The sequence below is a fragment of the Stenotrophomonas sp. 93052_Sma genome (assembly GCF_056481145.1).
In genome coordinates this window covers 3,188,832-3,304,174 of record NZ_CM151134.1, presented here as the reverse complement: position 1 = coordinate 3,304,174, position 115,343 = coordinate 3,188,832, and the positions used below count along the sequence as shown (strand labels likewise).

Annotated in this window: 82 protein-coding genes and 15 pseudogenes (2 of these 97 cut by a window edge); 49 read left to right on the top strand and 48 right to left on the bottom strand. The window is 66.2% G+C overall.

From position 1 onward, the window contains the following. Together scpB and ACZK2V_RS15545 are read right to left on the bottom strand one after the other, a co-directional pair. Positions 1–533, bottom strand: the 5' portion of a protein-coding gene (gene scpB / locus ACZK2V_RS15550) for an SMC-Scp complex subunit ScpB (protein WP_049423988.1). 343 nt of this gene lie to the left of the window's left edge; the window shows 533 of its 876 coding nt (coding positions 1–533); its start codon is at positions 531–533; its stop codon lies off the left edge, out of view. A 13-nt stretch (positions 534–546) separates the two neighbouring features. Continuing rightward, positions 547–1,452, bottom strand: a complete 906-nt coding sequence (locus tag ACZK2V_RS15545; RefSeq protein WP_006456456.1) for a segregation and condensation protein A — start codon at positions 1,450–1,452, stop codon at positions 547–549. Between the two features lie 375 nt (positions 1,453–1,827). Between ACZK2V_RS15545 and ACZK2V_RS15540 the strand changes: the two genes are divergently transcribed. The 10 genes and pseudogenes from ACZK2V_RS15540 to ACZK2V_RS15495 all read left to right on the top strand — a co-directional run bounded on the left by ACZK2V_RS15540 (position 1,828) and on the right by ACZK2V_RS15495 (position 15,705). Beyond that, the gene (locus tag ACZK2V_RS15540) at positions 1,828–2,127 is read left to right on the top strand and encodes a YciI family protein (protein ID WP_032129789.1); all 300 of its coding nucleotides are present in this window, start codon (positions 1,828–1,830) and stop codon (positions 2,125–2,127) included. Further along, on the top strand, positions 2,124–2,399 hold the full coding sequence (locus ACZK2V_RS15535; protein ID WP_434060509.1) for a BolA family protein: 276 nt from the start codon (positions 2,124–2,126) through the stop codon (positions 2,397–2,399). The genes ACZK2V_RS15540 and ACZK2V_RS15535 overlap by 4 nt, the downstream gene beginning before the upstream one ends. Before the next feature lie 149 nt (positions 2,400–2,548). Then, positions 2,549–3,584, top strand: a pseudogene (locus ACZK2V_RS15530) (LacI family DNA-binding transcriptional regulator). 77 nt (positions 3,585–3,661) lie between these two features. Further along, a complete protein-coding gene (locus tag ACZK2V_RS15525) occupies positions 3,662–6,742 on the top strand; it encodes a TonB-dependent receptor (RefSeq protein ID WP_049423992.1) in 3,081 nt (1,026 codons plus the stop codon). Positions 6,743–6,992: 250 nt separating this feature from the next. Continuing rightward, complete coding sequence (locus ACZK2V_RS15520; protein ID WP_049423996.1) at positions 6,993–8,597, top strand: glucoamylase family protein; 1,605 nt, start codon at positions 6,993–6,995, stop codon at positions 8,595–8,597. A 4-nt stretch (positions 8,598–8,601) separates the two neighbouring features. Beyond that, complete coding sequence (locus ACZK2V_RS15515) at positions 8,602–9,942, top strand: sugar ABC transporter substrate-binding protein (protein WP_329809897.1); 1,341 nt, start codon at positions 8,602–8,604, stop codon at positions 9,940–9,942. Beyond that, complete coding sequence (locus ACZK2V_RS15510; protein ID WP_006378065.1) at positions 9,939–10,820, top strand: carbohydrate ABC transporter permease; 882 nt, start codon at positions 9,939–9,941, stop codon at positions 10,818–10,820. The genes ACZK2V_RS15515 and ACZK2V_RS15510 overlap by 4 nt, the downstream gene beginning before the upstream one ends. After that, positions 10,817–11,653 carry a carbohydrate ABC transporter permease gene (locus tag ACZK2V_RS15505; protein ID WP_006378064.1) on the top strand — a complete coding sequence of 279 codons (837 nt, stop codon included), beginning with the start codon at positions 10,817–10,819 and terminating at the stop codon, positions 11,651–11,653. The genes ACZK2V_RS15510 and ACZK2V_RS15505 overlap by 4 nt, the downstream gene beginning before the upstream one ends. Beyond that, positions 11,650–14,815 (top strand): annotated as a pseudogene (locus ACZK2V_RS15500) (discoidin domain-containing protein). The gene ACZK2V_RS15505 and the pseudogene ACZK2V_RS15500 overlap by 4 nt, the downstream one beginning before the upstream one ends. A 2-nt stretch (positions 14,816–14,817) precedes the next feature. Continuing rightward, complete coding sequence (locus ACZK2V_RS15495) at positions 14,818–15,705, top strand: endonuclease/exonuclease/phosphatase family protein (RefSeq protein ID WP_486322567.1); 888 nt, start codon at positions 14,818–14,820, stop codon at positions 15,703–15,705. A 285-nt stretch (positions 15,706–15,990) separates the two neighbouring features. Here ACZK2V_RS15495 and rne read toward each other — a convergent pair whose 3' ends face one another. Further along, positions 15,991–19,215, bottom strand: a complete 3,225-nt coding sequence (gene rne / locus ACZK2V_RS15490; RefSeq protein ID WP_486322566.1) for a ribonuclease E — start codon at positions 19,213–19,215, stop codon at positions 15,991–15,993. A 407-nt stretch (positions 19,216–19,622) separates the two neighbouring features. Between rne and ACZK2V_RS15485 the strand changes: the two genes are divergently transcribed. Continuing rightward, positions 19,623–20,597: an RluA family pseudouridine synthase gene (locus ACZK2V_RS15485; protein WP_049401092.1), complete on the top strand. Its 975-nt coding sequence runs from the start codon at positions 19,623–19,625 to the stop codon at positions 20,595–20,597. A 550-nt stretch (positions 20,598–21,147) separates the two neighbouring features. Here the strand turns inward: ACZK2V_RS15485 and zupT are convergent. The 3 genes from zupT to ACZK2V_RS15470 form a co-directional block, all read right to left on the bottom strand. Continuing rightward, the gene (gene zupT / locus ACZK2V_RS15480) at positions 21,148–21,957 is read right to left on the bottom strand and encodes a zinc transporter ZupT (RefSeq protein WP_049424010.1); all 810 of its coding nucleotides are present in this window, start codon (positions 21,955–21,957) and stop codon (positions 21,148–21,150) included. Positions 21,958–22,055: 98 nt separating this feature from the next. Next, positions 22,056–22,472 carry an energy transducer TonB gene (locus tag ACZK2V_RS15475; RefSeq protein ID WP_486322565.1) on the bottom strand — a complete coding sequence of 139 codons (417 nt, stop codon included), beginning with the start codon at positions 22,470–22,472 and terminating at the stop codon, positions 22,056–22,058. Continuing rightward, a complete protein-coding gene (locus tag ACZK2V_RS15470) occupies positions 22,469–22,819 on the bottom strand; it encodes a 4a-hydroxytetrahydrobiopterin dehydratase (protein ID WP_006456031.1) in 351 nt (116 codons plus the stop codon). Before ACZK2V_RS15470 ends, ACZK2V_RS15475 begins: the two co-directional genes overlap by 4 nt. Before the next feature lie 90 nt (positions 22,820–22,909). Here ACZK2V_RS15470 and ACZK2V_RS15465 point away from each other — a divergent pair, with 90 nt between their 5' ends. After that, the gene (locus ACZK2V_RS15465; RefSeq protein ID WP_032129662.1) at positions 22,910–23,509 is read left to right on the top strand and encodes an NfuA family Fe-S biogenesis protein; all 600 of its coding nucleotides are present in this window, start codon (positions 22,910–22,912) and stop codon (positions 23,507–23,509) included. Between the two features lie 10 nt (positions 23,510–23,519). Continuing rightward, positions 23,520–25,284: pseudogene (locus tag ACZK2V_RS15460) on the top strand (hypothetical protein). 691 nt (positions 25,285–25,975) lie between these two features. Here ACZK2V_RS15460 and ACZK2V_RS15455 read toward each other — a convergent pair. Beyond that, complete coding sequence (locus tag ACZK2V_RS15455; RefSeq protein WP_032129660.1) at positions 25,976–26,389, bottom strand: barstar family protein; 414 nt, start codon at positions 26,387–26,389, stop codon at positions 25,976–25,978. After that, positions 26,389–26,846 (bottom strand): annotated as a pseudogene (locus tag ACZK2V_RS15450) (guanyl-specific ribonuclease). The gene ACZK2V_RS15455 and the pseudogene ACZK2V_RS15450 overlap by 1 nt, the downstream one beginning before the upstream one ends. Positions 26,847–27,066: 220 nt before the next feature. On the opposite strand from ACZK2V_RS15450, the gene ACZK2V_RS15445 reads away from it, so the two are divergent. Then, positions 27,067–27,678 (top strand): superoxide dismutase, encoded by a 612-nt coding sequence (locus ACZK2V_RS15445; protein WP_049421512.1) that lies wholly within the window; start codon positions 27,067–27,069, stop codon positions 27,676–27,678. A gap of 132 nt (positions 27,679–27,810) precedes the next feature. On the opposite strand, the gene ACZK2V_RS15440 is transcribed toward ACZK2V_RS15445, so the two are convergent. Then, positions 27,811–28,659: an endonuclease/exonuclease/phosphatase family protein gene (locus tag ACZK2V_RS15440; RefSeq protein ID WP_486322564.1), complete on the bottom strand. Its 849-nt coding sequence runs from the start codon at positions 28,657–28,659 to the stop codon at positions 27,811–27,813. A 163-nt stretch (positions 28,660–28,822) separates the two neighbouring features. Here ACZK2V_RS15440 and ACZK2V_RS15435 point away from each other — a divergent pair. Both ACZK2V_RS15435 and ACZK2V_RS15430 read left to right on the top strand, forming a co-directional pair. Continuing rightward, positions 28,823–30,389, top strand: a pseudogene (locus tag ACZK2V_RS15435) (POT-type proton-dependent oligopeptide transporter). A gap of 7 nt (positions 30,390–30,396) precedes the next feature. Next, the gene (locus ACZK2V_RS15430; protein WP_010486760.1) at positions 30,397–31,023 is read left to right on the top strand and encodes a rhomboid family intramembrane serine protease; all 627 of its coding nucleotides are present in this window, start codon (positions 30,397–30,399) and stop codon (positions 31,021–31,023) included. A 43-nt stretch (positions 31,024–31,066) separates the two neighbouring features. Here ACZK2V_RS15430 and ACZK2V_RS15425 read toward each other — a convergent pair whose 3' ends face one another. Further along, positions 31,067–31,228: a hypothetical protein gene (locus tag ACZK2V_RS15425; RefSeq protein ID WP_165929939.1), complete on the bottom strand. Its 162-nt coding sequence runs from the start codon at positions 31,226–31,228 to the stop codon at positions 31,067–31,069. 209 nt (positions 31,229–31,437) lie between these two features. Between ACZK2V_RS15425 and ACZK2V_RS15420 the strand changes: the two genes are divergently transcribed. The 3 genes from ACZK2V_RS15420 to cfa are packed head-to-tail and all read left to right on the top strand — an operon-like array spanning position 31,438 to position 33,794. Further along, positions 31,438–31,740, top strand: coding sequence for a GNAT family N-acetyltransferase (locus tag ACZK2V_RS15420; RefSeq protein WP_006455911.1), 303 nt, complete (start codon positions 31,438–31,440; stop codon positions 31,738–31,740). A gap of 37 nt (positions 31,741–31,777) precedes the next feature. Further along, complete coding sequence (locus tag ACZK2V_RS15415; protein ID WP_049421528.1) at positions 31,778–32,659, top strand: DUF3298 and DUF4163 domain-containing protein; 882 nt, start codon at positions 31,778–31,780, stop codon at positions 32,657–32,659. Between the two features lie 19 nt (positions 32,660–32,678). Next, positions 32,679–33,794 (top strand): cyclopropane fatty acyl phospholipid synthase, encoded by a 1,116-nt coding sequence (gene cfa / locus ACZK2V_RS15410; protein WP_049421515.1) that lies wholly within the window; start codon positions 32,679–32,681, stop codon positions 33,792–33,794. A gap of 113 nt (positions 33,795–33,907) precedes the next feature. Here cfa and ACZK2V_RS15405 read toward each other — a convergent pair whose 3' ends face one another. After that, complete coding sequence (locus ACZK2V_RS15405; RefSeq protein ID WP_201116811.1) at positions 33,908–36,076, bottom strand: M3 family metallopeptidase; 2,169 nt, start codon at positions 36,074–36,076, stop codon at positions 33,908–33,910. A gap of 130 nt (positions 36,077–36,206) precedes the next feature. Here ACZK2V_RS15405 and ACZK2V_RS15400 point away from each other — a divergent pair, with 130 nt between their 5' ends. Beyond that, positions 36,207–36,686 carry a glutathione peroxidase gene (locus ACZK2V_RS15400; protein WP_201116810.1) on the top strand — a complete coding sequence of 160 codons (480 nt, stop codon included), beginning with the start codon at positions 36,207–36,209 and terminating at the stop codon, positions 36,684–36,686. A 77-nt stretch (positions 36,687–36,763) separates the two neighbouring features. Here ACZK2V_RS15400 and ACZK2V_RS15395 read toward each other — a convergent pair whose 3' ends face one another. From ACZK2V_RS15395 to ACZK2V_RS15380, 4 genes are all read right to left on the bottom strand, one after another. Further along, on the bottom strand, positions 36,764–37,543 hold the full coding sequence (locus ACZK2V_RS15395; RefSeq protein WP_046984352.1) for a ferredoxin--NADP reductase: 780 nt from the start codon (positions 37,541–37,543) through the stop codon (positions 36,764–36,766). A gap of 79 nt (positions 37,544–37,622) precedes the next feature. Beyond that, a complete protein-coding gene (locus ACZK2V_RS15390) occupies positions 37,623–39,494 on the bottom strand; it encodes an ABC transporter ATP-binding protein (RefSeq protein ID WP_107433037.1) in 1,872 nt (623 codons plus the stop codon). A 982-nt stretch (positions 39,495–40,476) separates the two neighbouring features. Continuing rightward, positions 40,477–40,926 carry a carboxymuconolactone decarboxylase family protein gene (locus tag ACZK2V_RS15385; protein ID WP_049398766.1) on the bottom strand — a complete coding sequence of 150 codons (450 nt, stop codon included), beginning with the start codon at positions 40,924–40,926 and terminating at the stop codon, positions 40,477–40,479. A 36-nt stretch (positions 40,927–40,962) separates the two neighbouring features. Next, positions 40,963–41,859: an RNA polymerase sigma-70 factor gene (locus ACZK2V_RS15380; protein ID WP_201116809.1), complete on the bottom strand. Its 897-nt coding sequence runs from the start codon at positions 41,857–41,859 to the stop codon at positions 40,963–40,965. 147 nt (positions 41,860–42,006) lie between these two features. Between ACZK2V_RS15380 and ACZK2V_RS15375 the strand changes: the two genes are divergently transcribed. From ACZK2V_RS15375 to ACZK2V_RS15360, 4 genes are all read left to right on the top strand, one after another. Next, positions 42,007–43,524 (top strand): fumarate hydratase, encoded by a 1,518-nt coding sequence (locus ACZK2V_RS15375; protein ID WP_486322563.1) that lies wholly within the window; start codon positions 42,007–42,009, stop codon positions 43,522–43,524. A 119-nt stretch (positions 43,525–43,643) separates the two neighbouring features. Further along, on the top strand, positions 43,644–44,039 hold the full coding sequence (locus tag ACZK2V_RS15370) for a hypothetical protein (RefSeq protein ID WP_154264010.1): 396 nt from the start codon (positions 43,644–43,646) through the stop codon (positions 44,037–44,039). A gap of 75 nt (positions 44,040–44,114) precedes the next feature. Further along, positions 44,115–44,450 carry a hypothetical protein gene (locus ACZK2V_RS15365; protein WP_049421525.1) on the top strand — a complete coding sequence of 112 codons (336 nt, stop codon included), beginning with the start codon at positions 44,115–44,117 and terminating at the stop codon, positions 44,448–44,450. 58 nt (positions 44,451–44,508) lie between these two features. Then, entirely contained in the window at positions 44,509–45,144 is a 636-nt protein-coding gene (locus ACZK2V_RS15360; protein WP_049421526.1) for a glutathione S-transferase family protein, read from the top strand. Positions 45,145–45,215: 71 nt separating this feature from the next. On the opposite strand, the gene arsC is transcribed toward ACZK2V_RS15360, so the two are convergent. The 3 genes from arsC to ACZK2V_RS15345 all read right to left on the bottom strand — a co-directional run bounded on the left by arsC (position 45,216) and on the right by ACZK2V_RS15345 (position 47,316). After that, the gene (gene arsC / locus ACZK2V_RS15355) at positions 45,216–45,557 is read right to left on the bottom strand and encodes an arsenate reductase (glutaredoxin) (protein WP_201116799.1); all 342 of its coding nucleotides are present in this window, start codon (positions 45,555–45,557) and stop codon (positions 45,216–45,218) included. Then, positions 45,557–46,711 (bottom strand): phospholipase A, encoded by a 1,155-nt coding sequence (locus ACZK2V_RS15350; RefSeq protein WP_019337376.1) that lies wholly within the window; start codon positions 46,709–46,711, stop codon positions 45,557–45,559. Before ACZK2V_RS15350 ends, arsC begins: the two co-directional genes overlap by 1 nt. Positions 46,712–46,830: 119 nt before the next feature. Next, positions 46,831–47,316: a DUF456 domain-containing protein gene (locus ACZK2V_RS15345; protein ID WP_049398758.1), complete on the bottom strand. Its 486-nt coding sequence runs from the start codon at positions 47,314–47,316 to the stop codon at positions 46,831–46,833. A 236-nt stretch (positions 47,317–47,552) separates the two neighbouring features. Between ACZK2V_RS15345 and ACZK2V_RS15340 the strand changes: the two genes are divergently transcribed. Then, positions 47,553–47,762 (top strand): cold-shock protein, encoded by a 210-nt coding sequence (locus tag ACZK2V_RS15340; RefSeq protein WP_005410290.1) that lies wholly within the window; start codon positions 47,553–47,555, stop codon positions 47,760–47,762. Between the two features lie 70 nt (positions 47,763–47,832). Here ACZK2V_RS15340 and ACZK2V_RS15335 read toward each other — a convergent pair whose 3' ends face one another. Further along, a complete protein-coding gene (locus ACZK2V_RS15335; protein WP_010486804.1) occupies positions 47,833–48,327 on the bottom strand; it encodes a glycine zipper 2TM domain-containing protein in 495 nt (164 codons plus the stop codon). 136 nt (positions 48,328–48,463) lie between these two features. Then, positions 48,464–48,898: a cytochrome c gene (locus ACZK2V_RS15330; protein WP_049420899.1), complete on the bottom strand. Its 435-nt coding sequence runs from the start codon at positions 48,896–48,898 to the stop codon at positions 48,464–48,466. Positions 48,899–48,978: 80 nt separating this feature from the next. Between ACZK2V_RS15330 and ACZK2V_RS15325 the strand changes: the two genes are divergently transcribed. Continuing rightward, positions 48,979–49,806 carry a tRNA threonylcarbamoyladenosine dehydratase gene (locus ACZK2V_RS15325; RefSeq protein ID WP_049420900.1) on the top strand — a complete coding sequence of 276 codons (828 nt, stop codon included), beginning with the start codon at positions 48,979–48,981 and terminating at the stop codon, positions 49,804–49,806. Between the two features lie 72 nt (positions 49,807–49,878). Here ACZK2V_RS15325 and ACZK2V_RS15320 read toward each other — a convergent pair whose 3' ends face one another. Then, a complete protein-coding gene (locus ACZK2V_RS15320; protein WP_486322562.1) occupies positions 49,879–50,658 on the bottom strand; it encodes a TatD family hydrolase in 780 nt (259 codons plus the stop codon). Then, positions 50,655–50,870: a DUF6116 family protein gene (locus tag ACZK2V_RS15315; RefSeq protein ID WP_049398753.1), complete on the bottom strand. Its 216-nt coding sequence runs from the start codon at positions 50,868–50,870 to the stop codon at positions 50,655–50,657. The genes ACZK2V_RS15320 and ACZK2V_RS15315 overlap by 4 nt, the downstream gene beginning before the upstream one ends. 163 nt (positions 50,871–51,033) lie before the next feature. Here ACZK2V_RS15315 and ACZK2V_RS15310 point away from each other — a divergent pair, with 163 nt between their 5' ends. The 11 genes and pseudogenes from ACZK2V_RS15310 to ACZK2V_RS15260 all read left to right on the top strand — a co-directional run bounded on the left by ACZK2V_RS15310 (position 51,034) and on the right by ACZK2V_RS15260 (position 64,582). Next, positions 51,034–51,879 carry a glycine zipper 2TM domain-containing protein gene (locus ACZK2V_RS15310; protein WP_032129667.1) on the top strand — a complete coding sequence of 282 codons (846 nt, stop codon included), beginning with the start codon at positions 51,034–51,036 and terminating at the stop codon, positions 51,877–51,879. 126 nt (positions 51,880–52,005) lie between these two features. Further along, positions 52,006–52,539: pseudogene (locus ACZK2V_RS15305) on the top strand (GNAT family N-acetyltransferase); the annotation flags it as partial. A gap of 183 nt (positions 52,540–52,722) precedes the next feature. Next, positions 52,723–53,379, top strand: a complete 657-nt coding sequence (locus ACZK2V_RS15300) for a glutathione S-transferase family protein (RefSeq protein WP_154264974.1) — start codon at positions 52,723–52,725, stop codon at positions 53,377–53,379. 78 nt (positions 53,380–53,457) lie between these two features. Continuing rightward, positions 53,458–55,735: pseudogene (locus ACZK2V_RS15295) on the top strand (transketolase C-terminal domain-containing protein). A 3-nt stretch (positions 55,736–55,738) separates the two neighbouring features. After that, positions 55,739–57,680, top strand: a pseudogene (gene asnB, locus ACZK2V_RS15290) (asparagine synthase (glutamine-hydrolyzing)). A gap of 66 nt (positions 57,681–57,746) precedes the next feature. Next, positions 57,747–58,307: an NADPH-dependent FMN reductase gene (locus tag ACZK2V_RS15285; protein WP_486322561.1), complete on the top strand. Its 561-nt coding sequence runs from the start codon at positions 57,747–57,749 to the stop codon at positions 58,305–58,307. A gap of 212 nt (positions 58,308–58,519) precedes the next feature. Next, on the top strand, positions 58,520–59,956 hold the full coding sequence (locus tag ACZK2V_RS15280) for a replicative DNA helicase (RefSeq protein WP_032129633.1): 1,437 nt from the start codon (positions 58,520–58,522) through the stop codon (positions 59,954–59,956). A 173-nt stretch (positions 59,957–60,129) separates the two neighbouring features. Beyond that, on the top strand, positions 60,130–62,373 hold the full coding sequence (locus tag ACZK2V_RS15275; RefSeq protein ID WP_201116793.1) for a TonB-dependent receptor family protein: 2,244 nt from the start codon (positions 60,130–60,132) through the stop codon (positions 62,371–62,373). Next, positions 62,373–63,962: an alkaline phosphatase D family protein gene (locus ACZK2V_RS15270; protein WP_201116791.1), complete on the top strand. Its 1,590-nt coding sequence runs from the start codon at positions 62,373–62,375 to the stop codon at positions 63,960–63,962. Before ACZK2V_RS15275 ends, ACZK2V_RS15270 begins: the two co-directional genes overlap by 1 nt. Before the next feature lie 167 nt (positions 63,963–64,129). Continuing rightward, positions 64,130–64,340: pseudogene (locus ACZK2V_RS15265) on the top strand (hypothetical protein). Continuing rightward, the gene (locus ACZK2V_RS15260; protein WP_049420905.1) at positions 64,337–64,582 is read left to right on the top strand and encodes a hypothetical protein; all 246 of its coding nucleotides are present in this window, start codon (positions 64,337–64,339) and stop codon (positions 64,580–64,582) included. Before ACZK2V_RS15265 ends, ACZK2V_RS15260 begins: the two are co-directional and overlap by 4 nt. Before the next feature lie 149 nt (positions 64,583–64,731). Here ACZK2V_RS15260 and lpdA read toward each other — a convergent pair whose 3' ends face one another. The 6 genes and pseudogenes from lpdA to purB form a co-directional block, all read right to left on the bottom strand. After that, positions 64,732–66,168, bottom strand: coding sequence for a dihydrolipoyl dehydrogenase (gene lpdA, locus ACZK2V_RS15255; RefSeq protein ID WP_008264626.1), 1,437 nt, complete (start codon positions 66,166–66,168; stop codon positions 64,732–64,734). 63 nt (positions 66,169–66,231) lie between these two features. Next, on the bottom strand, positions 66,232–67,434 hold the full coding sequence (sucB, locus tag ACZK2V_RS15250; protein ID WP_049420906.1) for a dihydrolipoyllysine-residue succinyltransferase: 1,203 nt from the start codon (positions 67,432–67,434) through the stop codon (positions 66,232–66,234). Positions 67,435–67,474: 40 nt separating this feature from the next. Then, the gene (locus ACZK2V_RS15245; RefSeq protein WP_486322560.1) at positions 67,475–70,306 is read right to left on the bottom strand and encodes a 2-oxoglutarate dehydrogenase E1 component; all 2,832 of its coding nucleotides are present in this window, start codon (positions 70,304–70,306) and stop codon (positions 67,475–67,477) included. A gap of 186 nt (positions 70,307–70,492) precedes the next feature. Then, positions 70,493–71,389, bottom strand: a complete 897-nt coding sequence (locus ACZK2V_RS15240; RefSeq protein ID WP_049420908.1) for a GNAT family N-acetyltransferase — start codon at positions 71,387–71,389, stop codon at positions 70,493–70,495. Between the two features lie 9 nt (positions 71,390–71,398). After that, positions 71,399–72,810: pseudogene (locus tag ACZK2V_RS15235) on the bottom strand (ribosomal protein uL16 3-hydroxylase). A gap of 754 nt (positions 72,811–73,564) precedes the next feature. Next, positions 73,565–74,932, bottom strand: coding sequence for an adenylosuccinate lyase (purB, locus tag ACZK2V_RS15230; RefSeq protein ID WP_486322559.1), 1,368 nt, complete (start codon positions 74,930–74,932; stop codon positions 73,565–73,567). Positions 74,933–75,226: 294 nt separating this feature from the next. Between purB and ACZK2V_RS15225 the strand changes: the two genes are divergently transcribed. Then, the gene (locus ACZK2V_RS15225) at positions 75,227–76,654 is read left to right on the top strand and encodes a class II fumarate hydratase (RefSeq protein ID WP_154263998.1); all 1,428 of its coding nucleotides are present in this window, start codon (positions 75,227–75,229) and stop codon (positions 76,652–76,654) included. 104 nt (positions 76,655–76,758) lie between these two features. On the opposite strand, the gene ACZK2V_RS15220 is transcribed toward ACZK2V_RS15225, so the two are convergent. The 6 genes and pseudogenes from ACZK2V_RS15220 to ACZK2V_RS15195 form a co-directional block, all read right to left on the bottom strand. Continuing rightward, on the bottom strand, positions 76,759–77,184 hold the full coding sequence (locus ACZK2V_RS15220; RefSeq protein WP_154263997.1) for a hypothetical protein: 426 nt from the start codon (positions 77,182–77,184) through the stop codon (positions 76,759–76,761). A gap of 106 nt (positions 77,185–77,290) precedes the next feature. Next, positions 77,291–77,896 (bottom strand): YggN family protein, encoded by a 606-nt coding sequence (locus ACZK2V_RS15215; RefSeq protein WP_010480405.1) that lies wholly within the window; start codon positions 77,894–77,896, stop codon positions 77,291–77,293. A gap of 31 nt (positions 77,897–77,927) precedes the next feature. Beyond that, positions 77,928–78,815 carry a DUF4097 family beta strand repeat-containing protein gene (locus ACZK2V_RS15210; RefSeq protein ID WP_032130457.1) on the bottom strand — a complete coding sequence of 296 codons (888 nt, stop codon included), beginning with the start codon at positions 78,813–78,815 and terminating at the stop codon, positions 77,928–77,930. A gap of 25 nt (positions 78,816–78,840) precedes the next feature. Next, positions 78,841–79,869: an ABC-2 transporter permease gene (locus ACZK2V_RS15205; protein WP_049400228.1), complete on the bottom strand. Its 1,029-nt coding sequence runs from the start codon at positions 79,867–79,869 to the stop codon at positions 78,841–78,843. Further along, a pseudogene (locus ACZK2V_RS15200) lies at positions 79,866–80,739 on the bottom strand (ABC transporter ATP-binding protein). The gene ACZK2V_RS15205 and the pseudogene ACZK2V_RS15200 overlap by 4 nt, the downstream one beginning before the upstream one ends. Further along, positions 80,739–81,098, bottom strand: coding sequence for a GntR family transcriptional regulator (locus ACZK2V_RS15195; RefSeq protein WP_006453095.1), 360 nt, complete (start codon positions 81,096–81,098; stop codon positions 80,739–80,741). The pseudogene ACZK2V_RS15200 and the gene ACZK2V_RS15195 overlap by 1 nt, the downstream one beginning before the upstream one ends. Before the next feature lie 615 nt (positions 81,099–81,713). Between ACZK2V_RS15195 and ACZK2V_RS15190 the strand changes: the two genes are divergently transcribed. From ACZK2V_RS15190 to ACZK2V_RS15165, 6 genes are all read left to right on the top strand, one after another. Beyond that, on the top strand, positions 81,714–82,301 hold the full coding sequence (locus tag ACZK2V_RS15190) for a glutathione peroxidase (protein ID WP_019337359.1): 588 nt from the start codon (positions 81,714–81,716) through the stop codon (positions 82,299–82,301). 96 nt (positions 82,302–82,397) lie between these two features. Further along, on the top strand, positions 82,398–83,375 hold the full coding sequence (locus ACZK2V_RS15185; RefSeq protein ID WP_019337358.1) for an FKBP-type peptidyl-prolyl cis-trans isomerase N-terminal domain-containing protein: 978 nt from the start codon (positions 82,398–82,400) through the stop codon (positions 83,373–83,375). A 23-nt stretch (positions 83,376–83,398) separates the two neighbouring features. After that, on the top strand, positions 83,399–84,748 hold the full coding sequence (locus tag ACZK2V_RS15180) for a UDP-glucose dehydrogenase family protein (RefSeq protein WP_032127659.1): 1,350 nt from the start codon (positions 83,399–83,401) through the stop codon (positions 84,746–84,748). Beyond that, entirely contained in the window at positions 84,741–84,980 is a 240-nt protein-coding gene (locus tag ACZK2V_RS15175; protein WP_019660397.1) for a SlyX family protein, read from the top strand. Before ACZK2V_RS15180 ends, ACZK2V_RS15175 begins: the two co-directional genes overlap by 8 nt. A gap of 10 nt (positions 84,981–84,990) precedes the next feature. Then, on the top strand, positions 84,991–85,680 hold the full coding sequence (locus tag ACZK2V_RS15170) for a DUF2058 domain-containing protein (protein ID WP_180845361.1): 690 nt from the start codon (positions 84,991–84,993) through the stop codon (positions 85,678–85,680). Positions 85,681–85,728: 48 nt separating this feature from the next. After that, positions 85,729–87,801, top strand: coding sequence for an acyltransferase family protein (locus ACZK2V_RS15165; RefSeq protein ID WP_201116782.1), 2,073 nt, complete (start codon positions 85,729–85,731; stop codon positions 87,799–87,801). 212 nt (positions 87,802–88,013) lie between these two features. On the opposite strand, the pseudogene metH reads toward ACZK2V_RS15165, so the two are convergent. The 3 genes and pseudogenes from metH to ACZK2V_RS15150 form a co-directional block, all read right to left on the bottom strand. Beyond that, a pseudogene (gene metH, locus ACZK2V_RS15160) lies at positions 88,014–90,696 on the bottom strand (methionine synthase). 57 nt (positions 90,697–90,753) lie between these two features. After that, complete coding sequence (locus ACZK2V_RS15155) at positions 90,754–91,845, bottom strand: homocysteine S-methyltransferase family protein (RefSeq protein WP_486322558.1); 1,092 nt, start codon at positions 91,843–91,845, stop codon at positions 90,754–90,756. Positions 91,846–91,858: 13 nt separating this feature from the next. Further along, positions 91,859–92,786, bottom strand: a pseudogene (locus tag ACZK2V_RS15150) (ArsR/SmtB family transcription factor). 153 nt (positions 92,787–92,939) lie between these two features. Between ACZK2V_RS15150 and ACZK2V_RS15145 the strand changes: the two are divergent. Next, on the top strand, positions 92,940–94,088 hold the full coding sequence (locus tag ACZK2V_RS15145; RefSeq protein WP_049463155.1) for an acyl-CoA dehydrogenase family protein: 1,149 nt from the start codon (positions 92,940–92,942) through the stop codon (positions 94,086–94,088). A 155-nt stretch (positions 94,089–94,243) separates the two neighbouring features. Then, positions 94,244–94,507, top strand: coding sequence for a hypothetical protein (locus ACZK2V_RS15140; protein ID WP_080355173.1), 264 nt, complete (start codon positions 94,244–94,246; stop codon positions 94,505–94,507). A 135-nt stretch (positions 94,508–94,642) separates the two neighbouring features. On the opposite strand, the gene ACZK2V_RS15135 is transcribed toward ACZK2V_RS15140, so the two are convergent. From ACZK2V_RS15135 to ACZK2V_RS15120, 4 genes and pseudogenes are all read right to left on the bottom strand, one after another. Further along, a protein-coding gene (locus ACZK2V_RS15135; RefSeq protein WP_223224739.1) for an IS3 family transposase occupies positions 94,643–95,877 on the bottom strand; the annotation gives its coding sequence in 2 pieces (ribosomal slippage) (positions 94,643–95,526 and positions 95,526–95,877; 1,236 coding nt in all). A 112-nt stretch (positions 95,878–95,989) separates the two neighbouring features. Then, entirely contained in the window at positions 95,990–99,163 is a 3,174-nt protein-coding gene (locus ACZK2V_RS15130; protein WP_049400218.1) for a multidrug efflux RND transporter permease subunit, read from the bottom strand. A 15-nt stretch (positions 99,164–99,178) separates the two neighbouring features. After that, positions 99,179–100,445: pseudogene (locus ACZK2V_RS15125) on the bottom strand (efflux RND transporter periplasmic adaptor subunit). Next, a complete protein-coding gene (locus tag ACZK2V_RS15120) occupies positions 100,445–101,101 on the bottom strand; it encodes a TetR/AcrR family transcriptional regulator (RefSeq protein ID WP_032127669.1) in 657 nt (218 codons plus the stop codon). The pseudogene ACZK2V_RS15125 and the gene ACZK2V_RS15120 overlap by 1 nt, the downstream one beginning before the upstream one ends. A 250-nt stretch (positions 101,102–101,351) precedes the next feature. On the opposite strand from ACZK2V_RS15120, the gene ACZK2V_RS15115 reads away from it, so the two are divergent. From ACZK2V_RS15115 to ACZK2V_RS15105, 3 genes are all read left to right on the top strand, one after another. Continuing rightward, positions 101,352–106,328, top strand: coding sequence for an NAD-glutamate dehydrogenase (locus ACZK2V_RS15115; RefSeq protein WP_486322557.1), 4,977 nt, complete (start codon positions 101,352–101,354; stop codon positions 106,326–106,328). Between the two features lie 381 nt (positions 106,329–106,709). After that, entirely contained in the window at positions 106,710–107,483 is a 774-nt protein-coding gene (locus ACZK2V_RS15110) for an NAD kinase (RefSeq protein ID WP_006376667.1), read from the top strand. Positions 107,484–107,530: 47 nt separating this feature from the next. After that, positions 107,531–108,475, top strand: a complete 945-nt coding sequence (locus ACZK2V_RS15105) for a 5'-nucleotidase (protein ID WP_087923029.1) — start codon at positions 107,531–107,533, stop codon at positions 108,473–108,475. Between the two features lie 135 nt (positions 108,476–108,610). On the opposite strand, the gene ACZK2V_RS15100 is transcribed toward ACZK2V_RS15105, so the two are convergent. The 7 genes and pseudogenes from ACZK2V_RS15100 to ACZK2V_RS15070 all read right to left on the bottom strand — a co-directional run. Beyond that, positions 108,611–109,162, bottom strand: coding sequence for a DUF2939 domain-containing protein (locus ACZK2V_RS15100; protein ID WP_071227460.1), 552 nt, complete (start codon positions 109,160–109,162; stop codon positions 108,611–108,613). Between the two features lie 42 nt (positions 109,163–109,204). Then, on the bottom strand, positions 109,205–110,185 hold the full coding sequence (locus ACZK2V_RS15095; protein ID WP_154263989.1) for an aldo/keto reductase: 981 nt from the start codon (positions 110,183–110,185) through the stop codon (positions 109,205–109,207). Further along, on the bottom strand, positions 110,185–110,871 hold the full coding sequence (locus tag ACZK2V_RS15090; RefSeq protein ID WP_032127674.1) for a DUF2461 domain-containing protein: 687 nt from the start codon (positions 110,869–110,871) through the stop codon (positions 110,185–110,187). Before ACZK2V_RS15090 ends, ACZK2V_RS15095 begins: the two co-directional genes overlap by 1 nt. Continuing rightward, positions 110,868–112,307 (bottom strand): exodeoxyribonuclease I, encoded by a 1,440-nt coding sequence (gene sbcB / locus ACZK2V_RS15085; RefSeq protein WP_486322556.1) that lies wholly within the window; start codon positions 112,305–112,307, stop codon positions 110,868–110,870. The genes ACZK2V_RS15090 and sbcB overlap by 4 nt, the downstream gene beginning before the upstream one ends. Further along, positions 112,307–113,672, bottom strand: a pseudogene (locus ACZK2V_RS15080) (FAD-dependent oxidoreductase). Before ACZK2V_RS15080 ends, sbcB begins: the two are co-directional and overlap by 1 nt. Before the next feature lie 31 nt (positions 113,673–113,703). Continuing rightward, positions 113,704–114,978 carry a kynureninase gene (gene kynU, locus ACZK2V_RS15075; RefSeq protein ID WP_032127677.1) on the bottom strand — a complete coding sequence of 425 codons (1,275 nt, stop codon included), beginning with the start codon at positions 114,976–114,978 and terminating at the stop codon, positions 113,704–113,706. Positions 114,979–115,182: 204 nt separating this feature from the next. Continuing rightward, positions 115,183–115,343, bottom strand: partial view of a 3-hydroxyanthranilate 3,4-dioxygenase gene (locus tag ACZK2V_RS15070; RefSeq protein WP_049422134.1) — the end only. It continues 361 nt past the right edge of the window; only the last 161 of its 522 coding nucleotides appear in the window; its start codon lies off the right edge, out of view; it ends in the stop codon at positions 115,183–115,185.

Here is a 115,343-nt window from a genome sequence, read left to right as displayed (position 1 = left end):
AGCTCGCCCAGGTCCTTCAGTTCCGACAGTGGCGGCAGCTCATCCAATCGCTTCAGGCCGAAATAATCCAGAAAGCCCTTGGTGGTGCCGAACAGCGCCGGCTTGCCGGGTACGTCTCGGTGGCCGACCACGCGGATCCACTCGCGTTCTTCCAGCGCCTGGATGATGTTGCTGCTGACCGCCACGCCGCGCACCTGCTCGATCTCGCCGCGGGTGATCGGCTGCCGGTAGGCGATCAGCGCCAGGGTTTCCAGGGTGGCGCGGGTGTAACGGGTCTTGCGTTCGGTCCACAGCCGGCTGATCCAGCCATGCACTTCGCCGGTGACCTGGTAGCGGAAGCCGGAGGCGACCTCGACCAGTTCCACGCCGCGGCCTTCGCAGGCTTCGCGCAGGCGTTCCAGTGCGCGTTCGATGCTGCCCGGCGGTGCCGGTTCCTCTTCCGGGAACAGGTCCTTCAGCTGGGCCAGGGTGAGCGGCTGGCTGGAGGCCAGCAGCGCACCTTCGACAATGCGGTTGATCAGCAATTGATCCATCGGCAGTCAGCGCTCACTCGTCTGCATTGGCGGCGTCGTTGTCGTCGAACTCGCTGCTGAACTGCAGCGGGGCGTTGGTGTTGCCGGCGGCCAGCGATTTCACGTAGATCGGCGCCAGCGGTTCTTCCTGGACGATGTCCAGCAGCTGTTCCTTGGCCAGTTCCAGCACCGCCAGGAACGTGACCAGCACGCCCAGCTTGCCTTCTTCGGCCGTGAACAAGCCTTCAAAACGATAGAACTTGCCATCTTCCAGGCGTCCCAGCACTTCGCCCATGCGTTGCCGCACGCTCAGTGCCTCACGCTTGATGGCGTGACCGCTGAACAGCTCGGCGCGCTTGAGCACGTCGTGCAGGGCCAGCAGCATCTCCTTCAGGTCCACCGGCGGCGGCAGTTTCACCGTGGCGCGTTCGGGCATGAAGGCATGGGCCAGGCTGGTGTCGCGGTCCTGGCGGGGCAGGGCGTCGATGTCCTCGGCGGCCTGCTTGAAGCGTTCGTATTCCTGCAGCCGGCGCACCAGTTCGGCGCGCGGGTCGGCTTCATCGCCTTCCTCGCTGACCGGGCGCGGCAGCAGCATGCGCGACTTCACCTCGGCCAGGATCGCGGCCATCACCAGGTACTCGGCGGCCAGCTCGAAGCGCAGCTCGCGCATCACGGTGATGTATTCCACGTACTGCCGGGTGATCTCGGCGACGGGAATGTCCAGGACATCCAGGTTCTGGCGGCGGATCAGGTACAGCAGCAGGTCCAGCGGGCCTTCGAAGGCATCCAGGATGACTTCCAGCGCGTCCGGCGGAATGTACAGGTCCTGCGGAATCTGCAGGACCGGTTGCCCATGCACCACGGCCAGCGGCATTTCCTGCTGCTGGGGGGCGGGCGGCCGGGTTGGCGGGTTCGCGTCGAGCGCGAGTTCGGAAGTCATCTAATGGACATCAGGATTGCAACGGACCAGTCGCGGCACCGGGTTCGCCGGGCCAACGCCACGGAGCCCCAAGGCACCAGACACGCCGGGATCGGCGCGATTCCACACATATCAAACAGCAGGACGCGCCGCAGGAAACGGCAGCAACGGAACTACGGGGAGGTCGTCTACGTGGCCCGGCCAGATGGTCCGGTTTGAAGCAGCGGGACGGTCGTCGGGGGCTGCGTTGGCCGCAAAAACCGACGGGCTGCTGCATCCAGCCACGTGCAATGGAGTCTAGGGTAAGCCTTTGTTGCGCCAGTGTCCAGCCGGGCCGGGGCAGGGGCCGCATTGGCTAGAATCTGCGGACCCGACAACGCAAGCGAGGAAATGCCGGTGTGGTATGTGATCGAAGGGTATGACGGCCAGGATGTGCTGGCGCAGCGGCTGCAGGCGCGGCCGGAACACCTGGCGCGGTTGCACGCGCTGCGCGACGAGGGACGCCTGCTGCTGGCCGGCCCCTGCCCGGCGGTGGACAGTGAAGACCCCGGCCCGGCCGGTTTCAGCGGCTCGGTGGTGATCGCGCAGTTCGAGTCGCTGCTGCAGGCCCAGGCCTGGGCCGACGCCGACCCGTACGTGGCCGCCGGCGTCTACACCCGCGTGCAGGTGCGACCGTTCCGGAAGGTGTTGCCGTGAACGCGGAACGGATCTCGCGAATGCGTGATGCGCTGCAGCATGCGCTGGCGCCGAGCGTGCTCGAGATCGAGGACGACAGCCATCGCCACGCCGGCCATGCCGGTGCGCGCGATGGCCGCGGCCATTTCAACGTACATGTGGTCAGTGAACGCTTCGCCGGCCTGGGCCCGCTGGCCCGGCATCGCGCGGTGTACGCCGCGCTGGGGACGATGATGGAGACCGATATCCACGCGTTGTCCATCCGCGCGCAGACCCCGTCAGAACAGGGCTGAGCCCTTGTCCGACGCTGTCCTGGCGGGTCCCTGCGGGGGCTCGCTGCAGACAGATTTCCATGTCCATTTCGGGACATTCGCCTAACGGACTGTTTACAAGCCCAGATGGAAACGCTTACATTCCGCGCCAATGCTGGTAGGTCCAAGCCGTGGAGGGCGGCTTCGTGAACAAGGCAGCTATCACAATCAAAGACGTCGCTCGCGAAGCCCGGGTCTCCGTGGCCACGGTTTCCCGCGCGCTCAACGGGCATGAAAATGTCGCCGAACCGGTCCGCCAGCTTGTGCTGGAGGTGGCCGCACGGCTGCGTTACACCCCGCACGCCGCCGCCCGCAGCCTGAGCAGCCGCCGCACCAATACGGTGGGCGTGGTACTGCCTGACCTGTACGGCGAATTCTTCTCCGAACTGATGCGTGGCATCGACAATGTCGCCCGTAGCCGTCGCCAGCACCTGCTGGTGTCCAGCTACCACGGTGACCAGGAGCAGCAGGGCGCGGCCCTGCGCGCCATGCGCGGCCGCGTCGACGGCCTGCTGGTGCTCTCGCCCTATGCCGAGAGCCCCGGTTTCCTGACCGACAACCTGCCGCAGTCGTTGCCGACGGTGTTGATCAACACCTATCTGCCCGGGCAGGACCACCCGGTGCTGAGCATCGACGACCATGCCGGTGCGATGGCGATGACCCGCCATCTGCTCGACGCGGGCCACCGTCGCATCGCTTTCATTTCTGGCCCGGATCTCAACTTCGACGCGCGAGCGCCTGCGCGGCTTCCGTGACGCGCTGGCGGCTTTTGGCGGTGGCGCCGAGGGCATCGAGCTGCCCGGTGATTTCGACGAAGCTTCCGGCCATCGCGCCGGTCAGGAGTTGCTGGCAGCCGGAGCGCTGCCTGATGCCGTGTTCGCCGCCAACGACATGATGGCCCTGGGATGCCTGTACGCGTTCACGCAGGCCGGTGTCCGTGTTCCGACCGATGTCGCCCTGGCGGGTTTCGATGACATTCCACTGGCGCGTTTCGTCCACCCGTCGCTGACCACCATGCAGGTCAGCATCGCCGAGCTCGGCGACCGGGCCATGACGCGCCTGCTGCAGTTGATGGACGGCACCTCCACGGACGGGACAGGGGACAAGCAGACCCTGGTTCCCCGCTTGATAGTTCGCGATTCCACCACTCCGCCATCGGGCCATTGAAGCCAGAGGCGTTCCTTCTTTTTTTGATTGATCGCAGGGACCGCACAAGCGGTTACCGCCACCCGGAGATTGAGTTGATGATGCACACCACCTTCCGCACGCCGGCACGCCGGCTGCTGAGCACCGCACTGGTCAGCTGCCTGATGCTGGCCGCCGCTCCGAACGTCATGGCGCAGTCGGCCAATGCCAGCCTGCGCGGCCAGGTATCCGGCGCCCAGGCCGGCGCCGAAGTGACCGCCACCAACGTCGCCACCGGCACCGTCCGTCGCGGTACCGTGCGTGCCGACGGCAGCTACTCGCTGATGGGTCTGGACCCGGGCACCTATGACGTGGTCGCCAACGGCCAGTCGCAGAAGGTCACCGTCACCGTGGCCTCGACCGCTACGCTGAACTTTGCCGGCGCCGCCAGCAGCACCCCGGGTTCGACCGCGGCCACCAACCTGGACACCGTCAACGTCGTCGCGCCGACCCTGCTGCAGGAAGTGCGCACGTCCGAAGTCGGCAAGACCGTCAGCCTGCAGCAGATCCAGACCACCCCGCAGGTCTCGCGCAACTTCCTGGAGTTCGCCGACGCGGTGCCGGGCATGATCTTCACCCGCGATGCCAAGGGCAACACCTCGCTGCGCGGTGGTGCCACCAACGCTGACGGCACCAACGTCTACATCGACGGTGTGGGCCAGAAGAGCTACGTGAAGGGCGGCGGCATCTCCGGCCAGTCCGGCAGCGCCGGCAACCCGTTCCCGCAGCTGGCCATTGGCGAGTACAAGGTCATCAGCGGCAACTACAAGGCCGAGTACGGCCAGGTCTCCAGCGCCGCGATCACCGCCGCGACCAAGTCCGGTACCAACGAGTTCAAGGGTGAGACCTTCTACCGTTATACCAACGAAAGCATGCGTGCGATGACCCCGGCCGAACGCCAGCCGGGCAAGCGCAAGGAAGACTCGGCCGAGAAGGAATACGGCTTTGCGCTGGGTGGCCCGATCATCAAGGACAAGGCCCACTTCTTCGTCACCTATGAAGCCAAGCGCTTCGATCTGCCGGTGACCATCGCGCCGGACGGTGCGGTGACTGCGTCGGCCGCCAATCTGCCCGCTGACGGTGCCGCCGGCCTGGGCCCGGCCAGCCAGCCATTCCAGCAGGACCTGATCTTCGCCAAGATCGATTTCGAGCCGACCGATAACGATCGTATCGAGCTGACCTTCCAGGACCGTGACGAAACCCAGGAGCAGTTCAGCGGCCAGACCGCCAAGGTGCACGGCAAGGTGGTGGACAACACCGACCGTCGCTATGCCCTGCGTTGGAACCACAGCGGCGAGCGCTTCTACAACGAGTTGATGGTCACCCATGAAGAGGCGTTCAACAATCCGCTGCCGTTGAACTACGGCAACGGCATCATCTACACCGCGCCTGACTTTGGTGACAAGAACCGGAACACCCCGCAGGAAAAGACCCTCGTCCAGATCGGCGCAGCCGATGCGTTCGCCTCGCAGGTAAAAGGCCAGAAGGGTTGGGCGATCGAAGACAACCTGACTCTGGATGGCCTGCAGTGGGCGGGCGATCACACCATCAAGATGGGTGCCAAGTACAAGCAGATCGATCTGTACGCCTCCGACGCGGCGCAGATCAATCCGCAGTTCTTCTACACCATCGACAATCCTGCCTTCTCGTCCGGTACCCCTTACAAGGCGCAGTTCACCAAGGCCAGCACCGGTGTCACCGGCGTGCAGTCTGAAGTGCGCGCCAAGGTCAAGCAGATCGGCTTGTTCATCCAGGACGACTGGCAGGTCAATGACCACCTGCAGCTGAACATCGGCCTGCGCTGGGATTACGAAAAGAACCCGGTCTATACCGATTTCGTGACCCCGCCGGAAGTTGTGAACGCATTGTTCTCGCAGGACAGGCATGCACCTCCGGGTCAGACCTATGCGCAGACGCTGGCGCTCAGTGGTTTGAACGTCAACGACTACATCAGCACCGGTCACAATCGCAAGAATTTCAAGGATGCATGGCAGCCGCGCCTGGGCTTCTCGTATGACGTCAACGCCGACGAGCAGCACGTGTTCCATGGTGGCGCCGGCCGGTCCTATGATCGCGATCTGTTCGACAATCTCGCGCTGGAGACCACCAAGCTGGCACTGCCGCAGCCGACCGTGTTCTTCCGCAACCCGACCACCGGCAGCTGCATGTACGGGCAGACCCCGTGCTTTGACTGGAACCCGAACCTGCTGAACGGCATCGAGAACGTGCAGGCACTGCTGGGCGCCACCAGCAATGACGGCATGGAAGTCGACCTGCTGAACAACAACATGAAGGTGCCGTACGCCGACCAGTTCAGCCTCGGTATGAGCAATCAGTTCGGCGAGTGGCTGACCGACGCGACGATTTCGCGCACGCTGACCTACGATGGCTTCGCCTACACGCTGGGCAATCGCTTCAACAACGGCAATTTCTTCGACAACCAGATGCTGTGCGGTGCTGAAGAACCGACCTATGGTCAGCCGTGGGGCTGCAACATTCCGGGCTTCGGCAGCCTGATCATCGGTCAGCAGGGCATCAAGACCCGCTCCACCCAGATCCTGCTGTCGGCGCAGAAGCCGTACAGCAAGGAAAGCGGCTGGGGCACCTCGATCGCCTATACCTGGACCAATGCCCGCCACAACCGCAACATCAACGAGCACTATTCGTTCGATCGCGGCACCATCGGTGAGTACCCGACCATCAAGTCCAACGGCGCGCCGCGCCACCGCCTGGTGGTCACCGGTTCGTACGATGGCTTCTGGGGCATCACCTTCGGCGGCAAGCTGACCCTGGCCACGCCGACCCCGGGCAACGACTGGTCCTGCATCGCCCAGGCCGGCAATTCCAACTGCCTGCCGACCCCGGCTGCCGGCACGCCGTCGGGCAATGGTCACTTCCTGCTTGGCGGCAAGATCTTCGGCTACCGCTCGCTCGACCTGCAGGCGACCAAGACCTTCAAGCTGGCCGGCGATACCGAGCTGTACGCGCGTATCGACATCATCAACGTACTCAACTTCGACAACTTCTCGAACCTGAACTACGTGAAGAGCGATGGCAAGCTGCTGGTCAGCTACAACGAGACCGGCGACATCATCGGTACGCCGCGCCAGGTCAAGGCGGAGGTCGGCTTCCGCTTCTAAGCGGAACCGCTCGATGCAGTACCCCGATGCCGCCGTTCCGCCGGCGGCATCGGCTGCGTGAAAACGGCAATGGCCGGCCCCGTGCCGGTCCATTGCCCATGCCGCTGCCGGCCAGGCGGCAGCGGCATGGGCAATGATCGCGGTGTCAAACCACGTTTTTCGTGGTTTTTTCAGAACGCATCTTGTAAACGATTTCAGATCATTGGACGGTATGCTTTCCCATCGATCAGACCACCGGAGAAATCGCGCCATGCAGGCACGCCATCTGTTGTCCGCCGCAGCGTTGAGCCTGGCCGTGGCCGCCTGCCAGCCGGCCCAGCAGGAACCTGCCAAGCCGCGGCCGCCGGTGATCCTGATCGAGGCCGACGCACCGCCGCGGCCGATGAAGCCGGTGCTGCCGCCGCTGTTCGATGACATCGAGCGCCGTACCTTCCAATTCTTCTGGGATACCACCAACGAGATCAACGGCCTGACCCCGGACCGCTATCCGTCGCGGCCGTTCGCCAGCATCGCCTCGGTCGGCTTCGCGCTGACCGCCTATCCGATCGGCATCGAGAACGGCTGGGTCAGCCGCAACCAGGCGATCGACCGCACCCTGACCACGCTGAAGTTCTTCCGCGACGTGCCGATGGGGCCGCAGCGCACCGGCAAGGCCGGCTACAAGGGCTTCTACTACCACTTCCTGGACATGCAGGAAGGGCGTCGCTACGACAGCTGGGTTGAACTGTCCTCGGTGGATACCGCGCTGCTGATGATGGGCGTGCTGTTCGCGCAGTCGTACTACGACGGTGACGATCCGCGCGAGAAGGAGATCCGCCAGATCGCCGACACGTTGTACAAGAAGGTCGACTGGCCGTGGCTGCAGCAGCGTGCGCCGCTGATCTCGATGGGCTGGTTCCCGGAGAGCGGCTTCATCGACCACGACTGGATGGGCTACAACGAGGCGATGATGGTCTACATCCTCGCCCTGGGTTCGCCGACGCACCCGGTCAGCCCGGATGCGTGGACGGTGTGGACGCGCACCTACGACAACGACTGGGGCGTCTACCAGGGCCAGGAATACCTGTCGTTCGGCCCGCTGTTCGGCCACCAGTACAGCCATGTCTGGATCGACTTCCGCGACATCCAGGACGCGTACATGCGCGAGCGCGGCAGCACCTACTTCCTCAACAGCCGCTCGGCTGCCCTGGCCCAGCGCGAGTACGCCATCGCCAACCCGATGCAGTGGAAGGACTATGGCGAGAACGTATGGGGCCTGACCGCCAGCGACGGCCCGCAGAACACCACCCAGGAGTACCGCGGCGAGCAGCGCCAGTTCCGCCACTACTCCTCGCGCGGCGCCGGCCTGCGGGAGAACTTCGACGACGGCACCATCGCTCCCACCGCTGCGATCGCGTCGGTGGTGTTCGCCCCCGAGCAGGTGATCCCGGCCACGCTGGAGATGCACAAGCGCTTTGGCGACTACATCTATTCCAGCTACGGCTTCCTGGATTCGTTCAACCCCAGCTTCAACTACGACATCCCGATCAAGACCGGCCGCCTGGTGCCGGATCGCGGTTGGGTCGCCAGCGACTACATCGCCATCGACCAGGGCCCGATCCTGACCATGATCGCCAACTACCGGAATGATTTCGTGTGGGAAGTGATGAAGAAGAATCCGTACATCCGCAAGGGACTGGAGCGGGCCGGGTTCAGTGGTGGCTGGCTGGCACCGGAAGGTTCGTTCCAGCCGCTGGAACTGCAGAAAGACGAAAAGGCCGCGGCGGCACGCGCGGTGGGTATCGCCGAATCACGCGCGGCTGCCGCGCAGGAACAGAAGAACAATGCCAACCGCAATACAGGCCAGGGCAAGTAACCCGATGCCGAACTGGATCGACCGCCTGCGCCGCTGGGCGCTGCCTGCCCTGGCCGTGTTGGCCATGGCCGGCTGCGCCCGTACCGAACCGGGCACCACCACCGTGCGCTTCTGGGCGATGGGACGCGAGGCGGAGGTGGTCAGCGAGCTGATCCATGAATTCGAGGCCGAGAATCCGGGCATCAAGGTGGATGTGCAGAACATTCCGTGGACGGCCGCGCACGAGAAGCTGCTGACCGCGTTCGCCGCCGACGGCCTGCCGGACGTGTGCCAGCTGGGCAACACCTGGGTGCCGGAGTTCGCCGAACTGGACGCGCTGACGCCGCTGCAGCCGTTCGTGCAGCGCTCGGCCGTGGTCGACCCGAAGGACTATTTCCAGGGCATCTGGGATACCAATGTGATCCACGGCGAACTGGTAGGCGTGCCGTGGTATGTCGATACCCGCCTGATCTACTACCGCAAGGACCTGCTGGCCAAGGCCGGCTACGACCACCCGCCGCGCACCTGGCAGGAGTGGGACGAGCAGATGGCGGCGATCAAGCGCATGCAGGGCCCGAACCGCTATGCGGTGCTGATGCCGATCAACGAGTTTGAGCAGCAGCTTTCGCTGGCACTGCAGCAGCCTGATCCGTTGCTGCGCGACGACGACACCCGCGGCAATTTCGCCAGCCCGGGCTTCCGTCGCACGCTGACCTTCTACGCCAACATGTTCGAGCAGGGCTGGGCGCCGAAGATGTCCGAGACGCAGATTTCCAACGTCTGGGATGAGTTCTTCCGTGGCTTCAACGTGTTCTACATTTCCGGCCCCTGGAACATCCGCGAGTTCAAGAAGCTGCAGCCGAAGGAACTTGAAGGGCAGTGGGGTACGGCCGCGCTGCCGGGTCCGGACGGACCGGGCGCCGGCATCGCCGGAGGCACCAGCCTGGTGATCTTCCGCAAGTCGCAGCAGAAGGAAGCCTCCTGGAAGCTGATCGAGTTCCTGTCGCGCCCGCAGATCCAGGCGCGCTTCCATTCCATCATCGGTGACCTGCCGCCGCGTCGCAGCACCTGGTACGCCCCGTCGCTGGCCAACGATCCGCTGGCCGCTGCGTTCCGTGACCAGCTGGAGCGGGTCAAGCCGACGCCGAAGGTGCTTGAGTGGGAGCGCATCGTGCAGGAAATGCGCATCGTCACCGAGAAGGTAGTGCGTGGTGGCCTGGCGCAGGACAAGGCCGTGGAAGAGCTGGACCAGCGCGTGGACAAGGTGTTGGCCAAGCGCCGCTGGATGCATGAACAACAACGCCTGCAGCAGCGCGTGCCGTCGCCGCAATCGAGCAGTGCCGTGGCCGCCGGGAGCGCGCAATGAAACGTACCTCGCTTGCCGGCTGGATTTTCGCCGGTCCCTCGCTGATCGTGCTGGGCATGTTCTTCGGCCTGCCGGTCGCCTCGGCGCTGGCGCTGAGCGTGACCGATTTCGACCTGTATGCCTTGGCCGACAGCAGCAACCTGCGCTTCGTCGGCCTCGGCAACTACATCGATCTGCTGCAGACGCCGATGTTCTGGAAGTCGCTGTGGAACACCACCTACTTCGTGTTGATCGGCGTGCCGTTGTCGATCGGCGTGTCGCTGGGCGCAGCGATGCTGCTGAATGCACCTGCCGCGCGTTTCAAGGCGCTGTTCCGCACCGCGCTGTTCGCGCCGGTGGTGACCACACTGGTGGCAGTGGCGGTGATCTGGCGCTACCTGTTCCATACCAGCTACGGCCTGGTGAACTACGGCCTGGGCCACCTGGGCATCAGCCCGATCGACTGGCTGGGTGATCCCAACTGGGCGATGCCGACCATCATGCTGTTCGCAGTGTGGAAGAACTTCGGCTACAACATGGTGATCTTCCTGGCCGGCCTGCAGGCCATCCCGCATGACCTGTACGAGGCCGCCCGCATCGACGGTGCCTCGCGCTGGAAGCAGTTCCTGCACATCACCCTGCCGATGCTCGGCCCGGTGCTGCTGGTGGTCGGCGTGATCACCGTGTCCGGCTACTTCCAGCTGTTCGCCGAACCGTATGTGATGACCCGCGGCGACCCACTGCAGAGTACCGTCAGCGTGCTGTATTTCATGTTCGAGGAAGGCTTCAAGTGGTGGAACCTGGGACGCGCCTCCGCGGTGGCGTTCCTGCTGTTCCTGATCATCCTGGCGGTGACCACCGTGATGCTGCGTTTCGGCCGCAAGAGGCAGTTGGTATGAGTCGTGAAATCGGCCAGTCGCGCTGGTACCCGTGGTTGATCAATGGTGCGTTGCTGGTGCTGGCCCTGGTCAGCCTGGCACCGCTGCTGTGGATGCTCTCGGTTTCGTTCATGCCACAGGGCGAGGCGACCCATTTCCCGCCGCCGCTGCTGCCGTCCAGCATCACCACGCGCAACTACCATGAGTTGTTCGCGCGCACCGGCATGGGCGGCAACTTCGCCAACAGCCTGCTGGTGTCGGTCGGCATCACCCTGGGTTCGCTGCTGCTCAACACCATGGCTGGCTACGCCTTCGCCAAGCTGAACTTCGTCGGCCGCGAGCGCCTGTTCCAGGTGCTGATGGCGGCGCTGGTGATCCCGGCGCAGGTGGCGATGCTGCCGCTGTTCCTGCTGATGAAGCAGCTCGGTCTGGTCAACAGCTTCGGCGGCGTGATCGTGCCGGCGCTGGCCAGCGTGTTCGGCATCTTCCTGGTGCGGCAGTACGCGCGTTCCATTCCGGACGAACTGCTGGAAGCGGCCCGCATCGACGGGGCAGGGGAGCTGCGGATCTTCTTCCAGATCGTGCTGCCGATGCTCAAGCCGGTGCTGGTGACCCTGGCGATCTTCACCTTCATGGGCGCATGGAACGATTTCATGTGGCCGTTGATCGTGTTGACCGACCAGGAGCACTACACTTTGCCGGTGGCGCTGGCCACCCTCTCGCGCGAGCACATCATGGACGTGGAAATGATGATGGCCGGCGCGGTGGTCACCGTGGTCCCGGTGCTGGCGCTGTTCCTGGTGCTGCAGCGGTACTACATCCAAGGTCTGTTGCTGGGGAGCGTCAAAGGATGAAGCGAGCGATCGCCGTTGGACTGGGCCTGTTGTGGACCTCCCTGGCGATCGCCGCACCACCGGCGCTGCCGGCACCGAAGGTGCTGGACGACTTCGACGACATCGCAGCCTGGAAGCTGGTGCTGTCCGACCAGGTCAGCGGTTCGCTGCGGCCGGTCAGCGGCGCCGGTGGTGGCCGCGCGCTGTGCCTGGACTATGACTTCCACGATGTCTCCGGTTACGTCGGCATCCGCCGCGCGCTGAACATCGAATACCCGGTCAATTACCGTTTCGGTTTCCAGCTGCGCGGTGATTCACCGGGCAACGACCTGCAGTTCAAGCTGATCGATGCCAGCGGCGACAACGTCTGGTGGGTCAATCGTCCCGGCTACAGTTTCCCCAAGGCGTGGATGCCGGTCGAGTATCGCCGTCGCCAGATCGACAAGGCGTGGGGGCCGTCGCCCGAGAAAGAGATGGCACGCAGCGCTGCGGTCGAGTTCACGATCTACAGCAAGGTCGGCGGCCGCGGGACCGTGTGCTTCGACAAGCTGACCCTGCAGGGATTGCCGCCGCAGGATGATTCGGCGCTGGTGCCGTCGGTGATCGCTGATACCGCCACCGCGCTGCAGGACCGCATGATCGACGGCAAGAGCGATACGTTCTGGATCAGTGGCGGGGTCAAGCAGCAGACCATCAGCCTGGATCTGCACAAGAGCCGCGAGATCGGCGGTGCGGTGATCGACTGGCTGCCGAACCTGGAGGCGCGCCGCTACACCGTGCGGACTTCGGAGGATGGCCGTGACTGGCGTACCGTGCGTGAAGTCACCAGTGGTGCCGGTGGCCGCGACTGGCTGGCCCTGCCGGACACCGATGCGCGCTACGTGCGCTTCGATCTGCAGGATGGCCCGAACTGGCGCTACGGCATCCGTGACATCGCGCTCAAGCCGCTGGCCTTCGCGGCCACGCCGAACGCATTCCTGTCCTCGGTGGCCGCTGACCTGCCGCGCGGCTCGCTGCCGCGCGCCTATGTGGGCGAGCAGCCCTACTGGACGCTTTTGGGTCTTGATGGCGGCCAGGAACAGGCGTTGATCAGCGAGGATGGCGCACTGGAGCCGGCCAAGGGCAGCTTCAGCATCGAACCGTTCATCCGCCTCGACGGCAAGCTGCTGGACTGGTCCAAGGTGGCCATCACGCAGTCGCTGCAGGATCACTACCTGCCGATCGCGAATGTCGACTGGGTGCATGAGAAGGTCGGCCTGGCGGTGACCAGCTTCGTGCAGGGCACGCCGGAGCGCGCAGCTGATCGGCCGTTACCGGCTGAGCAATCCGGACAAGGTCGCACACGAGTACACGCTGGCACTGGCGATCCGACCGTGGCAGGTCAACCCACCCACCCAGTTCCTCAACACCGTCGGTGGCTTCAGCCGCATCGATGCACTGGACGTGGGCGAGCAGCTGGTGCGGGTCAATGGTGAGCCGCGTATCTACCCGCTGCAGGTGCCGGATGCGCGCTTTGCCAGTACGTTCGACGGCAAGCTCGATGCGATGCATCTGGAAAGCGGCACGTACCCGGCGACCACGGCGGTGAAGGACAGCACCGGCATGGCGTCGGGTGCGCTGATGTACACGATCAAGCTCGAGCCCGGGCAGAGCCGTGAAGTGGCGGTGGTGCTGCCACAGACCGGTGGCTGGGCGCCGCAGGCGCTGGACGTGGCCAAGGCGCAGGCGCAGGTGGCCGAGCAGTGGCGGAAGAAGCTGGGCGTGGTCTCGCTGCAGGTGCCGGCTGCGGGCCAGGCGCTGGTCGATACCCTGCGCACCGCGGTCGCGCACATGCTGATCTCGCGCGTCGGCCCACGCCTGCAGCCGGGCACGCGTTCGTATGCGCGCAGCTGGATCCGCGATGGCGCGATGATCTCCGACGGCCTGCTGCGCATGGGCCGCAGTGATGCGGTGCGCGACTACATCAACTGGTATGCGCCGTATCAGTTCGAGAACGGCAAGGTGCCGTGCTGCGTCGACGCACGTGGTAGCGACCCGGTGCCGGAGAACGACAGCCATGGCGAGTTGATCTACAGCATCGCCGAGTACGGGCGCTACACCGGCGACAGCACTTTCACCGAGCTGATGTGGCCGCACGTGCAGGGCGCCTACGGCTACATGGAGCAGCTGCGCGCCAGCGAGCGCACCGAGGAGAACCGGGCACGCAACCCGGCCTTCTACGGCATGATGCCGGCCTCGATCAGCCACGAAGGCTATTCGGCCAAGCCGATGCACTCGTACTGGGACAACTTCTGGGCACTGCGCGGCTACAAGGACGCGGCCCTGCTGGCGACCCAGCTGGGCAAGGTCGAGGCGATGCAGATCACCGAGTCGCGCGACCAGTTCCGGGATGATCTGCAGGCCTCGCTGCTGTCGGCGATGCAGCAGCACAACATCGACTACCTGCCGGGCTCGGCCGAGCTGGGTGACTTCGACGCGACGTCGACGACCATCGCACTGGCCCCGGGCGGCGAACAGGGCAGGTTGCCGCAGCAGGCGCTGGAGGCGACCTTCGAACGCTACTGGAACGAGTTCGTTGCCCGTCGCGACGGCAAGCGCGAGTGGAAGGACTACACCCCGTACGAGTGGCGCAACGTGGCCGCGTTCGTGCGCCTGGGCTGGCGCGATCGCGCCTGGCAGGCCACCGAGTTCTTCTTCAAAGACCGCGCACCGCAGGCCTGGAACCAGTGGGCCGAAGTGGTTTCGCGCACGCCGCGCAGGCCGTTCTTCGTCGGTGACCTGCCGCATGCCTGGGTGGCCTCGGACTTCGTGCGCTCGGCCCTGGACATGTTCGCCTACAACCGCGACATGGACGAGTCACTGGTGCTGGCCGCCGGCGTACCGACCGCGTGGCTGCAGGGCGAGGGCATCGCTGTGCAAGGCCTGCGCACGCCGCAGGGCCAGCTCAACTACCGCCTGCAGCGCAGCGACAAGCAGCTGGTGCTGGAGGTGCAGCCGGGCCTGGTGCCACCGGTGGGAGGCGTGGTGCTGCCGTGGCCATACGCCGGTGATCCGGGCGAGGCGAGCATCAACGGCGAAGCAGCCGAGTGGGTCAACAAGGAACTGCACGTGCACCAGCTGCCGGCGCGGGTCGAGATCGATGTACCGAGCGCGGTGCGCCGCGCCGAGCGCAAGGGACAGTAGCGATGAAGCAGCAGGGGGCGAGGGTGCGCACATCGGTGCGGGCCCTGGGGCTGGCAATTGCCTTGGCGTTGCCGGGCGCGGAGATGGCGGCCGAACCGGCTGCCACGACCGCGGCGGCCGACGTTGCCAGTGCGCCGGGCATGAGCATGGTCACTTTCAACCTGCATCATGACCGCGAGGACTGGCCGAGCCGGCGCCGCACCATCCTGGCCGAGCTAAAGCGCCTGCAGCCGGATGCGGTTGCCCTGCAGGAGGTGATCCAGCGCCGCAATGTGCGCAACCAGGCGCAATGGCTGGCCAGCCAACTCGGCTACAGGTACGTGTTCGTGTCCACCGATCCGGTGGGCGCACCGAAGCGCTACGGCAATGCGCTGCTGACCCGGCGGCCGATTCTCGGCCAGGGGGAACATCTGCTGCAGCCGTTGGACGACTACCGCACGGTGGCTCACCTGCGCATCGACGTCGACGGCACGCCGGTGAACGTCTATGCCACGCATCTGAACGAGCGCAACGACGAGAGTGGTCAGCGCATCCGTCGCACCCAGGTCGAGGACCTGCTGCGCTTCATCACTGCAACGTCGGCCGGTGCACCGGTGGTGATCGCCGGCGATTTCAATGCGCTGGTGGACGCCGGCGACCTGAGCGAGCTGCGCAGCCACTACGGCGACAGCTACGGTAGCGTGCACGTCAACACCGACCTGGCCGGGGTCAGTACGCTCAATCGTCATTACTACCAGGCGCCTTCGCGGATCGACCACATCTTCTTCCAGCAGGACGAGATGGTCGCGCGCGAGGCGAAGCTGCTGTTCGACCAGCCCGACGACAGCGGTCGCTGGGCCTCGGACCACTACGGCGTGTGGACCCGGTTGCAGTTCGCACCGAAGCCCTGACGGAGCAGGCTCCGGTAGGTGCCAACCTTGGTTGGCACGAACGTGTCCGCGTGCACTGAATCAACGGCGCCAACCAAGGTTGGCCTCTACCAAAGCAGTGACCGTGCGAGGGTTGTGCGCTGGTGGGTGCCAACCCTGGTTGGCACGGACGTGTCCGCGTTCGCTCAATCAACGGCGCCAACCAAGGTTGGCCTCTACCAAAGCGAAGCCAGCGCCAAACGCACACACAAAAACGGCGGGGATCATTGATCCCCGCCGTTTCGTTTTCACGCGATCAAGGAGCGATCAGTTCGCCGGCGGCGTGCGCTTGGCGGCCTCTTCGTCTTCTTCGTCGGCCTTGGCTTCTGCAGCCTGGGCTGCAGCGTCAGCATGGCCATCGGCGACCGGGTCGATCGACGGCGTCACCACCGCTTCGGCGACCGGGGCAGCGGCTTCGATCGGCGCGGCTTCCACCGCCACCGGAACGACCGGCTCGACGACAGGCTTGGCTTCAAACACCGGCGCGGCCTCAACGGCCACCGGCTTGGCTTCAACCGCCGCAGCGGCTTCAACGATCTCTGGCTTGGCTTCAACGACCGGCGCAGCCTCGACCGCCGCCGGCTTCGCTTCGATCACCGGAGCGGCTTCAACCACCGGGGCGGCTTCAACCGCGACCGGCTTTGCTTCGGTCACCGGCGCGGCAGCGGCTACCGGCTGGGCCGGGGTCGCGGCGTCGATGGCATCGAGCATGCTGGTCTGCACCGGCGAGGACACCGCTTCGGTCTTCGCAGCAGCTTCGACCGGGGCCTGCACTTCAGCCACGACCGGGGCGGCGGCTTCGACCACAGCGCTGCTCACCACGGCAACCGGTGCGGCGGCAACAGCGGCGGCAGCACGGACCGGCTTTGCGGCGTCGGCAGCGGCCGGTTCGGCTTCGTCATCGAAGTCGAACTCCGGCTGCGAACGGGCCGGCTGCGCAGCAGCGACCGGCGCAGTGCCGGCAGAGCTGTCGACGCTCGGCTCGGCGCCGTCGGCGTCATCACCGTCGTCACCATCATCCTGGTCATCGCCCAGGGCGTCGCTGCCGGCGGCGTTCTCGGCGCCACCGCGACGACGACGACGGCCACCACGACGGCCACGACGACGGCGGGTCGCGCCTTCGCCTGCCTGCTCGCCATTGGCGTCGGTTGCAGCCTCTTCACCGGCAACCACAACCACCTCGGCCTCGCTGGCAGTGTTGGCAGCAGTCTCGGCCGGTGCTGCGGTGTCCACCGGAGCGGCGGCCACCGGCGCAACCGGGGCGATCGGCGCGGTGGCTTCCTGCGCGGTCACCACATTGGCGGCGACGGCGGTGGCGGCCACGGCTGCAGCCGCGGTCACGGCTTCGGCCGGTGCTTCGGCGGCGTTGCGCTGCGGCTTCTCGGCCGGCTTGTCACCGTCCTGCTGCGGGCGCGGCTGCTTCGGCTGCTTCAGCTTTGGCTGCTGCTGGTTCTGGCCCTGCTGCTCGTTGCGCGGCTTGTTCTGCTGCTGCGGCTGCTGCTGGCCATCCTTCTGCTGCGGCTCCTTCTGCTTGCCCTGCTGCGGCTGCTGCTGGGCATTGCCGTTGCGGCCGTCCTTGCTGCGCTGCTCACCGCGGTCCTTGCGGTTGCCGCCGTCCTTCTGCTGCTGCGCGTTGCCGTTGCCGCCGTTGCCACGGTTGTCGTCGCGACGGTCCTTGCGGTCCTTGTTGCGATCCTTGTTGCGGTCCTTGCGACCGCCGTCCTGCTGCTGGCGGGCGACCGGAGCCGCCGGTGCCGGTGCCGGCGCCGGTTCGCCACCGAACACGCGCTTGAGCCAACCGATCACGCCGCCGCTCGGGGCCGCTGCAACCGGCGCTGCCACGACCGGGGCCGGTGCCGCTGCGGCCGGCTCCACTTCCTCGCGCACCGGGGCGGGGGAGGTGTGCTTGACCTGGGTCACCGCCGGCGGCGGGATGTTCAGCTGACCCTTGGTCAGCGCGTGCACCGGCAGCTTGCGCGGGGTGCCGCGCTGGTAGCTGGGCTTGTTGCTCTCTTCACCCAGCTCGTTCTCACGCAGGCGGGTGACGGTGTAGTGCGGGGTGTGCAGCTGCTCGTCGGCGACGATCACGATCGGCGCCTCGTGGCGCTGCTCGATCTCACGCAGGGCGCTGCGCTTTTCGTTCAACAGGTAGTTGGCGATCTCCACCGGGGCCTGCACCAGCACCTGCCCGGTGTTCTCCTTCATCGCATGCTCTTCGGCGACGCGGATGATCGACAGCGACAGCGACTCGACGCTACGCATGCGGCCGTGGCCGTCGCAACGCGGGCAGACGATCTGGCTCGACTCGCCCAGGCTCGGGCGCAGGCGCTGGCGGCTCATTTCCAGCAGGCCGAAGCGCGAGATGCGGCCGACCTGCACGCGCGCACGGTCGTACTTCAGCGCGTTGGCCAGGCGGTTCTCGACCTCACGCTGGTGCTTGTTGGAGGCCATGTCGATGAAGTCGATCACCACCAGGCCGCCCAGGTCACGCAGGCGCAGCTGGCGGGCCACTTCCTCGGCCGCTTCCAGGTTGGTCTGGAAGGCGGTGTCCTCGATGTCGCTGCCCTTGGTGGCGCGCGAGGAGTTCACGTCGACGGCGGTCAGCGCTTCGGTCTGGTCGACCACGATCGAGCCGCCCGACGGCAGGCGCACGTTGCGCTCGTAGGCGCCTTCGATCTGCGATTCGATCTGGAAGCGGTTGAACAGCGGGATGTCGTCCTTGTAATGCTTGAGCTTGCGCAGGGTCTGCGGCATCACCTGCTGCATGAACTCGCGGGCGTGCTCGTACATATCCTCGGTGTCCACCAGGATCTCGCCGATGTCGGCGCGCAGGTAGTCACGCAGGGCGCGCACGATCAGGCGCGATTCCTGGTAGATCAGGAACGGGGCCGGCTTGCTCAATGCGGCTTCGGCGATGGCGCGCCAGACGTTGAGCAGGTAGTCCAGATCCCACTGCAGCTCTTCCGCATCGCGGCCGACGCCGGCGGTACGGATGATCACGCCCATGTCGTCGGGGATGTTCAGCTTGTCCAGGGCGTCCTTCAGGGCGGCCCGGTCTTCGCCCTCGATGCGACGGGAGACACCGCCGGCGCTGGGCGAGTTCGGCATCAGCACCATGTAACGGCCGGCCAGCGAGATGAACGTGGTCAGGGCGGCGCCCTTGTTGCCACGCTCTTCCTTGTCCACCTGGACAACGATCTCCTGGCCTTCCTTCAGCAGTTCGCGGATGCCGGCCTTGTTGTGGTCGACACCGGCCTGGAAGTAATCGCGGGAGATTTCCTTCAGCGGCAGGAAGCCATGGCGGCCGCCACCGTATTCAACGAAGGCCGCTTCCAGCGAGGGCTCGATGCGGAAGATCCGGCCCTTGTAGATGTTGGATTTCTTCTGTTCCTTCGACGGCTGCTCGATGTCGATGTCATACAACGACTGGCCATCCACGATGGCAACACGCAGCTCTTCAGCCTGCGTGGCGTTGATCAGCATTCGCTTCATTGTTGCGTTCCTCGCAAGCGGCTACCGCGCGGAACGCCATGGGGTTTCGCCTCTGGACACGGTTCGCCGCCCATTCGCGCAAGCGCGGGGAGGGCGGCTTGGGTTTCCAGCGCTACGACACCACGGCAGGCCGCGGGAGCGCTTCACTCTTATGGGTTTTGGGGTGTTACAGGCCGCAGGCAGCTGTCAGCCAGGCTGGAGCGCCACGCGGGACATGTTCAGCACGGTTGCGTGTCAGGCATCCGGCGATGGCCGGGAAGGCCGGTGAGCCGCTAACATGGCCGCCCCGCGGGCGGTGGTCGCGCACTGTGCCGGATTCGTCGGAAGCTGGGCTTCTGGCCCTGAGTAACTTCCAACGAAATCAATCCCTTATATCGCCCCCCGAGTGTAACAGAATAAACAGCCTGATGACTGCCCAAGACCCCACCAAGCCCGCTGGCGACAAGCCTTCCGTGCGCATGATCACCGTTCCCGCCGACCGTGCCGGCCAGCGTCTGGACAACTTCCTGCTCGGCCAGCTGAAGGGTGCCCCGCGCAGCCTAGTCTACAAGCTGGTGCGCAGCGGCCAGGTACGGGTGAATGGTGGCCGCGCCAAGGCCGAACGCAAGCTCGAGGCGGGTGATGAGGTGCGTGTGCCGCCGGTCCGTCTCACCGAAGAGGGAGACAAGGCCGGTCCGCCGGAGGCGTTCATGCGCCGCCTGGAGCAGGCCATCGTCTTCGAGGATGCCCGCCTGCTGGCCCTGAACAAGCCCACCGGCGTGGCCAGCCACGGCGGCAGCGGCATCAGTTTCGGTGCCATCGAGACCCTGCGCGCCCTGCGCCCAGGCCAGACCCTCGAGCTGGTCCACCGGTTGGATCGCGACACCTCGGGCCTGCTGATCGTGGCCAAGAAGCGCTCCGCGCTGAGCGAACTGCAGGCGCTGCTGCGTGAAGATCACGGCGCCGGCATCCGCAAGCGCTACCTGACCCTGCTGGCCGGGCGCATGCCCGACGGCGTGATGACGGTCGATGCGCCGCTGCACGTGGGCTTGCGCCAGGGCGGCGAGCGCCATGTGCAGGTCAATGCGATCGGCAAGGAATCGATCAGCCACTTCCGTGTGCTGGAGCGTCGCGGTGGTCATTCCTACTGCGAAGTCCGCATCGAGACCGGCCGTACCCACCAGATCCGCGTGCATGCCCAGCATCTGGGGCATCCGGTGGCCGGAGACGACAAATACGGCGATCCTGCGGTCAACAAGCGGCTTCGTGAGCAGATCGGGCTGAAGCGTCTGTTCCTGCACGCGGCCTCGCTGGAGTTCGCGCTGGATGACGGCAAGAGCCCGTACGTGCTGAACGCGCCGCTAGCCGATGAGCTGGTCGAGGCACTGGACCGGCTGCGCTGACGGCGGTTCGGCGGCGCCGGGTGCTTGGTCGGCGCCGTCGCTTCCCTGCGATGAGTGGGCTTGTCACTTTCTTTGCTCGTGCAAAGAAAGTAACCAAAGAAACACGCCGCCATCCGCGAGCCGGCGCTGCGCGCCGGTGCCCTGCGCTCCTCGGTCCGCCGAGGGGCGGCGCGGAACTCGCTGCGCTCAGACACCCGCGCCTCTTCACCCTCGCCGGACCTGCGGTGCTCGGCTAGCTACAAGGCGGACCAGACAGCCGCAGCGTAGACCCATACCCGCACGTAGCCTTTGTAGAGTCGAGCGACGCTCGACTCGCGCGCCGCAGCGCGGGCTTCGCTTTCTTATTCTTTCATCGCGTGGCTGGCACGCACAGAAAAATGACGGGGCACGGGCGGGGGCGGCTTGCAGGGGTGTCCGCCGCATGGATGCGGCGGCCAAGCCTCCATGGATGGATTCACGGCGTCCCCTGCAAGCCGCCCCCGCCCGTGACCTCTCGATGCTGCGGGACGTACCAGCCGCGAGGGGGCTCAGCCCGTTGGCCGCAAACCCCTCACCACTTGAACAGCACCAGGCTGATCGCCAGCGTGCCCATGCCCGCCACCAGTCCGTAAACCGTCTCGTGGCCCTTGGCATAGCGCTTGGCCGCCGGCAGCAGCTCGTCCAGTGCCAGGAACACCATCACGCCGGCGATCAGCCCGAACACCCAGCCGAAGGTGGCGTGCGACAGCGACCCGGACAGCAGCCAGTAGCCCAGCGCCGCGCCCACCGGTTCGGCCAGGCCCGACAGCAGGCTGGCGCTGAATGCATAGAACTTGTTCTGGGTGGCGAAGTACACCGGCACCGCAATCGCAATGCCCTCGGGAATGTTGTGGATGGCGATGGCGAAGGCCAGCGGCATGCCCACCGACGGGCTTTCCAGCGTGGCGAAGAACGTCGCCAGGCCTTCCGGGAAATTGTGCGCGGTGATCGCGACCGAGGTCAGCAGGGCAACACGCTTCAGGTACTCGCGGCTGTTCTCGCGGAACGCCGGGTCCTGTTTGTCCAGGCTGTCATGCGGGTTGGGAATGAAGTGGTCGATCAGCACGATCACGATCACGCCCAGCAGGAAGGCCAGGGTGCCGTAGGTGAAGCCGGTGCGCTCGCCATAGGCCAGGGCGAACGAAGCGATGGACTTGTTGAGGATCTCCGACAGCGACACATAGACCATCGCACCGCCGGCGAAAGCCAGGCCGAACGCCAGCAGGCGTGGGTTGGGGCGGCGCGAGAACAGCACCAGCAGGCTGCCGATGGCGGTGGCCAGGCCGGCCGCGAGGGTGACCGCCAGTGCGATCCAGACATTTTCGGGGGGAATATGCAGCATGTACCGACGCGGTCCTGGTCAAAAGACAACCGCCCCGGATGAGCCCGGGGCGGGGAGGTCGAGGCGGGCGTCGGCTGGCCTCGTCGGGGTGCGCGCGATCAGCCGCCGCGGCGCAGGCGTTCTTCGATGGCGAAGCACTGGTCCGGCTTCGGCTGCGGCGGGTTGAAGCTGACCGGCACCTGGATGGTGGCCGGCACCGGCTGGCCGTTGCGGGTGGCGGCATTGAACTGCCAGCCCTGCACGGCGGTCCTGGCCAGATCGTCCAGCTGCGGGTTGCCGGCGCCGGTCAGCAGCGCAACCTCGCTCGGCTTGCCGTCGGTGCCGATGGTCACCTTGAAGGTGCTGGTGCCGCCCACACCCATGCAGGCCAGCTCAAGCGGGTACTGCGGCGGCGGTGTCTTCACCGCAGCCACTTCGGTGGGCGGCGGCGGTGGTGGTGCCGCTGGTTCGGACGCGCCACAGCCGGCCAGGCCGGTCGCAGAGATCAGGGACAGGCTCAGCAAACGTACGTTCATGGCAGTTGCTCCGTCAGGGCCGAAGTCTTCGCCGCACAGATGAAGTCGTTCTCGCTCAGGCCGCCCACATCGTGGGTGGAGAAGCGCACGACCGCGCGGTCGTAGTGCACGCCCAGGTCCGGATGGTGGTCCTCGCGATGGGCGATCCAGGCCAGCGCGTTCACGAAGGCCATGGTGGCGTAGTAATCCTTGAAGCGGAAGGTGCGCGACAGGGCCTGGCCGCCCTCGCTCAGCTCCCAGCCGGGAATCTGCGGCAGCAGTTCGGCCAGGCGGGCTTCGCCAAGCTTGTGATCGCTGCCTTTGCGCGGCACGCAACGGGCCTGGGCCAGTGGAATCAGGTCGGCCATGGGAATCTCCACCTCGTGTTGACTGAACAATGCGCCGGACGGTGTATAAACCGAATGAGCGGTTGACGCTTACTTGGCTAGAATAGCCTGATGATCCAGATCTCCGACACTGCCCAGACCCATTTCCGCAAGCTGATCGAACGCGAGGGCGTGCCCGGCATGGGCGTGCGCTTGAGTGCGGTCGAGCCCGGCACCCCGCGCGCCGATGCCCGGCTGGAGTTCGCCGAACCGACCGACCTGCTCGGTGACGAGTGGGCGGTGGACTGCGATGGCTTCACCCTCTACGTCGATGCGAGCAGCGTCGGCTGGCTCGATGGCGCCGAGATCGACATCGTCGCCGGCACCGCCGGTACCCAGCAGTTGACCATCAAGGCGCCGCGCATCAAGGGCGAGGCCCCCGGCGATGCCGCTTCGCTGGTCGAGCGCGTGCACTGGGTGGTGGAAAACGAAGTCAATCCGCAGCTGGCCTCGCATGGCGGCAAGGTGGCCGTGCAGGAAGTCTCGTCCGACGGCGTGGTGCTGCTTCGCTTCGGTGGTGGCTGCCAGGGCTGTGGCATGGCCGACGTGACGCTCAAGCAGGGCATCGAGAAGACCCTGATGGGCCGCGTGCCGGGCGTGACCGCCGTGCGCGACGCGACCGACCATGACAGCGGCCACGCGCCGTATATCCCGCGCGGCAACGTCGCCTGACCGCTGACGCGTGCCTCTGACCCGGGCCGAGCAACTCATCGAACTGCTGCTGGCCCGCCAGCAGCCACGCGCCGTCCTCGAGAAGTCCACGCGCCTGCCCTATGGCTGGGCGCTGTGGCTGCGCTCGCTGGGCCCGCTGCCGCGGCCGTTCCACGCCCGCGAAGTGATTGCGGTATTGCTGCCGCGGCCGCTGCCTGGAGCGCCGGGCCAATCACCCCGGCTGTCGCCGTGGCAGGCGCTGCGCCGGTTGTTCTGGCAGGACTGGGACGCTGCGCCGCGCGATCAGCGCTGGATGCGCTGGACCTCGGCGTTGGCCAGCGCGCTGCTGCACCTGCTGTTCTTCATGCTGCTGCTGTGGGTTGCGGTGATCCGCACCACGGCACCGGAAGCAGAGGGCGCCGAAGGCGAGCGTGTGCAGGTGGAATTCGTCGGCCGCGCCTCCCAGGAGGGCGGAGGCGATCAGCCGGGTGCCGGGGCGGCTGCGGCTGCACCGGCCGGCCAGGTTGCCGCCGGCCAGGCAGCAGGGGCCGCGACTGCACCTGAGCCGCGTCCTGCGGCCGCGTCGGCGCCTGCGCCTGCACCGGCTCCAGCACCGACAGCCAGCGTGCCGTCGCCGCCGGCCGAAGCCGAGCCGGCCCCGCTTGCGGCCCCGCCACCCTCGCCGGTGCAGGCCACCGAAGTGGCGCAGGCCAGCACGGATTTCGTGGTGCCGCCGGTCAGCGTGCCGCGCACCGAGGTCAGCATCGTGCCGCGTGACACCACGCCCACGGTGCGCGAGCGCAGCGTGCAGCCGGTGCAGGCGCCGCCAACCCCAACCGCGATGCGTGCGCCGCAGATCGCGGTGCGGACGCCGCAGCTGCGTGACATCCCGGTGCAGGAGCGCGAAGTCAGTACGGTCGATGCACCGGTGGTGTCGCAGCCACTGCGCACGGCCGATGTGCAGGTGCGCGCCGCAGCGCGACGTACAGGTGCGCGAGCGTGAAGTGCAGGCGGTGGTCGATCCGCAGGTGCGGATGGCGGCCGTCGCCGGTCGTGAACCGGCAGTGCATGCGCCGGCGGGTCGTGACGTACAGGTGCGCGAGCGCGAAGTAGCCTCGGCACCGGTGGCAGCCCCTTCGTCTTCCAGTGGCAATGCACCCGCGGTAACGCCCGCGCCGGCGGCCAATGGCAGCGCGACGCAGGCGAGCAGCAGCGCCGCGCGGCCTGCTGCATCCAGCACGACCCCGGCCCAGGCTGGAGCGCGCCCGGCCCCCAATCCGGGCAACTGGGCCACGCCCGCCAAGGGCGATGACTGGGGGGCATCGAGCCGCAACCAGGACGGCGCCAACAAGGGCGCCCGCCAGGCCAGTACCAGCGGCAAGGGCAGTGGCCTGTTCAATGCCGATGGCAGCGTCCGCGTGCCGGGCCAGGAAGGCGAGGGGCGTGCCGAGCGCGGTGCGCCCGGTGGCGCCAACGACGGCTGGAGCAAGGAACGCATCGCGCAATCGGGCACCTGGCTGAAGCGACCGCCGTACGACTACACGCCCACTTCGTTCGACAAGTACTGGGTGCCGCAGGAATCGCTGCTGGCCGAGTGGGTGCGCAAGGGCGTCAAGGCAATGGAGATTCCGTTGCCGGGTACCAGCACGAAGATCTCCTGCGTGATCTCGATCCTGCAGGCCGGTGGTGGCTGTGGCCTGACCAACCCCAACATGCAGGACCAGCCGGCGGTGGCACGACCGCCGCCGGACATCCCGTTCAAGAAAGAGCTGCAGGAAGATAACGGGAGCCGCTAACGGCTCCCGTTGTCCACACATGTTTCCTTGTCCCCGCGCCGTTGGCGCCCCCTTGAACAACAAGGGGGCTTTTCGATGGACCCATCGCGGGATGTGACGGCCATGCTGGCGCGCTTTGGTAGGTGCCAACCTTGGTTGGCACAGAAACTCCGACCAAGGTCGGCATCTACCGGATGCACGTGCGCCGACCAGGGGCGGCCTCTACCTGGGTGGTGACGTCACGCGCTCTGCGACAGAAACATCCAGAACGGCAGGTCTCCGCCAACCCACTGGCCGGCTCGCACTTTGGTAGGTGCCAACCTTGGTTGGCACAGAAGCGCCGACCAAGGTCGGCATCTACCAGGGCATCGACCTCACGCGCTCTGCGACAGAAACACCCAGAACGGCACGTCTCGGCCGACCTGCTGGCCGGCCCGCGCTTTGGTAGGTGCCAACCTTGGTTGGCACAGAAGCGCCGACCAAGGTCGGCATCTACCGGAGCACGTGCGCCGACCGGGGTCGGCCTCTACCTGGGGGGTGACCTCACGCGCTCTGCGACAGAAACACCCAGAACGGCACGTCTCCGCCAACCTGCTGGCCGGCCCGCGCTTTGGTAGGTGCCAACCTTGGTTGGCACAGAAGCGCCGACCAAGGTCGGCATCTACCGGAGCACGTGCGCCGACCAAGGTCGGCATCTACCAGGGCATCGACCTCACGCGCTCTGCGACAGGAACACCCAGAACGGTACGTCACGGCCGACCCAGTCGCGGCTGGCTTCGTCCATCACGTCCAGCAACGTGTCGAAATCCTTCTGCGTGGAGGCGCGCAACGTGTCCACGTCGGCCAGGAACAGCGCGTAGCCGTTGGCCGGCAGCCACTGCAGGTCGCGCAGGTTGTCCGACAGCGCATCCCAGTTGCCGCCGAAGCCGGCAGGGAAATCCAGTTGCGCGGCCAGCCGGGCCAGCAGGGTGCGCTTGTCGGCCACGCCTTCCAGGTCGATGCGGATCACCTTCAGCCCGGCATCGCGCATCGCCGCGGCCAGTGCGCCGATGTCGTCGCTGTCGATGGCGTAAACGCCGGCATTGTTGATGTCATGCAGGCCGAGGCCGAAATCATCGTGGCTCATCACTGCGCTCCCTGGGCCGGTACGGTGAAGCTGCGGAACGATTCGTAGTGGTCGTCGGTGTAGTACCACGCCTCCGGCGGATCGCCACCGGTGACGATCCGGCGCGTGCCGCGGGTACGCGCACCGGGGGTGTCGACGGTGTATTCGCGGTAGTAGCCACGCGGACGCTGTGGCAGCTGCTGTTCGCGGTTGCCGAAGGTGCTGCCGTCCTGGCGGTGCGGGAATGGACCACCGCGCTGGATCAGGGCGATGGTCTGCCGGGCTTCGGCGGGCAGGAACGCGGGCAGGCCGCTGTCGTTGCCGGTTGCGGCCTTGGCCGGCGCCGGCGCCGCGCGGCAGGCGCACCCTGCAGGTCCGGCGCGAACTGCGGCGCCGGTGGGCGCTGCATGAAATGGTTGACGACAAGGCCGAGCAGCAGCAGGGCGATGGCAGTGATCAGCAGCCGGGGGTTGCGCATGGGCAAGGAGCGGGCGAGGGCGGTGAAGGCACTGTAGCGCCTGTGCGCTGCACGGTGCATGAGGATGGCATCGCGTCACTGCTGCGTAACAATTGCCGTCGTGCTCACTGGCAGGACGCAATTTCCTTTACATCCCCCTTGGTAATCTGGCGGTCTGTCCCCATCATTCACCGCGCAACGCCCGACACCGTCGGGTGCCCTCGCAATCAGGAGATGCATCATGGCCTATACCCTGCCCAAGCTGTCCTACGCCTACGACGCGCTGGAACCGCATATCGATGCGGCGACGATGGAAATCCATCACACCAAGCATCACCAGACCTACATCAACAACGTCAACGCGGCGCTGGAAGGCACCGAGTACACTGACCTGCCGGTCGAAGAACTGGTGAAGAAGCTCAAGTCGCTGCCGGAGAACCTGCAGGGTCCGGTGCGCAACAACGGTGGCGGCCATGCCAACCACTCGCTGTTCTGGACCGTGATGGCTCCGAATGCTGGCGGCAACCCGGTGGGCGACGTGGCCAAGGCCATCGACAAGGACCTGGGCGGCTTCGACAAGTTCAAGGACGCCTTCACCAAGGCAGCGCTGACCCGCTTCGGCAGCGGCTGGGCCTGGCTGAGCGTGACCCCGGACAAGAAGGTCGTGGTCGAGAGCACCGGCAACCAGGACAGCCCGCTGATGGAAGGCAACACCCCCATCCTCGGCCTGGACGTGTGGGAACACGCGTACTACCTGAAGTACCAGAACCGTCGTCCGGAATACATCGGCGCGTTCTTCAACGTCATCGACTGGAACGAAGTCGAGCGCCGTTACCAGGAAGCGATCGCCTGATCGCGGTAACGGGATGAACAGAAAAGGCCGGGGGAGACCCCGGCCTTTTCTGTTGCAGGAGTCATTTGGTAGTGCCGGCCGCTGGCCGGCAATCGTGTGGTACCCGAGGAGCCGGCCAGCGGCCGGCACTACCTATTCGGTCGTGGCCGTATCGCCCTGCAGTCGCAGCGTCGCCATCACGCCCAGGCGCAGGCCGGGCAGGTCGCCGTCGGCCGGCAGCAGGATCGGCTGCTGGCGGATGCCGCCGAAGTGCTTGACCTGGAACAGCACATCCAGGCCATGGCCACTGCTGCCACCGCCACCGGCTGCAGGCGCCTCGGCGCGGCCGCCGGGATTGCGCCGGGCCGGCTGGAAGCCGGGCGTGCTGCGCACCAGTTCCACCGTGTTGGCGGAGAAATCGCCGGCGATCAGGCTGGGCATGCCCTCGGCGGTGGCGCCGATCCAGGTCATCAGGTCGCTGGTCTGATGCTGGCGGGCGGTGGCCTCGTCCGGGTCCGGGCGCAGCCGTGCCACATAGATGTTGACCAGTGCCTCGCCCAACTTCAGCCGCATCATGCCGGCGGCGCTGAAGGTGCCGGGTGGGTGCAGCAGGGTCACGCCATCCTCGCTGACCGGCAGCCGGGTCAGCATCGCGTTGCCATGCCGCAACGGCTGGCTGGGCGGATCGGCGGTAACGAAGTCGCAGCTGTAGCGCAGCCGGCTGGCCAGCCAGCAGGCCGGATTGCGGCCCTGCTGCTGCAGCACCTGCTGCACCGAGATCACGTCCGGCTGCAGGTCGGTCAGCAACTGTGCGACCTGCTCACGGCGCAACTTCCATTGCGCGTCATCGCGGCTGGGCAGTTCCAGCGCGGCCACGGTGAGTTGCCGGGGCTCGCTCTCGCTGGCGGCGGTGGCCGTTGCCTGCGGCCGCGCCTGTGCCTGCAACGCCATCAGCAGCACCAGGCAACTGAGCAGGAGACGGGCGGGGGCGAGGGGGCGCATAACGATAAGTTTACGCTTTTGTCGTGCAGGTGCCGTGACTTCCGGCACGGAGTGTCGCTGCCTGCCATGGATTGGCACCGTTGTCATGCAGCCCTGCAGCGTGCTTCGCAAGCCCTGCTTCCGGTAATCTTGCGCCTTTCGCTTTGCAGGATTGCCTTACAGGATGAGCCACGACGCAGTTGCCCCCATCGCCGGCCAGGGAAAGATGCCGCGCCAGATCCCGTACATCATCGGCAATGAGGCCTGCGAGCGGTTCAGTTTCTACGGGATGCGCAACATCCTGGTGCAGTTCCTGATCACCTCGCTGCTGCTGCAGGAAATCACTGCGGAAGGCCGTGCCGGTGAAGCCAAGGACATCATGCACAGCTTCATGATCGGCGTGTATTTCTTCCCGCTGCTCGGTGGCTGGCTGGCCGACAGGTTCTTCGGCAAGTACCACACCATCCTCTGGTTCAGCCTGGTCTACTGCGCCGGCCATCTGTGCCTGGCGCTGTTCGAGAACAGCCGCGAGGGCTTCTTCCTCGGACTGGGCCTGATCGCGCTCGGTGCCGGTGGCATCAAGCCGCTGGTGGCCTCGTTCATGGGCGACCAGTTCGACCAGAGCAACAAGCACCTGGCCAAGATCGTCTTCGACGCCTTCTACTGGATCATCAACTTCGGCTCGCTGTTCGCCTCGCTGCTGATCCCGCTGGTGCTGAAGAACTGGGGCCCGCAGTGGGCGTTCGGCATCCCGGGCATCCTGATGTTCATCGCCACCTTCGTGTTCTGGCTGGGCCGCAAGCGCTACGTGCTGGTGCCGCTGCCGCCGAAGGATCCGCATTCGTTCGCCAACGTGGTGCGTACCGCACTGACCACGCGCGTGGCCGGCCAGGGCCGTCCGGGCCTGGTGATCGCCGTGCTCGGCCTGGTGCTGGCAGTGGCCTCGTTCGGCCTTGTTGGCTCGTTGGGCATTGTCATCTGCCTGTGCCTGGCGCTGGTATCGATCCTGGCCGGTATCGGCGGTGGCACCTGGCTGCAGCTCGATCGCGCCCGTGGCCAGCATCCGGCCGAAGCCGTCGAAGGCGTGCGCTCGGTGCTGCGGGTGCTGGTGATCTTCGCGCTGACCACGCCGTTTTTCTCGCTGTTCGACCAGAAGGCCTCGACCTGGGTCCTGCAGGGCCAGCAGATGCAGATGCCGAGCTGGTTCACCGCCTCGCAGATGCAGGCACTGAACCCGCTGCTGGTGATGATCCTGATTCCGTTCAACAACCTGGTGCTGTACTCCGGCCCTGCGCCGCTTCGGCTTCGAGCCGACCGCGCTGCGCCGCATGACCGCCGGCATCGCCTTCAGCGGTCTGGCCTGGATCGTGGTCGGCGGCATCCAGGTGGTGATGGACGGGGGCAACGCCATGTCGATCTTCTGGCAGATGCTGCCGTATGCGCTGCTGACCTTCGGTGAGGTGCTGGTCTCGGCCACCGGCCTGGAGTTCGCCTACAGCCAGGCGCCGCAGGCGATGAAGGGCGTGGTGATGAGCTTCTGGAACCTGACCACCACCATCGGCAACCTGTGGGTGCTGCTGTCCAACGCGGCGGTGCGCAACGATGCGGTGACCCACAAGATCGCCAGTACGGGCCTGAGCGAGGCGGCGTTCCTGATGTTCTTCTTCGCCGGTTTCGCCTTCGTCGCGGCGTTGGCCTTCGGTTGGTACGCGAAACGCTATCGTATGGTCGACAACTACCGTAGCGCCTGAGCCTGACATGACCCCCGTCAATCTGCTGTTGATCGCCATCACCGCCATCCTGTCGTGGATGGCGTTCAACAACCGCAAGCTGGCCGACCGCCTGATCCTGTGGCCGCCGGCCATCGACCGTCACCGCCAGTACGACCGGCTGGTGACCTATGGCTTCATCCACGCCGACTGGTCGCACCTGATCTTCAACATGATCACCCTGTTCTTCTTCGGGGGATTCATCGAGAGCGTGATGGTGCAGCTGACCGGCAGCTACCTGACCTACCCGGCGTTCTACATCGGTGCGCTGCTGGTCTCGATCCTGCCCAGCTACCTGAAGAACCAGAAGAACCCGAACTATCTCAGCCTGGGTGCGTCCGGTGCGGTGTCGGCGGTGCTGTTCGCCTTCATCCTGATCAAGCCGTGGTCGATCATCCTGGTGTTCTTCATCCCGGCGCCGGCCATCGTCTACGCCGCGTTCTACGTCGGCTACAGCATCTGGATGGACAAGCGCGGCGGTGACCGCATCAACCACAGCGCGCACCTGGCAGGCGCGGCGTTCGGCGTGATCTTCATGCTGGCCATGCAGCCGAGCATCTTCACTCACTTCCTGCGCGAACTCTCCAACCCGACCTTCCGCCTCGGCGGCGGTTGATGACGGGAGCGGGGCGGATCGGCAGCGATCCGCCCCCGCTGTTTCAGAGCGTGGGCTGCTGACCGTAGGTATCCAGCAGGCGGGCGAACACTTCTTCGCCGATGCGCTGGAAATCCTGGTCCTGGGTCTGCCCCTCCACGGCCAGTTGCAGCAGGCCCTCCAGCAGGGCGCGGTCGGTATCTGAATGGGAATCGCTGGGGTGCATCGGAGCCTCCGCGGTGGTGCGCATGATCAACGGTCGCAAGGGCCGTGCCAGCCTGGCCGTACCCCTCCACAGGCGATAGCGGCCGCCAGCGCTCCAGCTTGAGGGTCGCAAACTGACGTGAATGGAACGGACTTGCCCCTGTTCAGGCTTCACGCGATCATGGCGCCCGGCTGCGCACCATCCACGCAGTCGCCGCAGGAGACAGTTCCATGGCTTCGGTCACGCCCCCCGGTCTGGCCTACGAGGTCGAACACGACCTGGCCAACCATCGCTTCACCGCCCGTGTGCGCGGACAGCTGGCGGTGCTGGACTACCAGATCAAACGCAGGCGCATGGTCATCACGCATACCGAGGTGCCCGAGCCGATTGCCGGCCGAGGCATCGCCGGTGAGCTGACCCGTGTGGCGCTGCGTTTTGCCCGTGAGCAGAAGTACAAGGTGGTGCCGGCGTGTTCCTACGCCGAGGCCTTCCTGCAGCGGCATGAGGAGTACCACGACCTGCTCGTTGGCTGAATGCCAGCGGGCCACGCTTCAGCCATGGCAGGCGATGATGTACAAACATGAACAGGGGATCCCGATGAAGATTGGAAACAACCGGCCATTGCACGGCAGCGTGCTGGCCGGCGTGGTGGGCGTGCTGTTGCTGGCCGGTTGCCAGCGTGAAAGCGAGCCGGCACCGGCGACCGACGCGGCGCCCGCCGCCGAAGCCACCGCCGCAGGCGAAACGCCGGTCACGGAAGCGCCGCTGGACCTGCGCGACGTGATCGAGAACAACGAACGCGAAGTGGTGGGTATCAGCTACCCGGCCGGCATCGACCGCTACCCGGGCCTGGCCCGCGCGCTGCAGAGCTATGCGACGAGTGCGCGCAGTGACCTGCAACAGGCGCTGGACGGGCTGGGCAATGACAAGCCGACCATGCCGTACGAGCTGTCGCTGAGCTTCGAGAAGCTGCTGGAAACCCCGCAGCTGGTAGTGGTCAGTGCCGATGGCAGCCGCTACACCGGTGGCGCCCATGGCGAACCGCTGGTGGCCCGATTCGTGTGGCTGCCGCAGCATCAGCAGATGCTCAGCGCCGAAAAGCTGGTGGCCGATGCCAAGGGCTGGAAGGCGATCAGCGATTTCGTCGCCGACCAGCTGCGTGAACGCGTGGCGACCCGCCTCAGCGGTGAGGACATGGATCCGGCCCAGCTGCAGGAATCGCTGCGCAACGCATCGCGCATGATTGCCGACGGCACCGGCCCGCAGGCCGACAATTTCAGCCAGTTCCAGCCGCTGACCGACGACAAGGGGCAGATCACCGCGCTGCGCTTTGTTTTCCCGCCGTACCAGGTGGGTCCATACTCGGACGGCACCCAGACCGCCGATGTACCGGCGGCGGTGCTGTTGCCGCACGTGGCCAAGGACTACGTGGAGCTGTTCGCACGCGGTTGACCGCAGTCGAGGAGGTGGCGTGGATACAGGGTTGCAGGAGCGGGTCGCCGGCCTGCTGCAGGAAGCCGGGGTCCGCATCGGCGGTACCCAGCCACAGGATATCCAGGTTCATGATCCGCGCTTCTTCGCGCGGGTCATGGCGCACGGCTCGCTTGGCCTCGGCGAGAGCTACATGGACGGTTGGTGGGATGCCAACGTCCTGGATGAATTCCTTGTTCACCTGATGCAGGCGCACCTGGACGAACGGGTGCACGGTTGGCGCGAAGTGGCCGATGCACTGAAGGCGCGCCTGTTCAACCTGCAGGTGGGACAGGGCAGCTACGAGGTGGGCCGCCGCCACTACGACCTCGGCAATGATCTCTACCAGGCCATGCTGGGCCAGCGCCTGGTCTATAGCTGTGGCTACTGGCGCAATGCCGGCGATCTCGACGCCGCGCAGGAAGCCAAGCTTGACCTGGTCTGCCGCAAGCTGGGCCTGCGCCCGGGGCAGCGTGTGCTGGACATCGGCTGTGGCTGGGGCGAAGCCCTGAAGTTTGCCGCCGAGCGCTACGGTGTCAGTGGCGTCGGCGTGACCATTTCGCAGGAGCAGGCCGAGTTCGCCCGCGAACTGTGCGCCGGCCTGCCGATCGAGATCCGCCTGCAGGACTACCGCGAACTGCACGAGCCGTTCGATGCGATCTTCTCGATCGGCATGTTCGAGCACGTCGGCGACAAGAACTACGCCAGCTTCTTCGAGGTGGCCAGGCGTTGCCTGTCACCGCGCGGCCTGCTGCTGCTGCACAGCATCGGCACCAACATCTCGCGGCATCGTACCGATCCGTGGATCGCGCGCTACATCTTTCCCAACTCGATGCTGCCATCGGCGGTGCAGATCACCAAGGCGTTCGAGGGCCGCTTCGTGCTGGAGGACTGGCACAACTTCGGTACCGATTACGACCTGACCCTGCAGGCCTGGCGGCGCAACGTGGAAGCGGCGTGGCCGCGGCTGGATGCGCGCTACGACGAGCACTTCCGGCGCATGTGGCGCTTCTACCTGGCCGGGTCGATGGCCACCTTCCGTTGCCGGCACGCGCAGCTGTGGCAGCTGGTGCTGTCGCCGGAAGGCGTGCCGGGTGGGTACGTGGCGCCGCGGTGAGTTCATGGTCGGGTCGGAGCCCTTTCCGTTGGAAAGGGATCCGACCCCAACCCCAACAAAAAAAACCGCCCGGTCTCCCGGGCGGTTTTCGTTTCAGGCTACCGCGCGGGCGATCAGTTGCCGGCGCCGGTCAGGCCACGCTTTTCCAGCAGTGGTTCGATCTGCGGCTCGTGGCCGGCGAAATCGCGGAACAGCTGCATGGCATCCACGCTGCCGCCCTTGGACAGCAGGGTGGCGCGGAAGTGGTCGCCGTTCTTGCGGCTCAGGCCGCCGTTGTCCTTGAACCACTTCTGGGTGTTGGCGTCGAGCACTTCCGACCAGATGTAGGCGTAGTAGCCGGCCGAGTAGCCGCCCATGATGTGGCTGAAGTACGGGGTCTTGTAGCGCGGCGGAACCGGCGCGTAGTAGATGCCGTCCTTCTCCAGCGCGGCGCGCTCGAAGGCCATCACGTCCTTGGCGGCCGGCACCTGGTCGGCGCCAATCTGGTGCCAGCGCTGGTCCAGCATGGCCGCACCCAGGTACTCGGTGGTGGCGAAGCCCTGGTTGAACTTGGCTGCCGCCAGCACCTTGTCCAGCAGTGCCTGCGGCATCGCCGAACCATTCTGGTAGTGCTTGGCGTAGTTCTTCAGGATGACCGGGTTGTCGGCCCACATCTCGTTGACCTGCGAGGGGAACTCGACGAAGTCACGCGGCACCGAGGTGCCCGAGAAGTACGGGTACTTCACGTTGGAGAACATGCCGTGCAGGGCGTGGCCGAACTCGTGGAACGTGGTGTTCACCTCGTCCCAGGTCAGCAGGGTCGGCTGGCCGGCCGGCGGCTTCGGAATGTTCAGGTGATTGGCGACCACCGGCTTGAAGCCGGTCAGCTTGGACTGCGAGACGTAGGAGTTCATCCACGCGCCACCGCGCTTGGAGGCACGTGCATACGGGTCGAAGATGAAGATCGCCAGCTGGCTGCCGTCGGCGTCGAACACGTCGTAGACGGTGACGTCATCGTGGTAGACCGGCAGGTCGGTGCGCTGCTTGAAGGTCAGGCCGAATTCCTGGCCCGCGGCGTAGAACACGCCGTTCTCCAGCACGTTCTTCATTTCGAAGTACGGCTTCAGCTGCGACTCGTCGAAGTTGTACTTGGCCTGGCGCACCTTCTCGCTGTAGAAGGCCCAGTCCCACGGTTCCAGCTGGAAGGTCGGCTTGCGCGCGGCCTTCTGTTCCTTGTCGATCATCGCCTGCAGATCGGCGGCTTCGCGCTTGGCGTTGGCCACGGCGGCCGGAGCCAGCTTGCCCAGCATCGCGTTGACCGCTTCGGGGGTCTTGGCGGTCTGGTTGGTCAGGTTGTAGGCGGCGAAGTTCGGGAAGCCCATCAGCTTGGCCTTGTCGGCACGCAGTTGCATGATGCGCGAGACCAGCGCGGTGTTGTCGAACTCACCGCCGCGGCTGCCGCGGGTGGTCGAGGCTTCGTAGATCTTCTGGCGCAGGGCGCGGTTGGCCAGGTTGGTCAGCGGCGGCTGGCCGGTGGTGTTGAGCAGGGTGATCACGTACTTGCCTTCCAGACCACGGGCCTTGGCGGCTTCGGCGGCGGCAGCGATCTGCTCCTTGGACAGGCCGTCCAGCTCCTTGACGTCGTCGACGGTGATCGCCGAAGCGTTCACTTCCGACTGCACGTTCTGGCTGAACTTGGTGCCCAGGTTGGCCAGCTCGGCGTTCATCTCCTTCAGCGTGGCCTTGTCGGCCTCGGACAGCTTGGCGCCTGCACGCACGTAGTTGTCGTAGTACTTCTCGACCAGACGCACGCCTTCGGCGTCCAGGCCCAGCTGGCTGCGGGTGTCATACAACGCCTGGATGCGGGCGAACAGCTTGCCGTTCAGCGCGATCGCATCGCTGTGCGCGGCGAACTTCGCCGAGTAATCAGCCTGCAGCTTCTTGCGGGTGTCGTTGGTGTCGGCGCCGACCAGGCTGAAGAACACGGTGGTCGCACGGTCGAGGATGTCACCGCTCTTTTCCAGGGCGATGATGGTGTTGTCGAAGGTCGGCTTGGCCTTGTTGTTGGCGATCGCCTCCACTTCCTTCAGCTGCTGCGCCATGCCGGCGTCGAAGGCCGGGGCGAAGTCGCTGTCCTTGATCTTGTCGAACTGCGGGAAGTGCAGCGGCAGCGGGCTTTCGGCGAAGAACGGATTGGCCTGCTGGGCATGGGTGCTGGCAGCCGGGGTTGCGGCGCCGGCCGAGAAGGCGGGCAGGGCAAGGCCGAGGGACATGGCCACGGCAAGGGCAAGGCGAGTGGTCAAGGTAGGAACTCCGGTAAGGCAAACAAGGGCCCGAGGGTAACCCGGCCGGCGGCGCCCGCACTTGTGTCAAAAGGCATGTTGCCGGGGCCGGGCGCGGGTACCATGCATTCACCGCCCACGGCCCGCTGCCATGACCACTGCCTACGACTTCAGCTTCCGCGACCTCGACGGCCAGCCGCAGGCCCTGGCCCGGTACCAGGGGCACCCGTTGCTGCTGGTCAATGTCGCCAGCCGCTGTGGCTTCACCCCGCAGTACACCGGGCTGGAACAGCTGTGGCAGGAGTATCGCGAGCGTGGCCTGGTGGTGATCGGGTTCCCATGCAACCAGTTCGGTGCACAGGAACCGGGCGACGCCGCGCAGATCCGCCAGTTCTGTTCGCTGGACTACCCGGTCAGCTTCCCGCTGTCGGAGAAGATCGAGGTCAACGGCGACGGGGCTGATCCGTTGTGGGCATGGTTGTCACGCGAAAAGCGCGGCCTGCTGGGTAGCGCCCGCATCAAGTGGAATTTCAGCAAGTTCCTGGTCGACCGCCAGGGGCAGGTGGTGTCGCGCTATGCGCCCACCACCAGGCCGGAGCAGCTGCGCGGCGAGATCGAAGCGCTGCTGTGAGATGAACCCAAAAAGGGGACGGAGGGGATTAAGTCGTTTGTGCACAAACGACTTAATCCCCTCCGTCCCCTTTTTGCTTATTTCTCGACGAACGCGCGCTCGAACACGTAGTGGCCCGGCTGGCCGATACGCGGCGAGACCTGGAAGCCACGGGCATCGAGCACGCTGCGCAGGTCGGCCAGCATCTGCGGGCTGCCGCAGATCATCGCGCGGTCGTTCTCCGGGCTCAGCTCCGGCAGGCCGAGGGTGCGCTGCATCTCGCCGCTTTCCATCAGCTGGGTCAGGCGGCCCTGGTTGGCGAACGGCTCGCGGGTGACGGCCGGGTAGTACAGCAGCTTGTCACCGATCATCTCGCCCAGGAATTCGTGCTCACGCAGTTCCTTCTCGAAGTAATCGCGGTAGGCCAGGTCCTTTTCGTAGCGCACGCCGTGGCAGAGGATCACCTTCTCGAAGCGCTCGTAGGTTTCCGGGTCCTTGATGACCGACAGCCACGGCGCCATGCCGGTGCCGGTGCCCAGCAGGTACAGGTTCTTGCCGGGGTGCAGATCGCTGATCAGCAGGGTGCCGGTGGGCTTCTTGCCGACCAGCACCTTGTCACCCGGCTTGATGTGCTGCAGGCGCGAGGTCAGCGGGCCGTCCTGCACCTTGATGCTGAAGAACTCCAGATGCTCTTCCCAGTTGGCGCTGGCGATGGAATACGCGCGCAGCAGCGGCCGCGCCTCGGTTTCCAGGCCGATCATCACGAACTGGCCGTTCTCGAAGCGGAAACCGCTGTCGCGGGTGAGGGTGAAGCTGAAGTAGGCATCGGTCCAATGACGGACCTCAAGCACCGTTTCGGCGCCAAAAGCGGAGGACATGGGCGTATCTATCGGAAGTCGTCGGGGTGATTCTATCTCAAATGAGACAGGTTCTCATTAGGCGGAACGAGAGGCGTTCTCAGCGGTAGCCGGCCGCCTGCAGCTCGAACAGCTCGGCGTAGCGGCCGCCCTGGGCCATCAGCTCTTCATGGGTGCCGCTGGCCTCGATCCGGCCATCGGCCAGCACCAGGATGCGATCGGCCATGCGTACCGAGGAAAAACGGTGGGAAATCAGCACTGCGGTGCGATTATCCGCCAGTTCCCTGAACCGCTGGAACACCTCGAACTCACTTCGCGCATCCAGCGCCGCCGTTGGCTCATCCAGGATCATCACCTGCGCATTGCGCATCCATGCACGGGCGATGGCGATCTTCTGCCATTGGCCACCGGACAGGTCCACGCCCTGCTTGAAGCGGCGACCGATCAGCTGGTTGTAGCCGCCGGGCAGGTCGTCGATCACTTCCTCGGCCATGCCGCGCCGCGCGGCGTCGGCGATGCGTGCCTGATCGTCCATCGCCTCGACCTGGCCGACGCCGATGTTCTCGCCGGCGCTGAGGTTGTAGCGCACGAAGTCCTGGAAGATCACCCCGAGGTTGGCGCGCAGGTCGTCCAGGTCGTAGTCGCGCAGGTCGCGGCCATCGAGCAGGATGCGGCCCTCGTCCGGTTCGTACAGCCGCGCCAGCAGCTTGACCAGGGTGGTCTTGCCGGCGCCGTTCTCACCGACCAGCGCCAGTACTTCGCCGGCCTGCAGCTGGAAATCAAGGTGGCGCACCGCCCATTGCTCGGCATCCGGGTAGCGGAAGCCGACGTTCTCGAACACGAAGCCCTGGCGGATCGGCTGCGGCACGCGCACTGCACCTTCGCGCGAGTGGATTTCCGGCTGGATCTGGAAGAACGAGAACAGGTCATCCAGGTACAGCGCCTGGCTGGCCACCTGCGAGAAGCCGATCAGCAGGCCCTCCAGCAGCTGGCGCAGGCGCAGGAAGCTGCCGGCGAGGAAGGTCAGGTCGCCGATCGAAAAGTCGCCGCGCACCGTGCGCCAGGCGATGTAGGCGTAGGCGGTGTAGTAGCCCAGCGTGCCCAGTGCGGCCAGCAGCGTGCCCCAGAACGCGCGGCGCCGGGCCAGGGCGCGGTTGGCCTGGAACAGCGCCACCGACAGGCGCCGGTAGCGCTCCACCAGGAAGCGGTGCAGGTTGTAGATCTTCACTTCCTTGGCCGTTTCCACGCTGGCGCCGAGCTGGCGCAGGTAGTCGAGCTGGCGGCGCTCGGGCGTCCACTGGAAGTTGAGGCTGTAGCCGGCCGCATTGAAGTGCGATTCGCCGATGAAGGCCGGCACCAGCGCCAGCGCCAGCAGGAGGATCAACCACGGCGCGTAGACCAGCAGGCCGACGGCGAGGCTGGCCACGGTGATCGCGTCCTGCACCTGGCCGAACAACTGGCTCATCAGGTTCATCCGGCCCATGGTCTGGCGTCGCGCACGGTCCAGCTTGTCCTGCAGGTCCGGGTCCTCGAAGTCCTCCAGATCCAGCGTTGCCGCGTGTTCCATCAACCGGATGCTGGTGACGTTGGCGAACAGTTCCGAGAGCAGGGCATCGGCGTAGCTGACCAGCCGGCCGAGCAGATCCGAGGCGATGGCCAGGCCGAATTCCAGCGCCAGCAGGCCCAGCAGCGGATTCAGTATGCCGCTGGACAGCGCCTCGCCCAGTGGCGGGAAGCCGGCATCGTGCTGGCTCAGGTGCAGCGCGCTGTCGATGATCAGCTTGCCGACGTAGAGCATCGCCACCGGCAGCAGCGCACGGATCAGGCGCAGGCCAAGGCTGGCCAGGGTGAGCGCGGGGCTGGTCTTCCAGACCATGCGCAGGAACGGTGGCAGGTTGCGCATCGCCCTGAAGCGCTGGCGCAGGCTGGGTTTCTTCGCGGCGGCAGCGCCAGCGGTGGGGGTAGCAGGCATGCGCGTATTGTGCGCGCCCTGCGCGTGGCGGAGGCATGAACGGGGCGCATGCCTGCCATGCGCCGGCAGGGCAGCGCGTCGGCGCCGCCTGCGCGCTCAGTCCAGCGCAGCCAGCAGCGCAGGATGGTGAGCGAACCAGAAGCGCAGGGCCCCGCTGTCGATGCCGTAGGCGCCTTTCCAGAAATCGACGGGATAGCTCCAGTCCGAAGAGCGCGACGTGCGCGGTGCCAGACCGACCCGGGTGAAGCGTTGCGCCAGGCCGGGATGCTCGGGGGTCTGCAGCAGCCCGGCATGGCCCAGGGCATCCAGCAGGTGACGCGCCTGCTCGACGGACAGTTTCAGGCCCGGCAGCGCGCACGCGTTTGACGATGGTCGACGGGGTGTCCTTGGCGTCGCTCTCGTGGTGCAGCAGCCGCAGCAGTGCCACCAGTGTGCTCATGTCGCCGGGCGCCCGTCTGGGCGTCAGATTGTGTTGTTCCAACAGGAAGGTGATGGCGTTTACGCTTCCGCCGAGCACGACCCCGATGTTGTGGCGGACGCGCGCCCAGCTGGTCGGGTCGAATCTGCCTTCGCGAACCTGGCCGCAGACCGCACAGGCGAGGCTGGGGTGTGGCTGCTCCTGATGCCTGGGGAAGTGCACCATGAACGCATACGCCGACAGCCCGGCGCGCAGGTCGCTGCGGTTCTCCTGCACGCCGAGGATGAAGTTGTCTGCCACATGCTGGCGGTCGGCGCGGGCATAGGCGGCGAACATCCGCACCTGGAGGGCCTCATGGCCCGGATGTTCGACGGGCCACAACAGTCCATGCCGTTCAAGCGTCGACAGGAGTTCGGGCGGCGCGGTGTCCCGCTCCCGGTACTGGGTCAGCGCCTTCAGCGCCTCCTTGCTGGGCGTGTCGGGGGCTTCGTCGGCCATGACGTTCGGATGCTTCCTGCGGGGCAGGTACAGTGCCCGGCGGTCCAGGCACTGTCAACGAAGCGCTCAGGGCAGCGGCGGCAGCAGCCCGGCGCCCAGCCGGTTCCAGGCATTGATCACCGCGATGCCCATGCTCAGGTCGCTGATGCCCTTCTCATCGAAGTGCGGTGCCAGTGCATCGAACGCCGCCTGTGACGGTGCACCGTCGGTCAGCCGGGTCAGTGCCTCGGCCCAGCCCAGCGCCGCACGCTCGCGTGCATCGAAGAAACGGCTTTCGTGCCAGGCGGGCAGGGTATCGAGCTTGCGCGGCTCGATGCCGCCCTTGCGCAGCGCCGTGCCGTGCATGTCCATGCAGTAGCCGCAGCCGTTGAGCTGCGACACGCGCAGGAACACCAGTTCCATCAGGGTCGGATCGATCGAGCTGTCATGCACCGCCTGGCTGGTGGCCAGCAGGCCCTTGAAGGCTTCGGCGGCCAGGCGGGTGTAAGGGACGCGGGGAGAGGCGTGGTCGGACATTTTCGGCTCCACGGCGGCCACGATGGCCGCCTTTCATTACAAGGACGCCGTGCCGTCACCGCGCGTGACAACGTCCGGCAACTTTTCCGGATTCAACACGCTGTACACGTTGGCGATGCGGCCATCGACCACTTCGATGGTGGTGATCGAATGCAGGCGGTCGCCGAGGAAGCGCAGGATCGCCGGCTCGCCGTTGACCCAGCCCATCTGCGCGGTGTGGCCCAGGCCGCGGCGCGCGATGGCCCAGAACAGGCGGCCGATGCGTTCGGCGCCGAGCAGGGGCCGCACCGCCGCGGTAACCACGCCACCGCCGTCGGAAACCAGTACCGCGTTGGCGTGCAGCAGGGCCTGGATCGCCTCGCTGTCGCCGCGCTGGGAAGCGTCCATGAAGCGCGCCAGCAGCTGCCGGTGCTGGCTGGCGTCGGCATTGAAGCGTGGCCGCCCGGCCTGCAGGCGCTGCCGGGCACGGTGCACCAGCTGTCTGCAGTTGGCCTCGCTGTGGCCGATCAGCTCGGCGATCTCACGGTAATCGTGGTCGAAGGCTTCCTTCAGCAGGAAGGCGGCGCGTTCCTCGGGGCCGAGCTGTTCAAGCAGGGTCAGGAAAGCCACCGAGACATCGTCGGCAAACGCATGCAGCTGGGCGGGGCCGGGCGCTGGGTCGGGCTCCAGGGTGACCGCCAGTGGCTCGGCCAGCCACGGTCCGACGTAGTGCACGCGCTCGCGCTTGGCCGCGCGCAGCCGGTCCAGGCCGAGCCGGGTGGTGGTAGTGACCAGCCACGCCTCGGGATCGCGGACGCTGGCCGGGTCCGCCCCGGACCAACGCAGCCAGGCATCCTGGACCACGTCTTCGGCGTCGGCGCGACTGCCGAGCAGGCGGTAGGCCAGCGCCATCAGGCGCGGACGGTGGGTCTGGAAAGCGGTTTCAGCGTTCATGTGGGCAAGGACGCCGTAGTGGCGCGTGGCGTGACAGAGGGTGTGCGTGGATAGTGCAGGCCAGCGGCCGGCACTACCACCCTGCGGCCGGGGGAGGGGGTAAAATGGGGGGATTACCCCCGCCAGCCTCCAGCAAGCGAGCAAGTCGTGACATCGATCAAGCAGGAAGACCTCATCCAGTCCATCGCCGACGCGCTGCAGTACATCTCGTACTACCACCCGGTCGACTACATCAAGAACCTTGCCGCCGCCTACGAGCGCGAGGAGTCGCCGGCCGCGAAGGAAGCGATGGCGCAGATCCTGATCAATTCGCGCATGTGCGCCGAAGGCCACCGTCCGATCTGCCAGGACACCGGCATCGTCACCGTGTTCCTGGAAATCGGCATGGACGTGCGTTGGGACGACGCCACCATGGGCGTGGAAGACATGGCCAATGAAGGCGTGCGCCGCGCCTACATGCACCCGGACAACAAGCTGCGCGCTTCGGTGCTGGCTGATCCGGCCGGCAAGCGCATCAACACCAAGGACAACACCCCGGGCGTGGTCAACGTCAAGGTGATGCCGGGCAACACCGTCGACGTCATCGTCGCCGCCAAGGGTGGTGGTTCGGAAGCCAAGACCAAGTTCGCCATGCTCAACCCGTCCGATTCCATCGTCGACTGGGTGCTGAAGACCGTGCCGACCATGGGCGCCGGCTGGTGCCCGCCGGGCATGCTCGGCATCGGCATCGGCGGCACCGCCGAGAAGGCGATGCTGCTGGCCAAGGAAGCGCTGATGGAGCCGATCGACATCACCGAGCTGCAGGCCCGTGGTGCCTCCAACCGCATTGAAGAGCTGCGCCTGGAGCTGTACGAGAAGGTCAACGCGCTGGGTATTGGCGCGCAGGGCCTGGGTGGCCTGACCACCGTGCTCGACATCAAGATCAACGACTACCCGACCCACGCGGCCAACCTGCCGGTGGCGATGATCCCGAACTGCGCGGCCACCCGCCATGCGCACTTCACCCTGGATGGCAGCGGCCCGGTGATGCTGGACCCGCCGTCGCTGGAGGACTGGCCGAAGCTGACCTACGATTCGTCCAAGGGCACCCGCGTGGACCTGGACACGATCACGCCGGACGATGTGGCCAGCTGGAAGCCGGGCCAGACCCTGCTGCTGAACGGCAAGCTGCTGACCGGCCGCGACGCAGCGCACAAGCGCATGGTCGACATGCTCAACAAGGGCGAGGAACTGCCGGTCGATCTGAAGGGCCGCTTCATCTACTACGTCGGCCCGGTCGATCCGGTGCGCGACGAAGTGGTGGGCCCGGCTGGTCCGACCACGGCGACCCGCATGGACAAGTTCACCCGTCAGGTGCTTGAACAGACCGGCCTGCTGGGCATGGTCGGCAAGGCCGAGCGCGGCCCGGCGGCCATCGAGGCGATCCGTGACAACAAGTCGGCCTACCTGATGGCCGTTGGTGGTTCGGCCTACCTGGTGTCCAAGGCGATCAAGGCGGCGAAGGTGGTTGGTTTCGCCGACCTCGGCATGGAAGCGATCTACGAGTTCACCGTGCAGGACATGCCGGTGACCGTGGCGGTCGACTCCACTGGCGAATCGGTGCACAAGACCGGCCCGCGCGAATGGCAGGCCCGCATCGGCAAGATTCCGGTGGTGGTGGAGTAATTTCTCCCGTTCCGGTCCAGACAACGGCGCCCGTGTGGCGCCGTTGTTGCATGCAGCCTGCCCGTGGATGATGTGCTCTGCTAACGTGCGCTGTCTGACGTATTGGAAGGGAGTCCATCGTGCTGCAGTGGTCGCGTGTTTTCGTATTGCTGGTCGTTGCGCTGGCGTGCAGTGCCTGCGGGCCACGTTATTTCGTCGAACCGCCAACCCACGAAGCGGGGAGGATCTGCGCGTCGGTCTGCGAGAGCCAGAAGGCGACGTGCGACTTCCACAACCGCGCCCGCGCGGAGTCGGATCAGCGCAGCTGCGAAAGCGAGAAGAGCCGGATCATCAGCCGTTGCAGTGGTATCGCCGACGACAGGCAGCGGCACAATTGCGAAGGGGGCAACGGTGCCGGCACCTATTGCGGTTCCCCGGCGCTTCCTTCATGCAGTGCTCCGTACGCCCAGTGCCTGCTCTCCTGCGGCGGCACCGTGAATGAAGTCCGCACCGACACCGGGATTCCGGTGTACTGATCGGGGGGCGCGTCGCTGCCTGCACGAGTAACCGTAGTCTGCTAGGGTCGGCACACCCCTGCACTGGATGTGCCCATGCGCCTGCATCGATCCGTCGCGGCTGTGTTCCTGCTGGTCCTGGCCGGCTGCACCACAACCTCATCCTACGAAGGTGCGGATTTTTCCGCCTCCTCGCAGTGCCGCATGCAGTGCCAGGCCGACTATCGCAGCTGCATGGCGCGGGGTAGTATCGGCAGCAACGACTTCAGCTGCGAACAACAGATGGCGCCGGCGCCGGACAAACGCTGCAAGGACATTGCCAACCCCGAGCTGCGCCGTTCCTGTGAACTGAAGACGCACGACTGCGCGATACGCACGCCGATCATGTCCTGTAGCGAAGGCCGCGATACCTGCATGAGCCGCTGCGGCTGAGCAACGATTGCGCGCGTGGGCGCATAATCGGCTGATCCACCTGCACGGGATCTTCCGCATGAGCACCACGCTGTATGGTTCAACCAGTACCGCCGCGCTGGTGGTGCACTGGCTGCTGATCGAGCTGGGCATCGAGCACGAACTGGTGCTGCTGGATTTCGACGCGCGCGAGCACAAGTCGGCGGAGTACCTGGCGCTGAATCCGGCCGGTGTGGTGCCGACGCTGCTGATCGATGGCTTGGTACTGACCGAAGCGGCGGCGATCGCACTGTATCTGGCTGACCGCCATCCGGAGGCCAACCTGCTGCCCGCACTGGGCACGCCGCAGCGCGCCGATGCCTACCGCTGGATGTTCTGGTGTGCCAATACGCTGCAGCCGGCCTATCGTGCCTGGTTCTATCCGCATGAAATGGCGGGCGAGGCAAATATCGAAGCGAGCCGCGAGATGGCCCGTCAGCGTCTTGAGGCGGCCTGGCAGCATGTGGCCACGCACCTGCAGGCGCACGGACCGTATCTGCTGGGTGCCACGCCCTGCGTGGTCGACTACATGCTGGTGATGCTGATGCGCTGGTCGCGCAACATGCCGAAGCCCAGCGACACCTGGCCGGCGCTCAAGGTGCATGCCACGTCGATGAAGGCGCGCCCGGCGTTCGCCGAGGTATACCGCCGCGAAGGCATCACCGACTGGCGGTAAACAGAAAAGGGGACGGAGGGGATCAAGTCGTTTGTGCACAAACGACTTGATCCCCTCCGTCCCCTTTTCCGTTACAGGATCTCCAGCACCGTTTCCGGCGGGCGGCACAGCCGTGTGCCCTTGGGCGTGCGTACCACGGGGCGGTTGATCAGGCGCGGGTGTGCGGCCATCGCGGCGAGCAGCGTGGCATCGTCGGCCTCTTCCAGTCCCAGTTCGGTGAACTGTGCTTCCTTGCTGCGCACCAGATCACGTGCGCTCAATCTGGATTCGGCCAGCACCTGGCGCAGTGTGGTCACATCGGGTGGATTGCCCAGGTACTCGATCACCTCCGGATCGAAGCCCGCATCGCGGATCAGCGTCAATGCGCCACGCGAGTTGCTGCAGGCCGGGTTGTGCCAGATCGTCACGTCCATCAGAACCACTCCAGCAGCGACACGCCCACGCCCACGTAGGTGGCCTTGTGGTTGTAGTCGATCAGGCTTTCGCCGTAGCCGTCGAAGATCTGCACGTGGCCGCGCAGCAGGTTGCTGATCGGGAAGCCGTAATCCAGCTGCAGGGCACCGTGTGAGCGGCTGCCGGTACGCAGCGAATGGCGTGCCATCAACGAGACTTCGTGGCCGTTGCGGTTCCAGGTCAGGGTCGCATCACCGCGGCCCATGTAGTCCTCGATGTCCGGATTGTTGTCGTCGCTGCGGGTCTCGGGAATGCGGTACCACGGCCGCAGCACCAGCGCCCAGTTCTCGCGGTCCAGGCCGATGTTGAGCATCACCCGGTTCCAGCTGCGCGACAGTGGGTCGGCACGGCCGTTGGACTGGTGGTTCAGCGCGATGCCGGTCATGCGGCCGCGCCAGCCACCGATCGAGTAGCCGTTGCGGAACACCATCATCACTTCCGGCTCGTAATTGGTTTCGCGGAACGGGCGCGAATCCTCGCCGTTGTAGGCCTGCCAGCGCGAGCTCTGGGTATAGCCGGCCCAGATGTCGCCGTTGTCGCCGAACAGGTTCTCGGCGATCTTGGTCTTGAAGCTGATCTGGAACTTCAGTTCGGCGCTGTCCAGCACCTGCGGCGTGGTGACCGTGTTGGCCGGATTCGGCGAATGCGGCGTGGTGTTGCGGTCGCTGGTCCAGAACGCCGGCAGCAGGTACACCGGCTTGTAGGCACGCAGCTGGAATGGGCCGAGCTTGGAGTCCTCGGCCAGTTCCCAGCGGCTGTCCAACAGCGAACCGCGGCCGGCATTGGCCAGCGCGCTGTCCGGCGCAGCGGGGCGGAACAGGTCGCTGACCCGCTCGCGCAGTTTCTCTTCGCCCTGGCTCACGCGTGCGGTCTGGCGTTCTTCGCGACGGGCCTGCGCGGCCGCCTCGGCAGCGGCATCGGCGGCGGCCGTGGCCTGCGGCGTATGCGCGAACAGGCGGTCATAGCAGGCCAGGCGCGCCGCGTCAGTGGTGATGGCGGCACACGCCGCGGGCGAGGTATCGGTGCTGGGCACGAATTCCTGCGCGGCCAATGGGGCACTGGCCAGGGCCAGCGCCAGCGGCGCAAGGCGGGGAAGCAGCGGGGGGAGGGTCATTCCAGCAGGCCCTTCGGTGAATACGGGAATCGCACAGTGTGGCGGCTGTACCGCATCGCGGCCAGCCCCCTTGGTTTATGCACGGCCACTGCGTGCGCGCGGCGTGAAGACGGTGCGGGTTACAGGAACCAGGCGAAGGCGAACAGGCCCAGCATCGCGATCACCACCGCCAGCTTCAACGCCAGGCCGAGCAGGATGCCGAGCCAGGTGGCCAGACCCACCTTGGTCGAGCGGCCCAGTTCACGGGTGTGCCAGTACTCGCCGGCGAGGGCGCCGATCAGGGGCCCGGCAAAGAGGCCGATCGGCATGAAGAACAGCCCGACGATGCTGCCGACGAACGTGCCCCACAGCGCCTTGCGGCTGGCACCGACCCGCTGCGCACCCACCACTGTGGCCAGCACGTCCACCAGCAGCGAGAGCAGGGTCAGTACGCCCAGCGCGACCAGGGTCGGCCAGCCGACGTGGGCGAAGCCGTCGGCCCACGCAGCCAGCAGCAGTCCGATGAACACCAGCGGGATGCCGGGGAGGGCCGGAAGGATGATTCCGGCGATGCCGACGAGGACAAAAATGACCGCTAGCAGATATAAGATGAATGAGAGTCCCATGCTGTCCCGTATGGTGGTCGTTTTGGGGTTGACAGTGAAAGATTTTGCCAGTTGCTTTTTCGTTTTGGGCGGGTTAAGTTGCAGTCGCTGAGCTTGGCAAGGTCACCGTGGATCGTGGCCTGATGAAGCAAGATCTTCCCGATCCGCTGCATCGATGCACCTCGCTTCCCCCTTGCTTGTCAGCCGCCCACCAGGCGTTTCCTACAACAAGAGAGAGTCACCAGGGAGTTAGTGAGATGTCTGATCGCGAGACCGGTACCGTCAAGTGGTTCAACGATGCAAAGGGCTTCGGCTTCATCAGCCGTGAAAACGGCGAAGACGTGTTCGTCCACTTCCGTGCCATCCAGACCCAGGGCTTCAAGAGCCTGAAGGAAGGCCAGAAGGTCACCTTCACCGTCGTGCAGGGCCAGAAGGGCCTGCAGGCCGACGCCGTTCAGCCGACCTGATCGCGCTGCATACCGTCAAATGAAAAGGCCCGCGCAAGCGGGCCTTTTCTTGCCGTCGGCCCGATGCAGGTCAGCGCAGGATGACCTTGCCGTTGACCACGCGCACGTAGGTGTTCTCGCGGATGCCGCCGAGGTCGCGCTGGTTGACCACGATGGTGCGGCCATCGTCCATGCGCACGCTGATGTCGTAGGTATCGCTGGTCACGTTCTTCTGGATCTGGTTGCCGGCCAGTGCGCCACCGACCGCGCCTGCAGCGGCGGCGATGTTCTTGTTGCCGCGGCTGCCCCCGGTGTGGTCGGAGATCTCGTGGCCGGCCACGGCGCCGACGATGCCGCCCAGGATCGCGCCGGTCGCGCTGGGCGCGGTACGGCCGGACTGCACGGTGTTGATGCGGGTCACGATGCCGCAGTCGGCGCAGCGGCCCTGGTTGTAGCCACCATTGTTGCCGTAGCCGCCATTGTTGTAGCCGTTGTTGTAACCACCACCGCCGTAGCCGGGCGAGGTGGCACAGCCAGCCAGGGCAAGGGTAGCGATGGCGCTGGCGGCGATGAGCTGGATCTTCATGGGGCGTCTCCTGGCCGTGAAGGCGGGTGTCTGGGGTGGTACTGCGTCATGCAGCAGGGTGGACGAATCGTCCCCTTTTGAACGTGAACAAGGCGCCAACCGCGCAGGCCTTGTCCGGCTGCAGGATGAATGCGGCTCAGCGGAAGTCCTGGTGGCAGGCGCGGCAGTCGGCCTGCACCGTTTCCACCACCTGGGCCAGGGCCGTGCAGTCGCTGGGCGGCGCGGCCAGAGCGGCGTTGAGGTTGCCGCGCAGCTGGCTGGCATGCTGCTGGAACTGCGCGCTGTCCTTCAGCCCGGGAAAGGCCAGGTCCAGGTCGTTGGACAGCAGGCGCATCGCCTGCAACCGCGGCACGCTGTCGGCCAGGCTGCAGCGGTTCTGCTGCTGGGCCTGCTGCAGCAGCTGCGATTGCCGTTGCATCACCTGCATCAGGCTGTCCGGGAACGGATCGCGGCGGGCCTGCAGGGCGCGGCCGACCATCACCGTGGCGATCAGGCCGATCAACAGGCCCAGGCCGAGCACGAACAGATAGCGGTAGGCGGTGGACGGGCGGCGGGGCGGGCTGGCGTTCATGGCGGGCTCTCCGGACGTGCAACGGTGGGTTCGATGCCGGCGCGCTGCAGGCGCTGGCGCCTGCACGTTAAAATAGCCGGATGAACGAACAGGTCAAACAACGCTTCGCCGGCATCGAACGGCTGTACGGCGTGGGCGCACTCGAGCGCCTGCAGGGCAGCCGCGTGGCGGTGGTGGGCATGGGTGGCGTTGGCTCGTGGGTGGTGGAGGCATTGGCCCGTTCGGCGGTCGGTCACCTGACCCTGATCGATGCCGATGACATCTGCGTGTCCAACACCAACCGGCAACTGCCGGCGATGGAAGGCAACTACGGCCGCAACAAAGCCGAGGCGATGGCCGAACGCTGCCGCGCGATCAACCCGGACATCGAGGTCGATGCCGTACAGGCGTTCCTGACGGTGTCGAACATGGCCGAACTGCTGGACCGTGGCTTTGATCTGGTGATCGATGCCTGCGACAGCTTCCGGGTCAAGGTCGAGACGATTGCCTGGTGCCGCCGCCGCAAGCTGCCGCTGCTGACCGTGGGTGCCGCCGGTGGCCGTACCGATCCCACCCTTGTGCGCATCCGCGATGTCTCGCGCACCGAGCACGACGCCATGCTGGCGTTGATCCGCAAGAAGCTGCGCAGCGAGTTCAACTTCCCGAAGAATGCCAAGCGCTACTTCGGCGTGCCGGCGGTGTATTCGCTGGAGAATGTGAAGTACCCGCAGGCCGATGGCAGCGTCTGTGGCATCCGCCCGAACCTGGGCGCTGATGCGGCACTGAAGCTGGACTGCGGCGCGGGCCTGGGTGCGGCGACCCACATCACCGGTGCGTTCGCGTTCGCGGCGGTCGGCAAGGCGCTGGAAATGCTGCTGGAGCCGAAGAAGGTGAAGGCCGAAATGGTCGAGGATCACGCTGACGCGTGATGGTAGTGCCGGCCGCTGGCCGGCAACTCCGGAATGATTGAATCAGCGCAGATGCCGGCCAGCGGCCGGCACCTACCGTTGCATTGCGGGCAGCGCGAACAGCCGCCGCGCGTTCTCCGTCGTGGCCTGGGCCACCGCGTCCAGCTCCATCCCGCGTAGCGCCGCCACGTGGCGGGCGATGATCGCCAGCCGTGCCGGTTCGTTGCGCTGGCCGCGGATGCCGGCGTCAGGCTGGTCCGGAGCGTCGGTCTCCAGCAGCAGCTGTTCCAGCGGCATCTCGCGCACCAGCCGCTGCAGGCGTTGCGCGCGTTCGTAGGTCAACGGGCCGCCGAGCCCGAGCAGGAAGCCCTGCCTGTGCAGTTGCGCTGCCTGTTCCGGACTGCCGGAAAAGCTGTGCACCACGCCGCGCAGGCCGCCGACGCGACGGATAGCGGCGATCACCGCATCCACCGCGCGCCGTGCATGCACGATCACCGGCAGCTCGAACTCACGGGCCAGTTCCAGCTGACCGATGAAATATGCCTGTTGCGCCTCGGCATCCAGGCCTTCAACGAAAAAGTCCAGACCACATTCGCCGATCGCGCAGGGGCGTTCGCGTTCGATCCACTCGCGCAGCAGCGGCAGGTGCCCAGGCTGGTGCTCGGCCAGGAACATCGGATGCAGGCCGTAGGCCGGGTACAGCCCCGGCGTCTGCTGGCAGACCTCGCGCAGCTTCGGCCAGCTGGCTGCGGTCACCGCCGGTACCACCTGCTGGTGCACGCCAGCGGCCTGCGCACGCTCGACCACCGCGGCGCGGTCGCGGTCGAACTCGCTGGCGTCCAGATGGCAGTGGCTGTCGACCAGCAGGCTCAATGCTGCTCCAGCGGCGGAGGCGTGGTGGTGTTGCGGCGCTTCCAGTTGGCCAGCAGCAGGGTGCCGAAGCCGAGCACCAGCTCATCGACGAACGGAATCGGGTCCGGAATGAACAGGGTCAGCGCGAACAGGCCCGCGGTGAGCTTGAACAGGGTGGGGTAGCGCAGCCGGCGCGCCCATTGCAGTACCGGCAGCAGCATCGGGTTGGCCATGGCGGGGGTCCTCCTGGGGAATATGCAAACGCTACCACGGGCCCAGCATTTCCCGATGCTGAATGGGTTACGGGAATGAGCAGGAAATGTGGAGATTCCGTTCAGGCAGCGCATGCTGCAATCTGGTTCGAGAACGTTGCGGATGGTCCGCAAGGAGCAGGTCATGAAAAGCACAACTACAACTGTCCTGGTCGCAGCGGGCGCGCTGCTGGTCGGTGGCATCGCCACTGCCGCCTTCATGAAGAGTGGCGACAAATCGCCCGATTCCATCAGCGCCGGAACCCCCAATGGTGAATCGCGCCTGGTCGATGGCAACGCCACCGACGATGGCGCGCGTGGTGACACTCTCGACCCGACCGCACCGCGTGGGCTGGAATATGCCGATGTGCTGAAGGTCGACCCGATCACCGAGAAGCAGAAGGCCTACGCCACCGTGATCGGCACCGATGCGGTGCGCGAGACCTCCACCACCCAGACCCCGCATGAAGTCTGCCAGGACGTGACGGTGCAGGAGCGACTGCCGGAACGTGACGGCAACGTCGGCGGTACCGTGGTCGGTGCTGTGGTGGGTGGCCTGCTGGGCAACCAGGTCGGCGGCGGCAATGGCAAGAAGGCCGCCACTGCGGCCGGCGCGGTGGCCGGTGGCTTCATCGGCAACCAGATCGACAAGCGCCATGTGGGTGGCCGCGTGGTCAACCGCACCGAGCGCCAGTGCCACACCGAGACCGCGACCTCCGAGTCGAGCCGCGTCACCGGCTACAACGTGACCTACCGCAACGAGGACGGCACCACCGGCACCATGCGCATGGCCAGCAAGCCGGGCAACCGCATTGCCATGGGTACCAACGACGTGGTGAAGGGGTACAACGTGACCTACCGCTATGACGGCGCCGAGAAGACGGTGCGCATGGACAACAAGCCGGCCAGCGATCGCCTGCCGGTGGTCGACGGCCAGCTGGTCACGCAGACCGCTGCTGCCGGTGCCACGGCGGCCAGCACGCGCCAGTAATCCAGACGCAGCATGCAGTACCTGACGGGCCGGCTTATGCCGGCCCGTTTCGTTGCAGCCGGCGAAATTCATCCGCGCGGGGCGTGAATCCACCATCATGGACGCTTCCTTCGACATGGAGCCGGCATGAGCATCTTCGACCTGCGCATCGAAACCGAGCGCCTGATCCTGCGCCCGCTGCTGCGCGAGGACTACGAACCGTATCTGGCATTCTTCGCTGATGAGGAAACGATGCGCACCCTCGGTGGCGTGCAGCCGCCTTCGGTGGCCTGGCGTGGCTTCTGCAGCCTGGCTGGCGCTTGGCAGCTGTTTGGCTTCTCGATGTTCAGCGTGATCGAGAAATCCAGCGGTGACTGGATCGGGCGGATGGGGCCCTGGCAACCGCAGGACTGGCCCGGTACCGAGGTCGGCTGGGGCATCCGTCATGCCAGCTGGGGCCGGGGCTATGCGCCGGAAGCGGCGGTTGCAGCAATCGATTGGGCGTTCGACACGCTGGGCTGGGACGAAGTGATCCACACCATCGCCGAGAACAACGACAACTCGCGGGCCGTGGCGCGCAAGCTCGGCAGCACGCTGCTGCGGATGGGGGAGTTGCCAGCGCCGTACAACGACAAGCCGATGCAGATCTGGGGCCAGTCGCGCGAGCAGTGGCGGCAGCGCCGCGCTGAGCCTTGCCCGGTAGTGTCGGCCGCTGGCCGGCAACCGCGTTGCGGCAGATTCGCGCGATTGCCGGCCAGCGGTCGGCACTACCGTGTTGCCATGCTGCACCCGCGCTTGGCATTCATCGGCGCGCTTGCCAGACTGCACGCAGCTGGCCGCCGGCCGGATCCGATGGAGCAGGCGATGGTGGAAGAGCGCGTCCCGTTGACGGTGCATGGCATGTCGGTCTCGGGTAATTGCCACAAGGTGCGCCTGCTGCTGGAGCAGCTCGGCAGCCGCTACCGCTGGGTGGAAGTGGACAGTGCCCATGGCCAGACCCACACCCCCGAATTCCTGGCGTTGAATCCGAATGCCAAGGTGCCGCTGATCGTCCGCGACGATGGCCGCGTGCTGACCGAATCCAACGCGATCCTGTTCTGGCTGGCCGAGGGCACGCCGTACCTGCCCAGCGATGGCTGGGAGCGCGCGCAGGCGTTGAGCTGGATGTTCTTCGAGCAATACACGCACGAGCCGTGCGTGGCGGTGGCGCGCTTCATCCGTGGCTGGACCCCCGCTGATTCACCGCGCCGCGCCGAACTGCCGCGCCTGCACGAGCGCGCCGCCACCGCGCTGGCGGTGATGGAGCAGCATCTGCGCCAGGCGCAATGGTTCACCGGCAACGGATATGGCATCGCCGATATCGCGCTGTTTGCCTATACCGACGTGGCGGGAGAGGGCGGTATCAGCCTGGAGCCATTCCCGGAAGTGCGTGGCTGGCTGCAGCGCGTGCGTGAACAACCGCGCTTCCTGCCGATGCCGGCCGTGACCGCCGAGGTGCGCGCTCGCTTCGAGGCTGCGTGACTCTCACCAGGGTGACCCCCACAGGGTAGCGTCTGGCCAGCGCCGGGCGGAATGCAACAACGACACGGAGGGTGTTCGATGTTCGCTGTGGTTCCAGATCCGATTCCCGCACGCATGCGCGTGCTCAACCGCGCCGAAGTGTGCGACGTCAACTTTCTCGATGCGGTGCGTGGCTGGCGTGGAACCCCGCGTCCGCGCCCGGCGCCGGATGCGCCGATCCTGCCGGGCAGTACGCTCACTGCCGCAGCGTTTGGCGAACTGTTCGATTCGCAGCTGGCCAGCCGCCAGCTGGACCTGATGGCACGCGTGCTGCGCGTGCAGAACAAGGTCTTCTACACCATCGGTTCCTCCGGCCACGAGGGCAACGCGCTGCTGGCGCGGGCCTGCCGGCATACCGATCCAGCCTTTCTGCACTATCGCTCCGGTGCCTTCATGGCCGAGCGTTCGCGCCAGGTGCCGGGCATCGATCCGCTACGCGATGCCGCGCTGTCTTTCGCCGCCAGCGCCGATGACCCGGCCAGCGGGGGCCGCCACAAGGTGTGGGGCAGCAAACCGTTGTGGGTGCTGCCGCAGACCTCGACCATCGCGTCGCACCTGCCGAAAGCGCTGGGCACCGCGCTGGCCATCGAGAGCGGCAAGCGCCTGGGGCAGCCGTTGCCGATCCCGGCCGACAGCATCGTGCTGTGCTCGTTCGGCGACGCCTCGGCCAACCATGCCACCGCGCAGACCGCGTTCAACACCGCGATGTGGTCGGCCTACCAGAAGCTGCCGGCGCCGATCCTGTTCGTCTGCGAGGACAACGGGCTGGGCATTTCAGTGAAGACGCCGGAAGGCTGGATTGCCGAGCGCTTCAGCCGCCAGCCGGGGCTCGACTATTTCTTCGCTGATGGTCTCGACCTGGCCACCGGGCACGCCCAGGTGCAGGCGGCGGTGGAGCACTGCCGGCGCACGCGGCGGCCCACCTTCCTGCATCTGCGCACCACCCGCCTGATGGGCCACGCCGGCACCGATTTCGAGGTGGAATGGCGCGCGCTGCCGGAGCTGTGCGCGGCCGAGGCGCAGGATCCGCTGCTGCGCTCGGCGCAGATCGCGATGGAGTCGGGCTGGATGGATGCGGCCACCATCGAGGTCGCCTACGAAACGATGCGCGCGCTGCATGGCCGCGGCGGCGGATGCCGAAGGCCGCCCGACGCTGCAGTCGCTGCAGGAGGTGATGGCGCCGCTGGCACCATACACGCCGGCAGCGGTGCAGGCCGAGGCGCGGCGCGAGGTGCCCGCTGATGCGCGCGAGGCGCTGTATGGCGGTGTGGAGGCCCTGCCCGAGCGGCAGGCACCTCGGCACCTCGCCATCCAGATCAACCATGGGCTGCAGGAACTGCTGGCGAAGTATCCGCAGAGCCTGCTGTTCGGCGAGGACGTCGCGCACAAGGGCGGTGTCTATACCGTCACCAAGGATCTGCTGCGCCGCTTCGGCCCACGCCGGGTGTTCAACACCCTGCTGGACGAGACCATGATCCTGGGCATGGCGCAGGGCCTGGCCAACATGGGCATGCTGCCGATCCCGGAGATCCAGTACCTGGCCTACCTGCACAACGCCATCGACCAGGTGCGCGGCGAAGCGTGCTCGCTGCAGTTCTTCTCCAATGACCAATACCGCAACCCGATGCTGGTTCGGGTGGCCGGGCTGGGCTACCAGAAAGGCTTCGGTGGCCACTTCCACAACGACAATTCGATCACCGCGCTGCGCGACATTCCCGGCCTGGTGGTCGGTTGCCCGTCGCGCGGCGACGATGCGGTGATGATGCTGCGCACGTTGGCCGCGCTGGCGCGGGTGGACGGGCGGGTGGCGGTGTTCCTGGAGCCGATCGCGCTGTACATGAGCAAGGACCTGCATGCGCCGGGCGATGGCCAGTGGCTGTTCGACTACCCCGCCCAGGGCCAGGCGCTGGTGCCGGGCGAAGGGCGGGTCTATGCGCCGGAGGCAGGCGACCTGGTGGTCTACACCTATGGCAACGGCGTGCCGATGGCGCTGCGCGCGGCGCGGGCAATCGAGCAGCAGCTGGGCTGGCAGGTGCGGGTGGTCGACCTGCGCTGGCTGGTGCCGCTGGATGCCGGCTTCATCGCCAGTCAGGCGGCCAGTGCGCGGCGGGTGCTGGTGCTGGACGAGGGCCGCCATAGTGGCGGGGTGGGCGAGGGCGTGGTCACCGCCCTCGTCGAGGCCGGCTTCGGCCACCTGCCGCTGCGCCGGGTCTGCGGTGCCGATACCTATACCCCGTTGGCGGGGGCAGCAATGTTCGGGCTTCCAAGCGACAATGCGGTGATTGGCGCCGCCCTTGAACTGGCGCAGGAACCCTGATGTATGTGTGGATTGGCGGGAATGTTGTTGCCGGCGCCGGTGGCGTCGGCCGAGGTGCTGCAGGCGCAGGTCCTGGCCATGGGCGAGGCGCTGCACCACCGCGGGCCGGATGATGGCGGCAGCTGGGTCGATGCCGGGGCCGGCATCGCGCTGGCGCACCGTCGGCTGAGCATTCTCGACCTGTCGCCGCTGGGCCACCAGCCGATGGCCTCGTCCGATGGTCGCTACGTGATGGCTTACAACGGCGAGGTCTACAACTTCGCCGCCCTGCGTGCCGAACTGGAGCCGCTGGGACACGCCTTCCGTGGGCACTCCGACACCGAGGTGATGCTGGCAGCGATTCTGCAATGGGGGATGGAAGACACCCTGCAGCGCTGCAACGGCATGTTCGCCATTGCGCTGTGGGACCGCCAGGAGCAGTGCCTGTGGCTGGCCCGCGACCGTGTCGGCAAGAAGCCGCTGTACTACGGTTGGGCCGGCGACACCTTGGTGTTCGGTTCGGAACTGAAGGCGCTGTGGCAGCACCCGGCCTTCGACAACGACATCGACCGTGACGCCCTGACGCTGCTGCTGCGGCTGGATTACATTCCGGCGCCGCACAGCATCCACCAGCGCTGCTACAAATTGATGCCCGGGCGCGTGCTGCGCCTGGATGCGGAAGCCGTGGCGGCGGGTGCGGCCGCGCATCGCCCGGAGCAGGCGCAGCGCCCGTACTGGGATGCCCGTGCACGCATGCAAGCGGCGCTGGCTGCGCCGTTCCAGGGCCGCATCGAGGAAGCCGAGGAGCAGCTGGACGGGCTGCTGCGTGACGCGGTGGCGCTGCGCATGGTGGCCGACGTGCCGGTGGGCGTGTTCCTGTCCGGCGGCACCGATTCGTCGCTGGTGGCCGCGCTGATGCAGGCACAAAGTGGCCAGCCGGTGCACAGCTTCAGCATCGGGTTCACCGGTTCGGGCCACGACGAGGCGCCGCTGGCCAAGGAACTGGCCGCGCATCTGGGCTGCGACCACACTGAACTCTACGTCAGCGGTGCCGATGCGTTGGCGGTGGTGCCGCAGTTGCCGGCGATGTTCGACGAACCCTTCGCCGATGCCTCGCAGGTGCCGACCGCGCTGGTCGCCCGCCTGGCGCGGCAGGGCGTGACCGTGGCGCTGTCCGGCGATGGTGGCGACGAGCTGTTCTTCGGCTATACCCGCTATGTACGCGCGCTGCGCAACTGGCAGATGCTGGGCCGTGTGCCGGGGCCGCTGCGGCGCTGGATGGGCGCGCTCCCAGCAGCAGGGCGAGGCCTCGCGTACCGGCGGCCTGGCCGCGCTGCTGGCCGAGTCCGGTGCGCGTGGCATCGGTGACGTGTACCGCAACCGCATCTCGCGCTGGCGCGACCCGGCGGCGGCAGTGCCCGGGGCGCAGGCCGCGGGCAGCTTCTACGACCTGGCCGACCCGTTGCACGGTGCCGGCACACCGGCCGATGCGATGATGCTGGCCGATTACGTGACCTACCTGCCGGATGACCTGCTGTGCAAGGTCGACCGCACCTCGATGGCGGTCAGCCTGGAAGCCCGCGCACCGCTGTTGGATTCTCGCGTGGCCGAGTTCGCCTGGTCGCTGCCGCTGGGCTTCAAGCGCAGTGAAACCACCAGCAAGGTGCTGCTCAAGCGCGTGCTGGGCCGCTATGTACCGCAGTCGATGGTGCACCGGCCCAAGCGTGGTTTCGGCGCGCCGGTCAGTGACTGGCTGAAGGGCGACCTGCGGCCGTGGGCCGAAGACCTGCTGCAGCCCGCGCGGCTGGAGCAGGAGGGCGTGCTGTCGGCGGCCGCGGTACAGCCGCTGTGGCAGCAGTTCCTCGGCGGCCAACGCAAGTGGCATACCCATCTGTGGAACGTGCTGATGTTCCAGGCCTGGCAGGCGCATTGGCGGCAGGTGCGCGCGGGCGTGACCGGCGGCTGATCTTCACCGGCATGCAAGGGCCCGGCGACTAGGCTGGGCCTCCCGCACCGTGAGGAGTATGTCCCGATGTCCGTCCCCACTATCGCCGTGTTCGTCGGCAGCCTGCGCAAGGATTCCTGCAACCGCAAACTGGCCCATGCGCTGGAGAAGATTGCCGGCGACCGTGCGCGCTTCCAGTACGTGCAGATCGGTGATCTGCCGCTGTACGACCAGGACTTCGATGGCCACTATCCGGCGCAGGGTACCCGGCTGAAGGACCAGGTCCGTGCCGCCGATGCGGTGCTGTTCGTGACCCCGGAATACAACCGGTCGGTGCCGGGCGTGCTGAAGAACGCCATCGATATCGGCTCGCGCCCCTACGGTGACAGCGCGTTTGCCGGCAAACCGGCGGCGGTGATCGGCGCCTCCATCGGCCAGATCGGCACCGCCGTGGCCCAGCAGCACCTGCGCAACAGCCTGGCCTTCCTGGACATGCACGTGCTCGGCCAGCCCGAGGCGTTCATTCATTTCAAGGACAGCCTGATCGATGCCGATGGCACGGTCCACAATGAAGGCACGCAGAAATTCCTGCAGGGCTACGTGGACCGGTTCCTGGCGCTGATCGCGGTTCACGTCAAGGGCGATTGACGCCAGCGGTTGCCAGCCCCATCTGCGATAATGTCCGCTCGGGTGCCGCAATGGCGCCCGTCGCAGGCAGTGCGACGCTCCCACGCCAGTCTGGCCAGGCACCGGCGGATATCCCCCGTTTCTCCACGGCTTATCCACAGGCTTGTCCATGGCCGCCGGGGTCGGCGCATGCCTACACTCGTCCGGCCCACTTTCGCAGGAAACACCGCAGCATGTCCGCTCGCCCCGGCTTCCGTTCCAACCGCAGAGAGCGCGGTGATGGCTTCGATCGCGATCGCGATCGCGACGAGTCGCGCATCGACCAGTTGCGGGTACCGCCCCATTCGGTGGAAGCCGAGCAGGCGGTGCTGGGTGGCCTGATGCTGGCCCCTGAGGCCTATGACCGGGTCAATGACCAGCTGACCGAAGGCGATTTCTACCGCCGCGACCACCAGATGATCTATCGCGCGATCCGTGAGCTGTCCGAGCGCGAGCGGCCGTTCGATGCGGTGACCCTGGGCGAGTGGTTCGAATCGCAGGGCAAGATGGAACTGGTGGGCGATGGTGCCTACCTGATCGAACTGGCCAGTACCACGCCGTCGGCGGCCAACATCGTGGCCTACGCCGAGATCGTGCGTGACAAGGCGGTGCTGCGGCAGCTGATCCAGGTGGGTACCGACATCGTCAACGACGGCTTCCAGCCCGAGGGACGAGAGAGCAGCGAGCTGCTGGCCTCGGCGGAAAAGAGCGTGTTCGCCATCGCCGAACAGGGCGCACGCGGCCGTACCGATTTCGTGGCGATGCCCGGTGCATTGAAGGATGCCTTCGAAGAGCTGCGCAGCCGCTTCGAGAACGGCGGCAACATCACCGGCCTGCCGACCGGCTACAACGATTTCGATGCGATGACCTCCGGCCTGCAGCCGACCGATCTGATCATCCTTGCCGCGCGCCCGGCCATGGGCAAGACCACTTTCGCACTGAACATCGCCGAGTACGCGGCGATCAAGTCGAAGAAGGGCGTGGCGGTGTTCTCGATGGAAATGTCGGCATCGCAGCTGGCGATGCGCCTGATTTCCTCCAACGGCCGCATCAACGCGCAGCGCCTGCGTACCGGCCAGCTGGAAGACGAGGACTGGAGCCGCGTCACCAGCGCGATCAAGATGCTGAAGGAAACCAAGATCTTCATCGACGACACGCCTGGCGTGTCGCCGGAAGTGCTGCGTTCCAAGTGCCGCCGCCTCAAGCGCGAGCATGATCTGGGCCTGGTGGTGATCGACTACCTGCAGCTGATGAGCGTGCCGGGCAACAGCGAAAACCGCGCGACCGAAATCTCGGAGATCTCGCGTTCGCTGAAGGGCCTGGCCAAGGAACTGCACGTGCCGGTGATCGCGCTGTCGCAGCTCAACCGCTCGCTGGAAACGCGTACCGACAAGCGCCCGGTGATGGCCGATCTTCGCGAATCGGGCGCAATCGAGCAGGATGCGGACATGATCGTCTTCATCTACCGCGACGATTACTACAACAAGGAAAATTCGCCGGACAAGGGCCTGGCCGAGATCATCATCGGCAAGCACCGTGGTGGCCCGACCGGGTCGTGCAAGCTGAAGTTCTTCGGCGAGTACACCCGCTTCGACAACCTGGCCCACGACTCGGTCGGTTCATTCGAATAGCCGTAGTGCCGGCCGCTGGCCGGCAACCACCCCACGGCCGGCAAACCATTCGAAACGCCGAACGTCCGTATGTGGCGTGTAAATGACATGTAACGCGACGCTTTTACGATTCCGCCGCTGCTGCCCTTCGACGCCGCCCTTCGGCGTCCAGCGTGCCCAAGGAATCCGCCCCCATGCCGTCCCACGCTCCGCTCCGCCGCAATCTGCTGGCCCTGCTGGTCTGTGCTTCGCTGCCGTCGCTGGCTGCCGCTGAAACCGCCCCCGCCACCGACGCACAGTCGGCCACCACCCTCGATTCGGTCTCGGTGATCGGCCGCGGTGAAGCGCGCCAGGTGCAGCGCGTGACCGCCGAGGACTTGAAGGTGCTGCCGCCGGGTGCCAATCCGCTGAAGCTGCTTGCAACCAAGCCGGGCGTGCATTTCGAATCGGCCGATGCCACCGGCGCCTACGAATGGTCCACCACCATCAGCCTGCGTGGCTTCAACCAGAACCGCCTGGGCTACACCGTCGATGGCATCCCGTTGGGCAACATGGCCTATGGCAACAGCAACGGCCTGCACATCAGCCGCGCGGTGATCAGCGAGAACCTGGGCGGTGCGGAGGTCTCCACCGGCATCGGCGCACTGGGTACACCGTCCACCAGCAACCTTGGCGGCGTGTTCCAGTTCTACTCGATCGATCCGTCCACCGAGTATGGGGTCGTGCTGGCACAGAGCTTTGGTAGTGACAGCGCACGCCGCAGCTATGCACGCCTCGATACCGGCGAGCACCAGGGCTTTGCCGCCTACCTGTCCGGCGTGTATTCGGAAGGTGACAAGTGGAAGGGCAAGGGCTCGCAGGAGCTGAAGCAGTTCAACGGCAAGGCCACCTACAACTTCGGAACGGACAGCAAGATCACCGCGCTGTTCAACGCCTCGCGCCGGGTCGAGGCCGATTACCAGGATCTGTCGCTGGAAATGATCGATCGCCTCGGCTGGGACTGGGACAACTACGCGCCGGACTGGGATCGCGCCGTCGCCGCCGCACGCGGCAAGTTCAGCGGCGGCGTCAACAGCCCGTGGGATGCGTACTACTCCGGCCACGGCCTGCGCAACGATGACCTGTCCAGCATTGCCGGTGATTTCGGCCTGAACGAGTCGATGCGCTTGAAGGTCAATGTCTACAACCACAGCAACCGTGGCCAGGGCCACTGGTTCAGCCCGTCCAATCCGTCCAACCCGGGCACCAGCCGGGAGATTCCGATCTCGATCCGCACCACCGAGTACGCGATCGACCGTACCGGCGTGACCTCGGCGTTCACCTGGAACGTCGGTGGCCACGAACTGGAAGCGGGCCTCTGGTACGAGGACAACGGCCACAGCGTGCAGCGCAACTTCTACTACATCGACGGCCCGATCACCGACGACTTCTTCCTGCGCAACCCGGACCAGCGCGTGTGGCACCAGCGCTACACCACCATCACCCGCCAGTTCTACGTGCAGGACCGCTTCCGCCTGTTCGATGATCGCCTGACCATCGACATCGGTGCGAAGTCGCCGCACACCCGTACCAGCGTGCGCACGCCGCTGGGCAGCTATGCCAACAACAGCAGCCTGACCTCGAAGAAGGGTCTGCTGCCGCAGGCCGGCTTCAACTTCAAGCTCAACGAAGGCAACGAGATCTTCGGTTCGTTCGCCAAGAACATCGCCGCCTATGCGCTGGGCGTGGGCAGCCCGTTCAATGTGCCGCAGGCCGCCTTCGATGCCAGCGCGAAGAACCTGAAGCCGGAACAGTCGCGCACCATCGAGCTGGGTTGGCGTGGCTACGGCCGCGGCTATGAAGCCTCGGTGGCGGTGTACGACGTCAAGTTCGACAACCGCCTGCTGGCCATCGCGCAGTGCGTGGGCATCCTCGGTTGCCCGGCACTGTTCTCCAACGTCGGGTCGGTGACCAGCCGCGGCGCCGAGGCGACCCTGCAGCTGAAGCCGATGCAGGACCTGACCTGGTCCAATGCGCTGTCCTGGAATGACAGCACCTACGACAACGACTACGTGAACAACGGCGTGGTGCCGACCCGCGGCAAGACGACCGTCGACACCCCGGAATGGATGTTCGCCAGCACCCTGGCGTGGACCCCGGGCCCGTGGGACCTGCGCCTGGCCGCCAACCATGTCGGCAAGCGCTACGTGACCTATACCAACGATGTGTCGGTGCCGAGCTACTGGCTGGTCAACGCCTCGGCGGCCTATGACTTCGGCAAGCTCGGCCCGGCGCAGAACCTGACCGTAGCGCTGAACCTGACCAACCTGACCGACAAGCGCTACCTGTCCTCGATCAACACCAATGGCACCTACGCCGCTGACCCGACCCGCAGCCTGGCGACCATGCAGGTCGGCGCGCCGCGCCAGGTGATGGCCACCGCTACCGTTCGCTTCTGATGCGCGGCCCTGTCGATCCGGAAAGCCGTCGTCGCCTGCTGCGCATGGCGTGGCAGGGCACGGGGGCGGCGATCGCGCTGGCGGCGATGCCGGGGCTGGCCACGGCCGGCCCACGGCCGCGGCTGGGGCGCGATCCGTTCACCCTCGGTGTCGCCGCCGGTGATCCGGATCCACAGGGGGCCGTATTGTGGACGCGGCTGGCACCGGACCCGCTCAATGGCGGCGGCATGCCGTCGCGGGCGGTGCCGGTGCGCTGGTTCGTGGCCGAGGACCCGGGCATGCGCCGGCTGGTGCAGCGGGGGACTGCGGCCGCGGTGCCCGAGCTGGCCCATTCGGTGCACGTGGAGGTAATCGGCCTGCGCCCAGGCCGCGACTACTACTACCGTTTCGCCTGCGACGGCGACGAGGAAAGCGCGGTCGGCCACTTCCGCACCGCGCCGCCGCTGGACACGCAACTGCAGCAGCTTCGGTTGGCCCTGTGCACCTGCCAGGCCTGGAACAGCGGCTACTACCCGGTCCTGCGCGATATCGCGCAGAGCGATGTCGACCTGGTGCTGCATGCCGGTGACTACCTGTACGAATACAGCCCGCTGCAGAACGCGCGCGGCCGCACACTGGACGCCGAGCGTTTCAGCGGCGAGACCGTCAGCCTGGAGCGCTACCGCGACCAGTACGCGCTGTACAAGCTCGATCCGGATCTGCAGGCTGCGCACGCCGCGCATGCGTTCGCGGTGATCTGGGATGACCACGAGGTGCAGAACGACTACTCCGGCGTCCACCCGGAAAAGCCCGGCGTATCAACGGAGGACTTCATCATCCGCCGCGCCGCCGCCTACCGCGCGTTCTACGAGCATCTGCCGATGCGCAGCACACCTGCGGGCAACGGCGGCCTGCGCGTGCATCGGCGCCTGCGCTACGGCGATCTGGCACAGCTGACCCTGCTCGATTGCCGCCAGTTCCGCCCGGCCAATCCCTGTGGCGTGGGCGAGTCGCCACGCTGCGATGCTGCACTGGACCCGCGCGTGAGCATGCTCGGCACGGGCCAGGAGGCGTGGTTCGCGCAGTCGATGGCGGCCGCGCAGGGCACGCGGTGGAACGTGGTGGTGCAGCAGTTGCTGATGGCGCAGCTGCGGCTGGACGGTGGGACGCCACGCGAGCGCTTCTGGAATGACGCCTGGGATGGCTATCCCGCCGCACGCAAACGGTTGCTGCAGGTGATGCAGGCCGGCGGGCAGGGCAATGCCATCGTGCTCGGTGGTGACTGGCATTCCACCTTCGTCAACGACCTGAAGCTGGACTTCGATGCCGCCAGTGCGCCGGTCGTGGCCACCGAATTCATCGCCCCGGCGATCAGCAGTGGCGGCGACGACACGCCCTATGGCCCGTACTACGGTCCGTCGATTCCGCAGAACCCGCACATCCGCTATTTCGACGGCGACCGCCGTGGCTGGTGGAAGCTGCAGCTGAACCGGCAGACCCTGGATGCGGAGCTGCGCTTCGCCGACAGCGTGCTGCGTGCGGATGCGACGGTTCGCACCGCGGCGCGCTTCCAGGTGACCCACGGCCGCCCGGGCGCAGTCCCGGTGTGAATCCATTCGGTAGTGCCGGCCGCTGGCCGGCAACCTGATCAATCTCCGGTTTCCCCACCACCGGTTTCATCGCCCCCAGCCCGGTTTCGTCGCAAACCGTTTGCCGGCGGTGGGGCGCGGCGCCAAGGTGTCCGAAGGCGGCAAGGTGCCGCCACAAGGAGACCGTGATGAAGACCCTGTTCGCGCTCGGTGTGTGGTGCCTGCTGTTCGTTCTGTGCTGGCCGCTGGCGATCCTCGCCCTGATCGCCTGGCCGTTCGTGTGGCTGCTGAGCCTGCCGTTCCGCCTGGTCGGCATCACCTTCTCGGCCCTGTTCGCGTTCCTGCGCGCTGTTCATGCTGCCGGCGCGCCTGCTCGGTGGCCGGGCGGTGGCTGCATGAGGACGGTGTTGCTGGTGGGTCTGGTCCTGCTTGCGGGTCCGGTACTGGCCACACCGGTGCCGCCGTCCGCATGGCTGGAACGCCAGCAGGCCGCCGCTGCCGATGAGGCGGATGCTGCAGCGGCCAAGGCGGTCAAACCCAAGGAGCGCTGCCGGGTGGTGAAGGAGTGGAAGGGCGGTGAAACCGTGGTCCAGCACCGCATCTGTGACGATCCGCCGAAGAAGCCGGCTGGAAAGGTGTAGCGCCGAGCCGATGCTCGGCTGCTTTTCCCGGGATAGCCGAGCGTGGGCTCGGCTCTACATCATCAGCGCAATCAAAAAACCCCGCCGAGGCGGGGTTTTTTGATTGCTGGAGTGCGCCGACCAACGGTCGGCACCCACCTGGGTGCAGATCAGTTCGCCTTGTGGATGGCGCGCTTGCTGACCGCCATTGCTGCGTCGTGGATCACTTCCGACAGCGACGGGTGGGCGTGGCAGATGCGGGCCAGGTCATCGGCCGAGCCGCTGAACTCCATGGTCAGCACGCCTTCGTGCACCAGCTCGGAGACGTTGGCGCCGACCAGGTGCATGCCGAGGATGCGATCGGTTTCGGCATGGGCCAGGATCTTCACGAAGCCTGCCGGCTCGATCATCGCCACGGCGCGACCGTTGGCGGCGAACGGGAAGCTGCCAGCCTTGTACGGAATGCCTTCGGCCTTCAGCTGGGCTTCGGTCTTGCCGACCCAGGCCAGTTCCGGCTCGGTGTAGATGACCCACGGGATGGTGTCGAAGTTGACGTGGCCCGGCAGGCCGGCGATCAGCTCAGCCACCGCGATGCCTTCCTCGAAGCCCTTGTGCGCCAGCATCGGGCCGCGCACGCAGTCGCCGACCGCCCACACGCCGTTGACGCCGGTGTGGCAGTGCGCATCGACTTCGATCTGGCCGCGCTCGTTGATCTTGACGCCGGTGCCTTCGGCCAGCAGGCCCTTGGTGGCGGCGCGACGGCCAACGGCCACCAGCAGCTTGTCCACGGTCAGGGTCTTTTCGCCTTCGCTGTCGGTGTAGGTGACAACGACTTCCTTCTTCTTGCCCTTGCCGGTGATCTCGGTCTTGGAGACCTTGGCGCCGAGGCGGATGTCCAGGCCCTGCTTCTTGAATTCCTTGGCAGCGGTCTTGGCCACTTCGGCGTCGGCCACGGCCAGGAACTCCGGCAGTGCTTCCAGGATGGTGACTTCAGCGCCCAGGCGCTTCCACACGCTGCCCAGTTCCAGGCCGATCACACCGGCGCCGATCACCGCCAGGCGGTTCGGCACTTCGGTGAAGTCCAGGCCGCCGACGTTGTCGACGATGGTCTCGCCGTCGAACTTGGCGAACGGCAGTTCGATCGAATCCGAACCGGCCGCGATGATGACGTTGGTGCCCTTCAGCTCGACGATGGAACCGTCATGCTGGGTGACCTTGACCACGTTGCCCGGCTGCAGCTCGCCAAAACCATAATAGGCGGCCACCTTGTTGGCCTTGAACAGCATGCCGATGCCGCCGGTGAACTGCTTGACGATCTTGTCCTTGCGGCCAACCATCGCCTCGACGTCGATCTTGGCATCCTTGAAGCTGATGCCGTGGTCGCCAAAGATGTGGCCCATATTCCAGAACTGGCGCGAGGAATCCAGCAGCGCCTTGGACGGGATGCAGCCCACGCGCAGGCAGGTGCCGCCCAGTGCCGGCTTGCCGTCCTTGCCCAGCGCTGCGTCGATGCAGGCGGTCTTCAGGCCCAGCTGGGCCGCGCGGATGGCAGCGTGGTAACCGGCCGGGCCGGCACCGATGACGACGACGTCGAATTGTTCAGCCATTGAATTATTCCTTGATGCATTACCAGAACCCCTCCGCGCAGGCGCGGAGGGGCGGGAGGTGTCTTACAGGCCGAACAGCATGCGGCCCGGGTTTTCCAGCTGGTTCTTGATGTCCACCAGGAACTGCACCGAATCCTTGCCGTCGATGATGCGGTGGTCGTACGACAGCGCCAGGTACATCATCGGCGCGATCACGACCTGGCCGTTCTGGGCGATCGGACGTTCCTTGATGGCATGCATGCCCAGGATGGCGCTCTGCGGCGGGTTGATGATCGGGGTCGACAGCAGCGAACCGAAGGTGCCGCCGTTGGTCACGGTGAAGGTGCCGCCCTGCAGTTCTTCCAGGCCCAGCTTGCCGTCACGGGCCTTCTTGGCGTAGTCGGCGATGGTCTTCTCGATGTCGGCGAACGACATGCGCTCGACGTTGCGCAGGACCGGCGTGACCAGGCCCTTTTCGGTCGACACCGCGATCGAGATGTCCGAGTAGCCGTGGTAGATGATGTCGTCGCCGTCGATCGAGGCGTTGACCAGCGGGAAGCGCTGCAGCGCGTTGGCAGCGGCCTTCACGAAGAAGCTCATGAAGCCCAGCTTGATGCCGTGTGCCTTGACGAACTCGTCCTGCAGTTCCTTGCGCGCCGCCGACACCTTGGACAGGTCGACTTCGTTGAAGGTGGTCAGCATGGCGGTGGAGTTCTTCGACTCCATCAGGCGCTCGGCGATGCGCTTGCGGATGCGGGTCATCGGCACGCGCTCTTCCGGACGTGCGCCACCGGCCTTGCCGGCGCCGCCGTTGCGGGCGAAGTTGACGATGTCTTCCTTGGTCACCGCGCCGCGACGACCGGTGCCGTCGACGTCGGCCGGGTTCACGCCTTCGGTGATGGCGGTGAAGCGGGCGCCCGGCGGCAGCGCGTCGGCAGCCGACTTGGCAGCCGGGGCCGGGGCAGCGGCTGCGGCCGGCGCAGCGGCGGCCGGGGCCGCAGCGGCAGCCGGAGCGGCTTCAGCGGCCGGGGCCGGGGCAGCTGCGACGGCGCCTTCCTCGATGATCGCCACGACCTGGCTGGAGGTCACGGTCGAACCTTCGGCAAACTTGATTTCCTTGAGCACGCCGTCGACCGGCGACGGCACTTCCAGGACGACCTTGTCGGTTTCCAGGTCAAGCAGGTTTTCGTCGCGCTTGACGGCGTCGCCCACCTTCTTGTGCCAGGTGGCGATGGTGCCGTCGGCGACGGATTCGGGCAGTACCGGGGCTTTGACTTCGGTGGCCATTGCGGGAGCTTCCTGGTTTGTCTTCTAAATAGGGGGAGGATTATTCAGCGAACGTGTCGTTGAACGGGTTGACCAGTGCATCGGCGACCAGCTGCTGCTGTTCGCGGACGTGGTCAGCCATGTGACCGGCAGCCGGCGAAGCCGAACGTGCGCGACCGGCGTAATGCAGGTTCTGGCCATCGGCCAGGCAGAACTGCAGGTGGTGGCGGATCTGGTACCACGCACCCTGGTTCTGCGGTTCTTCCTGCGTCCACACCACGTCGGTGGCCTTGCCGTACTTCTTCAGTTCGGCAGCCAGCAGCGCACGCGGGAACGGGTACAGCTGCTCCACGCGGATGATCGCCACGTCGTCCTGGCCACGCTTGGTCTGGTCTTCCAGCAGGTCGTAGTAGACCTTGCCCGAGCACAGCACCACGCGCTTGACCTTCTTGGCGTCCGCATTGGCGTCGCCGATCAGGTGCTGGAACTCGCCGTTGGCCAGTTCGTCCAGGGTCGACACGGCCAGCTTGTGGCGCAGCAGCGACTTCGGCGACATCACCACCAGCGGCTTGCGGGTGGTCAGGTGCAGCTGGCGGCGCAGCATGTGGAAGGCCTGTGCCGGGGTCGACGGCACGACCACCAGCATGTTTTCCAGCGCGCACAGCTGCAGGAAGCGCTCCAGGCGCGCCGAGCTGTGTTCCGGGCCTTGACCTTCATAGCCATGCGGCAGCAGCAGGGTCAGGCCGGAAATGCGGCCCCACTTGGCCTCACCGGCGGCGATGAACTGGTCGATCACCACCTGGGCGCCGTTGGCGAAGTCGCCGAACTGGCCTTCCCAGATGCACAGCGTGTTCGGATCGGTGGTCGAGAAGCCGTACTCGTAGGCCATCACCGCTTCTTCGCTCAGCAGCGAATCGATGACGGTGGCCTTCTCCGGCGAATCCACCAGCTGCCGCAGCGGCATGTAGTAGTTGTCGGTCTTCTGGTCGTGCAGGATCGCGTGTCGGTGCGTGAACGTACCGCGGCCCACGTCCTGGCCGACCAGGCGCAGTGCATGGCCTTCGTCGAGCAGGGTGGCGTAGGCCAGGTTCTCGGCAAAGCCCCAGTCGCCCGGGATCTCGCCGGCGGCCATCTTGCGGCGGTCGTCGTAGACCTTGGCCACGCGCGAGTGCAGCTGCACTTCGTCCGGAATGGTGTTGATCAGCTTGGCCAGCTCGACCAGCTTGTTCTTCTCGACCTTGGTCGAGATCGGGTCGGACAGCTTGCCTTCCAGCAGCTTCGGCCAATCGACGAACAGCGGGCTGGTCGGCGGGGTCTTCTCGACCTTGGCCAGCTCGGTGGTCACTTCACCGGCATCCAGCTTCTCGCGGTAAGCATCGACCATCGCCTTGCCGGCACCGGCGGCGATCACGCCCGCCTTTTCCAGCTGCTCGGCGTACATCTCGCGGGTGGTGGCGTGCTTGCGGATCACCTGGTACATCAGCGGCTGGGTGATCGCCGGTTCGTCGGCCTCGTTGTGGCCCCAGCGGCGGTAGCACATCAGGTCGATGACCACGTCCTTGGCGAACTTCTGGCGGAACTCGAAGGCCAGCTGCGCGGCGAACACAACTGCTTCCGGATCATCGCCGTTCACGTGCAGCACCGGGGCGGCGATCATCTTCGCCACGTCGGTGGCATAGCGCGTGGAACGCGTATCCAGCGGGTTGGAGGTGGTGAAGCCGACCTGGTTGTTGACCACGATGTGCACGGTGCCGCCGACGGCGAAGCCGCGGGCCTGCGACATCTGGAACAGTTCCATGACCACGCCCTGGCCGGAGAAGGCCGCGTCGCCGTGGATCAGGATGGGCATGACCTGCTTGCGCGCGGTGTCCTTGCGGCGCTCCTGGCGCGAACGCACGGAACCGGCCACGACCGGGTCGGCGATTTCCAGGTGCGACGGGTTGAACGCCAGCGCCAGGTGCACCGGGCCGCCGTCGGTAGCCACGTCGGCGGAGAAGCCCATGTGGTACTTCACGTCGCCGGCAGAAGCGTGCTCGTCGTGCTCGAACTTGCCTTCGAACTCGTCGAACAGCTTGCGCGGGTTCTTGCCGAGGGTGTTGACCAGCACGTTCAGGCGGCCGCGGTGGGCCATGCCGATCACCACGTCCTTGACGCCATCCTTGCCGGCGCTGCGGATGATGGTGTCCATCATCGGGATCAGCGAGTCGCCGCCTTCCAGCGAGAAGCGCTTCTGGCCGACGTACTTGGTGTGCAGGTAGCGCTCCAGGCCTTCAGCTGCGGTCAGGCGCTCCAGGGTGCGGCGCTGGGTATCAGCGTCCAGCTGGTAGTTGCCACCGGCCAGTTCCAGCTTCTTGTAGATCCACTGGCGCTGCTCGACCTCGGAGATGTGCATGAACTCCGCACCGATCGAGCCGGTGTAGGTCGCCTTCAGGCGTGCCAGCAGGTCGCGCAGCTTCATGCGCGGCTGGCCACCGACGCCGCCGGTGCTGAACTCGCTGTTGAGGTCGCCATCGGACAGGCTGTGGAACGGCAGGCCCAGGTCCGGGGTGTTGACCGGTGCGGCCAGGCCCAGCGGATCGAGGCGGGCGTCCAGGTGGCCGCGCGAACGGTAGGCAGTGATCAGACGACCGACATTGCGCTCGCGCTCGTCGCCTGCACCGTTGCCGGTACCGGCCTTCAGCGCATCCTTGGCCGCGTCCGCAATGTGGGAGATGACGGCCGAGTGCGGAATGTCACCTGCTTCACGGCCCTTGAAGCCGTCGAAGTAGGTTTTCCATTTGGGATCGACACTATCCGGGGAGACCAGGTACTGCTCGTACAGGTCCTCGACATAGGAGGCGTTGCCGCCGGCGAGTTGCGAAGATTGCGCAAACTGCTTCAGTTGATTGTCCACGATGGAGGGTGTTGATTCGCTTTGTGGGGTATGGCTTCAGAAGGACCCGGCAGGAAGATGAATAGCCCTGCGCGGGCGCGTTCAAACAGCCAAATTGTACCCCCAACCGGACACGAAGGGGCACCACCAGAGGTATCGCGCGTCCCCCGGTGCCGGTTCCAGACAGGTTGAGTCAGCCCGCTCCGCTCAGATGCCGAGCGCGCGCAGTTCGCTGCAATCACGCGAACGGTCCCAGACGCGCTGCAATTGCTGCTCGAACGGCTGCGAACGTGCCGGCAGCGCGATGCCGGCTTCGCCGTCGAGGCGATGGCCGATCAGACGAAAGTAGAAGTCGCCCGCATCGTTGAGCAGACAGGCCGAGGCCAGCGCACGGTCGACCGGGTCGGTGACCTCGCGGAACTGGATCACGCTGGGCAGGCGCTGGGCCAGCGCCAGCAGCGGCGCCCCGCTAGATGCGATCGCGGCGGCGTCGTGCACGATCACCCGCAGCTGCTTGTCGTGGCGGGCGGTGACGAAGCGGCGCAGGGCGGCCTGTATCGGGGGCGCATCGAGCAGCCCGGGGTCCAGCTGGCGGCTGTGCAGCCACAGCTGCCGACGGGCGCGGTGGATGATGGCCGTGGTGATGGCCACCGCCTCGGCGCGGCTGTCGATGGCGCTGGCCGCGCCCAGCCGGCGGCGCATCTGCTGGTGGCCGATGCCGGCCTCCTCGAACACCTCGCCTTCGGGCAGGAAACCCTGGCGGGCATAGAAGTCACGGGCGGGCAGCTGGGCGTGCAGATGCAGCTCGGCCAGGCCGAGCCGGCGCCCGGCCTCCACCAGTGCTTCCAGCAGGGCCCCGCCGACCCCGAGGCTGCGATGGCTGGCCAGCACCGCCATGCGGCCGATGCGGCCATCCGGGGCCAGCCGGCCCGTGCCGACCGGCTGGTTGTCACTGTCCAGCGCCAGCACATGGGCACTGACCGGGTCCAGCGCATCGCGTTCCAGCTCGGCGGCGATGCCCTGTTCCTGCACGAACACGCGTTGGCGCACCTCGTGGATGGCTGCGTGGGCATCGGCGTGGCTGACCTGCTGGACCCGGATCATGGCGATGGCTCAGGCCCGGCCGGCGCTGTCGTCTTCCTCGTCGTCCTCGAAGTTGACGATGACCTCGATGCCGTCGTCGTGCACGGTCACGGAGTGGACATCGTCGGACACCGCGTCAGCGTCGATCGCATCCACGCGGTCGCGGCCTTCGACGACCTCGCCGAGCACCATGGCATCCTCGCCGTCTTCCTCGTCTTCGGCCTCGTATACCTCGTTCGGGTCGATCAGCTGGAACACCCCGCCGACCAGCAGTTGCTGGACCACGGCACGGCCCTTGTCGGACAGGCCGCGATAGGCGGCGGCGTCGAGTTGCTCGGCACCGGCCAGGCGCTGCGCGTCCTTCACCGGCAGCGCGAAGTCCTGGCCGCTGACATACAGGCTGGCGCCACGCTTGGCCCGGCGCCAGGCCAGGCGAGCCCACGGGTGGCGCTGCAGCAGCAGGCCCGAGGCCAGGGCCTGGACCACTTCTTCCTGTGCCGGTGCGGCCTGGTGGGCCATCACTTCGCCGGCGGCGCGGTAGGTGGTGATGAAGCGGCCAAACCAGTCACCCAGCTTGTCCGGGTCGTTCATGCGGATGGCGTTGAGCGCGGTGATCACCCGCGCCATCGCCACTGTGTCGATTTCGTTCGGGTCGGCCGGCACCTTCAGGTCGGCATCCTGGTAGCGGATGTTCTCGTCGGCATCGGCGATCAGGGTGTCCAGGTAGTCGCTGATCAGCTCGGCCGAAGACGGCGCGCGCATGCCGAACGAGAATGTCAGGCAGGGATCTTCGGCGACGCCGTGGTGCGGCACGTTCGGCGGCAGGTACAGCATGTCGCCCGGCGCCAGCACCCAGTCGTGGGTCGGCTTGAACACCTTCAGCAGTTTCAGTTCCACGTCCGGGCGGAAGCCCAGCGGCGGCTGCTTGCCCTTGATCGATTCGCTGGCGTCGATCTGCCACCGGCGATGGCCATGGGCCTGCAGCAGGAACACGTCGTACTGGTCGACGTGGGCGCCGACCGAGCCGCCGGTGGCGGCGAAGCTGATCATCACGTCATCCATGCGCCAGCGCGGCAGGAAGCGGAAGTGCTCGATCAGGGCGCGCACGTCCGGGTCCCACTTGTCCACGTCCTGCACCAGCAGGGTCCAGTCGTGGTCGGGCAGGGCGGGGAACACGTCTTCCTGGAACGGGCCGGTACGCACGCGCCAGCCGTCCTGGGTCTTGTCGTGCTCGATCAGGCGTGCCAGCACGCCTTCTTCGCAGGCCAGTCCGGCCAGGTCTTCCGGCTGCACCGGGGTCTGGAAGTCCGGGAAGGCATTGCGGATCAGCAGCGGGCGCTTCTGCCAGAAGTCGCGCAGGAAGGTGGCCGGCGCCATGCCCAGCGGCTGGCCGGGGGGGCGGTGACTTCGATCAGGGGGGCGGAGGACTTGCGGGCGGCCATGGGGGAATCCTTGCAGCGGAAAGCGGGAGGGGCGGCACGGCGGGCCGCCTGAGATCTCCATTGTCCGCCGTTCGCCGGGATTGCGCACGTGCGCGGGTTTGTCGCGGGGTGTCCGGCCAACGGCGGAGCCCCTCGTGGCGGGGTCTGGGTTGGTCGCTGAAAGCAAAAGCCGCGCTTGGCCGGGCGGGTGGGCTGCGCGGGGGACGCTGCAAGTACGTCCCTGTAAGCTTGGCCGCCGCATCCATGCGGCGGACACCCCCGCGCAGCCCACCCGCCCGGCCCCTGACAGTTTCCTGCGCGGCCCGCCACGGAATGGAAGAAGAAGATCAAAGGCAAAAGCGGGTCGCGCGCTGCGCTTGCTCATGCTCCTGTAGAGCCGAGCCCATGCTCGGCTTGCTGTTGGAACAAGCAGCCGAGCATGGGCTCGGCTCTACAATCAGCCAAAAACAACAGAGGGACGCGGCGAAGCCGCGTCCCTCTTCCAAATTCCGTCCCGACAACCCAAAGCTCTTCGATCCGTCACCAGGAATCTGTCAGAGGTGGGACGGGATGGGCCAGCGGGACCGTTGGCGCCATGGATGGCGCCATCGAGCCCCCATGGACGGGTTTACGGCGTGTCCCGCTGGCCCATCCCGACCCGCCCAGCTAGCAGCAATCCAGAGCCGCTCTTGACGTTGCTGTTGCCGTTGCCGTTGCCGTTGCCGTAGAGCCTGCCGCAGGCAGCGCCCGCGGCCGCCGCCGCAAAGGAAACTCCTTAAATCTTCTTCGCCAGCGACTCGGCCAGGCCGGTGTAGCTGCCCGGGGTCATCTCCAGCAGGCGCTGCTTCGCATCCGCCGGCAGCTCCAGCCCCTCCACGAACGCACGCATCGACTCGGCCGTGATGCCCTGGCCGCGGGTCAGCGCCTTCAGCTGCTCGTACGGGTTCGGCAGGCCATGGCGGCGCATCACCGTCTGCACGGCTTCCGCCAGCACTTCCCAGGCCGCGTCCAGATCGGCATCCAGGCGCTGCGGGTTCACTTCCAGCTTGCCCAGGCCCTTGGCCAGCGAATCCAGCGCCACCTGGCTGTGGCCGAACGCGGTGCCCAGCGCACGCAGCACGGTGGAGTCAGTCAGGTCACGCTGCCAGCGGCTGATCGGCAGCTTCGCGCTGAAGTGCTCGAACAGCGCGTTGGCAATGCCGAAGTTGCCTTCCGCATTCTCGAAGTCGATCGGGTTGACCTTGTGCGGCATCGTCGACGAGCCGACTTCGCCTTCCTTCAGGCGCTGCTTGAAGTAGCCAAGCGAAACGTAGCCCCAGATGTCACGGGCCAGGTCGATCAGGATGATGTTGGCGCGGCGTGCGGCATCACCGATCTCGGCGATGTTGTCGTGCGGTTCGATCTGCGTGGTGTACGGGTTGAACACCAGGCCCAGGCCGGTCACGAAGCGCTCGGCGAAGGCCGGCCAGTCCACGTCCGGGTAGCTGGCGATGTGGGCGTTGTAGTTGCCCACCGCGCCATTGATCTTGCCGGTCAGTTCGACCGCGGCAATCTGCCTGCGCTGGCGTTCCAGGCGGGCGACCACGTTGGCCAGTTCCTTGCCCAGGGTGGTCGGCGAGGCGGTCTGGCCGTGGGTGCGCGACAGCATCGGCTGGCCGGCCTGGGCGTGGGCCAGGCTGCGCAGGCTGTTGGCGATGCCGTCCAGGGTCGGCAGCAGCACCTCGCGGCGCGCCTGTTCCAGCATCAGGCCGTAGCTGAGGTTGTTGATGTCTTCGCTGGTGCAGGCGAAATGCACGAATTCCAGCGCCGGGGCCAGCTCGGCGTCGTCCTTCAGCTGTTCCTTGATGAAGTACTCCACCGCCTTGACGTCATGGTTGGTGGTGCGTTCGATCTCCTTCACGCGCGCGGCCTGGGCCGGGCTGAAGCTGGCGGCCAGGGCGCGCAGGCGGGCGACGGCGGCGTCGGAGAACGGGGCCAGTTCGACGATGCCCGGCTCGGCGGCCAGGGCCAGCAGCCACTCCACTTCGACCGTGATGCGGGCCTTGATCAGGCCGTACTCGGAGAAGATCGGGCGCAGGGCGTCGACCTTGCCGGCATAGCGGCCATCGAGCGGGGACAGGGCGAGCAGGGCGGAATCGGACATGTCGGCAGGGCTGGGGCGATCGGCGGGGGCCATATTCTACGACGTGCCGGTGAGGTAGTGCCGGCCGCTGGCCGGCAACCACGCCCGGCCCATGATTCCATGGATTGCTGGCCAGCGGCCGGCACTACCCCTTGCGCGTGCAGATCGGCCCTGCGGATGAAACGATCTGGCCCGCCCTCGTCATCCCACGCTGCGGGCAAGGGAGTATCGTTGGCGCAGCCGCCAGCCCGGGAAGCGACACCCTGCCAGCCGCCGCTTCCCTTTCCCCAACTGAAGTAGTGCGGAGTTGATGCAATGAGCAAAGCTGCAAGCAAGGGTTTCAGAATCGAACACGACAGCATGGGCGAGCTGCAGGTGCCTGCGGACGCCCTGTGGGGCGCCCAGACCCAGCGTGCCGTGCAGAACTTCCCGGTGTCGGGCCAGCGCATGCCGCGCGGTTTCATCCGTGCCCTGGGCCTGGTCAAGGGCGCCGCCGCGGGCGTCAACGCAGAACTGGGCCACCTGCCGAAGAACGTGGCCAAGGCCATCCAGACCGCTGCCGCCGAAGTGGCCGCCGGCAACTGGGACGCGCAGTTCCCGATCGATGTCTACCAGACGGGTTCTGGCACGTCGTCGAACATGAATGCCAATGAGGTCATCGCCACCCTGGCCAACCGTGCCGGCAAGGCGGGCAAGACCAGTGTGCACCCCAATGACCACGTCAACCAGGGCCAGAGCTCCAACGACGTGATTCCGACCGCGCTGCGCGTGTCGGCGGTACTGGCCGCGCATGAGCAGCTGCTGCCGGCGCTGGTGCACCTGCGCAAGACCCTGGACAAGAAGGGCCGCAGCCTGCGCAAGGTGGTCAAGACCGGCCGCACCCACCTGATGGATGCGATGCCGCTGACCTTCGAGCAGGAATTCGGCGCATGGTCGGCGCAGCTGGCCTCGGCCCAGGAGCGCATCGAAGACAGCCTCAAGCGCGTGCGCCGGCTGCCGCTGGGTGGCACCGCCATCGGCACCGGCATCAATGCCGATCCGCGCTTCGGTGCACAGGTGGCCAAGGCACTGAAGCAGCAGACCGGTTTCAAGTTCGACAGTGCCGAGAACAAGTTCGAAGGCCTGGCCGCACAGGACGACGCGGTGGAGCTTTCCGGTCAGCTCAATGCGCTGGCGGTGGCGCTGATCAAGATCGCCAACGACCTGCGTTGGATGAACGCCGGTCCGCTGGCCGGGCTGGGCGAGATCGAACTGCCGGCGCTGCAGCCGGGCAGCTCGATCATGCCGGGCAAGGTCAACCCGGTGATTCCGGAAGCGACGGTGATGGCCTGTGCACAGGTGATCGGTCACCACACTGCGATCACCGTGGCCGGGCAGACCGGCAACTTCCAGCTCAACGTCACCCTGCCGCTGATCGCAGTGAACCTGCTCGATGGCATCGGCCTGCTGGCCAACGTGTCCACCCTGCTGGCCGACAGTGCGATTGCCGGGCTGAAGGTGCGCGAGGACCGCGTTGCCGAGGCGCTGGCGCGCAACCCGATCCTGGTTACCGCCCTCAACCCGATCATCGGCTACGAGAAGGCTGCGGCGATTGCCAAGCGTGCATACAAGGAACAGCGCCCGGTGCTGGATGTGGCGCTGGAGGACAGTGGACTGGAGGAGGCCGAGCTGCGTCGCCTGCTGGACCCGACCGCGCTGACCGCCGGTGGCATCCAGGCCGGTGGCGGCGGCGCCGGCGGTTGATCGGCCGGTTGTAGAGTCGAGCCATGCTCGACTGTTGTTCCGGAGTCGAGCATGGCTCGACTCTACAGAAAGCAGAAACGCCGCCCTTTGGGCGGCGTTTTTTTTCAGCGACGGTCGGCGACGATGTTGCCGAAGGTGTCGGTGTAATCCTTGAACTCCGGGATGCGCTGGATCAGGTCCGCCGGAATCACGACCATGCCCTCCGGCGGTTGGATCTTCACCGGCTGCATGTTGGGATCGGCCGGTGCGGCCACCAGGGTGTTCTGGCGCAGCACCTGCAGCTTGCCGAACATGGTCTGCAGCATCTGTTTCTGCCCGTCGTCCAGCGGAATCTGGATCTCGTCCATCTTCATCGTGCCGTCGGCGAGGACGATGATGTTCGGCGCGGGCGGGCGACGCACGGTGACCATGCCTTCGCTGACGGAAATCTTGGGCTTGCCACGCTCGGCGCGGTGGTTGCGGTACTCCTGGTCACAGCCGGCCAGGCCGAGGCAGAGCAGGGCGGTCAACAGCAGAAACAGCTTCTTCATGACATTCTGTTCGGGGGCGTCCGGGGCCGCCATTGTAAGCCGGGCGGCGCACTACGGCCGGCAGCCAGACGCCGCTGCCGGCCGGGTGCGCTGATCTGTCACAGGCCTAGCGCTGGACCACGGTGTCCTTGCCGCAGTCGTCCACGTCGCCCTGGTCCATGGTCGCGTAGGGCTTGAATGCCGGCAGTTCACGTGCGAGCGCCTGCTGGCTGGCCAGCATCGCCGGAAGGCGGTCGCAGATGCGCTTGGCCTGGGCTTCGATCTTCTCGGCTTCGGCATTGATGCGCTTTTCGACACCTTCGCTGTCGCCGCTGAAAATGCCCTTCAGCGCTTCGCCGGCAGCACTGGCACCCAGTTTGGCGCCGGCCAGGCCGACATCCATGCCGTCCATCGCGATGGCGACCACGTGGCCGCGGTAGTCCTGCAGATGACGGCGCTGGATATCGTTGGCGGCGATCTCCTTGCCCGCGATCAGCAGGCGGCCATCCGGCGTGATCTCCGCACGCGGCTGCTTGTCCGCCGAGATCTTGATGTTGCCCTGGGCGATATCCTTGCGGGCATCGTCCATCGCGTTCCTGACGGTCTCGCCGACGCCGCCTGTGGCTTCGGCCACACTCTTGCCAACGGTCTTGTCGGGTGCTGACGACGTGCCGCCGCAGGCGATCAGCGGCAGGGACAGCAGCACAGCAGGCAACAGGCGCAACAGGTTCATGGTGTTCCCCTGGTAGTGTCTGGAAGAGGGTTTACTTGCTGCGCGGCAGAGTGACCCGGCCGCTGACGTTGCGATGATCGACGTCACCGCTGCCGCTGTGGTCGACGGTCAGGGTGCCGCGCACGCCGTCGACGTTGATGTCGCCCGAGCCGTGGCTGCGGACATGCACATTGCCGCCGATGTCGGCCAGATCGACCCCGCCGGAGCCGACCACGCCCACTTCAACGCTGCCCTGCACGCGCTTGAACTCGATATCACCCGAGCCCACGGTATCCAGCCGCGCGTTGCCACGCACATCGCTGATCTTCAGGTCACCGGAGCCGACGGTACCGGTGCTGGCATCGCCGCTGATGTTGCGTACGGTGACGTCGCCGGAACCCAGCGACAGCAGATTCAGGGAGCTGCCGCCATCGATGTTGAGGTCGCCCGAACCCACTGCAGCGTGGATGCTGCCGCGGGTACCGCGGACCACGGCATCACCGGAACCCACGTCCACGCTCAGCGACTGTGCGTTCTCCACGCTGGCATCGCCCGAGCCGATCTTGAACTGCAGCGGCATGTTGTCCGGCACGCTGCCACGGATATCCAGCCAGGCGTAGCTGTTGCCCAGGCTGATGCCGCTTTGGCGGCCGTCGCGGCGCAGGCTCACCACCAGCTTGTCGCCGACCTTGCGCTGCTCCAGCACCAGCTGGTCCAGCCATTCCTGGCTGGACGCGCAGGCGCGGCCGTCCAGCTGGCCGCCGCCAGCGCTGGCGACCACCTTCAGGTCATGCTGATTGACCTCGAACACCACCGTCCTGGCACCAGCCACGTCCAGCTTCAGTGCGCGGGCGGCAGTGAACTTGCAGTTCGGAGCATCGGCGGCCAGCGCCGACAACGGCAACAGCAACAACGCAGAACAGGCGAGCAAAGAACGCATGGGTGGTGCCTCCGGATGGATGGGATCAGATCTCGCCGGCGCGCTTGCGCAGGCGGATGGCAAGGAAGATGAACACTGCACCGACGACGGCGCCGATCCACAGCTCCGGCATCGCCAGCGACTTCAGCTGCGAGGCGGGGGACATCAGGCTGACGACCGAGTCCAGATCGCGGCGCGATGCTTCGTCGGCGCCGAGGCGATACAGCAGGTCCATGCCGGGCACGCCGCCCAGCAGCAGGCGGCCGACGATGTTCTGCCAGAACCAGCCGGTGGTCAGGCCGAACAGCGGCATCATCTTGGTGGAGCTGACAATGATGCCGGCAAACAGCGGCAACATTACCGCCCACAGGAACGGCTTGCTCCTGGCCCATGCCGAGCACAGCAACAGCCAGCCGGCGGTGGGCAGGGCCCACAGGGCATAGACCGGAATCCAGGCCAGGTGCCCAGCGGCCAGGGTCAGCGGGCTGGCCGGGCCCCAGATCAGGGTCATCGGGCTGCCGCCGTGCAGCAGTGCGACGGCGCTGATGATCAGCATGAAGCCAAACATGGTGAGGATGCCGGCGATGACCGCGATCAACGGTGCCACGATCAGTGCGCTGATCACCTTGGACAGCACGGTCTGCGTGTCCGACAGCGGCAACGACTTCCAGAACAGGATGCTGCGGTCACGGCGATCGTCGTAGAGGGCGCCCAGGCAGTAGAAGAACACGACGAAGGCCAGCACCACGAACGGCCAGCTTGAACTGAGTACCAGAGTCAGGTCCAGGCCGTTGCCAAGATCAGCAAGGTCCTTGGCACTGATGTCACGGGTGAGCAGGGCCAGGTTCAGGCCGTTGATGTTCACGTTCTCGCCATCGATGTGCAGGCCGCCGTCGCGTGCTGCACGGTTCAGCGCGAACAGGCCGAAGGCAATGCCGGCGATGCTCATCACCAGTGAGATCAGGCCCGCGATCAACGGGGCATACAGGAAGCCGCCGCGGTTCTCCCAGTACTCGCGCTTGAGCAGCCAGCGCAGGGTGCCGATCGGGCTGACGGGGTGGTTGACGGCATTCATGCGTAGGTCCCCTTCATGATGGCGACGAACAGGTCGGCCAGGCCCGGGATGCGGGTCTCGCCGAGAGAGGAAAGCTGGGTGCGCGGCACGCCATCGAACAGCATCACCGTCTTGCCGAACGCCAGGCTGCGCTCGTCGATCGGCTTCAGGGCGCGCGGTGTCCAGCTGGTCGGCATTGACCAGCAGCTCGGTATAGCGCTGGCCGACGTCGTCCATTTCCGCGTCGAGCACGATGCGGCCATCGCGGATGAACATCACGTCGCTGAGGATGTGCTCGATCTCCTCCACCTGGTGGGTGGTGACGATGATGGTTTTCTGTTCGTCGAAGTAGTCTTCCAGCAGGCGCTGGTAGAACTCCTTGCGGTACAGGATGTCCAGGCCGAGGGTCGGCTCGTCCAGCACCAGGATGCGGGCATCGATGGCCATCACCAGCGTCAGGTGCAGCTGCACGATCATGCCCTTGGACAGCTCGCGCACGCGCTGCTTCGGCTGCAGCTTGGTGTTGGCCAGGAAGCGCTCGCAGCGGGCGCGGTCGAAGCGCGGGTGGACGCCGGCCACGAAATCGATCGCCTCGCGCACCTTCAGCCAGCGCGGCAGCACGGCGACGTCGGCGATGAAGCAGATGTCGTTCATCAGTTCGTCGCGGTGCAGTCGCGGGTCGCGACCGAGCACGCTCAGTTCACCCTCCACCGAGGTCAGCCCAAGAATGGCCTTCAGCGCGGTGGTCTTGCCGGCGCCATTGGGCCCGATCAGGCCGACGATGCGTCCGCTTGGAATGCTGAAACTGGCGTTGTCGAGGGCGACCGTGGTCTTGTAGGCCTTGCGCAGGCCTCGGGCGGTGATGACCGACTCACTTGCAGTGCTATTCATCAGACTTTCCCCTGGGGCAGCAATTCGTCGAGGCTCAGGCCCAGGCGCTGGATGCGCTCCAGAACCGCCGGCCATTCTTCGTTGAGGAAACGGTCGCGCTCGCTGCTGCGCAGCTGCGTGGCCGCCTGCTCGGTCATGAACATGCCCAGGCCGCGGCGCTTCTCGACCAGGCCTTCGTCGGCCAGCTCCTGGTAAGCGCGCGAAACGGTGATGGGGTTGAGTTGATAGTCGGCGGCCACCTGGCGCACCGAAGGCAGGGCATCGCCCGGCTTGAGGATTCCGTCGAGCATCATGGCGATCACGCGCTCCTTCAACTGACGGTAGATGGGAGCGCCGTCGCTCCACTGGATGTCGCTCATATTCAGCTCCGTGGGGTCAGCGGCTGGGCGAACGAGAAATACGGCATGGACAGCGCGCTGTGCAGCCGACGCGGGGGAGGGGGGAGGAGGAGGGGGCGTTCCCTGCGGGGGAGAGAGTCGCGTCCTGCGCACTTTCAGCAGCGGCGGAAACAGGGGCGGTGGGCGTGGCCCACCAGGCCAGCACGAGCAGGGTCGAAACAGCGACGGCCGCGCGTGCGGTGAGGTTGCGACGGATCCGGACGTTCATGGCTTCCCCCTGTCTCAGGTGACTGGTGTTGTATGAAACTATAACACCGGCACGCCTACGTGCAACCCCTTGCCGTCCCCAACTGATGGCAGGGGTGGTCAGATTGCTGAAACATCCCTTTAGTCGATTGATTTAAAAGGGAAATTGATCTTCTGCAGGGGGCTTTTCGGGGCGGCCTTCCATTCAGTGATGTCCATGCTATGTCATCACTGCGCCTTCGATGGCGCCCGGGCAGCACATTCGCCACGCCGCGCAAAGCCCGGAATGGACCTGTGCCATCAGGGGCTCCAGAGCCCGGTGCTATAGTTCGGCCGATTCCCGGCCAGCACTGGCCGGGCCTTGTGAATGGCTACCGCGGACCGCCTCTGATGCCCCTGCCGACCGTTTCCCCGTGCCGCCTGCGCGGCCTGTCCCTGCTGGCCCTGATGGTGGCCGGCGCCGCCGGTTCCGCCAGTGCGCTGGCGGCCGACCTGCTCGATCTGGAATACCGGCCGTTGGCCAGCAAGCAGCAGGTGAATCTGCAGCAGCGCTATCACGGGCAGGTGCTGCTGGTGGTCAACACCGCCAGCAAGTGTGGCTACACGCCGCAGTACGAAGGGCTGGAGGCGCTGCAGAAGCGCTATGCAGGCCGCGGTTTTGCGGTGCTGGGCTTTCCTTCCAATGACTTCAAGGGCCAGGAACCGGGTGACGAGAAGCAGATCCAGGACTTCTGCACCCTGACCTACGGCGTCAAGTTCCCGATGTTCGAGAAGGTGCATGTGGTCGGCACGCAGGCCACGCCGCTGTACCAGCGGTTGACCGCAGCGACCGGCGTTGCGCCGGCCTGGAACTTCCACAAGTACCTCGTGGGCCGCGATGGCAAGGTCATTGCCCAGTTCGCCAGCAAGGTGACGCCGGACGATCCGCAGCTGACCGCGGCCATCGACAAGGCGCTGGCGGCAGCCGCCACGCATTGATATCCAGCACGCATGCCTCGACATCGACGGCATGCGTGCGACAATGTTTCTTTTCGCGCCGACGTCGGCGCCCAGACACTTCCAGGAATGCAGCGAATGAAGATGGGAATGCGCGGCGCCGCGGCGTCGGTTCTGATTCTGGCGATGGGCACTTCGGGTGTCGCTCTGTCGCAACAACCGGCTGCCCCCGCAGCCGCCAAGGAGACCGCAACCTTGAATTCCCCCAAGCAGAAGCTCGGCTACGCCATCGGCCTTGATGTCGCCAAGTCGTTCACCCCGATCGCCGATGAGATCGATGTGGCCGCCCTGCGCACCGCCGTTGAGCGTTCGTTCGAGGGCCTGCAGCCGCAGATCACCCAGGAACAGGCCAAGGCCACCGATGCCGCCCTGCGCCAGGTCGTGATGGCCCGCAGCGGCCAGCAGGTGCCGGGCGTGGCACCGGGCTCGCAGCCGCCGAAGGTCGACCGCGTCAAGGTGTCGCAGATGATCGGCTCCTACTCGGTGGGTCCGTCGCTGGCGCAGCTGAAGGACGATATCGATGTCGCCTCGTTGTTTGACGCAATCAGCACCGGCCTGACCAAGGGCCAGCCGAAGATGACGGAAGCTGACGCGACCGCCACCATCCAGGCCTTCATGGGTGCCAAGCAGGCTGAAATGCAGGCCAAGGCCGCCCAGGCTGCGCAGACCAACCGCACGGAAGGCAACGCATTCCTGGCCAAGAACAAGACCCAGCCGGGCGTGGTGACCACCTCGTCGGGCCTGCAGTACCAGGTGATCCGCCCGGGTAGCGGCGAGCGCCCGCTGCCGAGCAGCAAGGTGCGCGTGAACTACGAAGGCAAGCTGCTCAACGGCACCGTGTTCGACAGTTCCTACGGCCGCCAGCCGGCCGAGTTCGGTCTGGACCAGGTGATCAAGGGCTGGACCGAAGGCGTCGCGCTGATGCCGGTCGGTTCGAAGTACCGCTTCTGGATCCCGGGCGAACTCGCCTACGGTGAGAACGGCACCCCGGGCGGCCCGATCGGCCCGAACGCGACTCTGACGTTCGACGTCGAGCTGCTGGGCGTTCTGCCGTAAGTCATTCAGGAGCGAATACGGATATGCGCGTTGCGATTTTTGGTACCGGCTACGTTGGACTGGTGACCGGTACCTGCCTGGCCGATGTTGGTCATCAGGTGGTCTGTGTCGATATCGACCAGGCCAAGGTGGATGGCCTCAACCAGGGCATCATCCCGATCTATGAACCCGGCCTGGAGCCGATGGTGAAGGCCAATCATGCCGCAGCGCGGCTGGCGTTCACCACGGATGCCGCGGCCGCCATCGATCACGGCCAGGTGGTGTTCATCGCCGTTGGTACGCCACCGGACGAGGATGGCAGTGCCGATCTTCAATACGTGCTTGCCGTAGCCCGAACCATTGGTCGGCACATGAGTGTGCCGACCGTGGTGGTGAACAAGTCGACGGTGCCGGTCGGCACCGCCGACAAGGTGCGTGCCGCCATTGCCGAAGAGCTGGCCGCGCGTGGCGCGGACATCGCCTTCGACGTGGTGTCCAACCCGGAATTCCTGAAGGAAGGCGATGCGGTTGCGGACTGCATGCGCCCGGACCGCATCATCATCGGTGCGGCGAACGAAGAGTCGGTGGCGGTGATGCGTCGCCTGTACGCGCCGTTCAACCGCAACCACGACCGCGTGGTGGAAATGGACGTGCGTTCGGCCGAACTGACCAAGTACGCCGCCAATGCGATGCTGGCGACCAAGATTTCGTTCATGAATGAAATCGCCAACATCGCTGAACGCGTCGGTGCCGATGTCGAGCAGGTCCGCCAGGGCATCGGTTCGGATCCACGCATCGGCTGGCACTTCATCTATCCGGGTGCCGGTTACGGCGGCTCGTGCTTCCCCAAGGACGTGCAGGCATTGGCCCGTACCGCCCAGCAGTATGGCCTTGAGCCGAAGCTGCTCAATGCGGTTGAAGCGGTCAACGATGCGCAGAAGGGCCATCTGTTTGCCCTCATCCAGCGTCATTACGACAAGGGCGAGGACGAGGGCGTGCGTGGAAAGACCTTCGCCGTATGGGGTCTGGCCTTCAAGCCGAACACCGACGACATGCGTGAGGCCTCCAGCCGTCGACTGCTGGCGCAGCTGTGGGAAGGCGGTGCGACGGTGCGTGCCTACGATCCGGAGGCGATGCACGAGTCGCAGCGCATCTTCGGCGAACGCGATGACCTGGTGTTCTGCAACAGTGCCGATGAAGCGCTGCAGGGTGCCGACGCGCTGGTGGTGGTCACCGAGTGGAAGCAGTTCCGCAGCCCTGACTTCCAGAAGCTGCGCGAGCAGCTGAAGGATGCGGCGGTGTTCGACGGCCGCAACCTGTATGAGCCGGGCGAAGTGGAAGCCGCAGGTCTTGCGTACTACGGCATTGGCCGGGGGCGCTCGTTGCATGTCTGATCTGCCGACTGAACGCGAGCAGGCGCTGGAAGCGCGCCTGGTCGAGCTGGAAATGCGCGTGTCCTTCCAGGAACAGGCGCTGGCCGAGCTGAGCGACGCGCTGGCTGATGCCCGCATGCAGGGCATGCGCAACGCCGATGTGCTGCGCGTGCTGCTGGAAGACCTGGGCAAGGTCCGCAACGCACTGAATTCTTCCGATCCGGCGAGCGAACCGCCGCCGCCGCACTACTGATCCGAATCCTATGAGCGATACCCTCCGCGACCAGCTGATGGGCCTGGGCTTCAAGCCCGCGCCCAAGCCCGAGCGCAAGAATGATGGCCCCCGCCGTGATGGCCGCCCGCAGGGCAAGGGTGGCAACGGCAACGGCAATGGAAAGCCGCAGGGCGCAGGCAAGGGCGAGCACAAGCCCGGTGAACGTCGTGGGCAGGGCCATGGCGCGGGCAAGCCCGGCGGGCATGCGCGCGGTGGCCAGAGCCAGCAGGGCCCGCGCAAGCCGCGCAGCACCGAAGAGATGGATCTGGCCAAGGCCTATGCCATCCGGGCGCAGCGGGAGAAGGAAGAGCGCATCGAGACCGAGCGCCTGAAGCAGGAAGAAGCACGCGTGCGCCGCGAGGCGAAGGCCAAGCTGGAAGAACTGCTGAAGGACAAGAGCCTCAACGCCGAGGCAGCGGACATCGCCCGCCACTTCCCGTATGGCGGCAAGATCAAGCGCATCTATGTGACCGCCGAACAGCTGACCGCGCTCAATGCCGGTGAGCTGGGTGTGGTCCAGCTCAATGGCCGCTACCTGCTGGTAACGGCCGACGTGCTGGCACAGTCCGAGGCGGTGTTCGCTGCCTCGGTGGCGCTGAAGGTCGATCCGAATGCGCCGGCCGAGGAAGATCCGTATGCGGATCCGCAGTACCAGGTGCCGGACGACCTGGTCTGGTAAAGGCGCAACCACCGCGGACGGCACTGCCCCCGCGGTTGGGGGGAAGGGATGACCGCTGATCCAAGCCGTGGCTACGTGCCGCACATTGACGGCCTGCGCGCGATTGCCGTGCTGGCCGTCATCGTGTTCCACCTGGACCCGGCCTGGTTGCCGGGCGGGTTCACCGGCGTAGACGTGTTCTTCGTCATTTCCGGGTTCGTGGTCAGCGCGTCGGTGCACCGGCTGCCGCCGTTGTCGCTGTGGCAGTCGATGCTGCGCTTCTATTCGCGACGCATCCGCCGCATCGCACCTGCGCTGATCAGCTGCCTGCTGTTGACCGCCGTCGGCAGCGTGCTGTTCATTCCCGAGTCCTGGCTCAGCGAGGCCAGTGACAAGACCGGGCTGATGGCATTCTTCGGCTTCAGCAACTGGGTGCTGGCGCTGATCGGCAACGATTATTTCGCGCCCAAGGCCGAATTCAATCCCTATACCCATACCTGGTCGCTGGGCGTGGAGGAGCAGTTCTACCTGCTGTTCCCGCTGCTGTTCCTGGCCTGGGCGCGCGGCGTGCGCGGGCGTTGGATCAGCCTTGGCCTGTTTGCCGTGGTCAGCGCGGCGTCGCTGCTGCATGCGGCGGTGCTGGGCCTGCGCGAGGCGCCGCCATCGTGGGCGTTCTACGCCACCACTACGCGGCTGTGGCAGCTGGGTGTTGGCGTACTGCTGTTCCAGCTGCTGCATGTTCGCCAGCCAGTGGATGCGGTGACGACGATTGCACTGAAGCGCGCTGCGCCCGTGTTCTCGCTGCTCGCGATGGTGGCGCTGGCCTTGCTGTGCTGGGCATTGTGGACCGCACGGGCCGGACGTTCGCCGTGGCCTGATGGCCTGCTGCCGACCTTTGCGGCGGCAGGCCTGCTGTGGGCGCTGCATCATCATCCCCGGTCCTGGGTGGCACGCCTGTTGGCCAGCAGGCCGATGCGCTCCATCGGCCTGCTGTCGTACTCGCTGTATCTGTGGCACTGGCCGGTATTCGTGCTGATGCGTTGGACCGTGGGCCTGCAGACACCCCTGCAGATGAGCGCTGCGATGGCGCTGGTGCTGCTGCTGTCGTGGTTGTCGTGGCGCTGGGTGGAGCAACCGTTCCGGGGCCCCTTGGCGCAGCGTCTGCGCCCGGGTCGCTGGGTACTGGCAGGTTCGGCTGTGCTGCTGGTCGCGGCCGGCACCCAGACGCTGCTGTACCTGCAGGCACCGCGGATATCACTGAGCACGGTCAGTCGGCATCCCGGCGACTGGTATCCCAACGGCAAGAGCGTGGCAGGCGACTATCCCGACTGCAGCCTGGTGACCACCAAGCGACGCTTCGAAGGTGGCAGCATGCGGACCTATGCGCGTGGTGACTGCGATCGGCCGGCGCCTGCCGGTGCGCCGAAGCAGGTGTTCGTTGCTGGCGATTCGCATGCAATGGCCTACATCGAGCTGCTGCAGCGGCTGGCGCTTGAGAGTGGCTCGGAGGTAATTCTCTACGGTCGTGGTGGATGCCCGCAGGTGAGCCTGCAGAAGTGGCGCAGCGCGGGTGCCGGTTGCAGTGATTTCGACGCAGCGATGCTCGCCGATGTCACGCAGCGTGCGCAGCCAGGTGATGCCGTGGTGCTGGTGTCGCTGCGGATACCGCGCTTGTCCGATCAGTTCATATTGTTCGATGCGCAGGCGCAGCTGGCGGGCGAGGTGACCCCGGAAGCCACTGCAGGACGCGAGGCCGAAGTGGCCGAGGCGATCACCCAGTGGAAACCGTTGGCCGAGCGCGGTGTGCGAATTGTGCTGGAGGCGCCCAAACCGGTGCTGCCGGCGCCGCCGTATCGCTGCTCTGACCGCTTCAATTCACGCAACGAGGTCTGCCGCAACGGCCTGGACAGCACGCGTGAGGCGATGGAAACGCTGCGTGCGCCGATGCTGGGCAGCCTGCAGCAGGTGGTCGATGGCCTGCCAGGGGGTGTGCTGTGGGATCCGATGCCGGTGCTGTGTGATGACGTGCTGTGCCCGGCGCAGCGCGATGGCCGGCCGTTGTTCTTCGATGGCGATCACCTCAGCGCGCATGGCAACCGTGTGCTGCTGCCGTCGCTGCAGCAGGTACTGCTGCAGCAGTAGGACCGCGCCGGCGTCAGGCCTTGAAGCGGCTCCGGCGTGCGCGGATCAGTGGCAGGCTCGGTGCGAAGAAGCACAGCAGTGCGCCGACCAGGGCAAACGACACCGGACGAGAAACCGTCAAAGCCCAGCGCAATGATGAAGCGAAAAGGGGACGGAGGGGATTAAGTCGTTTTGGGCACAAACGACTTAATCCCCTCCGTCCCCCTTTTGTGTCATTCGGGGTCGTAGTCGAGGTTGGAGGCCAGCCAGCGCTCGGCCTGGGCGCGGTCCACGCCCTTGCGGCGGGCGTAGTCGCTGACCTGCTCGCGGCTGAGGCGGCCGACCACGAAGTACTGGCTCTGCGGATGGCTGAAGTAGTAGCCCGAAACGGCCGCCGTAGGCAGCATCGCGAAGCTCTCGGTTAGTTCCATGCTGGCGTTGGCTTCGGCCTGCAGCAGGTCGAACAGGCGTCGCTTTTCGCTGTGCTCCGGGCAGGCGGGGTAACCCGGTGCCGGGCGGATGCCACGGTACTCCTCGTCGATCAGCGCCTCGTTGTCCAGCGTCTCGGCGTGCTCATGGCCCCAGAATTCGGTACGCACGCGCTGGTGCAGGCGCTCGGCCAGCGCTTCGGCGAAGCGATCGGCGAGGGCCTTCAGCAGAATCGCGTTGTAGTCATCGTGGTCGGCTTCGAAGCGCGCTACGTGCGCGTCGATGCCGATGCCGGCAGTGACGGCGAAGGCGCCGATCCAATCCTGCTTGCCGCTGTCGGCCGGGGCGATGAAATCGGCCAGGCAGAAATCCGGGCGCTCGGCCGGCTTGTCCACCTGCTGGCGCAGGAAGTGCAGGGTGGTCTCGCCCTGCGGGTGCTGCACGCGCACGTCGTCGCCGATGCTGTTGGCCGGCCACAGGCCGAACACGGCCTTGGCGGTCAGCCATTTCTCGCTGACGATGCGCTCGAGCATCGCGCGGGCGTCCCTGTACAGATCGCTGGCCTGGGTGCCGACGATTTCGTCGGTGAGGATGGCCGGGAACTTGCCGGCCAGCTCCCAGGCCTGGAAGAACGGCGTCCAGTCGATGTAGTCGACCAGTTCGGCCAGCGGGTAGTCGTCAAATACGTGCAGGCCGGGCTGGTTCGGTGCCGGCGGCGTGTAGGTGTCCCAGCCGCCCTGGAATTTCTGCCCCCGCGCGTGTTCCAGCGAAACCAGGCGCTTGGCATCGCCACGGTTGCGATGGCGCGCGGATCTCGGCATAGTCGGCCTCGTTGGCGGCTACGAAGGCCTCGCGCAGGTCACGCGAGATCAGCGACTGGGCCACGCCGACCGCGCGCGAGGCGTCCTTCACCCACACCGTGGGCGCCTTGTAATGTGGGTCGATCTTCAGCGCGGTGTGCGCGCGCGAGGTGGTCGCTCCACCGATCAGCAGCGGCAGGTCGAAGCCCTGGCGCTGCATCTCCCGGGCCACGTGGCTCATCTCTTCCAGTGATGGAGTGATCAGGCCGGACAGGCCGATCAGGTCGGCGTTGTGCTCGCGCGCGGCATCGAGGATCTTCTGCGCCGGCACCATCACGCCAAGGTCGACCACCTCGAAGTTGTTGCAGGCCAGGACTACGCCGACGATGTTCTTGCCGATGTCATGCACATCCCCCTTCACCGTAGCCATGATGATCTTGCCGTTGCTCTTGGCGGTGTCGCCACTGCGCGCCTTCTCGGCCTCGATGTAGGGCAGCAGGTAGGCCACGGCCTTCTTCATCACGCGCGCGGATTTCACCACCTGCGGCAGGAACATCTTGCCGGCGCCGAACAGGTCGCCGACCACGTTCATGCCATCCATCAACGGACCTTCGATCACGTCCAGCGGGCGGCTGGACGCCTGCCGGGCCAGTTCGGTGTCTTCTTCCACGAAGGCATCCAGGCCGTGCACCAGCGCGTGCGCCAGGCGCTGCGCCACCGGCTTCTCGCGCCAGGCGAGGTCTTCGGTCTTCACCGCGCCCTTCTTGCCCTTGTAGCGCTCGGCGATTTCCAGCAGGCGCTCGGTGGCATCGCTGCGGCGGTTGAGGATTACATCCTCCACGCGCTCGCGCAGTTCCGGTTCCAGTTCGTCGTAGATCGGCATGGCGCCGGCGTTGACGATGCCCATGTCCATGCCGGCGGCAATGGCGTGGTACAGGAACACCGAGTGGATGGCCTGGCGCACCGTTTCGTTGCCGCGGAACGAGAACGAGACGTTGGAAACACCGCCGGACACATGGCAGTGCGGCAGCGTCTGCTTGATGATGCGGGTGGCTTCGATGAAGTCCACCGCATAGTTGTCGTGCTCTTCGATGCCGGTGGCGACGGCGAAGATGTTCGGGTCGAAGATGATGTCCTGCGGTGGGAATCCGATCTCGTCGACCAGGATGCGGTAGGCGCGGGTGCAGATCTCGACCTTGCGTGCGCAGGTGTCAGCCTGGCCGCTTTCGTCGAATGCCATCACCACCGCGGCCGCGCCATAGCGCAGGACCTTGCGCGCGTGCTCGCGGAACAGCGCCTCGCCTTCCTTCAGCGAGATCGAATTGACCACGCTCTTGCCCTGCAGGCACTTCAGGCCGGCCTCGATCACGCTCCACTTGGAGGAGTCGACCATCACCGGAATACGGGCGATGTCCGGCTCGGACATGATCAGGTTGAGGTAGCGGGTCATCGCCGCTTCCGAATCAATCAGGCCCTCGTCCATGTTGACGTCGAGGATCTGCGCGCCGCTGGCCACCTGCTGGCGGGCCACGTCCACCGCTTCTTCGTAGCGGCCTTCCTTGATGAGCTTGCGGAACTGCGCGCTGCCGGTGACGTTGGTGCGCTCGCCGACGTTGATGAACAGCAGGTCCGGAGTGATGACCAGAGGTTCCAGGCCGGACAGGCGGGTAGGGCGGACAGGCGTCATGGCAGGCGTCAGCTCAACAGCAATAGGGTGGGAAGTGCGGAACGGTGGCGGCGACATTCATGCGGCCTGCTCCTGGACACCGGGCAGGGCGCGCGGCGGCAGCCCGGCCACGGCCTCGGCGATTGCGCGGATGTGGTCAGGGGTGGAGCCACAGCAGCCACCGACCAGGTTCAACAGGCCATCCTCGGCGAAACCGCGCAGGGTGCTGGCCATGTCCTCGGGCGTCTCGTCGTACTCGCCGAAGGCATTGGGCAGGCCTGCATTGGGGTGTGCGCTGACGTAGCAGTCGGCGACCTGCGAAAGGGTTTCCACGTGCGGGCGCATCGCATCGGCACCCAGTGCGCAGTTCAGGCCGATCGACAATGGGCGCGCATGCGCGAGCGACGCGTGGAAGGCCTCGGCGGTCTGCCCGGACAGCGTGCGCCCAGAGGCATCGGTGATGGTGCCGGAGATCATCACCGGCAACCTTGCGCCGCGTGCATCGAAGGCCTCCTCCAGTGCATACAGCGCGGCCTTGGCATTGAGCGTGTCGAAGATGGTCTCGACCATGATGGTGTCGGCGCCGCCGTCGATCAGGCCGTCAATGGCTTCGCGGTACGTGTCGCGAAGCTCGTCGAAGCTGGTGTTGCGAAAGCCCGGATCGTTGACATCGGGACTGATCGAGGCGGTGCGGCTGGTCGGGCCGATCACCCCGATCACGAAGCGTGGCTTGCCTGATGTGGTTGCGGCTACTGTATCGCAGCAGGTGCGTGCCACCGCTGCGCCAGCCTTGTTCAATTCGTACACCAGGTGTTCGAGGTGGTAGTCGGCCTGGCTGACCGACGTGGCGTTGAACGTGTTGGTCTCGACCAGATCCGCGCCCGCTTCCAGGTAGGCGGTATGGATGTCGGCGACGATCTGCGGCCGGGTCAGCAGCAGCAGATCGTTGTTGCCCTTCAGGTCATGCCCTTCCTGCACGGCGTGGTCGCAAGCGGGGCCATGCACATGATCGTAGCCACCGGCGAAGCGCTCGCCACGATAGTCGTCTTCCTGCAGGCCATGGCGCTGGATCATGGTGCCCATCGCGCCGTCGATGATCAGGATCCGCTCGCGCAGGGCGTCGAGCAGGGCGTTGGCACGATCAGGATGCAACCAGGGCAGGGCAGGCATGGCGATCTCGGGCTCAGGGCTTGTTGGCGATCAGTGAAATCACTTCGAAGTGCGGCGGACGCTTTTCGCGGGTGACCGTCTCCAGGCTGGATACCTGCAGGCCGGCCTTGTCGACGAACCTGCGCAGCTCCTTGTCGCTGAAGCCGAGGTTGACGTGGCCGTAGGCCTCCACCGCCGCCTTGTGCTCGTGGCGGGCCAGGCTGCACAGCAGCAGGCGGCCGCCGGAGCGCAGCACGCGCGCGGCTTCGGTCACCGCCTGCGCCGGTTTGCTGGCGTAGGTCAGCGCATGCATCAGCACCACCAGGTCGAAGCTGCCGTCCTTGAACGGCAGCGCATGCATGTCGCCCTCGCGCACTTCCACATTGGGCAGGCGGCGCAGGCGCTCGCTGGCGGCGGCAACCACGCGCGCTGGTATCGATGCAGATGTAGCGCTTGGCATGCGGGGCGACGAGTTCGGCCAGCACGCCGTCACCGGAGGCGATGTCCAGCACGTCGCCGGTCTCCAGCAGCGGCAGCGCCGTGCGCGCCAGCGCCTCCCAGGTGCGGCCCGGAGAGTAGTGGCGCTCCATGTCGCCGGCCACGCTGTCGGCCCAGTTCTGGTCGGAGGCACGGTGGGCCAGCACGGCGGCGACACGTTCAGCGTCCTGCCGCAGCAACGGGTCGTCGCTTCCATTGCTCAAGGCATGCCACAATGCACGCTGCGCCGGGTCCAGCTGGGCCTCGTCGAAGCGGTAATAGGCCGACACGCCCGCACGGCGGTCGCGGACCAGGCCGGCTTCCTTCAGGCGCGCGAGGTGGGTGGACACCCGCGGCTGTGCCAGCCGGGTGATCGCCGACAGTTCGGCCACGGTCAGCTCTTCCTGCTCCAGCAGCGCCAGCAGGCGTACGCGGGTCGCATCGGCGAACACCTTGAGGCGGGTCGACCAATCTTCCAGATCCATAAATATCTACCTATCGCGATATAGAGATATATTCGCTGAGAAGGCCTGCCGCGGTCAAGTCGCTGGCGTACGGAAACCGGCGGGCCCCGGTACAATCGAGGCACCTGGGCGCGCGGTGCGCGGCCCATAACTTCATGTACCCGGGAGGGTGTTGTGGATTTCAGCTTTACTGAAGAGCAGTTGATGCTGCAGGACGTGGCGCGGCGCATCGCGCAGGAAAAGATCGCCCCCAGCGCGGAGCACCATGACCGCACCGGCGAGTTCCCGCTGGACAACATCCGCCTGCTGGGTGAAAACGGCCTGATGGGCATCGAAGTGCCGACCGAATACGGTGGCGCGGGCATGGACCCGGTGGCGTACGTGTTGGCGATGGTGGAGGTCGCCGCCGCCGACGCAGCCCATTCGACCATCATGTCGGTCAACAACTCGCTGTTCTGCAACGGCATCCTCACCCACGGTACCGAGGAACAGAAGCAGACCTACGTGCGTGCCATCGCCGAAGGCGAGGCCATCGGCGCGTTCGCGCTGACCGAGCCGCAGTCCGGTTCGGACGCCACGGCCATGCGTTGCCGCGCAGTGAAGCAGGCCGATGGCACCTTCGTCATCAACGGCAAGAAGAGCTGGATCACCTCCGGCCCGGTGGCCAAGTACATCGTGCTGTTCGCAATGAGCGAGCCGGACAAGGGCGCGCGCGGCATCACCGCCTTCATCATCGATACCGACAAGGCGGGCTTCGGTCGCGGCAAGACGGAGCCGAAGCTCGGCATCCGCGCTTCGGCCACCTGCGAGATCGAGTTCAACGACTACGTGGCGCAGGCTGAAGACGTGCTGGGCCAGGAAGGCGAGGGCTTCAAGATCGCCATGAGCGTGCTCGATGCTGGCCGCATCGGTATCGCCTCGCAGGCCATCGGCATCGCCCGTGCCGCCTATGAAGCGACCCTGGCGTACGTGAAGGAGCGCAAGGCGTTCGGCGCGGCCATCGGTACCTTCCAGATGACCCAGGCCAAGATCGCCGACATGAAGTGCAAGCTGGACGCAGCGCTGCTGCTGACCCTGCGCGCGGCATGGGTGAAGGGCCAGGGCAAGCGCTTCAGCACCGAAGCAGCGGTGGCCAAGCTGACCGCCTCGGAAGCGGCGATGTGGATCACCCACCAGGCCGTGCAGATTCATGGCGGCATGGGATATTCGAAGGAAATGCCGCTGGAGCGCTACTTCCGTGATGCCAAGATCACCGAGATCTACGAGGGCACCTCGGAAATCCAGCGCCTGGTGATCGCCCGCAACGAGACCGGGCTGCGCTGAGTTCGACCGGCCGCGCCGCTGCAACGGCGGCGCGGCCAGTAGATCCACGCCATGCGTGGATACACGGTCTTCCTGGCCGAGCGATACCCTATCTGGTCCAATGCAAGCCGGTTTTTACGCGGTCTGCAAAGATGATCTATCGAGGTTGGGGATTCATGACGCTGGTGACGCCGATTGCAGCCATCCTGCTGCTGGCGTACTTCTTTCCGCATGAAGGCTCCAGGGGCAACACGCCGCTGCCCCAGGTTCTGTTGGGTGCAGGCATCGGCGCAGCGGTGAACGTATTGCTGGGTTTGTGGCTCAACCGTGCGCCCCGGCAGAAGGGTATGGCTGCACCCCATCATTTCTTCTTTGTGCCGATGCAATGGGCTGCATTGGCTCTCGTGGTGGTATGCGTGGTGGTTGCGCTGCTGCGCTGAGACGCCGGCTTGGCATGCGCCAACCTTGGTTGGCATGGATCCAGCGGCGCCAACCAAGGTTGGCGACTACCGGCTTCATGGCACTGACTCGTCCTGCCATAGGTTGACACCGATGGGTGGATGGTCCGGCCGCCGTCAGGCGGCCAAAGACGCCCGATGCATCGCATCGGGCGTCTGCATTTTAAGGGACAGGTGGGGGCGCTCAGCGTTGTAGATGTCTACGGCCTCAGCCACCATCTGGCGGGCTTGCCCCAGGTCCCGTGGGCGATGAAGCAGGAACTCGCACTTGAGGATCCCGTTGACTCGCTCTGCCAGAGCGTTCTGATAGCAGTCGTAGCCGTCGGTCATCGAGCAGGTCAGGCCGTGCCGCGCATGGATCTTCTGGTAGTAATCCGAGCAGTACTGGATTCCACGATCAGAGTGATGGATCAGCTTCTGCGGTGTCTTTCTCCCTTTCAGCGCCATCTCCAGCGCCTGAGCTACCTGCTCTGTCTGTAGCGTTTCATGCACGCTCCAGCCCACGATCTTGCGCGACCAGGCATCGGTGACCAGGCTCAGATACACGAACTTCCCCTGCGTCGGCAGATAGGTGATGTCCGCCACCCACACCTGCTCGCTACCGGTTGGTATTACGCATCCTTGGCCAGGTTTGAGCAGATTCGGATGCCTGCGAAAGCGATGATGGCTGTCGGTAGTCTTGTGATAAGCCCGACGTTTCGGTACCAGCAGGCGCGCTTCCCGAAGTACGTCAAACAACCGGTCACGTCCCATGGTGATTCCCGCCGCCTGCAGCTTCGGTCCGATCAAATGGTGCAACTTGCGCGTCCCGATCCGTGGCTGCCGCACGCGGCAATCGCTCACCAGCGCCAGTGCTTTGGTCTCGCTGGCGCGTCGTCGTTGATGCCGGCACCCCGCTTGATAGAACGCCTGTCGACTGATGCCGAAATGGCGGCAAGCCCTTGCCACGCTTACGCCTTTGAGGCGCCCTTGCGTGAGGACTTGCCTGAAGGCTTTTTTACGATGCGCACCCCGTAATCCTCTTTGAGGACATCCACGATGGCTTCGAAAAGCTGTGCTTTCTCGTTGGCCTCCCGCAACTGGACCTGCAGGGCCTTGATCTGTTGTTCCGGCGTCAGCGGCGTGGCCGGTCCACTTTTGGGAGAAGTCGTCATGGGGGCAGATGATGCACCACCTGACCAATCCTGCCGACCATGGCGGCGAAGCCACTTCAGAACCGTGCTGCTACCTTGGATACCGTATCGCTCCTGAGCCTTCTTATAGGTCAGTTCTCCACGCTCGACCTGATCGACCACGGACAACTTGAAGGCCAGCGAGTAATCCCGCTGACTGCGCCTGATTGTTGATTTCATTGAACATTCCTTTTCCAGAGGGAAAAGGTGTCAACCCAATTCAGGACGGGTCACACGAATGAAAAAGGCCCCGGATCGCTCCGGGGCCTTTTCGTTTCAACCCACCGCCGGATCAACGATCCGGGCGGTGCGCGGCTTCCGCGTCGCGCTGGCGCTCCATGAATTCCTTGGAGGACTCATCCAGCTTGTCACCCAGCATGCGGCGCACGACCACGAAGAACACCGGGATCATCAGCAGGCCGAGCAGGGTGGCGAACAGCATGCCGCCGATCACGCCGGTACCAATGGCGTGGCGGGAATTGGCGCCGGCGCCGGTGGAGATCGCCATCGGGATCACGCCCATGATGAACGCGAACGAGGTCATCAGGATCGGGCGGAAGCGCAGGCGTGCCGCCTCGATGGTGGCATCGCGCAGGGTCTTGCCTGCTGCGCGCTGTTCCACCGCGAACTCGACGATCAGGATCGCGTTCTTCGCGGCCAGGCCGATCACGGTGATCAGGCCGATCTTGAAGAACAGATCGTTCGGCAGGCCGCGCAGCATCGACAGGCCGAGGGCGCCAAGCACGCCCAGCGGCACCACCAGCAGTACTGCCACCGGGATCGACCAGCTTTCATACAACGCGGCCAGGCACAGGAACACCACCACGATCGACAGCACCAGCAGCAGCGTCGCCGCGTTGCCGGCCAGGATTTCCTGGTAGGACATGCCCGACCAGTCGTAGCCGAAGCCGGCCGGCAGATCGTCGTTGACGATGCCTTCCATGGTCTGCATCGCCTCACCCGAGCTGGTGCCCGGTGCCTGCGAGCCGACGATGTTGATCGCCGAGTAGCCGTTGTAGCGGCTCAGCGACGGCGGTGCCGACACCCATTCGGACTTGACCACCGTATTGAGCGGGATCATCGCATTGGTGCCGTCGGCATTCGTGGTCAGGCTGGAGGGGCTGTAGAAGCTCTTCAGCGACTCCTGGCCGGTGCGGTACGGACCATCGGCCTGCATGGTCACGCGTTTGATGCGGCCTTCGTAGAAGAAGTCGTTCACGTACACCGGGGCCAGCATCAGCTGGATGGTGCTGTACACGTCCGACACCGACATGCCCATCGACTGGGCCTGCACGCGGTCGACATGCAGCTGCAGCTGCGGGGCGTTTTCCAGGCCGTTCGGGCGTACGCCCACCAGATGATCGGGCTTCTGCGCAGCCTGGCCAAGCAGGATGTTACGCGCCTGGGTCAGCTGCTCGTAGCCGGCACCGCTGCGGTCCTGCAGCCACATGTCGAAGCCGCCGAACTGGCCGAGGCCCTGCACGGTGGGCAGGTTGACCACGAAGATCTGCGCTTCCTTGATGCCGTAGAACGCGCCGTTCATGTTCTGGATGAACTCGGGCGCGGTGAACTTGCGTTCCTCCCATGGCTTCAGGCGGATGAAGCCCATGCCCACGTTCTCGCCGGAACCGACGAAGCTGAAACCGGCCACCTGCAGCATGCCTTCATAGCCATCCTGCTTTTCCAGGATGCCACGCATCTGCGCGAACACTTCGTTGGTCTGGCCCTTGGTCGAGCCCGGCGGCAACTGCACGATCGCCAGCGCATAGCCCTGGTCTTCTTCCGGCAGGAAGCTGCCCGGCATGCGGGTGAACAGGAAGCCGCACAGTGCGGTCAGCACCACGAACAGGATCATCCAGCGCGGTGCATGGCGCACCGCCGAAGTGATGTGCCCCACATAGGTATGGCTGATCTTGTCGTAGTACTTGTTGAAGGTGCGGTAGATGATGTTCGGGTTGTCGTTGTGCGTCGGCTTGAGGAAGGTCGCGCACAGCGCGGGGGTGAAGCCCAGAGCCAGGAACGCCGAGAACGCCATCGAGATGGCGATGGTCAGCGCGAACTGCTTGTAGATCTCACCGGCGGCGCCGCCCTGCAGGGCGGACGGGATGAACACCGCGGCCAGGACGACGGTGATCGCCACCACCGCGCCGGTGATCTGGGTCATCGCCTTCTGCGTGGCCGGCTTCGGCGCCAGGCCTTCCTCGGTCATGATGCGTTCGACGTTCTCGATCACCACGATCGCGTCATCGACCACGATGCCGATCGCCAGCACCATCGCGAACAGGGTCAGCTGGTTGATCGTGAAGCCGATCATCCACATGCCCAGGAAGGTGCCGAGCAGGGCCACCGGGATGACCAGGGTCGGGATCAGGGTGGCGCGGAAGTTCTGCAGGAAGATCAGCATCACCAGGAACACCAGGAACACTGCTTCAAACAGTGTCTTGACCACTTCCTGGATGGAGATCTTGACGAAGGTGGTGCTGTCGTACGGCGAGAACCAGGTCACCCCGGACGGGAAGCTGGGCTGCAGCTCGTCCATCTTGGCGCGCACCGCATCGGCCACGTTCAGGGCGTTGGCGCCCGGCAGCAGCTGGATGGCGAAGGCACCGGTCGGCTTGCCGTTGTACTGGGTGTCGAAACCGTAGTTGTTGGCACCGAAGGCAACGCGGGCGATGTCCTTCATCAGCACCCGCGAACCGTCCGGATTTGCCCGCAGGATGATGTTCTCGAACTCCTGCGGCGAACTGAAGCGGCCTTCAGCCGAGACCGTGGCGGTGAAGTGCTGGCCTTCCGGCGACGGGTCCGAACCCAGCGCACCGGCGGCGAACTGCACGTTCTGCGCGCGCACCGCCGCCAGCACCTGGCTGGCCGAGAGGCCATAACCCTGCATCTTCTCCGGGTTGAGCCAGATGTTCATGGCGTACTCGGAACCGAACTGCTGGGTGCTGCCAACGCCGGGAATACGCGAGACCTGGTCGAGCACGCGCGAGCCGACGATGTCGTTCAGGGCGTCACGGTTGATGGCCGGCGTATCGGACTGCAGCGCGATCACCATCAGGAAGCCAGCGTTGGCCTTGGCCACCACCACGCCCTGCTGGGTCACTTCCGAAGGCAGGCGTGGCGTGGCCAGCGAGACCTTGTTCTGCACCTGCACCTGGGCGATGTCCGGATCGGTACCGGTCTCGAAGGTCAGGGTGATCTGCGCACGGCCGTTGGAGGCGGACGATGAGCTGAAGTACAGCAGGTGATCGATACCGGTCAGCTGCTGCTCGATCACCTGGGTGACCGATTTCTCGGTGGTGTCCGCACTGGCGCCCGGGTAGGTCGCCGAGACGGTGACCTGCGGCGGGGCGATGTTGGGATAGGACTCCACACCCAGGTTGAGGATCGCGATCACGCCGCTGAGCGAGATCAGGATCGCAACCACCCAGGCGAAGACTGGATGTTCGATGAAAAATTTAGGCATGACGGAAGGTTCCCGTTACTGCTTGTTCGAATCGGTGGCGGCCGGCTTGGCCGCATCGGCCTGCTCGGGCTTGGCCGCGTCGGCCGGTGCCTTGCCTGCGGCCGGTGCTGCGCCCGCCGGAGCGGCGCCGCCTGCGGCAGGCTTGCCGTTGGCGTCCTGCCCCGGGGTCCACGGCTTGGCCACCGCCGGCGCACCTTCCTTGACCTTCTGCACGCCGGCCACGATTACCTTGTCACCGGCGGCCAGGCCGTCGCTGACCAGCCAGTTGCCGTTCTGCGCGCCATCGGTCTTCACGTTCTTGCGCACTACCTTGCCGTCGGCACCGACCACCATCACGTAGCCGCCGGTGGTGTCGCGCAGCAGCGCCTGCTGCGGCACCAGGTAGGCGTTGTTGCGCTCGCCGAGGTTGGCCTGGAAGCTGACGAAGGCGCCGGGCAGCAGGATCTGCTGCGGGTTCGGCAGCAGCGCACGCAGCGACACCGCGCCGGTGGCCGGGTCGACCGTGGTCGAGGAGAAGTCCAGCGTGCCCGGCTCGCTGTAGGTGCTGCCGTCGGCCAGCTTGACGTTGACCGTGGCCTTGCCGTCACCGGACAGCGCCAGCGCACCCTTGGCCTGCTGCGCGCAGCTGGGTCAACTCGTCCACGCTCAGCGAGAAGTTCACGTACAGCGGGTCGAGCTGGTCGACGGTGGTCAGCAGGGTCACATCGCCCTGGCCGACCAGTGCGCCTTCGGTGACCTGCTGCTTGTTGGCCACACCGCTGATCGGCGCGGTCACTTCGGTATAACCCAGGCTGATGCGCGAAGAGGTCACCGCCGCTTCGGCCTGCTTGACCGCGGCCAGCGCGGTGCGCTCGGCCGATTCGGCGTTGTCCAGGTCGGACTTGGAGACGAACTGCTGCGGCGCCAGCGAACGCGCGCGGTCGGCGGCGACCTTGGCGTTGGCGTAGGTCGCGCGGGCCGAGGCCAGCTGGGCCTCGGAGGCATTGAGCGAAGCACGCAGCGGCGCCGGGTCGATCAGGAACAGGGGCTGGCCCTGCTTGACCTGCGAGCCTTCCTGGTAGACGCGCTTGAGCAGTACGCCCGGCACGCGCGCACGCACGTCGGCGCTGCGGAACGGCGACAGGCGGCCGACCAGCTCACGCTGCAGCGGCAGGGTCTGCGGCTTGGCGTCGATCACGCCCACCTCCGGCGGCGGGGGCGTCTGCTGTTCCGGCTTCTTGCAGGCAGCCAGCGCGACAGCAACGGCGCACGTCAGGGCAAGGGTGCGGAGTGGGGCGGTCATCAGGAGGAACTCCGGGGTTGGTTTGAAGACGGGGCCGCCGACGGCTGAGGCGCGAAGGCGCGCAGGAAGCTGTCGACGGAGAACTCTGCCCAGCGCCGACGCAGCTGCGCGTCATCACGATGGGGGGTATGGAAACGCTGTTTGTCGAAATCCTGACCGGCGATCATGCTCAGCAGCAGTTCGGCCATGAAGTGCGGGTCGTCATGCCGGAGCTGGCCACGCATGCAAACGGTTTCAATCCATTCAGCAAGATGAAGCGTCAGCGCGCCGGCGCCATGCCGGTACAGCGTACGCGCCTCTTCGGGAAACTGGGCCGCGTCGGCGGCGATCAGCCGACAGGCCTGCCCTACGTGCGGTTGGTTGAAATGCTCCAGGAAGTCGGTGGCGAACTGGAGCAGGCTGGCACGCAGGTCGTCAGTGCGGAGTGCACGAACCATGGCTCCGGTAGCGTGGCCGACATGGCGCTGCATCACCCGGCGCAGCAGTTCCTGCTTGTTGCCGTAGCGCGAGTACAGGGTCTGCTTGGAACAGCCGGCATGCTGGGCCACCGCGTCCATGCTCATCTGCATGCCCTGCTGGGCCAACAGCTCGCGCACGGCATCGAACACGCGCTCATCGCGTGCGTCGAGGGCAACGGGGAGGTAGGCCGGGTTCACACGGTGGACTATACCGTCCAGTTCAGGATTGTGGAATCGAATCGGCGTCGCCGCGTGTGTCTTCCGGTAACACGCTTTGCCGATCCTGTCGGCAGTGCTGAAGCGCGCACCAGCACCATACCGGTGCGAACTGAATAGGCGTCTAAACCGCAGCAAACCCGAATCTGGTTATTCCGTCCTGCAGCAAGGCCTTTTCGTGCGGTAGGGCTACAATTTCATTTTCCCAACTGAGCAAGCGCATCGCTCTGCCATGAAACCGCAAAAAACCGCAGCCAAGACCGTGAAAAACAAGACCAAACCAGCAGAGTCGGAGGTCGCAGTGACCGCTGGTTTCTCCCTGGAGCCGGTGTACACGGCATTGCGCAAGCGTTACCCCGCGGCCGCACAGGCCGAAGCGGTGGCCTTCGCCACTGACTTCTACAAGCGCATGGAGTCGGACGAGTTCCCGCACCACAGCGCTGAAGAGTGGGCCGCTCTCGCGGCTGAGACGCTGGAATTCGCCCGTGCCCGCAAGGCCGGCAAGGCCAACGTCCGCGTGTTCAATCCGACCGCGAAGGCCAACGGTTGGGAATCGCCGCACACCGTGCTGCAGATCGTCAACGACGACATGCCGTTTCTGGTCGACACCGTCACCATGTCGCTGGCCGAACAGGGCGTGGGCGTCCACGTGCTGGGCCACCCGGTGCTGCGCTTCACCCGCGACAAGGCCGGCAAGCTGGTCAAGGTCGGCGAGGGTGATGCCGAGTCGGTGATGCTGCTGGAGATCGACCGCCAGCCGGCCGAAGCCATGGCGGCCATCGAGCAGGCCATCAGCAAGGCGCTGGACGAAGTGCGTGCGATCGTGCGCGACTGGCAGCCGATGAAGGACAAGGCGCTGGCGCTGGCCGACGACCTGGGCAGCCGCCAGCTGCCGGTCGACGACGCGTCGCGCAAGGAAGCACAGGAATTCCTGCGCTGGGCCGCCGACAACCACTTCACCTTCTTCGGCTACCGCGAGTACCGCGTCGAGAAGCAGGGCAAGGAAGAGGTGCTGGCGCCGCTGAACGACACCGGCCTGGGCCTGATGCGCGGCAAGGACAAGTCCGCCGCCCGTCCGGTCAAGACCCTGGCCGCGCAGGGCCTGAACACCACGTCCGGGCTGAAGGACGCGCTGATCCTGACCAAGACCAATGCCCGTTCGCGCGTGCACCGCGCCGGCTACATGGACTACATCGGCGTGCTGGAATTCGACGCCAAGGGCAAGATCATCGGCGAGCAGCGCTTCCTCGGCCTGTTCACCTCCAGCGCCTACAACCGTCGCCCGTGGGAAATCCCGCTGGTGCGCCAGCGCCACGAGCACGTGATGAAGCAGTCGGGCCTGGCCTCGGCCAGCCACAGCGGCAAGGCCCTGCGCCACATCCTGGAAACCCTGCCGCGCGAAGAACTGTTCCAGTCCAGCGAGGACGAACTGTTCCGCACTGCCATGGGCGTGCTGGGCCTGCAGGAGCGCGTGCGCAGCCGCCTGTTCCTGCGCCGCGACAAGTACAGCCGTTTCATCTCCGCGCTGGTCTACCTGCCGCGTGAGCGCTTCAACACCGACGTGCGCCTGCGCATCGAAGCGATGCTGAAGGACGCGCTGCACGGCGAGTACGTGGACAGCTCGGTGGTGCTGGGCGAATCGCCGCTGGCCCAGGTGCACCTGATCGTGCGCCCCAAGCCGGGCGAAATGCTGGACGTCGATACCGCCGAACTGGAGCAGAAGCTGGCCCAGGTGCTGCGCAACTGGCAGGACGACCTGCGCGAAGCGCTGGTGACCCGCCACGGCGAAACCGAAGGCCTGCGCATCGCTGCCCGCATCGGCAAGGCACTGCCGGCCGGCTATATCGAAGACAACAGCACCGCCGTTGCCGCCAACGATGTCAGCCAGCTCGATGCCCTGACCGGCCCGGACGACCTGCGCCTGAGCCTGCAGGCCGTGCCGCGCGAAAGCGGCGATGGCCTGCGCCTGAAGCTGTATCGCCAGCTGGACGACATTCCGCTGTCGGACGCGCTGCCGATGATGGAAAACATGGGCCTGCGCGTGATCGCCGAGCGTCCGTACCGCCTGTCGGTCGACAACGCGCCGGTGTACGTGCAGGACTTCGAGGTCGAGTCGACCGCCGGCGCGATCGATGCCGCCAGCGTCGATGAAGCCTTCGGCGAGACCTTCGCCCGCGTCTGGCACGGCGATGCCGAGAACGACGGCTTCAACCGCCTGGTGCTGGCCGCTGGCCTGCACTGGCGCCAGGTCGCCATGCTGCGTGGCTACTGCAAGTACCTGCTGCAGACTGGCGTGCCGTTCTCGCAGGCCTACGTGGAAGGCACCTTTGCGCGCTACCCGCTGCTGGCCCGCCTGCTGGTCGAGCTGTTCGAAGCCCGCTTCGATCCGGCTACCGGCCATGAGAGCAAGGACGATATCGCCGCCGGCCAGGCCCAGCTGAAGGCCCACTTCGATGTGCTGGCTGCTGGCGACGACGCCACCCTGAAGGTGCTCAAGACCGTGGTCGACGCCCGCAAGGGTGACCGCGACGCGCAGATGCAGGCCGCGCGCGATGCGCTGCTGAAGCTGATGGACCGCGTGTCCAGCCTGGACGAAGACCGCATCCTGCGCTCGTTCATGGGCGTGATCGACGCGACCCTGCGTACCAGCTACTACCAGACCGATGCCAACGGCCAGCACGGCCATGTCATCAGCTTCAAGTTCGATTCGGCGCTGGTGCCGGACCTGCCGAAGCCGCGCCCGTACCGCGAAATCTTCGTCTACGGCCCGCGCGTGGAAGGTACCCACCTGCGCTTCGGCGCGGTCGCCCGTGGTGGCCTGCGCTGGTCGGACCGTCGCGAAGACTTCCGTACCGAAGTGCTGGGCCTGGTCAAGGCGCAGATGGTCAAGAACACCGTCATCGTGCCGGTCGGCGCGAAGGGCGGCTTCTTCGCCAAGACCCCGCTGGTGAACGGCGACCGCGACGCGATCTTCGCCAACGGCGTGGCCTGCTACAAGCTGTTCATCCAGGGCCTGCTGGACATCACCGACAACATCGTCAACAACAAGATCGTGCCGCCGGTGGATGTCGTGCGCCACGACATGGACGATCCGTACCTGGTGGTGGCTGCCGACAAGGGCACCGCGACCTTCTCCGACATTGCCAACGGCCTGGCCATCGCGCACGGCTTCTGGATGGGCGATGCGTTCGCCTCTGGTGGTTCGGTGGGTTACGACCACAAGGGCATGGGCATCACCGCACGCGGTGCGTGGGAGTCGGTCAAGCGCCACTTCCGTGCGCTGGGCCGTGACAGCCAGAGCCAGGACTTCACCGCAGTCGGCGTCGGCGACATGTCCGGCGACGTGTTCGGCAACGGCATGCTGCTGTCGCGCCACATCCGCCTGGTCGCTGCGTTCGATCACCGCCACATCTTCCTGGACCCGAACCCGGATGCAGCCACCACGTTCGTCGAACGTGAGCGCCTGTTCACCGTGCCGCGTTCGAGCTGGGCGGACTACGATGCCAAGCTGATCAGCAAGGGCGGCGGCGTGTACCCGCGCAGCCTGAAGTCGATCGAGATCACCCCTCAGGTGCGTGAAGTGCTGGGCCTGGACGAGAACGTCAAGGCGCTGTCGCCGAACGACCTGATGAGCGCGATCCTGAAGGCACCGGTCGACCTGCTGTGGAACGGCGGCATCGGTACCTACGTCAAGGCCGCCAGCGAGCAGCACAGCGATGTCGGCGACCGCGCCAACAACGCGCTGCGCGTGAACGGTGGCGAGCTGCGCTGCAAGGTGGTGGGCGAGGGCGGCAACCTGGGCATGACCCAGCTGGGCCGCATCGAAGCTGCCCAGGCCGGCGTGCTGCTCAACACCGACTTCATCGACAACTCGGCCGGTGTCGACACCTCCGACCATGAAGTCAACATCAAGATCCTGCTCAACGATGTGGTGCGGGCCAAGAAGTTGACCGTCGAGCAGCGCAACAAGCTGTTGGCCTCGATGACCGATGAAGTCGCCGAGCTGGTGCTCAACGACAACTACCGCCAGAACCAGGCGCTGAGCCTGATGGAGCGGATGGCAGTCAAGCGCCTGGGTTCCAAGCAGCACTTCATCCGTACCCTGGAGCAGCAGGGCCTGCTTGATCGCCAGATCGAGTTCCTGCCGTCCGATGCCGAGCTGTCGCAGCGCAAGGCACGCGGCCAGGGCCTGACCCGTCCGGAGCTGTCGGTGCTGCTGTCCTACTCCAAGCTGGTGGCGTTCGCCCAGCTGCTGGATTCGGACATTCCGGAAGATCCGTACCTGTCCAAGGAGCTGCAGCGCTACTTCCCGACCCCGCTGCAGAAGAAGTACGCCGACGCAATGGAGCGTCACCGCCTGAAGCGCGAAATCATCGCCACGGCCGTGACCAACCAGACCATCAACCGCATGGGCGCCACCTTCCTGATGCGCATGCAGGAAGACACCGGCCGTTCCATCGCCGAGGTCGCCAAGGCCTACACCATCAGCCGCGAAACGCTGGATGCACGCGCGCTGTGGGCGCAGATCGATGCGCTCGACGGCAAGGTGCCGGAGTCGGTGCAGATCGACGCGCTGGAAGTGATCTGGAAGCTGCAGCGCTCGTTCGTGCGCTGGCTGCTGTCGCGCCCGGGCGCGATGCCGGGCATCACCGAAGCGGTCAACCGCTACCAGGGTCCGTTCAACGACATCCGTGTTGCCTCGGGTGTGCTGCCGGATTCGCAGCGTCCGACCTACGAAGCCCTGGTGGCCGAGTGGAAGGAAAAGGGCCTGCCGTCCGCACTGGCGCAGCAGCTGGCCGAACTGCACTTCCTGGAGCCGGCGTTCGACATCATCGAACTGGCCCGTACCCGCAAGCTGAAGCCGGTGGACGTGTCCAAGGTCCACTTCCGCCTGGGCGATGCCCTGCAGCTGCCGTGGCTGTTCGAGCAGGTCGACGCGCTGGAGGTTAATGGCCGTTGGCACGCCGTGGCACGTGGCGTGCTGCGTGACGAGCTGGCCGCCAACCACCGCAACCTAGCGGGCCAGGTGCTGGGCACCAAGGGCAGCAGTGCTGAAGCGAAGGTGGCGGCCTGGATGGGTCGCGACGACAACAGCCTGCGCTTCACCCTGGCGATGCTGGCCGAACTGGCCGAGCAGAAGACCCTGGACTACCCGACCGTCTCGGTCGCGGTGCAGCGCCTGGGCCAGCTGGCCGCGCATGGTGCGTAAGCGCATTCGCGCTGACGCCCCACGGTTTGCTCTGCAAACCGTGGGCCCCATGCCAACCATGCTCCCAGACCCCCGCGCCGTTGGCGCGCCCCCTGACTCAGGGGGGCTCCTGATCTGCAGCAGTTGGAGGAACGGCCCCGCGAAAGCGGGGCCGTTCTGTTTCTGCCTGTTTTTCTGCGATCACTGACCCGACGCCGGCCGTCGACCTGTCAGGTGGATGACCGGCATATCCGCCGGGACCGTGAGCGCCATGGATGGCGCGATCGAGCCCCCAGGGACGGGTTTACGGCGTGTCCCGGCGGATATGCCGGTCATCCGCCCCGCGCGGTCCACCCCCCGGCGCTCGGTTATGCTCTTCACCAGTCCCCCCCGGATCCACCGATGAGCGACACCCCCCGCATCGCTTTCCTGGCCAGCACCACCGAGCCCGCGCAGATGGCCCGCGCCGCGATGGTCTCGCGCTATGGCGATCACGCGCCGGAGCAGGCGGACGTGCTGTGCCCGCTGGGCGGCGACGGTTTCATGCTGCAGACCCTGCACCGGCACGGGCACCTGGGCAAGCCGGTGTTCGGCATGAAGCTGGGCACCGTCGGCTTCCTGATGAACCAGTACCGTGGCGACGACGACGTGCAGGCGCGCATTGCCCGTGCCGAACCGGCCAACCTGCGCCCGCTGGAAATGGTGGCGTTGACCGAGTCGGGCACCAGTACCGGTTCGCTGGCCTACAACGATGTGTCGCTGCTGCGCCAGACCCGCCAGGCGGCGCATATCGGCATCGACCTCAACGGCCAGGAACGTGTGGCCGAACTGATCGGAGACGGCGTGCTGGTGGCCACCCCGGCCGGCAGTACCGCCTACAACTATTCCGCGCACGGACCGGTGCTGCCGCTGGGCTCGCATACCATCGCGCTGACGCCGCTGGCCCCTTACCGGCCGCGACGCTGGCGCGGGGCGATCCTCAAGGCCGACACCGAGGTGCGTTTCCGCGTGCTTGATCCGTACAAGCGCCCGGTCAGCGTCACAGCGGATTCGCACGAGACCCGCGACGTGGTCGAGGTGACCATCCGCGAGTCGAAGGACCGCCGCGTGACCCTGCTGTTCGACCCGGAGCACAACCTGGAAGACCGGATCCTGAGCGAACAGTTCGTTTTTTGACGACAATAGGCGGCCGGCCCCGCCGACCGCTTGAAGGACCCCCACCGATGGGCGACAACTCCCCCCGTTTGCTGACCGTCGCGGTGACCTCGCGCGCCCTGTTCGACCTCGAGGAAAGCCATGCGCTGTTCGAGAGCGATGGCGTGGCGGCCTATGCCGAATTCCAGCGCCAGCACGAGGACGATATCCTCGGGCCCGGCGTGGCCTTCCCGGTGGTGCGCAAGTTGCTGGCGCTGAATCAGGGCGCCAGCCCGGAGAACCCGCGGGTCGAGGTGATCCTGCTGTCGCGCAATTCGGCCGATACCGGCCTGCGCATCTTCAATTCGATCCAGCACTACGGCCTGGGCATCATCCGCGCAACGTTCACCGCCGGCGAGCCGACCTGGCCGTACGTGAAGCCGTTCGGCACCGACCTGTTCCTGTCGGCCAACCCCGAATCGGTGCGCAGCGCGCTGCGCCATGGCATCGCGGCGGCGACCATCCTGCCCAAGCCGCCGGGCGAGACCGCCGCCGCGGCGGCCGACCAGATCGATACCGGTCGCCCGGCCGGTCAGCTGCGCATCGCCTTTGACGGTGACGCCGTGATCTTCGGCGACGAGAGTGAGCGCATTTCGCGCGAGCAGGGCGTGGAAGCCTTTGGCCGCCACGAACGCGAGCGCGCCCGAGAGCCGCTCAGCGGCGGGCCGTTCCGTGGCTTCCTGTCGGCGCTGCACACGCTGCAGGAAGTGTTCCCGGCCGGAGACAGTGCACCGATCCGCACCGCACTGGTGACCGCGCGTTCGGCACCTGCGCACGAACGGGTGATCCGCACCCTGCGTGAGTGGGGTGTGCGCCTGGACGAAGCGCTGTTCCTCGGTGGCCGCCACAAGGGCCCGTTCCTGCAGGCGTTCGGCGCCGACATCTTCTTCGATGATTCGCAGCACAACATCGACAGCGCCCGAGAGCATGTGGCCGCCGGCCACGTACCACATGGTGTCGCCAACGAGAGCTGAGGCCACGACGGGTGGGTGCCAACCGTTGGTTGGCACTGCCATGCATCCGTGCCCACCAAGGTGGGCATCTACCAGAGCGCCATGCCCCGGTAGTCGCCAACCTTGGTTGGCATTGCCGTCAGGCCACGGGTCCCGTCAAGGGCTGCCCGACATCCCCAGCTGCAGGTCCACCACCTTCCAGCGCAGGCCCTGCGGTTCCAGCACCACCTTCATTGGCGGCTGGCCGGGGCCGCGATCGACATCGATCACGAAGCGGTCCAGCGCTTCGAAATGATGTTCGGCATGCTTCAGCGGCCGTGCGGGTTCGGTCGCGCCGAAGGCATCGCCGCCCTGCAGTTCATTGCGGCCGCGCTTCCACAGCACGTGACCCTGCAGCATCGCGCCGATCCCGGTCGGGGTCACCATGGTGTCCACCGCGGCACCACCAAGCTGGTCGCCCAGCCCGTACAGCAGGGCACCGAACGGGCTGGCCGCCACATCCGGGCCGGCCTGGCGCACCAGATAGTCATTGAGCTGCGCGCGCAGGCTGCTGCGCACGCGCGGGAAATCGACGTAACGCTCCAGGCGCGCGGTGTCGCGTTGCTCAATGGCCTTGGACAGGCCATTGACGGTCATGTACGGGCCGCCGAACCACCAGGCGGCCAAGGCCAGGACCAACAGCCCAACGAGTGCGGTGAGTTTCTTCATGCCGCCCAGACTGCCGCAACCGCAGCAGCATGGGGTGAAGACTCAATGACTGGGAGATCCGCGGCCATCACCGAAGGCGTCCACCAGCTGCTGGCGTTCGGCTGCGGTCAGTGCCTCAAGCCGCGTCGCCAGTACTTCGTCCAGGCTGGCGGTGCGGGTGGTACCCAGGATGCCACTGGCCACGCCGGGATGGCCCAGGGCGTAGGCAAACGCGGTCTGGGCCGGGCGCTGGCTGCGGATGGCGGCGAGTGCCTTCCGCATATTGCGTGCGCTGCGCATCAGTTGACGGCTGCTCGGCTTGAGCCAGGCCCTGGCCAGGTACCAGGCATCCGCCGGTCGTGGCAGGTGCGGGCGTGGTGGCAGCAGATGGCCCTGCGCCAGCACGGTGCCGGCCAGCACGCCGATGCCCACCGCATGCAACTGGTCGATGAGGGGTTCACGGTCCTGCTGCAGGGCGTTGTAATCGAGCAGCACCACGTCGAACAGCGTCGGATGGTCGATCATCCAGCGCAGGGTCGATGCCGTGTGCGTATTGATGCCGGTGTGCCGGATCAGCCCGCGTTCGCGCAGGCGTTGCAGTGCGGCCAGCAGGTCATCGTTGATGTCGTGCTGGCTGGCACCGTGCAGCTGGTAGATATCCAGGTAATCCAGGCCGAGGTTGCGCAGCGAGGCCTCGCAGCTGGCAGTGATGGCTGCCGGCGAGAAATTGCGTTGCTCGGCGCCGCTGACGCCGGCCTGGCCGGTCAGTGTGCCGCCCTTGCTGGAAATCACCAGCGCCTCGCGCGGGTATCGCTTCAGCAACGGGCGCAGGATGCGGCCCAGCCGCGGCTCGGCGTGGAAACCGGAATAGTTGTGGCCGGTGTCCAACAGGTTCACGCCCTGTGCCAGTGCATGCTCGACCACGTGCGCGGCCGACTGTTCCGGGAAGCGGCGATGCCCCCAGAAGCCGGAGCAGCCAAGGCCCACCGGCGAAACCGCCAGGCCGGTGCGGCCCAGCGTGCGGCGTTGCTGTGCCAACGGCATCAGAATTCCAGGTCCAGCGCCGCGCACAGGTAGTCGACGAACGGGCCGAGCGCGGCCAGGTCCTTGCCCAGCGTGGACAGCAGGCGTGGGCCGGTCATGGTGGCGTCGTCCAGCGAGCGCCACATCACCCAGTTGCGGTGCTTGAGGTCGTCGATGAATTCGAAGTCGGCCGGGAAGCCGCGCGGCGGACGCACCAGCTTCTCGCTCTCTTCGAAGTCGAAGCGCTTGCGCAGGGCCGGTGCATGCGCTGCGGCCTTCCAGCTGCCCGGGTTGTCGAGGATGAAGTGGCGCACGCGGCGCTGGGTCTCCGGTTCCGGATGCCACAGGCCGGCACCGACGAAGCTCTCACCCGGCTGCAGGTGCACGTAGAACGAGGGCGCGGCCACCTCGCGGCGGCGCTCATGGAACAGGCGTGCACCCTGCCAGGTCTTGTACGGGGATTTGTCGTTGGAGAAGCGCGCGTCGCGATGGATGCGGAACAGCGAGCCGCCGACGCCGCGGGTATCGGCGCGGAAGTGGTCGCTGACCTCGGCCAGCGCCGGCTGCAGGTCACCCAGCAGGCGCAGGAATGGCTGCCGCACGTGGTCTTCATACTGCTGGCGGTGGTCGTTGAACCACGCCTTGTCGTTATGCCGCGCCAGGCTGCGCAGGAACTTGAAGCTGGCGTCCGAGAAATAGGTACTCACAAGGTCTCCTGCAGGTGCTGGCCCCAGTCGCGCAGCGATTGCAGCAGGGCCTGGCGCCGGGCGTCGTCGGGCGCTTCGGCGGCCAGGGCATCGAGCTGCTGCTGGTACTGGGGCATGTTGAGTTCGCCCAGCCCGCCGTCTCCCAGCAGGCGCTGGCGGCGGTACTCCTGCCAGCGCTGGCGTTCGGACGGTGCGAGGCTGTCGGGGTGGTTGCGCGCGCGGTAGCGGAACAGCAGTTCCGGCAGGCGCGGGTCGCGGAAGCGGCCTTCCAGCGCGGCCAGCTGCTCCGGCGCGCTGGTGCGTGCCAGCGCAAGCAGCGGCTTGTCACCATTGCCGAGGAAGCCGTCGTACAGCGAGGCATCGACGTCGGCCACGGTGGCGGCGCGAGTCTGGTTGTAGACCTGTCGCGCCTTCTCGGCCAGCTGTGGGGCGAACGCGCGCAGGCGTTCCACCTTGGCCTCGATCGCGGCCACGTCCAGGCCGAGGCGCGCGTGGTCATCGGCGCGCAGGTGGTTCCAGGCGATCAGCGCCGGCACCTTGTTCAGGTGCACTTCCTTCAGCGGCACCCGCGCCACACCTTCGGGCAGCTCGCTGGCGCGCATGTACAGGCGCTGTGCGATCACCTCGGCCGGCAGTTCCAGCAGGTCGTCGATCCCGCCTTCCAGGTCGAACACGATCACCCGGTTGTTGATGGTCGGGTGCACGGCCAGCGGCAGCACCGGTGCCGCGCACAGGCGGCTGGCCGGGTAGCGCATGGAAATGTGCAGCACCGGCTTCATCGCGGCCACGTCCAGCAGGCCGCCGACGAAGCGTTTGTCACGCAGCTTCAGCGCGTAGTCCCACAGGCGTGGCTGCGACTGCTTGAACAGGCGTGCCATGCCGATGGTGGCGCGTACGTCGGACAGCGCTTCGTGCGCATCGCCTTCGCGCACGTTGTTGGCCTCGGCCAGGTGCTCGAGCTTGAACGAGGTGGCGCCATCCTCGCGCAGCGGCCACTGGATGCCGTCCGGGCGCATCGCGCGCATCAGCCGCAGCATGTCCAGCAGGTCCCAGCGCGAATTGCCGTTGCGCCACTCGCGTTCGTACGGGTCGTGGAAGTTGCGGAACAGGCCGTAGCGGACGAACTCATCGTCGAAGCGCAGCGTGTTGTAGCCCAGCGCACAGGTGCCGGGGCGCGACAGCTGCTCGTTGATGCGATCGAAGGCCTCGGCCTCGCTGATGCCCTCGGCCAGTGCCTGCTGCGGGGTGATGCCGGTGACCAGCGTGGCCATCGGCGAGGGCAGCAGGTCATCGGCCGGGCGCACGAAGAAGCTGACCGGCGTGTCGATTTCGTTGAGATCGGCGTCGGTACGGATCGCGGCGTACTGCGAGATGCGCGTGCGCCGCGGGTCCTGGCCGAAGGTTTCCAGGTCGTAGAACAGGAAGCTGTCAGCCATCAGTGCGCCCCCTCCAGGACCGGTAGCTGGGCGTGGATCTGTGCTTCCAGTGCGGTCCAGTCGATGTTGTCCAGTGAATCGTGACCGGCGGTGGCGGCCACCAGCATGTCGCGCTGCAGTTCGGTGCGGCGCAGCGCCTCGGCATAGGGCGTGTGCAGGAAGGTGACCATCGTGTAGTGCGGTACGAAACGGGTCGGCCAGCGCCGCTGCAGTTCCTGCTCCAGTTCGCGCTGCAGCAGGAACGCGGGATCGGCCACGCGGTCGCGCATCTCCAGGTAGTTCTCCAGCGCCATCTGCTGGATTGCGCGCGCATTTGGCTTGCGCTCGGCTTCGAACGCGGCGAACGCGCCTTCCAGATCATCGGCCTCCATCAGGTGACGGGCCAGCGCAACGCAGTCCTCGAACGCGCAGTTCATACCCTGGCCATGGAACGGCACCATCGCATGCGCGGCATCGCCGATCAGCACGGCGCGGCCCTGCTGGTGCCAGCGTTCCAGAGTGAGCGTGCCAAGCAGGCCCGGCGGATGCTGCTCCCAGTCCGCGCGCAGGTTCGGGATCAACGGCAGGGTGTCGGCGAACTCGCGCGCGAACAGCGCCTCGGCCTGTGTGCCGGTGTTGACGGTGGCGAAGCTGGGATCGCCCTGGTTGGGCAGGAACAGCGTGACGGTGAAGGTGCCTTCATGGTTGGGCAGGGCGATGCACATGTAGTGGCCACGCGGCCAGATGTGCAGTGCATTGCGCTCGATGCGGAAGCTGCCATCGGCAGCCGGCGGGATCTCCAGCTCCTTGTAGGAGTGGTCGAGGAAGGCGATGTCCTCACCCAGCGGCGCGCCGGTTCATCGCCGCACGCAGTGCCGAACCGGCACCGTCGGCACCGATCAGGGTGTCGAAACGGATGTCGTGCGGGCTGTCGTCACGGTCATCGATGAAGCGTGCGTAACCCGCATCGAAATCGACGGTGTGCAGGCGGCGATGGAAGTGCACGGTGGCGCCGGCCTGTTCGGCCAGCTCCAGCAGCGTGGTGTTCAGGTCGCTGCGGTGGATCGACCAGATCACTTCGCTGTCGTCGCGGCCATAGCGCTGCAGCTGCGGTTCGCCCTCGCGCGGGTGCACCATGCGCCCGCGCATCATCACCGCGCGCGCCATCACCTCGTCTTCCACGCCCGCCTGACGCAGTGCGTTGCGCCCACGCTCGGCCAACGCCAGGTTGATCGAGCGGCCGCTCTCGTAGTCGGCCACGCGTGGATCGCCGCGGCGTTCGTACAAGGTGATGCGCCAGCCCTGGCGTGACAGCAGGATGGCCAGCAGGGACCCGGCAAGGCCGGCACCGATAATGCTCAACGAGCGGGAAGCGTGTGCGATCAACGAACTGTCCAGCAGTAGGGGAGGGGCCGGCTTAGAGGCCGGCCCAGGCTTCCACTTCCTCGACGAAGTGGTGCACGTCCAGGTAGCGGTTGTAGAGCGGCGTGGGCGAGATGCGGATCACGTCGGGTTCGCGCCAGTCGCCGAGCACGCCGATGCCGCGCAGATGCTCGAACAGCGCACGGCCGCGCTCGCGGCCACCGATCACGCGCAGCGACAACTGGCAGCCACGGCGCTGCGGCTCGGCCGGGGTGATGATGTCCAGCACGCCGGACAGGCGCGCACGGACCAGTGCTTCGAGCATGCCGGTCAGTGCCAGCGACTTGCTGCGCAGCGCCTCCATGCCGGCGCGCTCGAACAGGTCCAGCGAGGCGCGCAGCGGCGCCAGGCCGAGGATTGGCGGATTGCTCAGCTGCCAGCCTTCGGCACCGATGGCCGGCGTGAACTGCGGTGCCATCTGGAAGCGGGTGGATTCCTCATGGCCCCACCAGCCGGCAAAGCGCGGTAGGCTGGTGTCGCGGTGATGGCGCTCGTGGACGAAGGCGCCGGCAACCGCGCCCGGGCCGCTGTTGAGGTACTTGTAGTGGCACCACACGGCGAAATCAGGGGCCACGTCATGCAGGCGCAGCGGCAGGTTGCCGACCGAGTGTGCCAGGTCGAAGCCGATACGCGCGCCCTGCAGGCGTGCGGCGCGGGTGATCGCATCGAGGTCGAAGGCCTGGCCGGTGCGGTACTGCACGCCGGGCCACAGCACCAGCGCCAGGCGTGAACCGTGCTCGGCGATGGCATGCTCGATCGCGGTCAGTGAAATCGTGCCGTTGGCCTCGTCCGGCTGCACTTCCACCAGGCACTCGGCCGGGTCGAAACCATGGAAGCGGATCTGTGCTTCCACCGCGTGGCGATCGGTCGGGAATGCGCCGGCTTCCATCAGGATCACCGGGCGCTCGGCCGTGGGCCGGTAGAAGCTGACCATCATCAGGTGCAGGTTCACGCTCAGCGTGTTCATTGCAACTACCTCGCTGGGCAGCGCACCGACCACGCGGGCCAGCTGCGCGCTCACCAGGCGGTGGTAGGACAGCCACTGCGTCGGGCCGGTGAAGTGGCCTTCCACCGCCAGCTCGCCCCACTGCTTCATCACTTCCTGCACGGCCGCCTGCGCGCCACGCGGCTGCAGGCCCAGCGAGTTGCCGACGAAGTAGGTCTGCTCGCCGCCGCCATGGCGCGGAATCAGGAATTCATTGCGCAGCGGGCGCAGCGGATCGGCGGCGTCCAGGGCAATGGCGTGGGTGCGGCTGAGCAGGTCGGACATGGTCGGGCAACAGGCTGCAACGGGATCGCCAGTGTAGCGCCTGGGGCATGGCCCGGTAGCTGCCAACCCAACGCCAGCGCCGCATGACCCGGTAGACGCCAACCTTGGTTGGCGCACGTACAAGCAAGCGCCCACCAAGGTGGGCAACTACCAGAGCGGGGGCGAGCATGCGCCCACCGAGGTGGGGAACTACCGTTCGATGGCTCAGCCTGCCGCTGGCGCCGGCAGCGGGTCCACGTGCCCGCACTCGCTGCAGGTACGCAGTTCCAGGCTGGCGTGATAGCGCGCAAACACCTTGGGCAGGTCGGTTTCGATGTTCTGCAGCGGGAAATACTCTTCGTGCAGCTTGTGGTTGCAGCGCTCGC

Excerpts from the sequence above, each read along its gene's own strand:
- ACZK2V_RS15205 (WP_049400228.1), bottom strand. The coding sequence starts at position 79,869 with ATGAATGCCGTCAACCACCCCGTCAGCCCGATCGGCACCCTGCGCTGG.
- ACZK2V_RS15175 (WP_019660397.1), top strand. The coding sequence starts at position 84,741 with ATGTCTGATCTGCCGACTGAACGCGAGCAGGCGCTGGAAGCGCGCCTG.
- ACZK2V_RS15380 (WP_201116809.1), bottom strand. The coding sequence starts at position 41,859 with ATGAACGCTGAAACCGCTTTCCAGACCCACCGTCCGCGCCTGATGGCG.
- ACZK2V_RS15130 (WP_049400218.1), bottom strand. The coding sequence starts at position 99,163 with ATGCCTAAATTTTTCATCGAACATCCAGTCTTCGCCTGGGTGGTTGCG.
- ACZK2V_RS15260 (WP_049420905.1), top strand. The coding sequence starts at position 64,337 with ATGAGGACGGTGTTGCTGGTGGGTCTGGTCCTGCTTGCGGGTCCGGTA.
- kynU (WP_032127677.1), bottom strand. The coding sequence starts at position 114,978 with ATGTCCGACCTGCTCAGCCGCACCCACGCCATTGCCCTGGACGCCGCC.
- ACZK2V_RS15470 (WP_006456031.1), bottom strand. The coding sequence starts at position 22,819 with ATGGCCGACCTGATTCCACTGGCCCAGGCCCGTTGCGTGCCGCGCAAA.
- ACZK2V_RS15525 (WP_049423992.1), top strand. The coding sequence starts at position 3,662 with ATGATGCACACCACCTTCCGCACGCCGGCACGCCGGCTGCTGAGCACC.
- ACZK2V_RS15430 (WP_010486760.1), top strand. The coding sequence starts at position 30,397 with ATGACCCCCGTCAATCTGCTGTTGATCGCCATCACCGCCATCCTGTCG.
- arsC (WP_201116799.1), bottom strand. The coding sequence starts at position 45,557 with ATGGACGTGACGATCTGGCACAACCCGGCCTGCAGCAACTCGCGTGGC.
- ACZK2V_RS15340 (WP_005410290.1), top strand. The coding sequence starts at position 47,553 with ATGTCTGATCGCGAGACCGGTACCGTCAAGTGGTTCAACGATGCAAAG.
- ACZK2V_RS15400 (WP_201116810.1), top strand. The coding sequence starts at position 36,207 with ATGACCACTGCCTACGACTTCAGCTTCCGCGACCTCGACGGCCAGCCG.
- ACZK2V_RS15225 (WP_154263998.1), top strand. The coding sequence starts at position 75,227 with ATGAGCAAAGCTGCAAGCAAGGGTTTCAGAATCGAACACGACAGCATG.
- ACZK2V_RS15360 (WP_049421526.1), top strand. The coding sequence starts at position 44,509 with ATGAGCACCACGCTGTATGGTTCAACCAGTACCGCCGCGCTGGTGGTG.
- ACZK2V_RS15110 (WP_006376667.1), top strand. The coding sequence starts at position 106,710 with ATGAGCGACACCCCCCGCATCGCTTTCCTGGCCAGCACCACCGAGCCC.
- ACZK2V_RS15220 (WP_154263997.1), bottom strand. The coding sequence starts at position 77,184 with ATGAAGAAGCTGTTTCTGCTGTTGACCGCCCTGCTCTGCCTCGGCCTG.
- ACZK2V_RS15095 (WP_154263989.1), bottom strand. The coding sequence starts at position 110,185 with ATGCCGTTGGCACAGCAACGCCGCACGCTGGGCCGCACCGGCCTGGCG.
- ACZK2V_RS15195 (WP_006453095.1), bottom strand. The coding sequence starts at position 81,098 with ATGAGCGACATCCAGTGGAGCGACGGCGCTCCCATCTACCGTCAGTTG.
- ACZK2V_RS15280 (WP_032129633.1), top strand. The coding sequence starts at position 58,520 with ATGTCCGCTCGCCCCGGCTTCCGTTCCAACCGCAGAGAGCGCGGTGAT.
- ACZK2V_RS15440 (WP_486322564.1), bottom strand. The coding sequence starts at position 28,659 with ATGCGCCCCCTCGCCCCCGCCCGTCTCCTGCTCAGTTGCCTGGTGCTG.
- ACZK2V_RS15485 (WP_049401092.1), top strand. The coding sequence starts at position 19,623 with ATGACTGCCCAAGACCCCACCAAGCCCGCTGGCGACAAGCCTTCCGTG.
- ACZK2V_RS15420 (WP_006455911.1), top strand. The coding sequence starts at position 31,438 with ATGGCTTCGGTCACGCCCCCCGGTCTGGCCTACGAGGTCGAACACGAC.
- ACZK2V_RS15275 (WP_201116793.1), top strand. The coding sequence starts at position 60,130 with ATGCCGTCCCACGCTCCGCTCCGCCGCAATCTGCTGGCCCTGCTGGTC.
- ACZK2V_RS15300 (WP_154264974.1), top strand. The coding sequence starts at position 52,723 with ATGGTGGAAGAGCGCGTCCCGTTGACGGTGCATGGCATGTCGGTCTCG.
- ACZK2V_RS15335 (WP_010486804.1), bottom strand. The coding sequence starts at position 48,327 with ATGAAGATCCAGCTCATCGCCGCCAGCGCCATCGCTACCCTTGCCCTG.
- ACZK2V_RS15155 (WP_486322558.1), bottom strand. The coding sequence starts at position 91,845 with ATGCCTGCCCTGCCCTGGTTGCATCCTGATCGTGCCAACGCCCTGCTC.
- ACZK2V_RS15180 (WP_032127659.1), top strand. The coding sequence starts at position 83,399 with ATGCGCGTTGCGATTTTTGGTACCGGCTACGTTGGACTGGTGACCGGT.
- ACZK2V_RS15475 (WP_486322565.1), bottom strand. The coding sequence starts at position 22,472 with ATGAACGTACGTTTGCTGAGCCTGTCCCTGATCTCTGCGACCGGCCTG.
- ACZK2V_RS15315 (WP_049398753.1), bottom strand. The coding sequence starts at position 50,870 with ATGGCCAACCCGATGCTGCTGCCGGTACTGCAATGGGCGCGCCGGCTG.
- ACZK2V_RS15210 (WP_032130457.1), bottom strand. The coding sequence starts at position 78,815 with ATGCGTTCTTTGCTCGCCTGTTCTGCGTTGTTGCTGTTGCCGTTGTCG.
- ACZK2V_RS15100 (WP_071227460.1), bottom strand. The coding sequence starts at position 109,162 with ATGAAGAAACTCACCGCACTCGTTGGGCTGTTGGTCCTGGCCTTGGCC.
- ACZK2V_RS15350 (WP_019337376.1), bottom strand. The coding sequence starts at position 46,711 with ATGACCCTCCCCCCGCTGCTTCCCCGCCTTGCGCCGCTGGCGCTGGCC.
- ACZK2V_RS15395 (WP_046984352.1), bottom strand. The coding sequence starts at position 37,543 with ATGTCCTCCGCTTTTGGCGCCGAAACGGTGCTTGAGGTCCGTCATTGG.
- ACZK2V_RS15465 (WP_032129662.1), top strand. The coding sequence starts at position 22,910 with ATGATCCAGATCTCCGACACTGCCCAGACCCATTTCCGCAAGCTGATC.
- ACZK2V_RS15545 (WP_006456456.1), bottom strand. The coding sequence starts at position 1,452 with ATGACTTCCGAACTCGCGCTCGACGCGAACCCGCCAACCCGGCCGCCC.
- ACZK2V_RS15505 (WP_006378064.1), top strand. The coding sequence starts at position 10,817 with ATGAGTCGTGAAATCGGCCAGTCGCGCTGGTACCCGTGGTTGATCAAT.
- rne (WP_486322566.1), bottom strand. The coding sequence starts at position 19,215 with ATGAAGCGAATGCTGATCAACGCCACGCAGGCTGAAGAGCTGCGTGTT.
- ACZK2V_RS15310 (WP_032129667.1), top strand. The coding sequence starts at position 51,034 with ATGAAAAGCACAACTACAACTGTCCTGGTCGCAGCGGGCGCGCTGCTG.
- ACZK2V_RS15385 (WP_049398766.1), bottom strand. The coding sequence starts at position 40,926 with ATGTCCGACCACGCCTCTCCCCGCGTCCCTTACACCCGCCTGGCCGCC.
- ACZK2V_RS15165 (WP_201116782.1), top strand. The coding sequence starts at position 85,729 with ATGACCGCTGATCCAAGCCGTGGCTACGTGCCGCACATTGACGGCCTG.
- ACZK2V_RS15345 (WP_049398758.1), bottom strand. The coding sequence starts at position 47,316 with ATGGGACTCTCATTCATCTTATATCTGCTAGCGGTCATTTTTGTCCTC.
- ACZK2V_RS15445 (WP_049421512.1), top strand. The coding sequence starts at position 27,067 with ATGGCCTATACCCTGCCCAAGCTGTCCTACGCCTACGACGCGCTGGAA.
- ACZK2V_RS15325 (WP_049420900.1), top strand. The coding sequence starts at position 48,979 with ATGAACGAACAGGTCAAACAACGCTTCGCCGGCATCGAACGGCTGTAC.
- lpdA (WP_008264626.1), bottom strand. The coding sequence starts at position 66,168 with ATGGCTGAACAATTCGACGTCGTCGTCATCGGTGCCGGCCCGGCCGGT.
- ACZK2V_RS15495 (WP_486322567.1), top strand. The coding sequence starts at position 14,818 with ATGAAGCAGCAGGGGGCGAGGGTGCGCACATCGGTGCGGGCCCTGGGG.
- ACZK2V_RS15515 (WP_329809897.1), top strand. The coding sequence starts at position 8,602 with ATGCCGAACTGGATCGACCGCCTGCGCCGCTGGGCGCTGCCTGCCCTG.
- ACZK2V_RS15190 (WP_019337359.1), top strand. The coding sequence starts at position 81,714 with ATGCCCCTGCCGACCGTTTCCCCGTGCCGCCTGCGCGGCCTGTCCCTG.
- ACZK2V_RS15270 (WP_201116791.1), top strand. The coding sequence starts at position 62,373 with ATGCGCGGCCCTGTCGATCCGGAAAGCCGTCGTCGCCTGCTGCGCATG.
- ACZK2V_RS15215 (WP_010480405.1), bottom strand. The coding sequence starts at position 77,896 with ATGAACCTGTTGCGCCTGTTGCCTGCTGTGCTGCTGTCCCTGCCGCTG.
- sucB (WP_049420906.1), bottom strand. The coding sequence starts at position 67,434 with ATGGCCACCGAAGTCAAAGCCCCGGTACTGCCCGAATCCGTCGCCGAC.
- ACZK2V_RS15240 (WP_049420908.1), bottom strand. The coding sequence starts at position 71,389 with ATGATCCGGGTCCAGCAGGTCAGCCACGCCGATGCCCACGCAGCCATC.
- ACZK2V_RS15115 (WP_486322557.1), top strand. The coding sequence starts at position 101,352 with ATGAAACCGCAAAAAACCGCAGCCAAGACCGTGAAAAACAAGACCAAA.
- ACZK2V_RS15365 (WP_049421525.1), top strand. The coding sequence starts at position 44,115 with ATGCGCCTGCATCGATCCGTCGCGGCTGTGTTCCTGCTGGTCCTGGCC.
- ACZK2V_RS15140 (WP_080355173.1), top strand. The coding sequence starts at position 94,244 with ATGACGCTGGTGACGCCGATTGCAGCCATCCTGCTGCTGGCGTACTTC.
- ACZK2V_RS15510 (WP_006378065.1), top strand. The coding sequence starts at position 9,939 with ATGAAACGTACCTCGCTTGCCGGCTGGATTTTCGCCGGTCCCTCGCTG.
- ACZK2V_RS15185 (WP_019337358.1), top strand. The coding sequence starts at position 82,398 with ATGAAGATGGGAATGCGCGGCGCCGCGGCGTCGGTTCTGATTCTGGCG.
- ACZK2V_RS15415 (WP_049421528.1), top strand. The coding sequence starts at position 31,778 with ATGTACAAACATGAACAGGGGATCCCGATGAAGATTGGAAACAACCGG.
- ACZK2V_RS15170 (WP_180845361.1), top strand. The coding sequence starts at position 84,991 with ATGAGCGATACCCTCCGCGACCAGCTGATGGGCCTGGGCTTCAAGCCC.
- sbcB (WP_486322556.1), bottom strand. The coding sequence starts at position 112,307 with ATGGCTGACAGCTTCCTGTTCTACGACCTGGAAACCTTCGGCCAGGAC.
- zupT (WP_049424010.1), bottom strand. The coding sequence starts at position 21,957 with ATGCTGCATATTCCCCCCGAAAATGTCTGGATCGCACTGGCGGTCACC.
- ACZK2V_RS15455 (WP_032129660.1), bottom strand. The coding sequence starts at position 26,389 with ATGAGCCACGATGATTTCGGCCTCGGCCTGCATGACATCAACAATGCC.
- ACZK2V_RS15425 (WP_165929939.1), bottom strand. The coding sequence starts at position 31,228 with ATGCACCCCAGCGATTCCCATTCAGATACCGACCGCGCCCTGCTGGAG.
- ACZK2V_RS15520 (WP_049423996.1), top strand. The coding sequence starts at position 6,993 with ATGCAGGCACGCCATCTGTTGTCCGCCGCAGCGTTGAGCCTGGCCGTG.
- ACZK2V_RS15105 (WP_087923029.1), top strand. The coding sequence starts at position 107,531 with ATGGGCGACAACTCCCCCCGTTTGCTGACCGTCGCGGTGACCTCGCGC.
- ACZK2V_RS15330 (WP_049420899.1), bottom strand. The coding sequence starts at position 48,898 with ATGAACGCCAGCCCGCCCCGCCGCCCGTCCACCGCCTACCGCTATCTG.
- purB (WP_486322559.1), bottom strand. The coding sequence starts at position 74,932 with ATGTCCGATTCCGCCCTGCTCGCCCTGTCCCCGCTCGATGGCCGCTAT.
- ACZK2V_RS15285 (WP_486322561.1), top strand. The coding sequence starts at position 57,747 with ATGTCCGTCCCCACTATCGCCGTGTTCGTCGGCAGCCTGCGCAAGGAT.
- ACZK2V_RS15390 (WP_107433037.1), bottom strand. The coding sequence starts at position 39,494 with ATGCCTGCTACCCCCACCGCTGGCGCTGCCGCCGCGAAGAAACCCAGC.